The following is a 115,343-nucleotide window of genomic DNA, read 5'->3' as shown; positions in this document are numbered from 1 at the left end:
GTAGCAAATTTTTGGATATCGTTCCAGACAATGTGGCTACCATAGAATACGCGTTCAGGTTACGAGTAGAAGCAGAAAAATATTTATTCACGTTATATAATTATATTCCGAAAGAAGGATCATTATACAATAATCCTGCGTTTCTTGCTGGGGATGAAATCTGGATCCCTTATCAGACGAGCATATCACCAGCTGCTTTCGAAATAGCGCGAGGTAATCAGCGTATAGTCGATCCATACGTAAACTACTGGTATGGGAATTATGATGCAACACGAGGACTATATGAAGGTATAAGGCATTGTAATATATTTGTTGAAAACATGTCTAATCCCGATTTGGTGCCGGATATAAATCCAAATGAGCGCGCGCGCTGGGTTGCAGAAGGGAAATTCTTAAAAGCATATTTCCATTTTTATCTCATGCGGCTTTATGGACCTGTTCCGATTATGGACGATGATATTGATGTCGACGCTCCTAAGGAAGTGATGGATGTTCCTCGAAATACGGTAGAAGAAGGCTTCGCTTATATTGTTAACCTATTAGACGAATGTGTAACCGACTTACCTCCTGAAATCGGAGATATCCAAAATGAGTTAGGGAGAATTACGCAGCCAATCGCTAAAGCAGTAAAAGCACAAGTACTATTATTAGCAGCAAGTCCACTTTTTAACGGAAATACAGATTTCGCTGATTTGAAAAATCCAGATGGCAAACTATTGTTTAATCCGGAGTACGATGTTCAAAAATGGATTGCAGCAGCTGAAGCCGCTAGAGAGGCTATTGAAATTGCTGAGGCGAATCATCACGCATTGTTTTTCTTCAGAGAAGGTGCTAATCTGAATGTCTCTGATACGACAAAGCTAGAACTGGAATTAAGACAGGCCATATGTGAAAAATTTAATGAAGAACATATTTGGGCTGATCCCAACAGTGGAACCGTACAATTACAAGAAAATGCTATGCCACCCTTAAGTGCTGAAGAAAATCATAATTTCAATAGAAAGATACTTTCGCCACCGCTGAAAATAGCTAAGATGTTTTATACAAAAAACGGCGTTCCGATCAATGAAGATAAAACACTCAGTTTTGTAGATGATATGGAGACGCGTATGGCTACAGAAGCCGATCAATACTATATCGAGCCGGGATTCACGACAGCACGTTTACATTTCGACCGAGAACCACGCTTTTATTCCTCACTTGCATTTGATGGAGCACGCTGGTATAAATATGATACTCGGCTATTAGGAACGGATAAAGACTCAAAAGTCGTTCGTAGCAAGCGTCCAGATTATGCCGGTAGTACGCACGCTTTTCACTTTAACGAGACCGGATATTTCATCAAGAAGTTGGTGGACTGGAACCAGACTACTACCGTAAATGGAGGAACATATAAAAATTACCCTTGGCCCAAGATTAGGCTCGCTGACCTTTATCTGATGTACGCAGAGGCATTAAATGAGGCTTATGGCCCTGAAAACGAATTAATATTTGAATACGTGGATAAAATTCGGAATCGAGCTGGAATAAAAGGGGTGAAAGAAGCATGGTCTACATATTCCAATAACCCCAATAAATATATGAGTCAAGTCGGATTGCGCGAGATAATACACAGGGAGCGACTCATTGAATTAGCTTTTGAAGGACAGCGTTTTTGGGACTTACGACGTTGGAAACTGGCCGCTAATCATTTAAACCAACCAATAACCGGTTGGAATATGCAAGGAGAAACAACAGAATCCTATTATGTTATTAGAACAGTGTACAATCAGCGTTTTGTATCGCCGAGAGATTACTTCTGGCCTATATCGGAGAATACCGTGATTCAAAATTTGAATCTAGTGCAGAACCTAGGATGGTAAAATTAAAGGAAAATGTTATGGAAAATTTATTAAAGAGATTCTTTTTACTGTTAGCGACATCGTTTTTATGGATTGGGTGCGAGGAGGAGAATATGTTGAAGCCTTTGGAAGATAACCCCGTACCTCCGGGAACAGTGAGTAATATAACCGTAAAAAATAAAAGAGGAGGGGCTGTACTGACCTATACACTGCCTTCTGATCAGGATTTAGCATACGTTAAAGCGGAGTATCGATTGCCGAACGGCGATAATCGAACGATCAAGGCGTCATTTTATACCAATCAGTTGACGGTAGATGGTTTTTCTCAAGAAGGAGAGTATAGTGTTAAATTGTATGCCGTAAATCGGTCAGAAGTTTCTTCTGAACCTGTAGAAGTCACGGTACATCCAGAGGAATCACCTATTTGGAATATTTTTAGAACGCTTGACGTCCGTGCGGCATTTGGCGGGATACAGGTCACTGCAAATAACGAAGATAGGGCTGACGTTGCAATTTTGATTATGGAAAAAAATGAATATGGCGAATGGATTGCTGATCCCAATAGTATTTATACCTCTACAGATCAAATAAAAGGAGTAATGCGGGGGCTAGATGCGGATGAACGAGAGTTTGCTTTTGTTGTTCGTGATCGTTGGTTAAATTATACAGATACATTATATGCGGCTATAACTCCATTATACGAAGAGGCGATCCCCAATTCGGGATACCGTGGTTATCGCTTACCGGGAGATGCCCCCAACCATACCTCCACGTCGCATGCCGGGATGTGGGACGGCGACATCATGGGGTGGCCGCGCATCTATATGACGCAAGCTGCTTATTCGGGGCCTCACATGACGACCGTTGATCTAGGGGTAACGGCAAAATTGAGTAGGTTGGTGATATGGGATTATCCAGAATATTTTAATGGAAGAACTTATTATTATAAAGGTAACCTAAAAGAATTTGAGATCTGGGGGTCAGACAATCCACCGTCCGACGGATCAATGAATAATTGGCATCTCTTAGGCAAGTATAGTGCCACGAAGCCGTCTGGACTGCCTTTTGGACAACAAAATGACGAAGATTATCAAACCGCGGAACAAGGATTTAGCTGGGAATTTGATCTCGAAGCCCCCAAAGTACGGTATTTGCGGATTGTAAGTACGAAAAACTGGGATGGATCCACATATATGGCTATCGGAGAGATTCAAGCTTATGGGGATGCGAGATAGATTATTAATTTTTTAAGATTGACAACGATGTTAAAGAACCATAAATTACTGATGTATGTTGGATTTCTCTTATTTGTAGTGGGAGTCGAGTCCTGTAAAAAAATGGATGATTACAAACAGTACATCGCAGACAAACCGGTTATCACCTATACGGGAAAGATAGATTCCGTTAAGGTTTTTTCAGGAAATAATAGAGTAGTCGTTCAAGGTTTGCTCACCGCCGACCCCAAGATCGTAGAAGCGAGAATATATTGGGATAATCGACGAGATTCTTTGGTGTTGCCGATACAGCGGTCCGCGGATGTGGATACCATACGGGCGGAAATAACTAATTTAGAAGATCGAATCTATAACTTCGACATTGTGACCTATGACAATCAGGGAAATAAATCCGTGAAGGTACCAGCTTTTGGAAGATCCTATGGCGAAAACTATAGAAGTTCCTTAATTAATCGACCGGTAGAGAATGCACGGCTTTTTGTTTTAGATAATCAGCTCACTGCGTCTTTTGGAAATATAGATTTGACGACCGGTATATTCGCGACTGAAATTTCTTATACGGATATTGAAGGAGGGAAGAGAACCCATAGACTGCCAATAAATGAGAAAGTGATCTCCATTGACCAGATAGATGGCGCAAAAGAAATATCTTTTAGAAGCTTGTATCTTCCCGATACATTATGTATAGATACGTTTTATACACAGTACAGCCCATTGAAACCTCAATTGTTTTTTTATAAAAACCTTGGTTATCCATTTACCGCGACAAATATATCCGGTCGATGGGGAGTGTTAGAACATTGGGAAAGTAATGCTGCGGCAAATGCGATCGGAGGAAGAGGAAGTTGGGATAACAATACAGGAGTAGGGGTATTGTCCGCTGAAGCTGGCTGGGGAACACCAAATATCAATAACGGAAAAATTCACCAAACATCTACCCTTCCTGCAGGGAGCTATGAAGTTGTCATCGAGTTTACCCGTAATAATGTTACAGGGAATGTGGATGCCACAAACAACCTGATTTATTTTGTAGCTACTGATAATGGCGATATTCCGGATGTTGCTGCTGTCGAATCAGCGACAACATTAGGATATTATAACCTCAGCTGGATAGGAGACGGTTACCAAACTATTAGTTTCCGTTTTGATAATCCTACGGCTCAGCAGGTCACGATCGGTTTTGTCACCAACCTAATGAGTTCGAGCAACCAGTTCTTCAACGTAAGAGGACTGACCGTATTTAAAGTAGAAGAATAAGCTAAGTCCGGTGCTTTTCCGCCCGTTCAATAAGCGTGTGCGGAAGAGCACCTTTTATATTCTAAAACAATAATCGATATGAAAACTATTCATGTAACGTGTTTATTCCTGTGTATCCTATATATCAGTTGTAGTAAGACCAACGCCCATGGCACCGCTGAACCCGAGGATAAACCTTCTGAAAAAGTGCCAGTTGCTATTGTATTTAAGCATCATTCGACGAAAGACGTAGGCTATTATAAAGCCACCCTAAATTTTGAAATTGCAGAAGGGAACGTTGGCATTTTGTCCCGAGGTGCTGTGTATGCTTTGCGTGAAAATCCGACGGTGGAGGATATAAAAGTGTCTGCACAAGAGATTTCCGGTGGCGGAAGTTTTAGTGTCAACCTTACAGATTTATTGCCAGGAAAGACCTATTATGTTCGTCCGTTCGTGGTCAAATCTAACGGTGTATCATATGGAGATCAAGTTAGTTTTTCAACTGCCGCGTTCCCTGAACCGACTGTGTTTTTGGATTCGACCACGTTTTCGAGTTTAGACAAGTTCGAGAAGCATTGGAATATCTTCTATCCTTGGGGCACAGACCATAATGGCTCAGCCAGAATGTATAAAGAACAAGTTTCGTTAGTGAATGACGGAGAACTAAAAATACAAGCCGATAGAACGGAGATATGGGAAGGTAATAGTAGTGCAGATCCCTGGTTGCGGATATTTTATCACTCGGGAGCAATCCATTACAAAAACCATATTACGGTGACAAATGAAAAGCCTTATTGGGTCATTAGTGGCGATTTTAAAGTGCCAACTATGGTGGGCTCCTGGCCAGCGTTTTGGATCACCGGCGCATGGAATTGGCCTCCAGAAATCGACATCATGGAGTTCAAGGGAAATAATACCAATTGGCAGAACACCGTAACGGGACCGAATTGGCAAAATACATCTTGGCAAACTACAAAATCCGAGATAACGAATGCTGGCGATTGGCACAGCTACCAATTGATTATGTACAAAACTTCCGATACCCATATTGCAGCCGAGTTATTCATAGATGGAGACAAGAAAGCAACACATGTCGCTGATTTTGTTGGTAAGCCTTTCTGGTTAATTATCAACATGCAGATGGAGGGAGCGAGCGGCGGACATGGTTCGGGACCACAGTATGCGGAGATGTATGCGCGGAATATTTATGTTGCGGCATATGACGTAATTCCCTAATATTTATTAACATTTTTTGAAATTATTAGTATACGAGGATGAAATATAAATATCGTATAAAGAAAATATTATTATTTATCAGTATGATCGGTTTCTTTACAAATTGTGGGAAATCGGCACCAAATATAATAGAAGAAATTCCACCGGAGGCTCCACCCACAGCTATACCGACAATAACATCCCCAGAGATTACGGCAAGTAGTACGACCCAAGCTACACTTAAAGCGGCTGTAGAACATACAGGAGGAGCGGCAATTACAACGCGAGGAATCTGTTGGGCGACTCACGATTCACCAACGATTGAGGACCTTAGTGCTACGCCTGAAGGAGTCTCTGGGTCTGGTAATTTTGAAGTAACCCTCACGGGTTTAGCGGGAGGAACAACCTACTATGCGAGGGCTTATGCTATAAACTCTGTAGGCACGGGCTATAGCGATGTTTTGAAATTTACAACGGAGCGGTATGAAGATGCTAAAGTCTCGGACGTGCAGATTACCTTTTATAATCTTCACAGCATGCAAGCCGTCGCAGAAATTATAGAAACGGGCGGAGCAGATGTTGCGGAAGCAGGATTTTGCTATGCAGAATCAGAGAACCCGACATTAACGGATGCATTTGTACAGGCTTCCAATATTACCAATAAAAGCTTTACGGTAGATATAACAGATCTTGCATTGAATAAGCGTTATTATATTCGTTCCTACGTGAGAACCGCTAAGGGGGTGTTTTTCGGAAATCAACAGGCGTTTCAAACCTACCCAAAAGGCAAAATAACCGTTAATTTTCATAATCCAGAAAATATTCCGGCCGATGTATTGGCAAGGTTAAAGGAAATGGCAGCGCATGGCGTACGTTTATTAGAGGAACATACTAGTATTGTAAAAACGGTAACGATCGAATACAATCCAGGTGTACCTACAGCTGATGCTTCTATAAGTGGGTGGATGCGATGGGGCGCCAATGTCAGTTATCAAAAGACGGGGACCTTTTTACACGAGTTTTCGCACACAATAGGAACAGGACAAAGCAGTATGTGGACCAATAGTTTGATCCAAAATGGACTTTATACGGGTAAAAGCGCAAATTTAGCTTTACAAAAAGCCACAAACGATCCTTCTGCTCAACTGAGAGGGGATGCGCAACACTGGTGGCCATACGGAATCAACGGTGCACATGAAGATACTGGTCGTGAATCGGACTATATCGTTACTACATTAGTCATGGAAGGGTTTAGAAGAGACGGAATTCCAATTAATTAATAAAGCGTAAATTCATAATGTTTAAAAGATTTATAAATCTCCACGTAGTGATCTTGTTCTGGCTAATTATCCAGGCATTATCTGTATTTGCACAGCCCAATGAATGGGAAAATCCACAAGTTTTAGATTTTAATAAAGAAAAGCAACGTGCCTCTCTACGGTATTACGATAGTGAAGATAAAGCTCTTTTTGGCGATTCGGAAAGCACGAAGCAGGTACTTTCCCTAAATGGTGCATGGAAGTTCCATTTTGCAAAAACACTAGCTGAGCGCCCACGTGAATTTTTTCGAAAAGAGATGGATGAAACGAACTGGAAGAGCATACCTGTTCCGTCCAATTGGGAAATGCATGGACATGGTATACCCATTTATACGAATATCGTGTATCCATTTCCGGCTAATCCTCCTTATGTCGGCAACGATGTTCCGGTGGGGACGTATCGTAAGCAGATTGAATTGCCTGCCGGATGGCAAGATAAGCAGGCTATCTTACAATTTGGCTCGATATCCGGATACGCGGTGATTTACGTCAATGGAAAAAAAGTGGGGATGAATAAAGTGTCCAAGATGCAGGCCGAATTTGATGTTAGCGGTGCGTTGCAGGACGGACAAAATACGATCGCCGTTCAGATTTTTAAATACCATGATGGTAGTTATTTAGAAGATCAGGATATGTGGCGATTAGGTGGACTCGATCGCGACGTCACCTTATTATTACTTCCCAAAATGACGATCTGGGATATCGAACAGTATGCGGATTTGGACGGAAAATATAAAGACGGAATTTTTACCACGAAGGTGGCCGTCCGTAATTTTGCAAGAAACTTAGAAGAAGGTAAAATTAAAGTTGAATTGTTTTATGAGAATAGATCCGTTTGGAAGACAGAGAAATTTTTCCATTCTCCTGATAGCATGCTTTACGTCCAAGCAACTAAAAAAATAGCCAATGTTCATCAATGGAGCGGTGAGATTCCCAATTTGTATCGTGCGGTGTACACTTTGTACAATGCTGGTGGAGAGCCGATACAAAGTACGGCAGTGCATGCCGGTTTCCGAAAAATAGAAATTAAAGATGCACAACTACTAGTGAATGGCGTGCCTATCTATGTGAAAGGAGTAAATAGGCATGAGCAGCATCCTGTAAAAGGTCGTTCGGTGAGTCAAGAAGATATGATCCGCGATCTTCAACTGATGAAAGAGTTAAACATCAATGCTGTACGTAATGCTCATTATCCGACGGATCCTAGATGGTACGAACTATGTGATGAATACGGCATGTATCTCGTTGATGAAGCCAATATCGAAACCCATGGAATGGGAGCGGAGTGGCAGGCTTGGTTCAGCAAAGAACGTCATCCAGCTTATCGGGAGGAATGGAAACTCGCGCACCTAGATCGTATTGAGCGGATGTATGAACGAAGCAAAAATCATCCGAGTGTGATTATTTGGAGCTTAGGTAATGAATGTGGTAACGGGCCGGTGTTTTACAAAGCTTATGACTGGCTGAAGCAACGTGACGCTTCCCGTTTGGTGCAGTTTGAGCAAGCTGGAGAACATCGCAATACAGATATTGTCGCCCCTATGTATCCACATATGAACAGTATTTGGCATTACGCGAAAGCGACGGATAAAACACGCCCTTATATTATGTGCGAGTATGCTCATGCGATGGGTAATAGTACAGGAAACTTCAAAGATTTGTGGGATATCATTAAAGCTTATTCACACATGCAGGGAGGCTTTATTTGGGAATGGATGGATCATGGTATGGCGACAGACGATGGTTACGGCAATAAATTTTGGGCGTATGGCGGTGACTTGGGCGGATTCCATTTGCAAAACGATGAAAACTTTGTAGCGGACGGTTTGGTGAACCCCGATCGTACAGTGCCGCATCCGGGAGCGTATGAGGTGAAGAAAACATATCAGAATATTTATTTTTCGACCGAGGATCCATCTAGTGGAAAACTAACGGTGCGTAATGACTTTCATTTCAAAGACTTATCAGAGCACCTATTTAAATGGGAGGTTATTGAAAATGGAATAGTGGTTAAAACCGGAACATTCGACATAAACGCAGCAGCAGGTGAACAACGAAGTATTACACTTGATTTTCCAGAAATGGATGTCTATAAAGAGTATTTCCTAAATGTAGTAGCAATTTTAAAAGATGACCAACCGTTATTGCCTGCTGGGCATGTCGTCGCTTATGAACAATTTAAAATTAATGGGAACTATTTTGAAGCGCGAACATCATCGGCCGACGGCGAATTAAAGGTGGAAAAAATAGCTGACGAATTAAAGTTTGCCCATGGTCGGATTCATGGTGTATTCAACCTAAAAAGAGGAGAGTTAACTAGATATACCATCAATAATATTTCTGTTCTGCAAAGTTTTCCCTCGCCTTATTTCTGGCGAGCACCGACAGATAATGACTTCGGGAACGGTATGCCGGAAAAATTAGGGATATGGAGAAATGCACACGTAAATCGGGAAATTAAATCCTTAAACGTAATAGAACTGGCGCAAGGTGAGCATCAAATCACCGTTCAATATGACCTCACGGGCATCCATGTACCTTACGAGATTATATATACCGTGCATGCAGATGCGTCCGTCACCGTGTTGGCCCGTATGGACATGAGTAATCGTGAACTTCCGGAATTACCTCGTTTTGGGATGCGGATGACGTTGGACAGGCAGTTTAAAAATCTACAATACTACGGGCGGGGTCCTTGGGAGAACTATATTGACCGTAATTATTCTTCGGAAATAGGTATCTATAGGGATGAAGTAGAGAACCAATATTTTTTGGAATATATGCGTCCTCAGGAATCCGGTAACAAAACAGACGTTCGGTGGCTTCGCCTGTTAAATGATCAAGGAATAGGCGTAGAGGTCAGGGGAATCCAGCCTATTGCTTTCTCCGCAACACGCTATGCGGTGGAAGAGCTAGATCCAGGGATGACTAAAAAGCAAATGCACCCTTATCAGGTAAAAAAAGCTCCGAATATTCAACTTCACGTCGATTTGAAACAAAGAGGTGTCGCGGGAGATGATAGTTGGGGAGCTCTACCGCACGCGCAATATCGTTTGATGGATAAGCAATATACTTATGGTTATACGATTAAAGCAATTAACCAAGACGAATAGCCAGTTTTTAAGCTAAAGCGTTCTTTTAAATCAGCATCCGCGTTATAGCAAGTAAACACCTATAAATTAAAAAGTGAAAGCGTACAAAAAGTACACTTTCACTTTTTTGCCGTACCACTTCGGCCTGTCGGCGAGGTATCCCAATCTAACGGCGAGGTATCCCGACCTAGCGGCGGGGTAGCCAAAGATATTGTTGGAGTACCTGATGTTATTGTTGCTCGACCAAATATACCAGAAGGCCTCCTTCGGTTTCGACTCGGGGTTGTACACGTTACTTTACCTTATCAGGCCTTTGTCTTTGAGCAAGTACGCGATTGACTCGATTATGACGGTCACGTATTCGAAAGCCTAAACGAGCATGTTGCCCTTCAGTGTAATATTGTTGGATGCTTCTGCATACCAGTAGGGCGTCTAGCCTGTGTTGTTGTTCGAAGCATATATAACGTCGGATGAAGCATACGAGCAGTAAGATGTACTTGAGTTGCATTCACCCTTCCCGATGGTGTGGTAGCTCTTCCGTCTTATTGCTTCTTCCTTGTTGATCGCCAACTCGTTCGACAAAACAAAAAAGTTAGGCTTCCATCCGATCAGATAGTGTGCCGTCAAGGCCACGTACGTCGCCGCCAAGTCTATGTACCCCGCCAAAATGCTACTATTTTAGGTTTTCGTACCAGCAAAACCTAAAATAGCATTTGCACATATGCGGCAAAGATATTAATCCAACTGGTCAAAGACGCTCAAATCCCATTGGTTAGACCATTGCAGTATGTGCATCCCATCCTCGAATAAGATTGGCAACCATACATAACGACCATCTATCGGGTTTTCTGGGCGCCAGCGATCCGCCATGAAAATAAAAGCATCATTTTTCCCCGCTACGGGCAATATAAAAGTGCCCTGCGAATGAAAAGTGAGCTCCGCATCTTTTCCGACGCAGGGATTAGGGTGTAAGGTCCACTGGCCGAGTATATGATCCGCGGTCAATAGGCGGGCAGCATTTGGATCCCAGCCCGTACAACCCGATGTAATCATAAAGTAGCGGCCGTCTTTCTTGAAGATAGCGGGGGCTTCGTTATGCCCTCCGGGTTCAATCCGGATGTATTTTCCAGTATAGTCCAAATAATCTTCCGTCAACTCGGCGATATGTAAAGTCAGATTATCTTCCGAGGAATAAATATGATAAGCTTTATGATCGTCGTCTACAAATAGTGTCATATCGCGAGACATTTGCCCAGCCTTAAAATCCCGGCGGACAAATAGGCCGTTTTCAATCGCATTCATCCATTCTTTTGTCCACCATTCGTAATCGTCCGGTTTATCTGTAGACGTCCGTTGGCCTTCGGTCATATTCGAGGGCCATTTGCCGGAATTCACCCGGCCGTTTTTGATAAATTGATAAGGTCCCGCAGGATTGTCGCTAGTCGCAATCCCGACGTGAGCAGCTTCATACCCTCGGCCTTTCAGTTCTAGATGGAAGTACATGACAAACTTTTCAGTTTCTTCGTTATAAATAACTTTCGGTCGTTCGATGGTACTTCCTTCCACGATAGGACTGTCTTCATCTTTGCTTACCGCTAGCGCGACTCCTTCGTCTTCCCAGTTATATAGGTCAGCGGATGAGTAGCAGGTCACACCAACCCAAGCTGCATTTGATTGTTCTCCTTTATGTTCGCCAAACCAATAATACTTTCCTTCATGGTACAGCACGCCCCCGCCATGGGCATTGATAAGCCGCTGGTTGTTGTCGAACCACAACTTTCCGGGCTGAAATGAAGTTTTCTGTGCGCGTACTTGGCCTAGCGCACAGAAAACCATAACAGCGAGGATATACCTACACTTAAAAATTGTTTTATACATCATTATAAATCAATTTTTTGAACCTGCGTATAATATAGTTCACTCGACGCAGAAGCCTTCACACCAATCCGAACGAAAATATATCCTAGACCACTTAGATGCTCTGGAATATGAGCTGTTACGGTGTTTGTCCCGTCGATGGTGACATCTGCCCCCGCGAAAGAACTTTTATGGTCGTGGCGGATATCGTCGATTAAGATATTTTTGCCGAAGTAAAGATTCACATTATCCAAGTTGGCTGTTTCGACAATTTTGTTTAGTGTGAAGGTTACCGTCACTATGCCCTCGTTTTGCTGGATATTATTATTACTTACGGTGAAATAGGGCTGCACGGGAATGTCGATTTCTGTATGGCCGTTTACTTGAACGACCACCGTATCCGTCAAGGCCGGGAGCCAAGGAGAATTGGCCTTACGTACTAATTTGTATTCACCGTCGTAAACAACCGCAGAGAAAGTACCATCGTGTGCGATGTGAATCGGAAATTGGGCGCTCAGCTCCTGACCCTCGTCCCAAAGTTCAAGTTGAGGCCCGTTGGTACGAACCCCCACGGGCTCACCACCATACACGATGCGACCATGCAGGGTTGAGGTGGGTTCTGTAAAATTATCATACTCACAGCCTGTGAATGTACAGGTCATCGCTATAAATGTTATAAAAATGAATTTTTTTATTTTCATGACTTCTTAGAATTAATGAAATGGATTTCTAACCAGTTTTGGATTGTTGTTCAACACGTTTTGATCAATAGAGGAATAGTAGTTCGCCATGCGGAAAAGACGTGCTCTACGAAACCGTGTTGGCCTAATGGTTTCAAAGATGTATTTTCCGTGGTCCGGATGGCCTGGACGAACAATTTGGTAACTATATAAACCACGGACGACTGCATTTACACCGCTTTCCGATCCGTTCCAGACCAGATGTGCAATCCGCCATCGTTTTAAGTCGAAAAAACGGTGATCTTCGAATGCTAATTCAACGCGTCGCTCGTTTCGGATAATGTCTGTGGTCAATGTAGCAATACTATTGGGTGCGAATCCGGCACGTTCCCGCAACGTATTGATATAATTTACAGCATCTGCTTCACCCAATTCAAAGGCAGCTTCTGCCGCATTTAGATAAATTTCGCCCATACGGAACCACGGCCACCAATTTTCGGCTGATGTACCTCTGGCACTTGCTCCTGGTGCGTCACTCACGAATTTGCGGATATAAAAACCGGTATTGCTGACATCTTGCGCATTATCTAATGGACCATCAAAACCTGTCCATAGTACGCGTTGTGTGGCGCCGCTTTCATCCTTGTATTCATATTGACTTCCTAGCACAGCGGATGTACGGAATTGATAGCCTCCATTTTCCCACACAGCAACGCCCGCCTGCATGCTCACTTCTTTTCCTTTAAACGTGGCGCCTGGATATACAACCGTCCCTGATAAACGCGGATCTTTCTCGGCAAACAGATCAGAGGGATGCTCGTAACGAATATAATTTCCGGAACCGTCTTTGATTCGCAAAGCACCTGTGCTACCATCCAGATATTCAAAGCTCTCGACAAAGCTTAATGACGGCGTTAGTGTCGAGGAGGACTCATTGTCTTCCGTAAAACTTTTGACGATATTATCGTAGGTAAAGCGGTGCGGTTTGACTCCCACTTTAAAATCTTTAGCGAAAATGACTTCCGTTGACGATTTGCTATTGAGCATATCGTAGAAGTTTGCACCTTTATCGCTATTGGCATCATAGAGGCTATAATCCGGATTGCTTAAAATTGCTTTCGAAGCATTAAGCGATTTGGTATAATAATCGTTTGCCATGGAAGCCGGTATGCCCACTTCGCCGCCGGGTGTTGATATAGGCGCGCTCATCTGTGCATTGTATTTTGCAATAGATGCGGCATACAGCATGGCTCTACTTTGGAGGGCAAGGGCTGTCACGGTATTGGCGCGCGTTCTACTCGTTTTGTTTAATGACAGGGCATCTTTAACCGCTTCTAGTTCGTCATACACAAAATCATAAACTTCATGTTCTTTAGCGCGAGGTATTTGTAGGTAGGTGGGGTCACCAGCAAAGTCGTAAATTAATTGTTCGGTAACAATGGGGACACCACCCATTCTTTTTACTAATTCGAAATAAACAAAAGCTCGGATAAAACGCAGCTCTGCAATAAAAAGCTGCTTTTGTTCCGGTTCTAGATTTATCGAATATTCCTCAATATTCTCCAGAGAAAGGTTGATATCTCGAATCAAATCATAATCCCAATAGCGACCATAGTCGTCGCCGTATTGGAAGTCATTCCGCCAATTTTGATCGCGGTGGCCTGACCACATCGCGTCGTCGATTTCCGCCATACCGCCCGTGTTGAAAACGCCGTGCATTTGCGGTAAACGATCGTAATAGTTTGCTAGGAGAGAAGTCAGTAGCACCGGATCGTTCCATAATTGTTCATCTGTAATGATATCTTTTGGGTCACGGTGCAACCATTCGTCATGCTTACAACTTACGGTAAAAAGCAAGGTTATTAATGCTATGGTAATATATATATACTTCATTGTTATGCAGATTTAAAATGTAAAATTAAAGCCAACTAAGAACGTACGCTGTTGCGGATATACAACCGCGGCAGGTGCTTCAATTTCTGGGTCTATTTGGAACCTCTTGACGTTGTCAAAAGAGAATAGGTTTGACCCCCGCACATATACGCGAATTTTATTGGCATTTATCTTGTTTAGAAGCACACTAGGCAAACTGTATCCGATTTCTAGATTACGTACGCGGAGGTATCGAACATTGGTCAGCCAAAAATCGTTGTTTTTAGCGTTAGGTCCGGAATGACCTTCACGGATAGCCGGGTAATAGCCGGGTATCCATTCGCTATTGGAATCGTACGGGTCTGCACGGTGCCAACGATCTTCTAATAGGTATGCAGGTGAATTTCCGCCGCCATGGAACGCATTCCGCAGCTCATAATCTTGGTTCCAGGACTGTACAGATCCGCCGGAGAAATCGATATTTAGGTCGATGCCTTTGTAATCTAATCCGATACGCCCTCCGAAACTCATCATCGGTGCCCATCCGGTCGGATAACCTATTGGACGTTCGTCTAAACCGTTGATGATACCATCCCCGTTTACATCTTTATAAATGAAATCACCTGGCAGTTGGCTAGCATTATTTTGCCCATCGTTGTCGATGGAGTGATTGCGTATCTCATCTTCCGATTGAAAACGGCCTACCACTTGATATCCCCACCAAACACCTCCCCAGCGATCTTCTGCGGAATTCCGATATTGGTTCCAAAAATTGTCGAACCGAGGTTTATAGGTTTCAATGCTTCTGTAACGTGAAAAAGTAAAGTTTCCACTGACCACGTAGTTTACTTCACCAATACGATCTTGATAGGTAATTATACCTTCGGCACCATAGTATCCGTTTTTGTTTAGGTTTTCATTTGGTAAGCCGTAACCTACTTCACTAGGGAGTAGTACATCATAACGAGCCGCCGGCGCGCCCGTTCTGATAATTTTAAATAGATCTGCTGTCAAGGTTAGTCTCGATTGTAGCATAGCAAGATCAAGACCGATATTATAGTTGGTGTTTTTTACCCAAGAAAGGTTATCAACCGGCAGTCCCCGAGGACGCAGTCCGTTGTAATAATCTCCATCGAGAACAGCTCCTCCTTGTTTCCAATTATATCCAGATAAAAACCCGAAGATACTGACCCCTTGTTCAAGTCCTGTTTGACCAATCGAAGATCGAATCTTTAGGTCATTGACGGTGGATTTTAATGGTTCAAAGAAGGCTTCATCAGATATACGCCACCCCAAAGACACGCCTGGGAAAAATCCCCAGTATTTGCCGGGTGCATACAGATAGGAAGCATCGTAGCGTCCTAATGCTTCGATGAGGTATTTACCTTTATAATTATAGTTGATACGTCCGATATAACCAGCACGCGCTTCATAATTCCATCGATCGTTAAACGAATTCATTTCATCAAATTGCATCAATGGAAGATAATTATTGCTGGGATTGGAGCCCATCTCCAAGTAATTGCGATCGTAGTCAGACCGTTCATAGCCGAAAGTAGCTGAGAGGGCGTGATCACCAAAAGTTTTGTTGTAATCTAACTGAAATTGTGCATAACGGTTAACAACTTCGCGCTCTGTTTGATAGCGCCACCGTGAGTCCGTGCCATGACTACGACGATAGGTCTCATTTTCGTAAGTGTATACATCATAGGTATACTGAAACCCATCAAATTTATTGTTGGTGTAATTATAGGATACAGTACCTTTCGCCGACAAGCCGAAGTCAAATTTATACTGCGCATAGAGATTGATATTTGCCTTGCGGTACAGGTTATCTTTGTAACCAGCGATATCCCGATCGAATATGGCTGGATTGTATGCGAAATCATGGGTGTGATTCGGATATTCGGGATTGTCGTTTGCGTAAGGGCCAACAGTTGGCCGGTTTTTGAAAATCGCCAATATCGAGGAGAAGTAACCGTCGCCTCCAGGTAAACCCACATCTTCACTTTTCTCTTGTCGGCCAGAAATCTGCGAACCAATCGTTAGACCTTTTAAAACATTAGCTTCCATATTCGCCTGCAAATTGGTCCGGTTGTATTGGAAATCTCGGATCATAGCTTCTTGATCCGTATGACCTATAGAAAGGAAATAATTTGATTTCTCTGAACCGCCATTGAGATTCGCGTTGATATAGCGCTGTGGGATATTTTTTCGGATCACCATATCGTGATAATCGTATCCCTGATATCCAGGCTCTGTGCCGGCTTGCCATTTTGCATATTCTTCGGGACTATAAACCTCTGCGGGGTTTCTTCCTTCATTTTGTGCAGTCTCCAGTTTGCCACGCACGTATTGTGCCGCATTAGCGAGTGTAGGAAAGCGCGTAAGATTTTGCCAGCCAAAATAACCGTTTACGTTTACGCGCGTTGTTTCACCCTTAGTACCTTTTTTAGTTGTTACTAATACCACGCCATTTGCTGCTCGTAAACCATAGACGGCAGCAGAAGCATCTTTCAATATGGAGATACTTTCAATATCCTCTGGATTAAGCGCGTTGAATGCATCTGCGCCTGAAACTTCAGTTGAGCCCACCCAGTCGTTACCAGAAGCTCCACCATACGGAATTCCATCGATCACGTATAGTGGAGTACCCATATTTCGAATCTCAATGGCAGCTCCTTTTCCTGGGCGAGCATCTTTTGCTCGTACAGAAATCCCCTGGACTTTTCCAGCTAGTGCTCCAGCCATTGTAGTAGAAGAAGAGCGCACGATATCGTCCGATTTGATATCACTTACGGCGCCGGTAACATTTCGACGAGATTGTGTTCCATATCCTACGACCACGACATCGTCTAGAAATTGATCATCACTTTCGAGACGGATCGTGAAACTCGTTCGGCCGGCGATGGCAACGGTTTGCGACTTATAGCCGATATACGAAACAAGCAATGAATCACCGGTTCCTATCAGTTCAAACTTTCCCGATGCATCACTAATCGTGCCGCTGGACGTACCCTTAATTACAACGCTAGCACCGGCTATGGGGTCTTGGTTGTTGTTTATAATATTCCCCGTGAATGTTTGTTGCCCATGGACGAATAGGGGGATTATCCAAAGTAGGGCATGTAAAAGCATAGGTCTAAAATTTACCATAATATGTAGTTTTGATGATTATTGAGCAATTTCCTAGTGGAATAAAAACCACGAAGTATAAAAAGTTTATTTCATTTGGTGTAGAGTAATCATAAATTTATACCCGTAAGTATAAGCCAAACATAACGTATAATTAGCCATTTAGAGGTGTGTAAATCCGTCAGATTTCGATAGTATTTTCGTCAAAACACGCCTGTTTAAGCAAACAGGCGTGTTTTTTTAGATTACTTTTTCTCCTGCAAACGAATAACGGTAAATGAGTAGGGCTGTAGTTTGAAGTTGTTTAGATCCATCGTCGCATGGGCCGGCTTTGCTTCCTTATCGTCTGCTTTCCCTGACAGTATGGTCGCCGAAGCATGTTGATGGTTGCCTGTTATTTCACCTATATCCGTTGTTACTTCTACCTCTACCGGTAAGAGGTTAACGAGTTTAACGATAATATCGCCCGATGCCCGATCGCGAACAATAGATTTTCCGATGCGTTTTCGTACATTGTCATCATCGCTTGTCAACGCTAACGAACTGAATATATATTCATCTCCGCTATGTTGCCCAAACAATTGCTGCACATAATAACCCACGGTTGGTTTCACTTCGGTATTGTCGAAATAAATTAAATCGGGGTTCCATTGTGTATTGCCTATTTTAGCTAGGAGAGGGGCGTAGGATGTCATCGCGACAATGTCTCCGTTGCGTTCAACATTGCATAAGTGAAGCGCTTCTGCCAGTGCAGTTTCTATTGTACTCGCGCGGTTAGGGATATGGGCTGCATATTCACCAAGGTAGACTTTTGCCTTCGAACGATCATATTTATCATAGAAATCTTGATTATGAATATACCATCCTGGAGGATTGTAATAATGCTCGTCAATGTAAGGTACTTGTAATTTGGTTGCTAATTTCCACCCTTCCACATAGTCCGTTCCTTCATAAAAAGGACCGGCAGTTCCGATCACCTGAATGTCGGGGTATTTTTCTTTTATAGCTTGGTAAATCATCGTGAAGCGATCCTCAAAAACATCGGTTATCAGATCTTCGTTTCCTACCCCGATGTATTTTAAATGGAAAGGTTCTGGATGGCCCGCGTCTGCTCTTTTCTTGCCCCATACCGTGTTCACATCGCCATTGGCATATTCGATTAGATCGAGAATATCCTGAATATAGTCACCCATTTCCTCCATGGGAATTCCGCACTGTTGTCCGGCAATCGGATGACCATGATGACCAGAGTTTTGGCAAGGTACGCCTGCTGCTACCACGGGTATAGGTTCCGCACCCAGGTCTTCACAAAACTGAAAATATTCGAAATACCCCAAGCCATACGACTGATGATAACCCCATAGATTGCGTTGCGGTTTGCGGGCTTCAAGCGGTCCAATGGTGTTTTTCCAATGGTATATATTTTCTATGCCATTACCATGTGCGACGCAGCCGCCCGGAAAGCGAACGAAACGAGGTTTCATATCAGCGATCGTTTGTGCTAAATCGCTACGTAGACCATTTTTTCTTTTATGAAAGGTATTTTCAGGAAATAAAGAAACCATATCCAGATCAACCTTACCTGCCTGCTCCAATTGGACAATGAGTCTGGCATTTTTAACAGTAGCACGGGAGGTCAGGGTGAGGTCGTGTTTTTTCCAAGTTTTGGACAATCGCTTGATCGTAGCCTGTGCAATAGTTTTGTCGTCTGCGTCCACGAGTTGTATATGAAGGTTGGCGGGTCTAGCGTCCGAAGAACGGGCAAATACCGAAAAGTTGTATTTTTCATTCGCGCGTACAGCGATGCCACCAAACCCCTCATTTGTGAGCCCGCTACCGGTAAGCCCCTTGAGCGTAACGTAGTGTTGATTGTTTATATGAATAGGTGAAACCGTATCGATAGATAATTTACTATCGGTATTTAAAGGACTCCACGCGGTAAGACTATTCCATTCTTTCCGGATATGTGGCGCATATTCAAAGCCTCTATTTTGAATCAGTTCAGCATACAAGCCCCCATCAGCAGCATAATTGATGTCTTCAAAGAATATGCCCATCAACAAATCACTGATTTCCCTCGTCTTATCTTTCTCTATATTAATGGTGGCTTTAACGTCTTTCAACGTACCGAAACGTTGCGGGTCGTCTGCGGTACGTTCACTGTTCAGTTTAGCCTTATATGCAGCAAGCTGCTGGGCGTTGATTACTTTGTCTACGGTGCCCCACGCAACTTTATGAAGGGTCCCCGACTGTTCTTCACCGGCTAGCTTAATCACTTCTTTTTTGCGCTCAAATAGCGCCGCCTTTTTCGCAGGGGAATAACTTTTGAAATCTTTAGTTGTTACAAAATAGCCTTGTTTTTTGTCTTTATCATTTACCCAACTGATGGTATACAGATCCCGAGTGTTGTCGAAGGCTATTGCGGGTGCTAAACAATTTCCTTCTGGCATGACAAGAGGATAAGATTGTCTACTCCATGCGATGAGGTCCGGGGAACTCGCGTGTGCAAAAGCGCCATCTTCTTGATTTAGACTCCATACGGCATGCCAGACGCCATCGGGTCCCGCAAACAAAAAGGGATCGAACATTTTCTTTTGGGATCCCCACGGGCCATAGTCCGATTTAACAAAGCTATGCTCGGGCCCAATTCTATGCCAAGTTTGTTTATCCAAGCTCCACGCAATGTGTAACCCGTTATGGTGGTTATTCTTCGCGGTTCCGTACACAAAGATATAGGCGGAATCGGGTTCGTTGGCGAAGAGTACTTCTTGTGCCGAAAAGAAAAGGAGTACTGCAGTCAAGTAAGCCAGAGCGTTTTTCATCATAAATTTGTTTTTGTGGTAATCTCGTCTATAGGCAGTTTGCCACGCAAACTGAGGTCAACTATATACAAATGTAAATATAACATTTATCTTGAATATGGTGCTTTTGTTTCAAAATTGTTTGATTTTAATTCACCTTAAAATAAACTGATAATTTGTGTCTAACAGGTATAGTCAAGCGACCAGCTTTCTATTCCTGCGACGTTTTCTGATACTCCGATGGCGTCATCCCGAATTCGGCTTTAAAACAAGTTGAGAAATAGCGCGGATCAGAAAATCCGGTGGAGAATGCAACTTCACTGACGGCGATAGATTTATCTTTATCCATTATTTGGCAAGCGTGTTTTAGCCGGATGTTTTTAACAAATTCGCTGGGTGATAGGTCAAGCAAAGCCTTGGTTTTACGATATAGGGTGGATTTAGATAACCCCAGTGCATGACCAAGTGCCACGACATCAAACTGATCATCGCTAAGATTTTCCTCTACCACGTTTATCATTTTCTCTAGAAATTGTTCATCTTGAGGCGTATAGTCCAAAGCAGATATGTTGATTTGTGAACTCGTTTTAAAATCGGCCTGTTTTGTACGCTTATGCACCAAAAAACTGTGTATACGCGCCTCTAGAACCTTGAGGTCAAAAGGTTTACTGATGTAACTGTCTGCCCCGGCTTGATAACATTCAATTCGGTCGTCGATGCTATTTTTAGCCGTCAGTAAGATTACCGGGATGTGGTTTATTTCAGCATCTTGTTTTATTCGCCGGCAAAGTGTCAGTCCGTCCATCACGGGCATCATGATATCGCTGACCACAATATCTATTTCTTTTTCTTTCAATACCGCCAAAGCTTGTTCGCCTTGTTGGGCAGTATATACCTGATAGGTTCTGGACAGCAGGTTCTTCACGGTTTGTAGCAAATCCTCATTGTCTTCGACCAATAATATGCGGACGTCGCTTTTATCTTTTTCTTCTAGCGGCTGCTCAACAGGTAAATCTTCTAATTGTGTGAGGAGGTTTTCGGGATCCAAGTAGTTATCGTGAAGTTCGCGTAGTTCCTCCATACTATAGGAAGTTTTATCTACCGGAATGTGGATGGTGAACGTAGATCCTTCTCCTACGACGCTATCCACTTGGATCACGCCATAATGAAGTTCTACCAGTTCTTTGGTTAATGCCAATCCTATGCCGTTGGTTTCTTGCTGTTTTGCCAGTTTGTTATTATAAAACGGAATAAATATCTTGTCAAGTTCGCTAGAAGGAATTCCTATTCCTGTATCTTGTACGCTAACAATCAAGTTTATGGTATGGTTGATACGCTCCGTATGGAAGGACAGTTGTATGCGGCCGCCTTCTGCAGTGTATTTAAATGCGTTAGAAAGTAGATTAAAGATAATCTTATCGAATTTGTCGGCATCTACATATCCCTCTTCTATACAGTTTCCTTCAATAATTTCAAACACGATGTTTTTTCGCTTCGCTAAAGGACTGAAATACAACGTGCAGATATTGTGGATGAAAGTAGCTAAACGCAGCCGACCCACCCGCAGTGCCATTTGTTGATTTTCTACTCGTTTAAAGTCCAAAATTTGTTGCAAAAGCCGTTTTAGCCGGTCAAGGTTAAAACGCATTTTATCAAATTGAGTCAGATTTTTTTTGGTAATCATCTGAATATCATCAATTAGACAGGATATTATCGTCAAAGGCGTTAACAGCTCGTGAGAGATGTTGGTAAAGTAACTCAGCTTGGTCTGCGTCAATTTATGGGCATTGTCTTTCTCAATCTGAGCGATTCGAAGCTCACTTTTTAGTTTGAGACGATTGGTATAGAAACGAATGGTTAGAAAGGTAATGCCCAAGATACCTAAGATATAAAGTAAATAGGCCAAATTACTTTCATAAAAGGCTGGTTTTTTTCGGATGTGAAGACGGGTTATTTCTGAATGCCACTTATTGTCGAGATCGGTCGCTTTGATCAGAAAAACATAGTCTCCTTTTCCTAAATTATTATAGGTCGCGAAGAGGCGCTCTCGTGGGGCGTACACCCAGTCCTTGTCTACACCTTCCAGTTTGTAAGCATAGCGCAGTTTGTTCGGATGCGTATATTCCAACGACGAAAATAAAATTTCTAAACTGTGGTCTTCCGGATCCAATGTCACCGATTTTCCTTGAAAGTCAAACTTCTGATGTAAGGCGTGGAGTAGGGCAGATTGATTGTTGATTTTGATATCTGAGATGACTACTGCGGATTGGTGTGTTGGTGCAAACGGAGATTCCCAGAATTGAACGATGCCATTATTGCCCCCGAAATATACCGTGTTGGATTGTTTGTCAGCGGTATAAGCTCCTTTTGTAAACATATTGACCGGGAGCCCATCATTGGTGTTGTATTCAAATATACGCTTGTCTGTGGGAAACAGCTTATAGACGTTTCGCGTTGTAGATATCCAGACCGTGCTGTCGAGGCATACCACATGCAAGATTTGGTTGGAAGAAAACAAGGAAGCGTTCGCATATTCCTCGATCTGTCCGTTTTCAATACGGAACGAAAGCAATCTGTTGTCTGTTGTTCCAATCCATAGGTTTCCGCGTTTATCCGCATCTATCGTTTCGATTTGATCGGTGATTAGTCCAGGTGTTTTCCTTCCAATTTGCTTCTTCGTTCTCCCGAAGTGCTGGCTATCCATTTGATAAATGCCCTGATCCTTAGTGGCTATCCAAATTTTTCCTTTGTTGTCTTGCGTGATAGCGACGATTTCGTTATCGATATCGTCGGCACGATATAGCTTTTCTTCTCCCGATTTTTTGTACATCAGGCCGAACGTTGTACCAATCCATAGATTTTTTTTACGGTCTTCAAAAAGCTGGCGGGGTATACCTATATTTTTTGCGTAAACCGATAAATCGATACTTCTGCGAAGAGAAACTCCATTTTCCTGCTGATGAAAAACGTTGATTATAGGTTCATATGCCGCGCCAACCCAAAGTTCACCCGCTGTTTCCAGCGCACAATTGACAGCCCGTAGCGATATTAAGTCTTTGAAAAGAAGATTGCTATATGTTTCTAGCTCATCTTTTTCTGGCATAAACTTGCCCAGACCGATGCGCTCTATATTGAACCATAATTGTGCCTTATTGTCCTTATATAGCATATTGAGGTTCGGGGAGATATGATATCGTTGCTGTATTTGCGGTAAAGGTAGATTACGCATAGTAGGTCTGTCAAAGCGGATGGTCGAGACACCTTCTCCGTTGATAGCAAGCCATAGGGTCCCCGAACGATCCCGATAGATATCTTGAAAAAAATTAGAAGTATGTTGAAATAGATCAGACAGATCTATTTCCTCAAGATCGTTGTCTTCGGTGTAGCGGTAGGTAGAAATTCCGGAAAAGGAAAGCACCCAAATATATTTTCTGATATGATCTTGGACGATATTATAAACCAAGTCTTCCTTTCCAACCCCTCGTCGTTTGTTTTTAATGAAAATCTCCCGATACATATTTTCAGGATCAGCTGGATTAAAAAGGAAGAGGCCATCTCCCCAAGTGCTAATCCAATACTGTCCGCGATCGTCTTGCATTATTTTAAAGGGATTATTCGATTGACCTATTGCGGGAAAGGCTTTAAACGTTTTTGTTTTGGTGTCGAATTTATGAAGACCTCCACCCCATATTCCGGTCCATATTCCACCATCCCGATCTTGAAAGATAGTATTGACGGTACCCGAAGGAATCGTTTTTTCTGCATTGGAGTTCTGTCCAAATTGGTCAATTAAAAGCAGATCCTTATCGTATAGGAAAATTCCGTTATCAGCACCTAGCCAGAGCCTCGATTCGCTATCAACCATAATGGTTGCTATACGTCGATTGTTGAGTTGCTCATCTGGAAAACGAGCGATCCGGTAAGTACATTTGTCTAATATAAATATGCCATTTTCGGTTCCTAATAAAATTTTTTGATCTATTTCGTTGATGGCTAATATATTTTGATTCGTTACATTTCCTCCTTTATCATCTTCCAGTTTGAAAGTCAATAGATTAAAGGCATCAAAGCGACTGACGCCATTGGCCGTGGCGAACCAGATATACCCTTCCTGATCTTGAAACGTTCTATTGACGGTTAACGAGGGGAGTTCCTGCTGAATTTTGACAGGTGTAAATCCGATTTGTTGTGCAAAAAGAGATCCTAGCTCTCCGTTAAGAACGAGTAAGAAAGTAAAAAGGTATACAAATGATTTGGTCACGATTTCTTTTTAATCACTCTTATTTCTAGTATCTTATGGCTGGTCGCGTCTTTTTCGGTGCCTATTTTGATCTGGAAGGTGTTCTCCTTGTTTAGTGTCTCTGGTACGGAAATAATGGTGGTTTTTATTTCATGCAAGGTATTCGAATCGACCTGTAGTTTTCCAACTTCCTGATCGTCGACAAAAACCACTGTCTTCCTGTTTTCTTCTTCTAAATATCGGATATAAAGTTGTACATCTTCTTTTGGATTGGTTTTGAGGGCATAGCTAAACCAGCCTTTTGCTTCCCGCCACCGTACGTCTTCCATGCTTCCCGCTTGCGTATTCTCTTCCTGAATAAAGTGATCTGATTCAGGTTGTTGTTCGCCACCCACCACCCGGTCGATTGTTAGGGCAGCCAAACGCAATGATTCCTTTTCTTCCTGTTCGGTTTTTTCTTGTAAAGCAGCGAGTTCCTCCTGGGTAGCCTGCGGCCAGTAAATAATATACCGGCTGTCGTGCGTTTGATGAAATGGTTGTAGCTCCATCTGGCGTTCTTCCGTTCCTTGATATAGTCCCGACAGACTGAAGTGTAGCGGTTTATCGGCAAGGGGTTGTACAAGGTTGGGAATGTTTTCTGCAGCGGTTGTCAAGATCGGCATATTTCGCAGAGGGACTTGTCTGCCACGGGCGACGTGCCCCATCCGGCTATCATCTGCGAAAAGCCCGTCCATATCGTCTGTCCCGGTTTTGGCCGCCAAGACAAGAGGTCCATACAATATGCTATAGTAATTTGAACGGTCGGGAAGTTGTTCGGTATAGATGCCCATAGGGAACTCGACCGATACCTGATCGCCTTTTTCCCAAGTACGTTGGATAGTAAGCCATCCATCTTGTTGAGAAGCGGTTTGAACTGGTTTACCGTTTAGTAAAAGGGTAGGGTCGCCTATTAGCCAACTGGGTTTACGGATGTGAAGCGCGAAAGTCGTTTTTGACCGCGGATTAACTGTAAACCGTGTTCTGTTTTCTTCGGGAAAGTTATTTTCTTGGATAAGCTCGACGTTTTTCTCCTTCCAATTTAGCTTAGAGGGAATGAATAGATTCACGAACAGCTGATCATGCTGATGGGCATAAATCATCTCGCCATACTTCGCGTGGTTTTCTATACCAGAGCCCACACAACACCACATACTGGTGTGCGGTTGGGAGTAGACCCGATAATGACCAGGGCGCATCTGTGTAAAATAAACCAGTCCACCCGTTTCTGGATGTTGTGTTGATAATATGTGGTTATACAGCGCCCGCTCGTAATAGTCTAGGTATTTGCTTTTCGGGTCGGTCTGATGTAACATCCGGGTCAGTCGTAACATGTTGTAGGTGTTACAGGTTTCGGGACCTTCTACGCTCTGTATCATTTTTGAAAAGTCGTCAACAGGGTTGAAGTGTTCGCTAACGCTATTTCCACCAATAGATACAGATCGTCTTTCGATCACGTTTTCCCAAAAATACTCTGCTGCGTCTGCCCACTGCTGATCGTGCGAAATATCAGCAATACGTTTGAAGCCCAAAACTTTGGGGATTTGTGTGTTCGCATGCTTGCCAGTAAGATGATCCTGTTCCTGTAAAAGAGGTTGTAACACCGTGCGCTGACTAAACTGACGAGCAAGCGATAAATATTTCGGATTTTGGGTAATAGCGGCTACATCCGCAAATGTTTCATTGAGCCCACCGTGTTCACTCCGAAGCATATCTTGTATCTGCTCATCGGTTAATCTATCGATCAACGAGATTGCCCAATCGGTCATCTGGATCAGCATCATTTTTGCCGTTTCGTCACCTGTCATCAGATATGCATCCCGCAGACCGGCATAGGTCTTATGGATGTTGTACAGCGGAACCCATCTGCCGTTTAGACTAAAACCTCCGGCATTAATCTTACCCTGTCTAACTTCATCCCAAAGCTCCTTTCCCTCAGGCACACCCCCAATATAACCATCGCCGTTTGCTTCTTGACAGCGCTTGAGTTCAGCAAGCATATAATCCAAACGCTCTTTGATACGTTGATCACCTGTGGAAGCATACATATAGGACAAAGCGGAAAGGTAATGACCGCCTATATGTCCGTCTAATCCCGTATTTTCCCAGTTGGTATAACTTTCTCGGCGTGGAGTAAGATTAGATTCCCGCAAAAACGGTGCTAATAGTCGGTCAGCGTCCAGTTCCAACAAATAAGCGAGGTCGAGTTGTTCCGCGTGTTTGAATGGTCCTGAAAGCAATCGGACATCATCCAGCGAAAAATAATCGAGTTGTTTGTGTGTTTGGGCTTGTAATGTTGTTCCTATTGTGGCGGATAGGAAACATATCCCGATCAATTTTTTTAATTTCATATAGCAGCGCGCAAAGATTTATTTATAATGTTGGAACAACCGGCTTGATACTGCCGTCTTCATTAAACTCCATTTTATCTATACATACCTCACGGTGATAACCAGCCGCGTCGCCCATTTTAATGCCGTTGGGGCGGCTGAAGCGGTGGTAAACGATATACCATTCGTCTTTACCCGGAATCTGTAAGACGGAATTATGCCCCGGCCCATAGATGCCTAATGCTGGATTTTTAGTTAGGATGAGGTTGTTTTCGGGTATGTCAATGGGACCCATAGGAGATTTAGAAGTGCCATACCGCACGCGGTAGTTTTCACTACGGGTGTCATCTTCTGACCATAAAAAATAATATGTTCCGTTACGATAAAAGACATAGAATCCTTCGCGAAAGGTTTCGTCCGGCGTGATGATTTTGGTGGTATTCTCTTTCAGCGATACCATGTCCTCATTCAGCTCTGCAACGGCACCATATCCATTTCCCCAATACAGGTAAGATTTTCCACTCACCGGATCTTGGAACACATCCGGGTCGATTTCCTGACCACCATTCACGCCCGCCGGCTTGGTGGAAACAAGAGGTTTGCCCGAGTCGGTAAACGGTCCGGTAGGGTGCTCTGCTACGGCTACGCCAATTTTTTGTGCTGCTGTATAATAATAGTAATACTTGTATGTATTCTTTTTAAGCTTTTTCTCAATGATGGCGGGTGCCCAGGCGTTCCGGTTTGCCCATGAAACATCTGTCTTCAAATCCAACATGGTGCCTTCCTCTTTCCAGTCTACTAGATTATCGGAGGAAAATACCTTGAAATAGTCGCCAGCCCACCCCGTGTAGCCATCGCTTGTAGGGTATAAGTAGTATTTTTCAGTTTTTTCTGCATAGAGAATTTCGGGATCGGCATGATAACCTTCCAATACCGGGTTATTTTGTTTAATAACCTGAAAATTATTTGGTGTACCGTAGGTTGTTAATAGATGTTTATATTCTTTCCGGGTGATGGGGATGATGCTCCCATGTCTAGGGTGGAAATCCATATTGATCTGTTGGTCAATGATCTGAAATTCATCTAAGTCATAGCTCTCACAGAATTGGTAAGCACCTTTCATATATACATCGTACATCAGTATATATTTATCCGTATTTGTTAGTTTGAAAATACTTGATCCTTCTACCGCTTCTGTGGTTTGTTGTTTGTATCCTGGTTGTTCAATCCATACACCAGAGGTAAGGTCGTCGGTCATCGCTTTCTTTAAGCCATTGCCATGGCCTTCTGTTTTATAGAACAGGTGATAAATACCATTTTTGTAAATAATATCGCCGTCAATACAAGATTTTTTGTTTTTAGGTATGAACAGCGGTTGAGGGGTGCCTTCCAAATCTGTAAAATCTGCGTTCGCGTACGCATAATAGATAATATCTGGCCCGTCACCGTGCTGCATAGACCAATAGACCATATACTTTTGTGCTTTTTCATCGAAAACAGTCTGCGGAGCCCACACACGTTTTAGGTTTTCCTGATTTGGATATTTTTGTTGGATGTTGATAACATGTGAGGTCCAATCCGTAAGGTTTTGCGATTTCAATAAAATTAACGCGCGATTGGAATCCCATCCTTTTGATGAAGTCATATCCGTCAACACCATGTAAAATCCTTTATTGTCGTGACGACGTAAGAGGTGTGGGTCACGTACACCGCCCGTCGAACTGATATCTTTCGAATGTAATACAGGTCTGTTGCTGTTTAAAGCAGCATAGTTAAAGCCATCGTTACTAATAGCGTAATGCACCTGTTCTTCTTCTACAGCGTTTCCTGTAAAATAAGTAAAAAGATAGCCGACGAAATCTTTCTCTACCGGATTTTTAGGCTGTGCATGCGTCATCAATATACCGCATAGGAACAAACAGAATGTAAGGGTTTTTTTATTCATGGGTTAACATATATAAATACTATAATCGAAATAAGGTTTGTATCGAGGCTAGCTAAGCCGTTACATTTTTATATCGTAGCCTAAAAATAAAAAATGTTATCGTTATTTTAAATGTTTTTTTTACATTTATTTTTTAATCGTCTAGCTGCTAACACAAAGCTAGCCAGTAAATGTGTGTGCAGCAGGGGTTTTAAGGTCAAAGAAGTTTAAATAGGGTTCAAAACAACAAGAAGAAGTTTTCTTGAGCCAATTTTAGGCAGTAAATAGTTTTTATTTAAACATGGGTTTAACGAGGGGGAGGTACCTTTGTTAGGTACGGTGTACATAATTTAATGTTTAAATTTAACCAAATAAGAGATGCGTATAAACCTTATCCTTTGTTTTTTATTATGCTATTCCTTTGCTTCTTTTAGTCAACGACTAAACAAGGAGGATGTAATGTCGAAGTTGAACTTGGCCAACGTATATTGGCAGGAAAACAACAAACCCACCTTGTGGTCCTTTTGGGACGTGGCCGCCTACCACACGGGAAATATGGAGCTTTATAAATTGACCCGAAATGAAGCCTATCGGAATTATTCAGAAGCGTGGGCAGTGCATAATGAATGGAAGGGCGCCAAGTCCGATAATAAGGCAGAATGGAAATATTCCTATGGGGAGAAAGACGATTATGTACTTTTTGGTGATTGGCAAACCTGTTTTCAAACCTATATCGATCTTTATAATTTAGATCCAAAACCCTATAAGATAGCTAGGGCTATAGAGGTAATGGAATACCAGATGAGTACCCCCAACAACGATTATTGGTGGTGGGCAGACGGACTTTATATGGTTATGCCTGTGATGACTAAAATGTATAAGCTGACCGGCGATGAATTATATCTTGATAAAATGTATAGTTATCTACAATATGCAGATAGTATCATGTATGATAAAAAAGAGGCATTGTACTATCGAGATGCGAAATACGTATATCCCAAGCATAAGTCGGAAAACGGAAAGAAAGACTTTTGGGCGAGGGGAGATGGTTGGGTATTCGCTGGTTTAGCCAAAGTACTGCAGGATCTCCCAAAGGATCACCAACATTATGATTTTTATGTGCAACGTTATCAGGACATGGCCGAAGCCATTGCCAAGTGTCAGCAAAAGGAGGGGTACTGGACACGTAGTATGTTGGACCCTAATCATGCGCCGGGACCAGAAGCTAGTGGTACCGCCTTTTTTACTTATGGTTTCCTTTGGGGAATAAACAACGGTTTACTAGCTGAAAAAAAATATATTCCTATTGCAAAATCGGGTTGGCGCTTTTTAAGCGAAACTGCCTTACAAGAAGATGGACGAGTAGGTTATATTCAGCCTATTGGTGAAAAAGCAATACCCGGTCAAGTAGTTGATGCGCAGTCGACTGCTAGTTTCGGGGTGGGGGCGTTTTTATTAGCCGGATCGGAGATGTACCGGTACTTGAACCAGTAGCGGTTACCGCTCGTTACCCAGTATTAATAGTAGATTATGGTCAGAAAAAACATATGGATTAACTTTTTGCTAACAAGTATCCTCTTTATGCCGATCGTGCTGTATGCGCAACCGCGCGACGCGCGGGTAATGGATGTCGGTTTTGGATGGGCTAAAAACACGGTGAATACCGCTGTATTTAGAAAAAATTCGCTAGTCAGTAACGCGTCTTTCCAATTCATATCCTATTACGATGGAGAAGGCTTTTTGATATTGGGAAAACGACGGCTAAATAGTGATCGCTGGACGTTAAAACGGACACCATATAGCGGTCATGCTTCGGATGCGCATAATGTGATCAGCATGATGATTGATGGCGATGGTTATCTGCATGTAGCTTGGGATCACCATAATGGGCGTTTGCGATATGCAAAGAGTCTGAAACCTGGCGGATTGGAGCTGGGAAAAGAAGAAGCTATGGTAGGATCGGAAGAAAATAGCGTGACGTACCCTGAGTTTTTTGCACTGCCCACCGGTGATTTACTTTTTTTCTACCGTGACGGTGGATCGGGAGCAGGTAATTTAATTATCAATAAATATGATGTGGCAAAGAGGCAATGGAAGCGTTTACATACCAATTTAATCAGTGGTGAAGGGCTACGGAATGCCTATTGGCAGGCTTATGTAGATAAAAAAGGAACGATTCATGTTTCTTGGGTATGGCGGGATTCGCCCGATGTGGCTAGTAACCATGATATGGCCTATGCTTGTTCAAAAGATGGCGGATTGACCTGGCAACGAACGGATGGAACCACGTATATGTTGCCTATTATCGCCGAAAATGCGGAATACGCCGCGCAGATACCGCAGCAAAGTGAGCTAATCAATCAGACTGCTATGGCGGCGGACGATGAGGGAAATCCCTTTATTGCAACTTATTGGAGGGCTTCGGACACGACGATTCCACAATATAAAATTATCTACTGGGTCGACGACCATTGGCAAGTGAAGTCTTTAAATTTTCGGTCTACCGCTTTCTCGTTAAGCGGTCACGGCACGAAAGAAATCCCTATTTCGAGACCGCAGCTTTTAGTAACGGGCAAAGGAAGGAAATCTTCGTTGTTGCTACTATTCCGCGATCGCGAGCGAGGTAGTAAGGCGTCGGTATTGAAACTAAATAATGTGCATCAGGATGATTTCGAAATATTTGATCTTTCGGAGCATGGATTAGGAGCCTGGGAACCTACTTATGATACGGAGTTATGGCGAAATAAAAAGCGTCTAGCGCTGTATGTACAGCAAACTGATCAAAAGGACGGCGAAGGTTTATTAGAAGTCGCACCAACAGCCATAAAAGTTATCGAGTGGAAACCGGATTTTGGCGAATAGAAGAAATGAACTTGAATCGTAAACTGTAAACATAATAACTGTAAAAATGAAGAGGAATTTTATCGCAAGTGTTTTGCTTCTACTCAGTTTGTCTGGTGTTAAAGCCCAACAAATGAGTATGGTCAGTCCCGATAACGATCTTTCCGTACTGCTGGAGTTGGATAAAGGGAAATTATATTATTCGGTAGCTTTTGATGGGCAGGAGATGCTCGAAAAATCACCCTTAGGTTTGCAGACACATATCGGAGATCTTGCTAACGGACTTCGTTTAATTGATAATCAAACCCGGTTGGTGAATGAACATTATGAGGAGCCTAAAATAAAGAGAAAATCCGTTCACTACCAAGCGAATGAGCATCGCTTTACGTTTGAAACTAAAGATAGTAGGTTGCTTGAAGTTATTTTTCAAGTCAGTAATAACAATATTGCTTTCCGCTATGGGATACCTCAAACCGGTGAACCGGCGAACGTGATTGTAGAAAAGGAGTGGACTGGTTTTGACTTCCCGGCGGTGACCACGACGTTTTTGACACCGCAAGCCACGCCTATGATTGGGTGGAAGAAAACGAAGCCGAGTTACGAAGAAGAGTATGTTCCTGATGAGGCGATTGGTACACCTTCTGTGTACGGTATTGGTTATACGTTCCCCGCTTTATTTCGTGTCGGTGATCGAGGGTGGGTACTGGTATCCGAAACAGGCGTGGGTAGTCAGTATTGTGGTTCCAAATTGAGTGAAGGCACAGCAGATGGACTTTATCAGATTTCTTTTCCCGAAGCGGGTGAAAATAATGGGCTAGGTAGTGCATTACCCGGCCTTGGGCTTCCGGGTTATACGCCTTGGCGGACAATTACGGTAGGAAGAGATCTAAAGCCTATCGTCGAAACTACGATTGCATTCGATGTTGTAAAACCGCTATACGAGCCTTCACAAGATTATCAATTTGGTCGTTCGACCTGGAGTTGGCTCGAGTGGCAAGATGGAAGTATCAATTTTGAGGACCAGAAAATATTTATTGATCTATCGGCTAACATGGGATGGGAGTTTGCGCTGGTAGACAACTGGTGGGACAGTAAAATAGGTCGTGACAAAGTGGAAGAGTTGGTACAATACGGTAGGGACAAAGGGGTAGGGATTTGCCTCTGGTATAACTCCAACGGCTTTTGGAATGATGCGCCTCAGGGGCCTAAAAATCGGATGAATACTGCCGTCGCCCGAAAACAAGAAATGGCTTGGATGCAGCGCATTGGTGTTAAAGGAATAAAAGTTGATTTTTTTGGTGGTGACAAGCAGGAAACCATGAAACTTTATGAAGATATTCTTTCGGACGCGAACGACCATGGGTTAGTCGTTATTTTTCATGGATGTACCTTACCGCGTGGGTGGGAGCGTATGTATCCGAATTTTGTAGGTAGTGAGGCAGTTTTAGCTTCGGAAAATTTAATATTTACCCAGCACGCGAATGATACAGAAGCATACAATGCGACGCTGCATCCTTTTATCCGCAATACCGTCGCTTCGATGGATTTTGGACCTGTATTGCTGAATAAACGTCATAATCGGGAAAATAATGGAGGGACAATCCGTAAGACAAGCGAAACCTTTCAATTAGCTACGGCCGTATTGTTCCAAACACCTGTCCAGAACTTTGGTATTACACCCAATAACCTGCATGAATTCCCAGATTTTGTCATCGATTTTATGAAGGAGGTACCTACTGTTTGGGACGAAACCGTATTCATCGACGGTTACCCAGGTAAGTATGTGGTATTGGCACGCCGACAGGGTGATACGTGGTATATAGCCGGAATCAATGCGGAAAAGAATACAAAAGATGTTGTTGTTTCCTTGCCGATGCTTTCTGGAAATCAAGCCGTACACTATTGGGATGATGCCAAACTAAATCCCAACCAAGGGAGTCTAAAAATTAATAACAATAAAACGGTCAAGTTAACGCTACAATCAAACGGAGCGGTCATTATTGTTGGAAAATAAAATACTTAGAGACGCAAAATTTGCGTCTCTATTTTCTTCGTCTTCTGGCAAATATTTTCATCACTTCATTAGCAAGCAACGGTACGACACCTAAGGCCAATACACCTGCCCATTCTGCGATCCCCACCGCTTGTAGTTTAAAAGCCGCCGTCATAAAAGGCACATAAAGGACAAACAACTGCAATAATAAACCCAGAACAACAGCGCCGAAAAGGTATCGGTTAGAGAAGAACCCCATCTTGAAGATAGATTTATACGCGTGGCGGAAACTGAACGAATAGAATAGCTGACATCCGATAATCGTCAAGAAAGCTAGTGTTCGAGCGTATTCATGGATCTCTTCGGGAATGTGTTGAGCAAAAGGCGAATATCCTCGAAAGTGATAGCCGCTCACAAACGCAAAGATGGTCAAGATACCTATCAGGATGCCTGCGAAAATAACACGTCGTCCGCCGCCGTGGGAAAAGAAATTATCGTTTAATGGCCTGGGCTTTTCTTTCATCACATCCTTATCACCCGGATCCATACCTAACGCAACGGCAGGCAAAGTATCGGTGAGCAGATTAATCCAAAGTAATTGCGTCGCGATGAGCGGTATGGGTAAACCGATTAGTATAGCAACAAGCATCGTGACCACTTCGCCTACATTACAGGCGAGTAAGAAAATAACGGATTTCTTGATGTTATTGTAAATATTTCGGCCTTGTTCAATCGCTACAATAATGGTCGAAAAGTTATCGTCTGCCAAAATCATATCAGCGGAATTTTTTGCAACATCCGTCCCGGCTATTCCCATAGCTACACCGATGTCTGCCGCATGTAACGAAGGCGCGTCATTTACCCCGTCCCCGGTCATCGACACAATGTTACCTTTAGCCCGAAAAGCTTTTACTATATTCACCTTATGTTCGGGCGAAACCCGGGCAAAAACTTTGTATTCGCCGATATGTGACTCCAACTCCGTCTGGGGCATGTTCTCTATTTCCGCACCGGTTGTGGCCTCCGACAGCGCCGAAGCAATGCCTAGGTTTTTGGCGATGGCCAACGCAGTGTTTTTATGGTCTCCTGTAATCATAATCGTGCGTATACCTGCTTCTTTAGCGGTCTCGATGGAATCTTTAACCTCTTCACGAGGCGGGTCGATCATACCGACGACGCCGATCATGACAAGGTCCTTTTCAAAATTTTCGGAATCAATTTGGCTCTCCAATGGTTTGTAGGCAACGGCTAAAGTTCGTAAGGCTTTATCCGACATGGCATCCGCCGCTTGCATGAGAATAGTTTTGTGGGTATCGTTAAGCGGTATAATTTCCCCATCTTCGACGATCTGTTTGCATTTTAGGATAAGACTATCAATGGCGCCCTTTGCATATAGCATGAAGCCATCTTCGTGCTGATGAAGTGTAGACATCATTTTGCGGTTGGAATCAAAAGCGCGCTCGTCTATTCGGGGTTGCGATTCCTGTAAATCTTTCCTCTTTATTTGTAACGTATCCGCCAAGTGTAACAGCGCAATTTCGGTAGGATCGCCCGTACCCTTACCGTTTTCTAAGGTAGCATCAGAAGCTAAAACCATGGCTGAAGAAAGCAAGCGGGCTTCTGTAGATAAATCGGCGATGTCGCTAACCTGCTGTGTTTTATCTGTAAAGGTGAAAAATTCCTGCACAGTCATTTTGTTTTGGGTCAGTGTGCCGGTTTTATCCGAACATACAATATTTACGGAACCAAGCGTTTCCACAGCAGGTAACCTCTTAATGATAGCGTTTTGTTTCGCCATTTTCGTAACACCAATAGAGAGTACCACAGCGACGATAGCTGCTAGTCCTTCTGGAATCGCGGCAACGGCAAGGGATACCGACGTTAGAAACATCTCCGTAAGATCCCTTCCTTGAAAATAAGATAGGATAAAGATCAGCACACAGATAGCTACAGCCGCTTTACCTAATGTTTTCCCCAGTTCATCTAAACGAATTTCAAGCGGTGTCTTCGTTTCGTTATCTTGGCTAAGTATGCCGGCTATTTTCCCCATCTCGGTATGTGTTCCTGTGCCGGTTACCACACCAACGCCGCGACCGTATGTGACGAGCGTTGACATGTACGCTAGATTACTCCGGTCCCCCAGTGGAAGGTAGTCGTCCGAAAACATGGCTCCAGCATCTTTCTCCACGGCTACAGATTCTCCTGTCAAGGCGGATTCATCTATTTGTAGACTTGCGCTTTCCAAGAGACGTAAATCAGCCGGGACATAACGACCCGCATCCAAAATAACCATATCGCCCGGCACGATATCTTCTGATGCAATTTCCCTAATCTGATGATCTCGTTTGACGAGTGCTTTGGGCGAGGCCATCTTTCGTAAAGCTTCGATGGCATTTCCCGCTCTTATTTCCTGAACGACACCCAATGTTGCATTGATACATATAACGATGAGGATAATGATGCCGTCTAGATACTCGCCCATGAACATGGTAATAACGACCGCTGCCAACAATACATAAATCAATGTATCTTGCAATTGACCGATAAATAATCGAAAGATCGACTTACGTTTATGCGCTTTTAATTGGTTTGGGCCGTGTGTGGCTAGTCGCTGTTGAGCTTCGTTTTCCGATAAACCAGCGGAGCGGTCTGTTTTTAACAGCTCAAGCGTTTCATCGATAGATTTTTCGTGGAATAAAGAGGTGCTGTCGTTAGAGATATCGGTTTTCGTCATCGTACAAGATTAATTTGTCGTTTAATAAAGATATAGGTCAGCTCTCGTAAAATTGCTGATTTTCTTTTTTGAAGCATTTATCTGTAAAGTTAACGCAAAATTAGCATGTTTGTTTATCTTCGGAAGGATTATATAGCACAGCGTACGCAAAGAAAGTATGATAAGAAATTGTATATTTGTAGCTTTTACAATGAAAAAAATATGGACGAATCTGTGCAAAAGATAGGCATCGTAGGGAGTGGGAGTTGGGCAACGGCGATGATCAAGATGCTTGGAGATAATACAGAGCAGAAGGATATTTTATGGTGGGTTAGAAAGGAAGAAGATTTAGCATACATCCGATCTTACGGACATAACCCTAGTTATTTGAGTGCTGTAAAGGTTTGTGTCAAGCCAGATAATTTATTCTCGGATGCACGTACGGTTATTCAGCAATCGGATATCGTTATCTTAAATACACCGTCCGCTTATTTAAAAGATGCCTTAGCAGCTGTGCAAGCAGCGGATTTTTCAAATAAAATTGTTGTATCTGCCATCAAGGGAATCATTCCAAATGATAACCTTATTGTGGGCGATTATCTTACACAAACGTATCAAATACCCTTAGAAAATATTGTGGTTATCGGTGGTCCTTGTCATGCGGAAGAAGTCTCTTCGGAAAAGCTTTCTTATTTAACGCTTGCCGGGAAAGACCAAACAACAGTAGAACGGGTAGGTAGGTTTATCCGTGGACGCTATATCAATACGGTGCTCTCTACCGATATTTTCGGAGTAGAATATGGGGCGGTATTAAAGAATATATACGCATTGGCAGCAGGTATATGCCATGGAGCGGGACTTGGAGATAATTTTATTGCGGTATTGATTTCGAATGCTATTCGTGAAATGGGTACTTGTTTATCCGCTATCGATTCGGATGTCAGCAGGGATATTAAAACATCAGCGTATCTGGGCGATCTATTGGTTACGGCGTATTCACAATTTAGCAGAAACCGTACATTCGGCCATATGATCGGGAAGGGCTACACCGTCCAATCTGCACAGCTCGAAATGAATATGGTTGCCGAAGGCTATTATGCTTCCGCATGTATTCAAAATATTATTCAACGGCATCAGCTTGATATGCCGATCTGCCAAATGGTGTATGAAATCCTATATCATCGCCAGCCGGCGACGTTAGAGATCAAAAAACTATTGGATAAATTAACGTAAATGAGATTAACGAAAGAACATATAGCAGCAACCTATAAATCCATTCAGGATGAAATTACTGCAGGACTGGAGGCTTTAGATGGTCGATCTACTTTTGTAGAGGAAATGTGGGAACGAGAAGGTGGTGGCGGCGGTCGGACACGTATCATACAGGATGGTAATATATTAGAAAAAGGCGGCGTCAATTTCTCCGCTGTTCATGGTAAATTGCCAGCGGCGATTAAAAAATCGTTTCAGGTGGAAGAAGAAGATTTTTTTGCAACCGGTGTATCGATCGTGATCCATCCCAATAATCCTTGGGTGCCGATCATCCATATGAATATACGTTACTTTGAATTGGGTGAAAATATCCGCTGGTTCGGTGGAGGAATCGATCTTACTCCCCATTATGTGGTAGAAGACGATGCGCGTTTTTTTCATCACATGATGAAGAATGTTTGCGATAAGCATCATGCTAATTTTTATCCCGAATTTAAAACCTGGGCCGATAACTACTTTTTTATTAAACATCGGCAAGAAACGCGCGGAATAGGTGGTGTATTCTACGATAAGCTGACACCCGAGAAAACTGGTTTGACAGACGAAGAGCTGTTTAAATTTTCTTGTGACTTGGGCCGTACTTTTCTGCCTACTTACACGGAGTTGGTGAATCGAAACCGCGATCGTAAATTCTCTTCACAAGAGAGAGAATGGCAGTTGTTGCGCAGAGGCCGGTATGTGGAGTTTAACTTGGTATATGATGCCGGAACCCGATTCGGATTGGAAACGAATGGTCGCATTGAGTCTATATTAATGAGTTTGCCAGCACAGGCTAATTGGGCATACGATTTTAAGCCTGAAGCGAACTCTAACGAAGAAAAAACAATGTCTTTACTAAAAAAGGACATCAACTGGATTGGGTAATCTGTAATAATAGCTTATGATTAATTATCAGCGTTTTACACTGGATAATGGCTTGCGTGTGTTGGTACATGAAGATCACACAACCGCAATGGCCTGTGTGAATATCGTCTATGATGTGGGGGCCAGAGACGAATCGCCGGATAAAACCGGGTTCGCGCATCTCTTCGAGCATCTGATGTTCGGAGGTTCTGTCCATATTCCCAACTATGACACGCCGTTGCAGGAAGTCGGTGGGGAGAATAATGCTTTTACAAGCAACGATATTACCAATTATTATATTACACTCCCAGCAGCTAATCTGGAAACCGCATTTTGGTTAGAAAGTGACCGGATGTTAAGTCTGGCTTTTAGCGAACAGAGTTTGGAAGTACAACGCAATGTGGTCAGCGAGGAGTTTAAACAACGCTACCTCAATCAGCCTTACGGGGATGTATGGTTACGGTTGCGGCCCTTAGCTTACAAAGAACATCCTTATAGGTGGGCTACAATCGGTAAAGAACTTCGCCATATCGAAGAAGCAACCATGGAAGATGTTAAGGCTTTTTTCTTTAAACATTATGTGCCAAGCAATGCAGTTATGGTCGTCGCCGGAGATGTTACGCTTGAACAAGTAAAAGCATTAACAGAAAAGTGGTTCGCTAATATTCCCGTACGGCCAAAACCTCAGCGAGAACTTCCGGTAGAACCCCGGCAATTAGCTCCGCGGCGGGAGGAAGTGCATGCAGATGTGCCGGTTAATAGTATTTACATCGCGTTTCATGGCTCTGAACGCATGCATCCAGATTACCCGGTGATGGATTTATTGTCCGATATACTTTCCCGCGGAAGTTCTTCTCGTCTTTATAGAGCTTTAGTGAAAGACCAGGCACTGTTTAGCGAAGTTAACGCCTATGTATGTGGTTCTATCGATCCTAATCTTATCGTTATCGAAGGTAAACCACTGCCACATCTAGATATGGCCGAAGCAGAGAAATTGTTGTGGAATCAGTTGGATATATTGAAAACCGAGATAATGGCCGAAGCCGAATTGCAGAAAGTGAAAAATAAAGTTGAATCCACCATGGTGTTTGCCGAACTATCTATTTTGGACAGGGCTATGAATCTCGCTTTTTTTGAAGTACTGGGAAATGCAGATGGGTACAATCGAGAAGTGGATCGCTATCTCGCGGTAAAGCCGACTGATATTCAACGGGTGGCACAAGAAATTTTTACGAAGGAAAATTCGTCCACCCTCATTTATTATGCTAAAAAACAAGAACATGCTGAATAGATCTGTTGCGCCTATACGTCATGATATACAGGATATTACGTTGGTCCAGCCTGACGAGGTAGTTTTTAAAAATGGGTTAAAGGTGTTTGTTTTTAACGCCCCGACACAAGAATTGGTCAAAGCTGAATTTATTTTCCGAAACATCTTTGAAGGTTCAGAAAATTCCTTGCTGCATACCTGTGCAAGCTATATGTTAAAAGAGGGGACGCGAACGCGCACAAGCGCGCATATCGCCGAAGAAATCGATTTTTATGGAGCTTACCTAATGCCGGAGTACAGCTTTGACCAAACGGCGTTAACCCTTTATTCGCTCAATAAGCATCTTGGTTCGGTTTTACCTGTTGTACACGATATATTGAATAATACGGTTTTTCCCGAAGCCGAGTTAGAAACGTATATCCGTAATAATAAGCAGACTTTAAAAATTTCTTTGCAGAAGAATGATTATGTAGCCCGTCGGCTTTTCTTTAAAAGCTTGTTTGGAGATAGCAGATATGGACGGATTCCGACAGAAGAAGCTTATGATGCGTTGAATCGGGAAGATTTAATGGCATTGTACCAACGGCAGGTACAACCGCAAAATTGCACCTTGATTTTATCGGGTAATATTACGAACGAGGTGCTATTGCAAGTAAAGGAACTTTTTGATGTGCAATGGTTAAATACAGGAGAATCAGGCCCGGAGTCGGGCCCTCAATTTCCGGTTTTTGCTCCTGCCACTGTTTCGGAAGAACGTACGGATGCCCTGCAATCCGCTATAAGGCTGGGCATGCCTGCCGTTAATCGGGTTCATCCCGATTTCCCAGCCATACAATTTGTAAATACACTGCTTGGTGGCTATTTCGGTTCCCGTTTAATGCGGAATATACGCGAAGAAAAAGGGTTTACCTATAGTATTGGGTCAGCCTTTGCGAGTTTACAACATACGGGATTTTTTACCATCGCTACGGAAGTTGGGATAGACAGCACGAAAGCTACACTTATCGAGATTGAGAAAGAATTCAAGACTTTACGCGAAACCCCGGCTTCTGACGAAGAAGTAACCTTGGTCAAAAACTATATCTTAGGTTCTGTGCTAGGTTCAATAGAATCTGTGTTTTCACATGCCGACAAGTTTAAAGCCGTGTATTTTTACGGACTTGATTTATCTTATTATACGCGTTATAATGAGGTTATCAGAAACATGACCGCTGCTGATGTGCAAGGTATAGCGAATACATATTTTGACTATGATAATTTATTAAAAGTTGTCGTAGGGAAAATGAATTAATAATTTTGTCGCTCAAGCCGCGACGTGGCTCATACTTTTTTTCCGAAAAAAAAGTATGCAAAAAAACTCGCCACTTAAAAATTTTGACTGAATGGGATATTGCAAAAATGGTGTTTTTACAATAGTCAAAATTTTTGATGTGGCATTTGTGTTTAAGGATGGGATAATACAATTGCATGCCCCCCCCCCTTAACTTTTAAGGTCGCATCCGAATTTTTGAGGTACGTAGAAACTCATTTTTAGTACTATCTCTCTCTCCTCAAAGATTCGAAGCGACGAGGTTTATGGACAAGTGCTTACTTTGGTGTCCATGAGCTCACTCCGTTCGGTTTTGCTTCTTTTTCACGGGGAAAAAGAAGAGATAACGACTTTCCCTTCTTTACCCGGTGACCCAGAATAAACCTGTCCTTGCGGCAAGCCACGAAGACCAGGAGCGGATGTAGCTATACGCGCGTATATTTGTTGAAGATCAGAAACCGGGCTGATGGCTCGACCGCCAGCGGATACGTCTATATATACATAGTTTGCTTGCTTTTTGTCGTCCGTTTGAGGTATAATGCCTTTAGGATTGTACTGAAAATTTACCTCTCCGCCATCACCGTTTGGAAAAGTTTTTGTCCCATTCATCGCATCTTCCCCTCGAGCAATGACGTAAAGGGAACCTAATTTTTGAAGGTTGATGGCTATATCGAAATTTGAAGCATTGTTTTGTCCGCCCATACCGCTTATAAAGGCACCTTTTCCTATCTCCGCATGCTTTATGACCAGTTTGACATCCTTCTTTCCGTAAAATTGCAATGACGATTTGTCTTTCATGATAAGGGTGTCGATGTGTATAACAGCCGTCGAATCTCTGTTGTTAAAAACTTTCTTTTTCTTTCGGCCTAATTCGAGTTTGCTAATATGTTCTTCTTGTGCATACCCCTCGGATAAAAAAGATTGACCTAGAAACAGAAAAATTATTGTTAAAATATGTGTTAATCTCATGACCTCTACTGCTTGGTGCTTTATATTAGAATAACAAAGCGGCAAATAGTTTAGTTTGGTTTGTCAGAAGAATACTGCACGATGAGTTTTGCGGCTTTTTCAGAGGCGCCGGGCGTGCCTAATTTTTCAGCTAGTACTTCGTAATTTTCTAATACACTTGCCCGGTGTTCCTTATTGGAAATCAGTTGTGCTAGCTCGTCCGCCACCGTGCGTGTATCACATTCATCTTGAATAAACTCTCGAACAGATAAAAAACCGTTGATCAGATTGACCAAGGAAATGAACGGAACCTTTATAACAAGTCGAGCCAGTAATATGGTCAGTTTATTGGCTTTATAAACGACGACTTGTGGAACTTTTAAAATGCCGGTTTCTAATGTTGCGGTACCGCTCGTCACGACAGCGGCTTCCGCGTGTTTAAGGAGATCGTAGGTTTGGTCGAAAACAACCTTTATAGGTAGGTCACTAGTATATTGTTGGTAATATGCTTCATCAAAGTTAGGGGCCCCCGCCACCACGAATTGATGGGCGGGGAAAAGATAATATAGATCCACCATAACGGGCAAGAGTTTTTCGATTTCCATTTTTCGACTACCCGGAAGAAGTGCAATAATTGGTCGGTCATTAAGCGCATTGTCTTCTTTGAATGATGCATTAAATCGATACTGATTTATAGCATCCAACAAGGGGTTACCGACATAATCTACCGTATAGTTGTATTTTTTATAGAAATCGACCTCGAATGGAAGGATACAGAACATGTGATCCACTACCTTTTTGATCTTATGTACCCGACCTTGATTCCATGCCCATATTTTTGGAGAGATATAATAACAGACGCGAATGCCTATTTTTTTTGCAAATTCGGCAATTTTGAGATTGAACCCGGGAAAGTCAATCAGGATTAAAGTGTCCGGTTTCTTTTGGATAATATCCGCTTTGACCAGCTTTAAGTTTTTTCGGATTTTTCCAATATTTTTGATTACCTCGACAAATCCCATAAACGCCATCTCGGCGGTATGGATTAAGGGTGTCTGTCCGGCAGCTTTTTGCATTTGATCGCCACCAACAAAGTGAAAACTAGCTGCTGCGTCCTCGTTTTTTAAGGCTTTGATCAGATTCGATCCATGTAAATCTCCCGATGTTTCTCCAGCAATAAGGTAGTATTTCATGATCTATACGTTTTTAGATTCCCAATTCTATTTGGAACATGCCTCCCCAGGAATTTTTACTCGAATTGTTGCCAAAATCACCATTAGATACGGTGTAGTTTGCGTTCAATTGAAATTTAAGACGGTGTGCTTTCATGTATTTGGTCAATCCCAATTCGATGACTTCCAGCTGATCTTCATAGTTCCGAATTTGCTGATGCGGTTTGATATGGGTATAGCGGGTTGCGACCTCATAGCCTTTATTAAGTAGGTAAGAAGCTTGTTGGTTGACACCCCATCCTTTTTGTGCATAAGTCAGCTCCTCTTCTGGACCATCGACTTGGTTAAACCGGTCATCGACCACATTGAAGGGATCCTTCACGTCGCGACGCATATATTCAGCCTGATAAGCAAATCCTTGGTATTTGAATATTGCATCTGCAAAAGCCGTCTTTAATGTAAAAGGATTTTTTACATATCGGCCGAGCTGCCCGCCTTCTCTGGTGGTGCGGTCGTTATAACTATAGCCTCCTCCAATAGACAGTTTGGGCGTTTCTTCGCGTTCGAGGTCGCCTTCTGAGTAGTCCCCGTTATTCGTAAACTCTCCCAATGGTAGGAATTCTACACGCCCTGTATAGGCTAGACCATTATCGGTACTAAGCGCCACGCGACCTTCACCAGTAGAGATTGCAGCTTTTGCATTTACGGGCATCTGTCCAATTTTTTTACTGAGGTTGAAAGACATTCCGAAATCCCGATCTACCGTAAAGTTGCTGTTTACTAAAGATCGGTCTGCAAATTGTAATTGACCTGAAGAGTTGACACGCTGGCGGTTGCCTGGCAATTTATTCTGACCGAAAGAAATGTAGAAATCATCCGAGAAATTGTAGAAAATTACCGCATCCCGCACGATATTTGGCACCCCGCTATCGTCGAAATCCTGATCGCCACGTGTAAAGGCTAACTGAACGGAATAAGAAATTTTAGGGGTATAAATATAACCGTCCATCCGTAAGCGTAATCTTCGTATACGCGCGTCAAATTTGTCGTTATCTTCATTGTCGAGTACATTCGTGAAGCCAAGTCTGTTCTGCATACGGAATCTAAAGTTCGTGTAAAACAGCGAGTCGTTACTCATGTATTGAATACCTTTGAAATTTAAGATAGTTGCACGGTCATCTCGTTCTTGTGCCTGGCTTTGAAGGGTTAACAATAAGCTTCCTAATAGCAATAAGAATAGTCCGTTGTTAATTTTCATACTTGAAATTATAAAATGTTTTAAATATGCGACGAATTGCCAAAGATACTACTTATCGCGTTGCCTTTGTACGCTTTTAGGATACAAAATTTCCTTTTAATTTTGGGAAGCAAGATGTGCAATTCTAGTTCAGACAATTTAATAGATGGTGAGCGATAATAGACGAAAAATAATCCATATTGACATGGACGCATTTTATGCGTCGGTGGAGCAACGTGATTTTCCCGAATTGCGCGAGAAAGCGCTTGCCGTAGGCGGATCACCCGATGGGAGGGGAGTCGTGGCTACGGCAAGTTATGAAGCGCGAAAGTTCGGCGTTCGTTCGGCGATGTCATCCCGTCAGGCCATAGAGCGTTGCCCACATCTTATTTTTACGCGACCCCGTTTTGATGTATATCGGGAAGTATCTGGTCAGATACGTGCTATTTTTAAGCGATACACCGATTTAATTGAGCCACTTTCTTTAGATGAAGCCTATTTAGATGTGACGGAGGATAAACAGGGGATCGGGTCCGCCATCGAGATCGCCCAAGCGATAAAGCTTGCGATTCGGGAGGAATTAGGCCTGACAGCATCGGCAGGGGTGTCGATAAATAAATTCATCGCAAAAATCGCGTCGGACTACCAAAAGCCAGATGGGTTAACGTTTATCGGTCCTTCCAAAATTATTTCCTTTTTAGAGCAACTTCCCATTGAAAAGTTCTTTGGCGTCGGTAAAGTGACGGCTCAAAAAATGAAGAATATGGGGATACATACCGGAAAGGAGCTGAAAGGGTTTACAGAAAATGAATTGATCCGAAGATTTGGAAAGTCGGGTAAGTTTTTCTATCACATGGTACGCGGAGAGGATAACCGGCCGGTCAAGCCTAATCGGATCGTCAAATCAATCGGTATAGAAGATACGTTTGAAACGGATCTTAAAGAAGAGCAGGAAATGCGGAAAGAATTACAGCTGCTATGCGAAAAATTAGCAAAAAGATTAGCGGACAAGGAAAAGCAAGGACGTACGGTGACCTTGAAAATCAAATTTGCTGACTTTACGCAGATAACCCGTAGTAAAACTAGTGGTTTTTATCTATCTGCCTCCCTAGATATTTTCCAACAGATAACCGAACTTTTTGACAAGATGGATATGGCGGATAGGAAGGTACGTCTTTTGGGCGTTACCCTTTCCAATTTTTATGATGCTGATCTGGAAAAGCTCAGCAATCCGCAGTTGCGGTTGTTTTAGCGCTATTCATCCTGGGTATAGAAATAAACTGGCGCAATGGCCTTCATTGCGCCAGTTTATGTTTGTTAGTGATCTAAAGTTCTTCGTCGTGTTGACTTAAGTCTAATCCGATATTTTCAGCTTCTTCACTAACGCGTAATGATGCTAGGAGATCGGTTACTTTTAAGAGCAGTAAAGATCCGAAGAAAGCGAATGCAGATGCTCCGATAAGCGCAATTAAGTGTGCAACGAAAAGACCAGTTTCTCCGAAGAAAAGTCCGTTGGTTTCCACGGCACTGTTGACGTTGCTATGGGCAAATACTGCCGTTAATAACATACCGACCATACCACCGACGCCGTGACAAGGGAAAACATCTAACGTATCATCAATACCTTTTTTGGTTCTCCAGATCACGACCAAGTTGCTAATGACAGCAGCTACAATACCAATTACTAAAGAGTGTGGGATTGTTACAAAGCCAGCAGCTGGTGTGATAGCTACCAATCCAACAACTGCACCGATACAGGCTCCCATTGCCGAAGGTTTTTTCCCTCGCAGGATGTCAAAGAAAATCCAGGCCATCGCCGCGGCGGCTGATGCAGTGGTTGTGGTTCCAAATGCAGAGGCAGCCAGTTCGTTGGCGCCTCCTGCCGAACCAGCATTGAACCCGAACCATCCAAACCATAGTAAACCCGTTCCTAAGATGACATAACTGATACGGGCAGGTGTATGTACTTGTTCTTTACGTTTGCCTAAGTATAATGCGGAAGCTAATGCAGCCCAACCCGCCGACATATGTACAACAGTTCCACCTGCGAAATCGAGCACGCCCATGTTGGCTAATAGGCCTTCAGGATGCCAGGTAGCATGTGCTAGCGGAGCATAGATAAAGATAACAAATAAAGTAATGAAAATAAGATACGCATTGAATTTAATACGTTCGGCAAAGGCTCCTGTAATGAGTGCTGGAGTTATTACGGCGAATTTTAATTGGAACATAGCAAACAATGCTATCGGAATGGTCGGTAGTGCTGACCATGCGTCATTGCCCAACATACCTTTCATCATATAGAAAGTGGAAGGATTGCCGATTATGCCACCAATATCTTCGCCAAAGGCAAGGCTAAAGCCAAATACAACCCAAATAATCGTGATAAGGCCCATACATACGAAACTTTGTAACATGGTAGATATCACATTTTTTTTGCGAACCATACCGCCGTAGAAAAATGCCAAACCCGGCGTCATTAACAATACCAGCGCTGCAGACATCAATAGCCAGGCTGTATCGCCTGTATCGATATTGCTTTCCGTGACGGTGGTAACCTCAGTTGATGGGGCGAGCAATGCTAAGATTGCAGCTAGCGCGAGGAGTCCAAATGGGAGAATCTTTTTCATTTTCGGTTTTTGATTAAGTAGTTTTTTGATTAGTCTCCGTGATTACTGCTGTTTTAGGAGATAAGATAAAATAATCACCCCTCCAGGCTTTGACCTTAAGGTACAAAGAGAAGAGATGATTATTCATTTGTTTGCCTAAAACGAAAAGCCGGTAGATAACTTATAGAAAGAATCCTTGGCTTGTAATCCGTTTTTAACTTCCGGTCCGGCAGATAAGCGAACAAAACTGCCAAACTTGCTTGCATTAAATTGTACGTACGGGCCTGCCCATTGGAAATAGTCCAATTTGCCGCCGATATCATCTTTTGTTCTTTTCAAATGTTCGAAATGTGCCCCAAACGAGAACGCATCACTTACTTTATAGCCCGCACTTGCCCAATAATGCAAATATGCTAGGGTAGAGCCGTCCTCAGGCGCTTTGTCTCGAAGAGGAGCATAATAGCCGGCGTATATTTCCCCTTCAAATTTGGGGATATCCACATTGAAAAAGAGGTTTGGCACGATTCCGTCTCCGGCAATTCCACCCAGTTGGCCATCTGCTGCACCCTTAGAAAGCAAGTTCCCAAACGTGAAACCAAGATTCGGGTTCAAGGTGATACCCTCGGCTAAACGTAGATTAACACCTCCGCCGAATTCTGTCCAGTTACCCCATGCACCAGCGGTACCTGCTCCCCAGAAAATACCGTAAACAGATGTACTGACTTTTTCTGAAAGCTTGTATTCCATGGCTACACTAGGTGCAACGCCGAAAAATTGATCAGAAGTAACCCCAAAAGAGAATGTTGTCTCTTTTTCTTGTGCATTTGTGATAAATGTAGTGCCTGTTAGCGCTAAAATTGTGGTTAGTTTGATGATTTGTTTGATTTTTTTCATAAAAAATGGGTTGTTTTGTTTTTGAAAATGTAATTATAGTCACAAAAATATGTAATTATTTCAATTTAACAACTTTTTTTTCATAAAAATGCAGTTAAACACCATTTTTTATTTAAAATTCATCATTTATTATTAAGTTTTTCTAAAATTATTTCGTTTTCAAATCCTTTTGACTGTAAGTGTCTGTATATTTTTGATTTTTCTGCAATAGAAATGGGTTTTTTTGTTAATTCTGTCTTTTTATTTATGGTTTCTTCTATTTTTTTGTTGTACTCGTCTATATCTATCGTTTTTAATGCAAGTCGAATTAGTGGTTCCGAAACATTTTTTAACTTCAAGTGCTGTTTTATCTTAATTTTTCCCCAACCTTTCATTCGGAATTTACCTAACGCGTAGGCTTTTGCAAATCGTTCTTCGTTAAGAAAATTTTCTTCGATAAGCTGCACGATGATGTTTTCTACTGCTTCTTGATGAAGTCCCCACTCATATAACTTGTTCCTAACCTCCTGTTGCGCTCGCTCCTGATAAGCACAGTAGCTTTCTGCTTTTCTTTTTGCTTCCAAAGGCGTAAAGGACTTTCGCGGCTTCCTAGATTCTTCCATAACACAAATCTTCAAAAAATGATACACTTATTGAAAATATTAATGACATTTGTTTGTGTTCTTTTTTTCCGTAAAAAAGAACCAAAAAACTCGTCGCTGAAAAATTTTGATGAACTGGATAATGCAGGTATGATATTTCTACATGTCTCAAAATTTTTGAGGCGACATTAAATGTTGAGGATGGGCTTGTACAATCCTATCCTTAACCTTCAAAGGTCGCATCCGGATGTTTTACAACTGTACAAACTTATCCTTAGTACTATCCCTAATGTAAAATATCCGAAGCGACGAGTTTTTTTGTTTACTTTTTTTGAGGGAAAAAAAGTAAAAGCCCAGTCGCGGCTTGAGCGACATAAAAATATAATGTATGATATATACACTAGACGCTATTATTTCTCAAATGAACTGCAAGCATTGCATAATGCATGATGCAGCACAGGAAATATATGAACTAGCTTATGATAGCCGTAAAATAAGAAACGCGGAACGTAGTCTTTTTTTTGCCTTGAAGCATGTTCGCGACGGACATACTTTTATCGCGGATGCTTATAAGCAAGGAGTGCGTGCCTTTGTGGTTTCGCGCGAAGATCTTCCTGTCGAGCGATATCCTCAAGCTAGTTTTTTTTGGGTAGCGGATGTGTTGCTTGCTTTACAACAATTAGCCCGCTATCATCGGGATAAATTTAACAGGCCCGTCATCGGGATCACCGGCAGTAATGGCAAAACAATCGTAAAAGAATGGTTGACACAGCTTTTACAAGAAGATAAGAAGGTGTATCAAAGCCCCAAAAGTTATAACTCTCAATTAGGGGTCGCGCTATCGTTATGGGATCTTTCGGACGATTACGACTGTGCCATTATCGAGGCGGGTATCAGTTTGCCGGATGAAATGGAAAATCTTGAAACGATGATTCGGCCGGATATCGGCATTATGACCAATATAGGTGCGGCACATGCGGAAGGTTTTGCGAGCAAGGCACGGAAAATAGCGGAGAAGATGAAGCTGTTTAAACACGCAAAAGATGTGATTTGCCCCTCACGCTATGGATTTGAAGCATACCTCCCCGAGAAGACTCGTATGTTCACCTTCGGCGAGGGAGAGCAAGATGATGTCAAAGTTCTCCACGTAGAAGAAAGACAGGATGGGAGTTCGTCTATTCAAGTAGTTTACCAGCAGGAAATCGCAACGTTCACGGTGCCTTTCGTAGATAAGGCATCTATCGAAAATGTCTTGACTTGCCTAACTACCCTGTTGTTTTTAGGCTACTCCTTGGATTCCATTTTGCATCGATTGGGCAGGCTGCGTCCGCTGGAGATGCGTTTGCAACTCAAGACTGGGCGGAACAATTGTTCGATTATTGATGATACCTATTCCAATGATCTAGCGTCTTTACAGATCGCGTTAGATTTTCTTCGTCAGCAACAGCAACATAAAAACAAGACGCTTATTCTTTCTGCTATGGAGGGCCTCGATGATAAGCTCCAGACTAAGCTTTTGGGCATCCTGCAGCAGCAAAATCTTAGTCGAATTATTTTTGTCGGTGACACTTTGCAGTATTTAGCCGACAAACTTCCCATGCCGTCGCTGTTTTTTGCATCCACAGAGGAGCTGCTTCACAACCTGCCACATATTTCAATCGCAAATGAATCTATCCTTATTAAAGGCAGCCGGCGGTTTCATCTGGAAGATGTAAGCAAACTGTTGGTCGCGAAATCGCATGAAACGGTATTAGAAATAAATCTGAGTGCACTCGAACATAACCTCAAAGCTTATCGCTCGATGTTACCGGCGTCTGTCAAACTGATGGTGATGGTGAAGGCTTTTTCGTATGGTAGCGGAAGTTATGAGGTGGCGAATCTCTTGCAGTTTAACAAGGTCGATTACCTAACCGTCGCGTTTGCGGATGAAGGTGTGGAATTACGTCAGCATGGGATAGATTTACCGATTATGGTACTAAGCCCAGATGAGCCGGTGTTTGAAAGTTTACTGACGTTTAACCTAGAACCCGAAATATATAGCTTCCGTATTCTAAAGGCCTTGATTGTGTTTCTAGCTGCGCGCAAGCAAAAGGACTTTCCTATTCATATCAAAATTGATACAGGTATGCATCGTCTGGGGTTTTTGCCGGCGGATGTGGACGAATTGGTCAACGTGTTGGCTGCTGCGCCAGAAATAAAGGTGAAAACCGTATTCTCACATTTGGTTGCGGCGGGCAATGAACAGCATACCGAGTTTACCCAACAGCAGATTACGTCATTTACGCAAAGTGTGGAACGTTTGGAAGCCGGTCTGGGCTACCCGGTTATCCGCCACATTGCGAATACTTCCGGCATCACCAACTGGTCTTCGGCTTACATGGAAATGGTACGCTTAGGTATTGGGCTCTACGGGGTAGATATGGAGGGGAAGATGGCTTTAGAAAAAGTAAGCGAATTAAAAACCACCATTACACAAATTAAGGAATTGCCCGCGGGAGCCACGGTTGGGTACGACAGAAAAGGCGTGTTGCATAGACCGAGCCGTATCGCGACGGTAAAAATAGGATATGCAGACGGTTATAGCCGGCGGTATGGCGAGGGGGTAGGTGAGATGGCTATCAACGGACAAAAGGTTAAGACGGTGGGCTCTATTTGCATGGATATGTGTATGCTTGATGTGACAGATATTGTCGCACATGAGCTGGATGAAGTTATTGTGTTTCCCGACTTGATCGATGATGCGAAACGTATCGATACCATCCCCTACGAATTGTTGGTAAATATTGCGTCCCGCGTAAAACGCATATATTTTTATGGATAGAAAACACAGACAGGAATAAAGATGTTTACACGAAAAAAAATACTGTATTACCTTATAAAAGGCACGTTGGTTACTGTGCCGGTAGCTGGTGCTATATTCTTAATTGTTTGGGTAGTTGCGTCAGTCGATAACGCCCTCAATCTTACATCCCATTTCTTGGAAGACGAGCACGGCCATCCCCTCTATATCCCCGGCATAGGTATATTGACGGTACTCCTTATCCTTACTTTCGTTGGTGTTATTTTCACGACCTTCGTCACCGAACCTATACGGGCATGGTTGAGTCGGACCATCGATAAGATTCCCCTGTTTAATACCCTGTATTCTTCCATAAAGGATTTTACAGAAGCCTTTGTAGGTGACGCCAAGAAGTTCAATGAACCCGTATTGGTTTTGGTCAACGAAACCGGACTCAAAAAAATCGGCTTCCTGACGCAACGGGATTTAAATAAAATCGGGCTTCCTGATGAAGTTATCGTGTACTTTCCGTACTCTTACTCCGTTGCTGGACAAGTTGTTGTCGTGAAAGCCTCTCACGTACAGCGTTTAGATATGAGTGCGACAGACGCGATGAAATTAGTCGTATCTGGTGGCGTAAGTGGGATCGATTAATGATTGTTTTTTGCTTTCCTATGTAAATATTTATACAGCTCCACCTGTGAGCGGAAGGGCGGGTTTTCATTTTGTACGTAGGTATTGTCCAGTTTATTATTTAGGACCCGCGCTTTGACGTTGTCTTTCAGTTGTATCGCTAACATATCAATGAGTTCGTGCTTAATTTTCTTGTTGATCACTTGTACGGCGGCTTCCACGCGATAATCCAAATTACGGGTCATCCAGTCTGCAGAAGAAAGATAAACAAGCTCTTTACCGCCTGCGTAAAAATAGATTACCCGGGCATGTTCCAAATATTCATCCACGATACTAATTGCATTTAACGGTGTATCAAATTTCTTTTGGTTCACCGCACAATAGATTCCGCGGACAATCATGTCAATTTTGACCCCTTGCGCCGCCGCTTCATATATCTTTTTAATCAGAAGCTTATCACTCAAAGAATTTACTTTGACGATCATGTGCGCTTTATTTCCGGCGCGTGCTTCCGCGATCTCTTTATCGATCAGCGCGATAAACGTCGTTCGCATATTGGTGGGGCAGACGAGGAGATTTTTGCAAGATTTAAACACCTGTGATAAATCATCCTTGTATTTTTTTAGTCCCGAAAAAACCTTATTAATATCAGCCATGACGGTTCTATTACTGGTCATTAAGCAGTAATCACCATAAATCTTGGCTGTTTTCTCATTAAAATTTCCGGTGCTTACAAAGCCATATTGGATCGTTTTGTTGTTGTGCCTTTTTTTGATTACGCAGAGTTTGGCATGTACCTTTTTTTCCGGGATACCCAACAGTACTTTCACGCCCTCCATTTCAAATCTATCTTTCCAAATGATGTTGTGCTCTTCGTCAAAACGCGCGCGGAGTTCCAGCATGACGGTCACTTCTTTTCCGTTTCGGGCTGCATTGATCAAAGCGTTGCCCACCTTCGAATTTTCAGCCATACGGTAAATGGTCATATGAATCGAACGTACATCGGGATCCATGGCGGCCTCACGCAATAGGTCGATGATCGGGCGAAAGGTGTGGTAAGGAAAGGAGAGTAGTACGTCCTTTTTGACAACGATATCGCTAATACGTTGTCGGCCCGCAAACTCGGGATGTACAAACGAGCGACGCGCCTTTACGAGTTTCTCCGATTCAAAAATCTTTGGGAAACCCATAAAATGCTTGAAATTATGGATCTTCTGTCCAGGAATAATACTGTCTTTCTTCGAAAGATTGAGCTTCTTAATCAAGAAAGCGACCAAAGCAGAATCCATATCCTTATCAAAAACGAAACGGGTAGGTTTTCCTTTTCTTCTGTTTTTAATTCCCTTTTCGATTTTTTCGACCAAGGTCGTATTAATGTCGTTATCCAGGTCAAATTCCGCATCCTTCGTTATTTTAAACGCATGTGCCTTAAACGAGTCGAATCCGAAATACGAAAAAATATAGGGAATATTGAATTTTATAACATCTTCGAGGAGTATAACGTGCTTCTCTCCTTCCGGGGAGGGTAATAGCACGAAACGACCGTTTTGTCGCGTAGGATTTTCAATAATGGCAAAACGTGTATCGTATTCCCAATCGTTTTTCCGCATAGCGATTCCCAAGTAGAGGCTTTTGTCCCGGAGATAGGGCATAGGGCGGGCATCATTCAACAGCAGTGGAATAACATTCGACTCTACTTCTTCCTCGTAGTAAGTTTTGACAAACTGTTGCTGTTCTTTATTCAGCTCCTCATCGGTTTTGATAAATATCTTTTCCTTCGCCATTTCAGCCTGCACTTTTAACCAAATATGATCAAACTGCTGTTGCTGTTGAATAACGAGTTCATTAATGCGATCTAAAATTAGCTGGGGTTTTTCAAAAAATATTTCTTTTGCTTCTTTATCGTTGATGGCTAATGCCCTTTTTAGTCCCGCGACCCTCACCCGAAAAAATTCGTCCAAGTTATTGGAGAAGATCCCTAAAAACTTAATTCGTTCGGAAAGCGGAACACTCTCGTCGGCAGCTTCCTGCAGTACGCGATCATTAAAGCTTAGCCAGCTGATGTCTCGCGGAATAAAGCTATTTGTCATCTTCGTTTTCTTTGCCACTACTTCAATGTTTAAAAATACTTCCCTAATGTTTCTTAAAGATAATGAAAATATTAAATCGATTATTTATACTTTTTTTTTCGCAAAAAAAGTATGCAAAAAAACTCGTCGCTTCGGATATTTGAGGATAGGGATAGTACTAAGGGTGAGTCTATACAACCTCAAAAATCCGGATGCGACATTGAATATTAAGGGAGGGATTATGCAATTGTATTGTCCCCTTCTTAACCTCGTAATGCCACATGTAAACTATTCTCGATGCGGGATAAGAGCGAGGCAGTGGGACGCATCAAAATTTTAAAGTGGCGCTTTTTATGAACGCTTGTCCATTTCGGTGTTCATGAGCTCCCTTCGATCAGTTTGTACAACTTTTTTCTAAAACCACGGAGTGCTCATCCATACCTAAAAACTGAAACGAATGGATAACAAGTTGTTTAAAGAATATTTTATTAAAAAATAATCACTTGAGTATCAACATGATAAATATGTGTATGTTTTACAATAAGCTGAAAATCAGTTTTTTAATTTGTTTTGCTTCTGTAGCTTTGTGCCATTAAAATCGTTACCAAACTACATAACAATAGAAAATGGCATTCAAAACATTAGGTCAATTTATCATTGAAAAACAAGCCGATTTTCCTTATGCCAAAGGAGAGCTTTCCAGGTTGCTTAGAGACATTGGGATTGCGGCGAAGATGATTAACCGCGAGGTTAACAAAGCCGGACTAGTGGATATACTAGGGGAAAATGGAAACCATAACGTGCAGGGCGAAGCCCAAAAAAAGCTGGATGTGTATGCCGATGCCCAGTTTATCGAAGCATTGACCCGGGGAGGGGAATGCTGTTATATCGCATCTGAAGAGCATGAAGAATGTATCGAACTATCCTTAAAAAATGCGGTAAACAAAGGAAAATACATGGTTTGCATGGATCCACTGGATGGATCTGCAAATATAGATTTGAACGTCTCTGTGGGATCTATTTTTTCTATTTATAGACGTAAGGTATTGGACACTCCTGTCTCGCAGGAAGAGATCCTGCAATATGGGCATGAACAAGTTGCTGCCGGGTATGTCATTTACGGCTCGTCTACCATGTTGGTTTATACCACGGGTAAAGGCGTAAATGGTTTTACTTTGGATCCGTCCATAGGGGAATTCTGTTTATCACATCCCGATATGCAGGTCCCAGCGGATGGTAACTCTTACTCAGTAAATGAAGGTAATTATTTGAAATTTCCGCAGTATATCAAAGATTATATAAAATACTGTCAGGCGGAGGATAGCGCCACGTCTAGACCATACACTTCTCGTTACATAGGATCGATGGTGGCAGATATTCATCGTACATTGATCATGGGGGGTGTATTTCTATATCCAGAAAGCTCTAGTTATCCCCAAGGTAAATTGCGTCTGCTTTACGAATGTAACCCCATGGCGTTTATTATCGAACAGGCAGGTGGAAAAGCCGTGTCAGGAAAAGATAATGTGTTGAACATTAAACCTTCTCACTTGCACCAACGGACACCGATCGTGATCGGTAGTAAAAATATGGTGGATAAGGTGCTCAGTTTTATGGATAAACAGTAGGATCAACCCAAAATTCGCGGTATAGTCGTTACTTTCTCTGGATGGCGTGCGGCATATTGCAACACAATATGCTGCATATAAAAATTGCTCATGCATTTGTCGGTGTAGGAAACAATATCTTCCACTTCAGACCATTGCTGAATAGATTCTACAAATCCCAATGCATAGAGTTTATCCTCTTTAAAGTAAATGTAACTGTTCTCCGCATCATTGCGTCCCTGGTCTATAAGTAGAAACGAACGTTTTCGGCTTTCTAGCTGTTGTAATACCTCGGCGATCAACTGATTATGTATCACCTCGGATGGGAGTGTAGCTGCCGGTATCTTTCGGTCTTCACGCGTGTCGGTCGAAGGAGAATAAAACGTACATAGGGTAGGTGCGAGGTTAAACTCTTCTCGCAGATTAGCGAGGAATACATTGGCTTCTTGAGCTGTTTCGAAATAGCGTAAACCACTAGTTTGGGCCGTAGCTTTACAGACTGCTAGTCGGATATAGCCCCGGATATCTTCGTAGTGCAGGAGTACAAATTTGGGCTCATACCGTTTTAATGCCCGGTTGTGAACAGGCCAATGTTTTTTAATCAACTGACATTCCATCAGTAGGGCCATTAATTCCGTGCCCGACTCTTCATAATCAATGGTGGCGATGTCGTTAATGAATTGCTGTCTCCGTAGACTGGTATTAATACCACCAAAATGGCTAAGCACACGTTTACGTATATTGACGGCTTTGCCCACGTAAATAATCTTCCCTTTCTTGTTGCGGAAAATATAGATGCCAGTAGTCTCCGGTAGTCGTTCAAATTGTGCAACCGAAAGATGCGTCGGCAAGCGATGTTCAATATTCTTCTGCAAACTTTGCTGTACATAATCCGCTTCATCGTTTGCTAACAGTTGAGCGAAAAGTTCCACGGTAGCTTCTGCATCGCCCATGGCTCGATGTCGAGCCGTAATGTTAATACCACGTGCATGGCAGATATCCCCCAAACTGTAAGAACGGTAGCCGGGAAATATTTTTCGGGCGAGCCGTACCGTACAGAGTTTAGGCGATTGCCATTCGTAACCCGCCTGGCGCAGTTCTTTAACCAGAAACGAATAATCAAAATTTACATTATGAGCGACAAAAACCTTGCCTTGTAGTAAATGGTATATATCTTCTGCAATTTCGTCAAAAACAGGGGCGTCCGCTACCATATCGGGTGTGATCCCAGTCAACATCTGAATAGATAACGGAATCGGGCACTGTGGATTGACGAGGCTTTGATACCGCTCGATAATCTTCTTTCCATTATGTAGCAAAATAGCCACCTCGGTAATACGACTCCCCCCAGCATGGCTACCCGTAGTTTCGATATCGACGATAGCAAAGCGTTTTTGTCTGTTCACTTTACAATGTTACTAATTAAATTAGTAATCTAGAAACGCTAGCAATTAATTTACGTCCTTTCCGATCAAGTCGCGAATGGCTACAGAAGCAATGGCACCACCAAAAGCAGCAGGTAAATACGACATGGTGCCGTAAGCCGATTTCTTGTAGTTACTACCATCGGTATATAATAGCGAGCTTTTGTCTGGCAACTCAATAGAAAAGGCTACCTTAACACCTTCTCGGATGTTATGTTTGCGGAGTTTCTTTCGAATGTGTTGCGCAAGTTTACAATTATAAGACTTGCTAATATCAGCAATACGGATTTTCGTAGGATCCATTTTACCGCCCGCACCCATCGAACTAACAAAAGGAATATTTGCCGCCAGTGCCTGTCGGATAAAGAATAATTTGGGCGTAATGCTATCGATTGCCTCTACACAATAGTCCGGATTTGATGTGAAAAGCGATGCGATTCTTTCCGGTATAATAAAATCTTGGATCACCTCCAATTCCAGCTCAGGATTAATCGCCAATAGGCGTTCCTTCATGATCTCCGCTTTAGCCACACCGTGGTTTGTGGCAAGCGCCGGTAATTGCCGGTTGCGGTTGGAAGGGTCAACCGTATCCCCATCAATAATCGTCATTTTTCCCACACCGGCGCGGCAGATAAATTCCGCTGCGAACGAACCAACACCTCCTAAACCGAGAACCATCACATGGGAGTTCGCTAATTTTTCCAATGCCTCCCGTCCAGTTAAAGCCTCCGTTCTCGATAACCAAGATAAATCTTTCATGATATAATCATATGTTTTTTAACGGCAGTAATATTCCAACTATCCGATAGGATACCTAAATATATGCGTAAAGTTTTGATACAATTGTTCTTTCAATAGTTCTAGCTCTATTTTTTGAACGCGGCAAAAATACGCATAAATATCCATGATACTAATAGATTTGTCGTCGGTTTCCAACAAAATTTTCTCGAGAGGTAAACGCTGGATAAGTTCATCTTTATTACCCGAAAGGAGGGAAGGACCCAGACTGAGGTAATAGCCCTCGTTTAAAAGTTGCATAGCCAATTCCGTCTTTTTTTGGAAGCCGTGGAAGAGGACAGGAACCTCTACTTTTTCTTCTCGAAGGATGAGAAGACATTCCTGATAGGCCCGTACGCAGTGAATGATCAGCGGTTTTTGAATGCTATTGGCATAGCGGATCTGTTCTCGGAAAACCATCTCCTGTAAAGACCAAGCCGTATGGCACAGTTTATCGAGCCCGCACTCCCCAATCGCTAACACTTGTTTCTTTTTCCCATATTGATGAAGGGCATCCAATTGTGCCGTAGGCTGTTCTTCAATATACCAGGGGTGTATGCCCAATGAGCAAGGATGCGGAAATAAGTAGTTTTTAGAGATAATAACGTTGGGAAGCGGAAAGAGCTGCGGTGTCGGCGCCAGTGTGCAATGGGTGTGTATGTTGATGTAGGGCAAAGACATACCCAAAGATAGCGAAATTACTCTGCCAACCTAGCTTTCAGTGTTTTAAGAATCGCAGCGGCCTTCAACAAGCATTCCTCATATTCCTTTTCCGGTTCTGCATCTATGGTGATTGCTCCACCGGTGTGGAAAGACAGATAGGATGGTGTCTGTTGGTAAAGTAGCGAGCGTATCACCACATTAAAATCAAAATCACCCACTGGATCAAAATAGCCCACAGCCCCGGCATATATTCCGCGTTTACTGTTTTCATAGCGTTCACATAGGCGCATAGCGCTGATTTTCGGGGCGCCCGTCATGGAGCCTGGAGGGAATGTATGGCGGATAGCCAATACATCCGATATCGTCGATTTTTTTTGGCAAGTGATCGTAGAAACCAACTGATGCACCTGTTTGAACGTTTGTACCTCCAGCTGCCTGTTTGCCCTTACCGTGCCCGGCTGTGCACTCCGGGTCAAATCATTCCGCACTAAATCCACAATCATGACATTCTCGGCGATTTCTTTCGGATTATTTTTCAGGCATTCCGCAATAGCTTGATCCTCTTCCGCAGAGGAGCCGCGAGCGGCCGTCCCTTTAATAGGTTGAGAGATCAACTTGTCTCCGCGCTTTGCTAAAAACCGTTCCGGAGACGCCGATAAGATATACTTATTTTGAATCTTAAAAAAGCAAGAAAAAGGGGTAGGGGAAGTTCGGTTTAATGCCTGGTACACCCCTAAAGGCGACAACTGCACATTTTCTGTATAAAATTCCTGGCAAAGATTAACCTCATAAATGTCACCCAACCGGATATGCTGCTGTAATTTTTGGAACGCCTCTAGGTAGGCCCCTTTCGACATGCGCTTTTGAAAAACCATATCCTGAGGCGTTTGCAGGTCCTCCTCCGTGGGCTGAAAGGACAAAATCGCCTGATAAATCTCATCCGGCTGCGGCGCCTCAATTTCCACCTCCTGCTTCCTAAAATGGATCAGGATTCGGGGAATAAAAAAATAAGCGTCCGGAAAAGCCAAACGATCAGGAAAAGAGGTCGTTAGCGCTTCGATTTCATTTTTAAGGTCATAACTAAAAAAGCCAGGCATCCAGCTATCTGGATACTTGGCTCTAAATTTTTCTAGTGCAGCGAATGCATCTCCTTGCTGCGCGGTAAGGCTATCTACGGCATCAGCCGCTAATAAGCGATCTATTTGACCATATTCATCACGGTAGCCATTTGACTGAAAGAAACAAACTTCATCAAATTGCTGCGCCCATTGAAGCGCCTGTCTTTCAAACTGCAGTGTGTCAACCTGAAATACGGCGGTAGCCATGTATACGCTAACTTACAATTCGATGGTTTGAACGCGATCAGGTCCTACAGATAAATATTTAATAGGCACTTCCAATGCTTTTTCCAGATAAGCGATATAATTCGCTAAGGCAGCCGGAATTTCGTCTTTTGAACGGATGCCTGTAATATCTTGATTCCAGCCTTCAATCTCCTCCAAAACAGGCTCCGCCTGGTTCGTGATGATCTCGTACGGCATGTAATCGATGGTTTCGCCGTTATGTTTGTAGTGCGTACAGACTTTAATCTTTTCGAAAGTATCCAATACGTCTGCTTTCATCATGATTAATTCGGTTACACCGTTAAGCATGATCGCATATTTCAGGGCTGGAATATCAATCCATCCCGTCCGGCGCGAACGTCCGGTAGTTGCTCCAAACTCATGGCCAATTTGGCGTAGTTTCTCACCTGTTTCATCGTCCAGTTCCGTCGGGAAAGGTCCACCGCCTACACGGGTAGCATAGGCTTTGAAAATACCGTATACCGAACCTATTTTATTTGGCGCTACACCTAGACCGGTACAAGCACCAGCCGTGGTTGTATTCGATGAAGTAACGAAAGGATAAGACCCAAAGTCTACGTCCAGCAAAGTACCCTGAGCACCTTCTGCAAGAACTTTCTTTCCTTCTTTTAGGTAACTATTTACTAAATGTTCAGCATCGACATGCGGAATCGTTTTGATAAATTCGATGGCCGCCATAAAAGCAGCTTCTTTTTCCGAGAAATCAGGAATCTCCCCATAATGAGAAAGAATCTCTAGGTGTTTCGCTTTTAATTTTTCGTAGCGTTCTTGAAAATCCGGAAGCGTAGTGTCACCTACACGCAGGCCGTTTCGTCCAGTTTTATCCATATACGTTGGCCCGATCCCTTTTAAAGTAGAGCCGATTTTACCTGCGCCCATTTTCGATTCCGAAGCGGCGTCCAACAATTGGTGTGTAGGTAAAATCAAATGTGCTTTACGTGCCAAAACCAGCGTGCCGTTGCCCACCGGGTCAAATCCAGATGTACGTAAGTTATCCAACTCACGTTTTAAGATAATAGGATCGATAACCACACCACCACCAATCAGGTTAAGGGTGCCTTCGTTGAAAATACCAGATGGGATGGTATTCAACACAAATTTTTTGTTATCAAACTCCAATGTATGTCCAGCATTAGGGCCACCTTGGAAACGGGCGATTAGATCATATTTAGGACAAAATACGTCCACTATTTTTCCTTTTCCTTCATCGCCCCATTGTAGGCCCAAAAGCACATCAACTTGCATAATATATGATAATATGGATATTAAAATTTAAACGTGAACAAAGGTAATACAATAATTAGCGATTACTACATTAATTTGAAATTACCGGGCTTCTTCCTTTTTTTGTTAAGCCGCTGTCTGGGTTTTCTGCGGAATGCTTTTGACAATCTTCACAAACACCATATAGATTCAATGAATGGTGCTTAATATCAAACTTCAGCAAATCGCCCATCAAACTCTGTATTTGGTTAATACGCGGGTCGCAGAATTCCACCACCTTATTACATTCAATGCAGATAACGTGATCGTGTTGTTTAAAGCCATAAGACTTCTCAAACTGCGCCATATTACGGCCGAACTGATGTTTGGTTACCAAGTCACAAGACACCAAAAGCTCTAAGGTGTTATATACAGTAGCACGGCTGACACGGTATTTTTTATTCTTCATCTGGATATACAGTGACTCCACATCAAAATGATCCGAACGGGAATAAATCTCTTCCAATATAGCGTAGCGCTCAGGCGTCTTCCTCAGATTTTTATTTTCTAAGTAAGCTTCAAAGATTTTCTTTACCGTTTGATAGTTCTCGCCTTTATTCATGTTAAGTAATTATATACTGCAAATTTACCAATTTCATTTTTAAAAAACGATGCTTTGCTAGGGAACTATCTGCTTCGGATTAATTGTCTGCTTCGTAGCGTGTTATACCTGTTATACCGCTTATTTGTTTTAGCGTTTTCATCAAATCTTCCAATTGTTCAATATGATTGACAAACACCATAATATTTCCCTCGAAAATACCTTCGTTACTGGTAATCGATAACGAACGTATGTTAACCTGATATTCCTGAGAGATCACATTGGTAATCTTGTTAATCAGTCCCACATCGTCGATCCCCACGATCCGCAATCCGGTCAAGAAAGCTAAGTTTGGCTTAGAAGAAGCCCACTTGGCCTTCAAAATACGGTAGCCGTAGCTTGCCATCAGTTTGGAAGCATTGGGACAGCTGGTACGGTGAATTTTGATGCCGTCGTTTACTGTTAAGAATCCAAATATATCATCTCCGGGAATCGGGTTGCAGCAAGGGGCTAAAGTGTAGTCCACCTGTTGGTAATCATCGCCGATGAGAATCGTGTCAACTTCTTTTTTATTGATTTTTTCCACCAGCCCTGAAACGTGCGAGCTAAAATGACTTTGCCCCGGCGTATTTGTCTTCTCCATTTCGGCATAATCTCGCAAATTTTTGATGTCGATTATCCCCTTAGCAACATTATAGAAAAGTTCTTGAGAACTTGGGTATTTAAAGTAATTGGCAATTTTGTTGATGTTGTCCGTGTTGTAGGTGATTTTCAACGATTTTAATTTCCGCTCTAGAATCTCCTTGCCATCTTCAGCAATGCGTCTTTTTTCCTCTTTTAACGAGGAACGTATTTTTGATTTCGCTTTAGCTGTGACGACGAAATTAAGCCAGTCCTCTTTGGGGGTTTGTTTACTGGAAGTGATAATTTCAACCTGATCACCATTTTGCAACGGATGGCTTAACGGCACCAGCTTGTGGTTCACTTTGGCACCGATACAGGTCGCACCGATATCTGAGTGGATCTCAAAAGCAAAATCCAGTGCTGTGGCGCCGTTCGGCAGCTGTACTAACGTTCCCTTGGGCGTGAAAATGAAAATCTCATCCGAGAACAAGTTCATTTTAAAATCGTCTACAAAGTCCATCGCATTTTGCTCAGGGCTGCTCAATAGATTTCGCACATTTTGTATCCATTGATCTAAACCACTATCCGAGTTCGATTCTTTGTATTTCCAGTGCGCGGCAAAACCCTTCTCCGCAATCTCGTTCATCCGCTTGGTTCGTATCTGTACCTCTACCCATTGTCCGCGGGGGCCCATTACCGTGGTATGTAAAGACTCATAACCATTTCCTTTCGGAGACGATACCCAATCCCGAAGGCGATCCGGATTTGGTCGGTATAGATCCGTGACAATAGAGTAAACCCTCCAACACTCTGTTTTCTCTCGTTCGGCGGGTGTATCAATGATGATGCGTATCGCGAACAGATCATACACCTCTTCGAAAGGGATTGATTTTTTGCGCATCTTATTCCAGATGGAAAAAATGGACTTCGGTCGACCAAATACCTGCGCTTTAATACCCTCTTCTTCCAAAATTTTCTTTACCGGTTCGATAAAGTCCGCCACAAACTTTTCCCGTTCCGCTTTCTTTTCATTCAGCTTCCGCGCGATGAACTTGTAGGTGTCTGGATCGGTATACTTCATCGAAAGATCCTCGAGCTCTGATTTGATCGCATAGAGACCAAGGCGGTGTGCCAGCGGCGCATATAAATAGCTCGTTTCCGAGGCAATTTTAAGCTGCTTATGACGAGCCATAAACTCCATCGTCCGCATATTGTGCAGCCGATCGGCGAGTTTAATCAAGATAACACGCACGTCATCAGCCAATGTGAGGAGCATCTTGCGGAAGTTTTCCGCTTGCATAGAACTGTTGGGATCGAAGATGCCCGATATTTTCGTCAGACCATCAATAATGCGAGCCACCTTCTTTCCAAATTGCGCTTCAATTTCCTGTAAGGTAATAGAGGTATCCTCCACCACATCGTGCAAGAGCGCACATACGATGGATGTGGTGCCTAAACCAATTTCCTCCGCCGCAATTTGCGCAACAGCTATGGGGTGATAAATATAAGGTTCGCCGGATTTACGACGCATATCTTTATGACTTTCCAGCGCCAAATCGAACGCTCTACGAATTTCCTGTTTATCGCCCCGCTGTAAAGTCGGCTTACAAGCTCTCAGCAATGCGCGGTATCTTTTTCTAATCTCCTTGTTTTCTGCTTCAATATCGATCTCGAATCCTTCCATATACTACCCGCTGAAAAAGTTGCTTTTATATTATTTTGTTCGTAATTTTATTATTGTTTTTAGCCAATATAGAAAACAGCCGAAAACAATAGCTAAATATAGCGATTTTTTAACACAGATGAAAATTGATTAATATTTTTTGATAGCGATGAAACGATCTTTCGCGTGGGGATTATGGGTGTTACTTCTGTTGCCTTTTTGGGGCAAGGCGCAAGCCTTGCAAGTACCCCATTATGGCGATGGCGAAGGGGGGACGATTCTAAACTATCCAACCACACGCTTGGAAACTGGGGAGGTAGTGCCTTGGTTTCCGATCAAAGACGTCGTCATTACCGCTAGGCGCACCTTTAAAACCGAAGAAGATCGCTTAAAATACTTGCGGTTGGAGCGGAATGTGTTACGGGTATTGCCCTACGCGATTTATGCACAAAAGCGCTATGAGCAACTCGATCGCGATATCGCGCTCGTATCTTCCAAGCGAGAAGAAAGACGTCTGATAAAAGCTTGTGAAGACGAAATAAAGGAGAAGTTCCGAACAGAGATCAAGAACCTCAGTATCTCCCAGGGAGCCATACTGATTAAGTTGGTCCAACGGCAGACTGGCAATAGCAGCTACGAACTTGTGCGGGAGATGAAAGGCGGGTTGTCTGCATTTTTCTATCAATCCGTAGCCAAAGTTTTTGGTCATAACCTCAAATCGGAGTACGATCCGGTTGAAGACTACGAGATAGAGAACATTATCCGTGGTTACGAACGCATTCGGCCGATCAAGAATTTATATAACTATTAAACCTAACGGAAAGGAGAGTTATGCAGACGATTTATGATTTTCACGGCCTACAGTTCAATGGCGAAAAAAAATCGTTGCAGGATTATTCCGGCAAAGTTTTATTAATTGTCAACACGGCCAGTAAGTGTGTTTTCACGCCCCAGTTTAAGTCACTTGAGAAACTGTATCAGACCTATAAAGACCGGGGATTCGAAATATTAGCCTTTCCCTCCAATGATTTCGGCGAACAGGAGCCGATGACCGGACTGCAGCTCGAAACATTTTGTCGTATACAGCAACAAGTTACCTTTCCGGTATTCAAACGCGTACACGTAGTCGGTGACTATTGCGATCCCCTGTTCAAATTTTTGGCGGACAAGCGTCTAAATGGACAAGTGAATGTGAAGCCGGTATGGAATTTTCACAAATATCTGGTCAACAAAGAAGGGCAGGTGGTGGATTATTTCTATAGTGTAACTAGTCCACAAGCCAAACGGCTCACTACGAAAATAGAAAAACTGATCAATACCTAAGTGGATATATCGTCCGGCCGCTTGTCAAATTTTGTCGAAATGTCTATTTTTGAGGCAGAAGAATATACTATGAAGTTGGATTTAATGGTCATGACTGTCCATCCGGACGATGCCGAGCTCGGCGCCGGAGGGACAATCGCGAAATACGTTGCAGCCGGTAAAAAGGTAGGTATTGTTGATTTAACCCAAGGGGAGTTAGGGACACGTGGCACCGCGGAAACCCGACGCCAAGAGGCTGCTAGAGCAGCCGAAATCCTTGGTGTGCAGGTGCGTGAAAATCTAGGTCTGCGCGATGGATTCTTTGCCAATGACGAAGAAAGTCAACGGGTGATTATCCGTGCTATCCGTAAATACCAACCTGAAATTGTCATCACCAATGCATTAGACGATCGTCATCCCGATCACGGACGAGCCAGTAAACTCGTGAACGACGCCCTTTTCTTGAGCGGACTCCGCCGAATTGAGACCGAAGAAAACGGACAAGTACAGGAAGCATTTCGTCCGCGCTTGCAGCTCCAACTGATTCAGGACAAGTATATCCAACCCGATATTATTTTAGATATTACCGATTTCTGGGAAAAAAAAGAACAGTCTATTCTTGCCTATACTACGCAATTCAACGCCTCTTCAGACGATGACGAGCCGCAGACGTATATTTCCAACCCAACTTTCATGGAATCTACCCGCGGAAGAGCAGCCGAATTTGGTCGGAATATTCAAGTGCAGTATGCCGAAGGATTTACCGCGCGCAAGCTCTTGGGCGTACAAGATCTCTTTCAACTTATCTGATGGATAATCGTACCTTTGCAGTATGTCAACAGGATTAGTTTCGCAAGATACCATTGTAGCTTTGGCCACTTCGCCCGGGGCAAATGGCGCCATTGCCGTGATACGCTTATCGGGCTCACAGGCCATCACGATTACCAATACCGTATTTAAAGGGAAAGACCTGCAAAAGCAGGCCTCGCACACCATTCATTTCGGTACTATCCGGGATGGCGACGAAATTATTGACGAAGTGTTGGTTTCCGTTTTTAAGGGGCCGAATTCTTACACGAAAGAGGACGTAATAGAAATCTCTACCCACAACTCCAAATATGTTATTGAGCGCCTGATTACGCTGTTGATCAAAAAAGGCGCACGTGCTGCTCAAGCCGGAGAATTTACGCTGCGTGCTTTCCTTAACGGAGGGATGGACCTGTCGCAGGCCGAGGCTGTTGCCGATCTGATTGCGTCCGAAAATAAAGCATCCCACGAAATTGCCATGAATCAGATGCGGGGTGGCATCAGCAATAAGCTGCAGGAGATGCGCGAGCAGCTCATCAATTTTACGGCGCTCTTGGAACTTGAACTGGATTTCGGCGAAGAGGACGTCGAATTTGCCGACCGCGCACAATTTGAAGCATTGGTGCTAGAATTGAAGACGCATATCGGGAAGCTCATCCAATCTTTTGCTTATGGTAACGCCATTAAACGCGGTGTTCCCGTCGCAATCATCGGAAAGCCTAATGCCGGTAAATCCACGTTGCTCAATACCTTGCTTGATGAGGAGCGTGCGATTGTCAGCGATATCGCCGGTACAACGCGGGATACCATCGAAGAGTCTATCAATATCGAAGGGATTACCTTCCGTTTTATCGATACCGCAGGGCTGCGCGAAACGGCGGATACGATCGAGGCTATCGGCGTAACCAAGGCCAAAGAAAAAGTCCGCCAAGCTAAGGTTTTACTTTACCTCTATGATGATAAAGACAGCACGGCGGACGAGGTTATTGCGCAAATAAAAGAACTTTACTATCCAGGACTAATCGTTGTTTTGGTGCGAAATAAAATTGATCTGTTAGGAGGTTATCAGCCGAATGCGATGGATACCGCGATTCGTGAAGCGCTATTCCCGAACTATAGTGAAGCCTTGGTACCCATATCCGCGAAGGATAGCGAAAGCGTCGAAGCTCTTAAACAGACCCTGCTAGACAATATCCGCGCAATGGCCGTGGAGGATCAACAAATCATTACAAATAGCCGGCACGTAGAAGCATTAGAGCTCGCTTTGGCGGCGCTAGAGCAAGTAGAGGAAGGTTTCGCGATACAACTCCCTGGTGACCTGCTAGCCCACCACGTTCGGGCAGCCTTACGCCATATATCCAGCATTACCGGTGACATCGACGTGGACCGGGATATCCTAGGAACAATATTTGGAAAATTCTGCATCGGCAAGTAGTTGCATAAGGCAGAAACATATAGAGGTTGTTGTTAATTTTAATATCCAACCACGGTGGTCAAGCGATGAGGGCTGTTCAGTCAAAACATTGGTCACTCCCTTAGTCTTTATGATTGATACTATTAAATAATTTAAAGTATCAAAACAATGAAAAATTTAATTGAAAAATTTGAATCGCAATTAGCAACACTATCAGATGAGCAATTAGTAGCGCGTTTTAATCGTGAGGTTGGGAATCGTGGATGGGTGAGCACCCGTGTCTATTTTCTTGAGGCGTTAAGAAATCAGTTTGAAAATCGTGGATTAGATTATTCATTTGTCAAGAATGAAAGTGGTGGTTTTAATCTTAATGCTAAAGTGATTCTTAGGGAGGGTAAATTAATTTTTTAGTTCTATTGAGCCGATTATTCCCTTTAATCGGCTCAATTTTTTGTTATATTTGAGTTGAATGTTTACTTTAATCGGCTCAATATGTATAATTGGCAATATAAAGACTGGCCTAATTTTAGGTTTACGCTTGAAAGTCTACAAACGATCTCCATTTCTTTTGCTGAAGAGTTGGGGGTGGTAAATGGTTTAATTACAGGTTTGAATGATGATTTGAAGCAGGAAACTATTATTGAGATTCTTATTTCTGAAGCAATTAAATCCTCTGAAATTGAAGGAGAATATATGAGCCGTATCGATATGATGTCCTCCATCAAACGTAATTTAGGTTTGCGATCAGATATTAAAGTTACGGATAAACGTGTAGCGGGTATGGCAAGATTAATGACCGAGGTTCGAGAGTCATACCTTAATGATTTGTCTCTTGACATGATTTTGAACTGGCATAAAATTTTGATGGAATCATTTTTGACGATAAATGCGGGACAATGGCGTGAGGGATCAGAACCTATGCAAGTTGTTTCTGGAGCTTATGGACGTGAAGTGGTGCATTATGAAGCGCCTCCTTCAGAAATTGTAGCTCAAGAAATGCAGACTTTTATACATTGGTTTAGTAATGATAATTTAAGTCATTTAGATAAGATCAGTAAAGCCATCGTCAAATCAGCTATCGTACATCTATATTTTGAAAGTATTCATCCTTTTGAGGATGGTAATGGTAGAATCGGTAGAGCATTAGCCGAATATACATTGTCACATACGTTGCAAAGTCCAGTATTGTTATCGATATCCAAAGTTATAGAAAAGGATAAGAATCAATACTATGACGCTTTGAAAGCTGCACAATCTACATTGGATATTACAGATTGGATCCTTTATTTCGGAAAGGTAATTTTAACAGCTCAAATAGAAGCAAAGCAGTTGGTTGAATTTACGGTGAAGAAGGTTAAGTATTTTGATAGTTTCAAGCAATTATTGAACGAAAGACAACAGAAAGTGATTAATCGCATGTTCGATGCTGGTGTTGAGGGTTTTCAAGGCGGCATGACTGCAAAAAAATATATGGCTATCGCTAAAACTTCTAAAGCTTCAGCAACGCGTGATTTACAACATTTGAATGAAATAGGTGCATTGCAAGTTTTAGGAGCAGGGCGTTCAGTTCGATATGAATTAGTGTTTTAAGTTTCAAAAAACTATTTATGATTAACCTAGACCAATTATTACAAGGGATACATGCTGTAACAAATTTCTGCAAAATATGTTACAGCCAGATGGATATATACGTTCCGTAAACACTTAGGAATAAGATGGAAGAAACGAATTCAAAATCGTATTGTGGCGATTTACTCGCCCACGACTTCAACAATTTTATAGCTCAATAATTTATCCTATTCGAATTCGATCAACATATATCACATTTAATATATAAAACATCACATGAAGTAAGTATATTTACATCAAAAGCAGATTATTATGCCTAACAAACCAATAAACAGATTGAAAGTAGTACTTGTGGAACAAGGCAAAACCAGCAAATGGCTTGCCGAGCAATTGGACAAGAATGAAACGACAGTATCTCGTTGGTGTACGAATGAAGTACAGCCAAGTCTGGATACTTTGTTGCAGATAGCTGCTTTATTAGAAATTGATATTAAAGAATTATTGAATTCGAGTAAATAATGAGTCCCAAATCAAAAATAACACAGTCTCAATTAGAGCAATACCTGTCCAAAGCTGCCTGGATCCTGAAAGGTCCGGTAGACGCTTCGGACTTTAAAGTTTATATATTTCCCTTGCTATTTTTTAAGCGGATATCCGACGTCTATGATGAAGAGTTTGCTCTGGCGATGGCCGAGTCTGACGGCGATACTGAATACGCATCACTTCCCGAGTTTCACCGATTCGTTATTCCTGAAGGCTGCCATTGGAAAACCGTACGAGAAACCACCGATAATGTAGGGTTGGCTATAGAAAAGGCTCTGAGAGGAATAGAACAGGCCAATCAACAATACTTGTACGGAATATTTGGCGATGCACAATGGAGTAATAAAAGTAAACTATCGGACCGTTTATTAATTGATCTTATTGAGCACTTTTCACAATACGAATTATCTAACTCCAATGTAGAAGCGGATATACTTGGGAATGCCTATGAATATCTCATCAAGCATTTTGCCGACTTGACCAACAAGAAAGCTGGAGAATTCTATACGCCACGGTCTGTGGTGAATCTTTTGGGGTTAATTTTAAACCCTCAGGAGGGAGAGTCCGTTTATGATCCGGCTTGCGGTACAGGCGGAATGCTTTTGGAGTGTGTAGATCATCTCAAAGAATTAGGCAAAGATTATAGAACTTTGAAATTATTCGGTCAGGAAAAAAATCTGACTTCCAGCTCCATTGCCAGAATGAATATGTTTCTCCATGGAATGGAGGATTTTCAGATTGTGCGGGAAGATACCCTTAGGTACCCGGCGTTCTTTGATTCGGATGGTTTGAAGAAATTCGACTGTGTGATAGCTAATCCGCCTTTTTCATTAAAAGATTGGGGTGCTGAAAATTGGATGAATGATCCTTATGGTAGAAATATTGCTGGGGTGCCACCTAAAGGGAATGGAGACATGGCTTGGGTACAACATATGATTGCTTCCTTAAACGCTAATGGAAGAATGACCGTCGTGTTACCACATGGGGTATTATTCCGTAAAGGTTCTGAACAAAAAATCCGTCAAGCGCTATTGGAGATGGATTTGTTGGAGGCTGTGATTGGATTAGGTGCTAATATTTTTTACGGTACCCAATTGGCAGCCTGCGTATTGGTTTTCAAAAAGCAAAAAGAAGATCAGAAGAAAAACAAAGTACTCTTCATAGATGGTTCGGATCAAATCCGAGTAGGGCGTGCTCAGAACTACTTAGAAGAGGAACATGTAAACCAGCTATTTACCTGGTATAGTAATTATGAGGATGTAGAAAACTACGTTAAAGTAGTGGATATGCAGCAAATCATTGATAATGATTATAACCTAAATATTCCATTGTATATTGATAAAGTTATTGAAGACAATTTACCTTCTGTAGAAGAAGCGATGCAACATCTTAAAGAGGCTTGGGCTGCTAGTCAAGTGGCAGATAACAAGTTTAGAAATATTTTAAATAATTATTTAACTCATTAGAATGTCACAGCAATCTATATTAGAAAAGTATTTTTCCCCAAGACAATTGAAGTTGGCATGGGAAAGAATGATCCGTTCTAATGGTAGAGATATAAAAGACTATTGGGGTATTGAGATCTACAACGTTAAGTTAGATGAAAATCTAAAGATGTTGTCTGATAAGATTATATCAGGGCATTTTAAGCCTAGTCGTCCTTTTAAATACTATGAACCTAAAGCATCAGGAACACATAGAACCAAGACTATTTTGCCTTTAGAAGATGCTATAGTTTACCAAGCATTAGCTAATAAAATAGCGACGGATAAGTATGCTTTGCTGGCTGACAATAATGGTTTTGTTTTCGGAAGTGTATTACATCCTGAAGTAGAAAAAGGAACGGATATTTTAGATAATGAAAAGGCTGAATATTTTTTCTTTGAGTATTACCTTCCGCATTATAACAAGTTTGTTGATTCCGTTAATCATGAAATTGAAAATCTTAATGTTAGGTATAAGCTAGAAACAGATATAACAGGTTTTTTTGATTGTATACCACATTCAAAACTGTTGATGGTACTTCATAAGTATAATGTAGAGCCAGAAATATTAGATTTTTTAGAAAATTGCTTAAATCTTTATTCTGGTACACGTGACTCAATTACACCAGGAGTTGGGATTCCACAAGGACCTGCTGCGTCTTTTTTCTTTGCTAATATCTTTTTAAGTGAATTGGATGCAAGACTCAACCGCCTTGGATATTCCTATTATCGTTATATGGATGATATTCGAATTTATGAAGAAGATGAAGATCAGTTATATGATGCTTTAGTTTTGATAGACAATTACTTAAAGGGGAATGGATTGTCTTTGAATTCTAAAAAAACTTCTGTTGAAATTTTAGAGGAAGATCGTGAAAAGGAGAAAATACAGTCCTTATTTTCATCTTATAATGATACTGCCGATGTGTATACAGATATTATTGAGGCTGCAAAAACAGATTTGTCAATTAGTGATGTCGCAGATCAAGGATCAGATAGCGAGCAAACAGATGCGGTATATGCTACTTTATCGGATGAGGAACTGATTGCTTTTTGTACGAAAGAAGTCAAGGAAGCAGAAACCTTTTTCTTAAAAGAATTTATGAAGGTAGATAGTTCTGAATTTAAAACGCAATTTAGAAAATTGAATGATACCACAAAAAGAGAAATACAGCATCAAACTTATAAATGGCGTAATGCAAATCGAATTTTAACGGATTTTGATAAAGCTATATTAAACGAGAAGTTGATTCCGATTTGGTTATTCTTATTAGAAAATTTCTTTTGGAAAGCCAATCATTTCTGTTGGAATCTTAATTTGTATGGAGATAATAAAGCAATTCAAGAAAAATTATTAGACTTACAAGCATCGTGTAAGTTGAGTCGCTATGAGTGGACAAGGTATCAAATATTTTCTAATTTTTCTAGCAGAGAGGTTATCAGTTTATCGCAGTTAAAGCAACTCTACCGTCAAGCTTTAGAAGAGAAATCTTCTTTAGTTAGAATGGGTATGTACACTGTTTTGTTACGCTTTACAGATCCTTCACATCAATTATTTACTTCAATTAAAAATGCAATAAAAGATGAAAGTGAACCCTATATACGGCATACTTTATCGGGCTTGATGTTAAAGAAACAAAATTTTGATATCGTAAAATATTGGTTAGGCTTATGAGTTTTAATAAATACGCAGGCTATACACAGGCTTTAGAACATCCTAATGATTTCTATAATGCAATAGATCCATATACGACCAGCAGTTCGATAGCACATTTGGATGATAAAGCTCAAAGGATTAAAAAACACCCTTTTGAATATTACTATGAGGATATTATTAAGGAGGATTTAAAGGTTGACTTTTCAACAAAACTTTCTGCCGAAGATTATAAGAATATGAAGGAAGACAGCAAAGAATGCTTGGAAATATGTGATAATTTTTATGGAATTTCTTCCAAAAGAATCAATACTTGGTTAAGCAGTTCCTTTAAAGTTGTTGACTATTTAGTGTTGCATATAATTCAACATATTAAACAGGAAAAACCTAAATCATATCCAAAAGTTGGAGTAGAAAAAGCTAGATATAAACAGCTTTCTGAATATACAGATGCTAATCTGAGTTTGGTAGGAACCAAATTATATGCTTTGTACGACACTAGAAACCAAAATGAGCATCGTACAAAAACGAATCCTGATGGTACTCAGTATTTGATTAAGCCTAATCGAAATAAAACGAGAGAAATGGTAATAGATTATTACCCTAAAGTGTTGAAAGAACTACAAACTGTTTTCTCTAATTAAAAATAGAATGACACAACAAGAATTAGAAAAATACCTGTGGGGAGCCGCTACCGCGTTGCGTGGTACCATTGATGCGGGCGACTACAAACAATATATATTTCCGCTGTTGTTCTTCAAGCGCATCTGCGATGTGTACGATGAAGAATTTCAGTTGGCTTTAACCGAGTCGGATGGCGACTTGGAATATGCAGCCTTTGCCGAAAATCACCGTTTTGTGATTCCCGATAGTGCGCATTGGAAAGATGTACGTGAAACGACTACGAATGTAGGTATGGCCATTCAACATGCGATGCGTGAAATTGAAAAAGCGAATCCAGATACCTTGGAAGGGATATTTGGGGATGCGAGCTGGACCAACAAAAACCGTTTGTCGGATGCGACTTTAATTAACCTGATTGAGCATTTCTCGCAACAGGTATTGAGTTTGGCCAATGTAGCCGATGATAAATTGGGGAATGCCTACGAATACTTAATTAAGGAATTTGCTGACGATAGCGGACATACCGCAGCCGAGTTTTATACCAACCGTACGGTGGTGAAGCTGATGACTAAGATTATGGATCCGCAACCCGGAGAATCGGTGTACGATCCTACCTGTGGTTCGGGCGGTTTGTTGTTGAACTGTGCCTTGCACCTAAAGGAAGAAGGTAAGGAATACCGCAATCTAAAATTATACGGACAAGAGATTAACTTGATTACCTCTGCCATTGCGCGCATGAACATGTTTATGCACGGGATTGAGGAGTTTAAAATTGTGCGAGGCGATACTTTGGCTGAACCGGGTTTGTTGGAAAACGACCAACTCAAGACCTTTAATGTAATCTTGGCCAATCCGCCATATTCCATTAAATCTTGGAACCGTGATGCTTTTGTCAACGATCCTTGGGGGCGAAATCTTTGGGGAACACCTCCACAAGGATGTGCAGATTATGCGTTTCAGCAACACATTCAAAAATCGTTGGATACCAACAACGGACGTTTTGCAATTTTGTGGCCGCACGGAATCTTATTTAGAGATGCAGAAGCTGAGATGCGTCGAAATATGATTAAAGATGATGTTATTGAAGCCGTAATAGGAGTTGGTCCTAATTTATTTTATAACTCTCCAATGGAGGCGATGATTCTAGTTGGAAATAATAATAAACCAGCGGATAGAAAAGGGAAAATATTATTTGTTGATGGGAAAAATGATGTGGTCCAAAATAAAGGACAAGCACACTTAACTAACGAAAATATTGAGAAGTTATATCAATCGTTTGTTGCATTTGAGAATGTAGAAGGTTATTCAAAAGTGGTTTCTAATGATGAAATCTTAGATAAATTTTCGGGTAACTTAAATATTTCATTTTATGTAAAAACTGAAAATGTAAAGACAGAAAATATAAGTGAAATATATACTGATTGGTTAGTGAAATCAGAATCTTTAAAAACAAACATAGAAAAGTTATTGAATGGAAATTAATATTGATAAATCGAACTGGAGTAAAGTAAACTTTGGGGATGTTGCCATTCAAATGAAAGGTACTGTTGATAGAGATAATACAGATTTAAGATATTATGTAAAAGGGGAACACATGAATTCTGAAGATGTTCATATACGTGAGTTTGGTGAACTTACTGATGAATATCTTGGTCCTGCTTTTATTCGACATTTTAAAGAAGGGGACATATTATATGGTTCAAGACGTACTTATCTAAAAAAAGTAGCCGTAGCACATTTTGAAGGTATTACTTCGAACACAACATTTGTAATTAATGCAAAAGAAAATGTTATAGACAAGAGGCTTTTACCTTTTTTAATGCTATCCGATAAATTTACAGAACATTCAATTATGCATTCTAAAGGATCTGTAAATCCGTATATCAATTGGAAGGACCTTGCCAACTACGAATTCCTTCTTCCACCCAAAGAACAACAAGCCGAATTAGCCGAATTATTATGGGCAATGGATACCGTGATTGAAAATGATTTGGAAGTGTTGGAGAGGTTGGAGAAAAATATACAGAATTTATTTTTATCTAAAATTATAGATTTTAATATTGAGGGATCAACCATTACAGGTATTCTAGATAATTTAAATAAGAAATTAGGCTTAGGTTTATTGAAAGATTTTGGAACATTCTTGAAAGGTAAAGGAATTTCTAAAGATGATGTAATTGAGTCAGGTATACCTTGTATTAGATATGGAGAAATTTATACTAATCATCATATAGTAATTAGAAAGTTTAGATCATTTATTAGTGAAGATGTGGCAAATACCTCTTTACAGTTAAATAAAGGAGATATTGTTTTTGCAGGTTCGGGAGAAACTATCACCGAAATAGGAAAAAGTGTTTGCTTTGTTGATGATTTTGAAGCGTACGCTGGAGGAGATACTATTATTTTCCGACCTGATACGAAGAAAATAAATTCTGTTTATTTGTCATACTTACTTAATTCCCTTATAATTAGATTACAACTTAATAAAATGGGAACAGGTGCAACAGTAGCTCATATATACCCTGAAGATTTAAAAAAAATTAGAATTCCTTTATTGGATATTTCTATACAAAATGGAATAGCAGTTGAGATGGAAACGATATTTAAAAGTATTGACCAATTAAAATCCAAACTTCAATCTTCAAAGGCTTTGCAAAAGGCGTTGATCAATCAGGTGTTTTAAAAGGAGAAGCACCTAAATAAAAATAAACTACTACTAACATATAACCTAAATTATGATCTCGAGAGAAGAAGCTTTACAAACTTTAAAAAGTTATTGGAAAAATGAATCATTAACTTTTATTGCAATTTTTGAAGAAAATAAGGAATTAAAGCAGGGACAGAAACCGCATGGTTATTTTCAAGTTAAATCTAATGATAGTAATTTATTATTTCCAAAACTTGATAATTATAGATATAAGCGTGATGTTAAATTGTATATTCCTTTATTAAAAGGGTTAAAGGATGGAAATTCTTATCAAATCAAATTAGATCTTGATAAGGATGAAAATAGAATAAAATATAATCATCCATTTAAAGTTAAAGTTGTTGATATCGATATTATTGAGCAAACAACTAATAATGTATCCGCAAAAGAATTTATAGCTACTTGGTTTGGAAAGAAAGGGGAAAATCCTGGAGATGCAGCTTCGATTGCTAGTCAGTTGAAATTAAATCAGCTAGAGCTATATACTCAAACCAAACGATTTGTGTTTGAGCTGATACAAAATGCTGATGATATGCCTGTTAAAGGTAAAGATGTGGAAATAAACATTCAGCTATTAAAAGATTACTTTGTATTCCAACATACTGGATTATACTTTAATAGAGCGAATGTAAAAGCCATTTCTGATGCTGCTCAGAGTACGAAAAAGAATGATGAGACTAAAACAGGTTATAAAGGAATAGGATTTAAGTCAGTTTTCTCTGATAGTGATCAAGTATATATCTACTCACGAGACTATAGTTTTAAGTTTGATAAGACTGCAAGCATATATAAAGATTTTAAAAAATTATATGAGCCCTATTGGTCTAAACTAACGGATGAAGCTAGAAAGCAATTTTTTATAGACTATAGGGGGCAAGAAGATAAATTTACCAATACGGATAATATTCCGTGGCAAATTAAACCTATATGGATTGATCTCAAAGATTATCCAGCTGACTTAGCACCTTATATACAAACAAATAAAAATGTAAATATTGCTTTAGGTGTAGGCGAAGCTAAAATAAATGAAAAAAAGTACGATGAAATGATCCGTGAATTAGTGAAGGATCCTAGATTCTTACTATTTCTACGTCATACCAAAAAGATTCATTATACAGACCCTAGAGGTATCGAGACATCTATAGAGGTGGTCAAGACAGCAGATGAAACACAGGTATTTGCTAATGATATTCAGGAGTCTGTATATGCATCTTATCAAGATGATATCTTAATAAATAATGAAGCTTTTAATATGGCTGGTTTTGATTTACAGCATGTTGAAGTTGAAGAAGGTAAATGGGTTTTTAAAAACTCGGAAGGTAAAATTTTAGAAAATATACCTGAAAAACTTGGTAAATTAAAAGAAACGACACTTTCTTTTGCTGTAAAGAAAATTGACGATAGAAATATTGAACCTGTAAAAGAATCGGAATCTATATTATACAATTACTTGCCAACATCTGATTATAATTATAAGTTTCCATTCATTGTTAATGCCGATTTTGTATCTAAGACAGATCGTGAAGGTATTTTAGCTGAAAATATATGGAACCATTACTTATTCTATCATATTGGTTACTCCCTAATCAAATGGGCTGAACATTTAGGTAAAAAAAAATTCACAAGCTCGTATTTAAAAATATTACCGAGAAACTTGTTAGATGAAAATAATTCTGACCGTAGAGATATTAATAAGGCATTTAATAGAGGCTTGAAGAAAGGAATAAAAGAAATTGCATGTATTCAGACTTCCGATCGAAGTTTTGTAACCTGTTCGGAGGCTATCTTTGATAAGACTGGATTTTCATCAATTTTATCACCTCGTGAATTTTTAGCGTTTGTTAAGAGTAATAAGAAGCTAGTAAATTGGAATATTAATACTACTGAATTAAGTATAGCCTACCTCAATATAGAAGTTGTAGATAATAAGAGTTTGTTCACTTTTTTTAAGGATGAAGCGTCTGTAGCAGTACTAAATGAAAGGATAAAACAATTTGATCGAGAGCGATATTTAAAATTTCTACATTGGATTGAGTCCTCAAAGCTAGATTACGATACTTTAAAGTTTGTAAAATTTATTCGTTTTGGGTCGGAGTTATTTTCTCTAGTTGAAGTTGTTGAGTTGTCAAATCAATTGTTTCTGAAAGATGATATTCTTGAACCTATCTTATCGTTACTAACAAAAAATTCCTCAAAGATTGCCAACGACAATTATGCGAATTATCCGCATCTTGGTAAGATAATACGTGAAAATACTTATATCTCAAAGGGTGCGCAATATTATTCTAAACTGGTAGATGTTTTTAAGAACAAGCTAAATGAGCTTTCTATTTCGGATAGAGTTTTGGTATTGAATGTTTTAAGAAATATTTCGGGAGTAGATATAAAAACGGTAGCTAAATTGCCTTGGTATAAAGATAATTTAGGTGAGTTTAAGCCTTTGAATGAGCTTTATAATAATGAAAATTTTTCTTACTCATCTAACTATAATGCACTATTTATAGCTTCTACTGAAGTGAAAGAGCTACCTACAGAATATATTAAAGAATTAAAATCATTTACATCTTTGTTAGATGATGCTAATTTTAATCTACTTTTTTCAAGTACTATTCAATATGATTCTGATCAGGTGGAGGTTAGATTTTTGAAAAGATTCATCAATGATGCACTCACTGACGCTAATATCTATAAAAAATTAGCTAAGAAAATTAAAATTAATAGTGATGTCATCGATGGCGAACTTTGGAAAGATGAAGTAGAGATTTCTTATCAAAATGCGACAGGGCAATCAATAATAAAAACTTTCAATTTACTATCGTTGGTTAACAATCTAAGTACTAAAAATAATTTATTAGAACTATTTTTAAACTTATTGCCAGCCAATGAAATTGATTTGAAGGAAACAATACGAGGTAAAATCTTTGAGCTAAAAGTATATCCATCTAGCCATATAATGAGCTATATAAAAGGTAATTTTATTACTTTAAATGATGATCAATTTCTTTATTTGGTTATTGAGAATTGGATAAACAAAAAGAACTTATTTAAATTAGAAAGAGCAACCGTGTCATTAAGTGACACTGATAAAATAAACATTCTTAATTTATTGTATAATGCAGGCATTGCACATACCAACTTTAGATATCATGTAAATGGTCAAGATATTTATCTAATTGATAAAAATACTTTCGCAGTGCAAGATGAGAGTGTATTATTTGAAAATGAAAAGTTAAGCAGCTTACTTAAAAGTTGGGCTAATTCAGAAGTTACTAAATTACAATACCTAGTTAATTGCGGATGTTATGGTGAAAGTAATGCACATTATAAGCTTAGAACATTTTTGAAAAAAGGTCAATATTCTGACGCTGAGGCCTGTGTTTCTACATTAAATAGAGATTTAAAATTATTTGAGAATACGACACAATTCATTCAAAGGTCTATAGTTTCGAATACTTTCAATGAGCAGGTTTACAAGTTTATAATTTCTTTTTATAATAATTTATCTAGTCAAAATCTCCAACAAGATTGTAATTTTTATTATCCTATAATATCCTATGAAAAACAAGAACTTATATTTTCAGATATTTCTAATATTGCAAAATTTTATAAGTATAAAAATCATGATGAATTTATTGAGAAAATAAGCGATTATATACAACGTAAAGGTTATGCATTTATTCCTGAAAATCTGATTTTACCTACAACGTATAGAAATAGAGTTAATGATATAAAGATAGAGTCAAACGTTAATTTAGAAGCTATGATTAGTAACGGTGAATTGTATGATGCCGATTACTATAATGATTGGTATCTGAAGTCACAAAATCCTATTTACATCCTGTCCTATGAGTATATCCCATTAAAAGTAACTTTTGAGGATTTGATTTTGGCTGATGAGATAGAATCTGATGAGACTTCTTATTATAATAGTAGTAATAATAGTTACTTCATTTGTAAAAACGAAGCTGAAAATATTCCTTTTAATTTGAATAACATGTCATTGGATATATTCAGAAGTATAATTCAGCAAAAACATTACTATAAAAAGAAAATAGATGAAAAATCTGAGGATAAGAAATCTAAATATGGATTAAGTGAAGAGGAGGAGAAAGCCTTTGCTAAGTTATTTGGTTTAGACTTATCCAAGTCAGATAGAAGAATATGGAATGCCTTAGCTACATTTAAGGCTATTCGTCATTATGAAGATAAAGGTTATGATTTATCCGCAGTTCAGTCTGATATTGAGAATGTAATGAATAAAACTTATTTCACATTATCTATAAATGGGACTCCAACTAGGATATATCCGCGTTCGGCGCGTCAGAATTTATTATTTGTTTCTATTCAATTATGGAATGCAATGATTGAGGTGCCTTCTATTATTTATTGCTTATCTAAACGCGGTGAATTGATCATCATTGAAGATGTTAAGTCTTTGGTAGAACAGGATAAAAATGTAATATTTAAAATTTCTGCTGATAATGCTGAACATAGAAAAGAGATTATTGGTAGTTATTTCAGTGGAAAGACCATTAATGAGTATCAATATAATAATACGGTATCTGCTTCTATGATCCTAAGACTTAATAAGGATCCAGAATATAAATCCATATTTGATGAACTGCCAATTTAATTATGATACCAGTAGAGTTACAAGTACAATTTTATAGATGGCAATTAGTAGAGTTAAGTCGCGAATGGGAATTATATTATAATTCCCATTTACAAACTCTTATTGAACAACATGATTGTGCTCTTGGCGAGTTACAAGGCTTAGACGAACTTAGGGGAAATGTTATTATCCGTTTTCCAGCTGATGTAGCAGTTCGATTAAATTCAATGTATACTATGTATTATTTTTTGGATCAGTCTACAGTAGGACCTCAGCTTAGATTCAAAGAATTTGTGCAAAAAAAAGAAGTCATAAGTACAGGTGAAAATAGTGTTCAATCAATTTATATATTGGATAGTACTAACGACTATGTGGATATTTCTTTTTCTGGAGCACCAGCTGATTATTTTGATAAACTAAAATTGGAGAAACAAAAACGGGCAATTGTAAATGTTTTAATTGGAAAAACGGAACCCCCTTATAGGTATCTAAAACGGTTGGAAAAATTTACAGAAGATAATGCTTCTATTAATTTCTTAGATTTTATACCTACTAAACGGCTAAATCAAAATGCATTTGGCGAAGATAAGGTATTAACTATAATTGACGAACTACAAAAAACGGATGAAATAATTATTCAGGGCCCACCAGGAACAGGTAAATCAACTTTAGTAGCCAATATTCTTGAAAAAATTGCAACTGGTAAAAGAATATGTGTAACTGCTTTGACGAACAAAGCTTTAGTGGAATTAGCTAAGAAATTGAAAGGAAGTTCCATTGAGAATTTGGTGTATAAAACTAATTTATCAATGAATGAGAAAAAAGAACTTTCTTTTCTTCGAATTTTTGATGAAAATTCGGTGCCAGAATCTTTTGTACAGTTGACAACTTATTATAAACTATCTGAAAAAATAGTTCATTTACAATCCAATAATCCAATATTTGATATATTGATAATTGAAGAGGCTTCACAAGCATTTTTCACTACTATACAAGCATTTTCATTATTAGCAAAAAAAGTTATTATCATTGGTGATCCAAATCAGTTGACTCCAATAGTTTTGAATCCAGGGAAAAGATCTGATATACATTTGAAAATTGACAAATTGATTAATGGATTGGAAATTTGGATGCATAAACCAAATAGTTCTTATTATTTACTTGACGAAACTTTTAGATTAAATGAATTTAATACTTGGTTAACGAATTCATTTTATGGTAATCAGTTGAAATCAAAAGGAAGCAAGCCTTTAGATATTATTATTAATGATGATTATTTGCATTTGTTTAATGTACATAACACAACCGCTCTTTGGAAGCTTAATAAGTTTTCAGAAATATATGATTTAAAGGTATTCTTGCCACAAATGAAGGACTTAATACGAAGGCTTTCAGAATCAAATAATGTTGAAATAGCTGTATTGTCGCCTTACAAAGAAGATGTCATGGTATTGCAATTGGGATTGTCCGACCTGTTGGTAAAAAATAAAGGAAAGCTTTTGGTTGAGACGATTGATAGAGTTCAAGGTATGACTGTGGATATTGTATTTACTTTATTAAGAATTGGAAATAGTCCACAGTTTCTGTTTGATAAGAATCGTCTTAATGTATCTACAAGTAGAGCAAGACATTATAATATTATTATTACAGAAAAAAATTTTGAAATCTTTACTTCTAATGTATCTTCAGAAGTAAAAAACTATTTTAATAAATTACTAAGCTGTTAACTTATGAAATTCAACGAAAGTAATACGGTAGAAGCATTTGTCATCAAAGAATTATCGGGGTATGTTTTCAGCGCAGCTTCGGTACTGCAAGAGTCAAGTTTGTCTTATGGTAAACTTTGGCAATATGTAGCGCCACAAGATTTAAAGCGTGGGGTTAACGAGGTGTTGTTGGAAGGCAATTTACATCAAGCCTTACAACGCTTAAATCCTGCTATAGCTGCTAATCCCGCTTTGGCAGACGAAGTGATCTACAAATTGCGTGCGATATTACTTTCGGTAGGGCAAATTGGTTTGGTGCGTGCCAATCAAGCTTTTCAAAAATGGATGTGTGGCGACGAATCTATGCCCTTTGGCGAAAACAATCAGCACATTCCCATTCAACTCATAGATTTTAAGAATTTAGATAATAACGAATACATCATTACCAATCAATTACGCGTTTATGCCCGGGAAACCAAAATACCCGATATTGTTTTATTTGTAAATGGTATTCCAGTGGTTGTAGGTGAACTTAAAACACCTATTCGACCATCGATATCGTGGCTAGACGGTGCTCATGAGATTGTGGAAGTTTATGAAAATTCGATTCCGCAATTGTTTGTGCCTAATATTCTCAATTTTGCTACCGAGGGAAAATCCTTTGGATACGGTGGAATACGTACACCATTGCAATTTTGGGGACCTTGGCGTATGGATCTGGAAGAAGATCGCGTAAGTAAATTTCTGGGGATTGGTGATGTAGCCCTTGAAATGAATGATCTTCTGAAGCCAGCGCGGTTATTAGATATACTCAAGAATTTTAGTTTGTTCAGCACCAACAAAAGAAAACAGCTGATTAAAATTTTGCCACGTTTCCAGCAATACGAAGGAGCTAATAAGATTGTTGAGCGTGTGTTGGACGGAAAGGTTAAGAAGGGATTGATTTGGCATTTTCAGGGATCCGGAAAATCCTTTTTGATGGTTTATGCGGCACAGAAATTAAGAAATACGACGGAATTGAAAAGTCCGACCGTACTTATTTTAGTGGATCGTACAGACTTGGATACACAAATATCGGGTACATTCAATGCGGCAGATATTGCCAATGTCGTGACAACGGAGAGCATAAGCGAATTGCAGCGTTTATTGGAACGTGATACCCGTAAGATTATCGTCTCCATGATTCATAAATTCCGGGATGCCAAACCCAATATGAATACACGCGAAAACATTATAGTACTGGTTGATGAAGCCCATCGTACGCAGGAGGGTGATTTAGGCCGACAGATGCGTGCCGCTTTACCAAATGCATTCTTGTTTGGGCTTACGGGGACGCCGGTCAATCGAGCGGACAAAAATACCTTTTGGGCTTTTGGATCAGAAACGGATAATGGTGGTTATTTATCGCGATATACCTTCCAAGACTCTATTCGGGATGGCGCTACATTACCGTTACACTTTGAACCTCGGCTGGTTGACGTACACTTGAATAAGGAATTATTGGATGAGGCTTTTGAAGCACTCAAATCAGCAGCGGACTTGACAGACGAAGATGCTGATTTACTCAATAAAAAGTCTGCACGTATGGCAGCCTTTCTAAAGGCACCTGAACGTGTAGGCAAAATTGTGGCCGATATAGCTAAACATTTCCGGGAAAAAGTAGAACCTCATGGTTTCAAAGCGATGATCGTAACACCGGATCGATATGCTTGCGTGCAATATAAGGAAGAATTGGACAAGTATTTTCCGGAGGAAGCCAGCAAGGTTGTTATTTCGACCACTGCAAACGATCCGAAGGAGTTTAAAGATAAATGGGCGGTGGATAAATCGCAGCAAGAGAAAGTTGTCGAGGAGTTTAACAAGCCTGAGTCGCCTTTAAAATTCATCATCGTCACAGCAAAGCTTTTGACTGGATTTGATGCGCCTATATTACAGACACTTTATTTGGATAAATCAATCAAGGATGTCACGTTATTGCAGGCCATCTGTCGAACAAACAGGCTATATCCGAATAAGCATTTTGGCAGAATCGTGGATTACTTCGGAATTTTTGATGATGCTGCAAAAGCTCTGCAATTTGATGATAAAACGATGCAATCCATCGTGACGAATCTGAATGAGCTTAAAGACAAATTACCCGGTCTGATGCACAACGCGCTTACTCATTTTGAAGGTATAGACCGCTCTCTGGAGGGGTTTGAAGGTTTGGAAGCGGCTCAAAATGCTATTCGAACGGATGAATTAAAAGACGCGTTTGCGAACGATTTCAAATTGCTGATGAACGTCTGGGAGTCGCTTTCACCCGACCGAGTATTGGATCCTTATCAAGCAGATTATCGTTGGTTGTCGCAGGTATATGCTTCTGTAAAACCAGCCTCGGATCATACCGGTAAATTGCTATGGTTGACTTTAGGTGCTGAGACGACAAGATTGATACACGAAAACATCACCGTCGGAGAGGTACATGATCTGGAAGAATTTGTCTTGGATGCCGACGTAATTGATAATATCTTCAATAACCCAGATCCAAAAGATGCGAAGAAAATTGAAGACATTCTTGTCAATCGGTTTAAAAAGCATGGTGGGAATCCTCAGTTTCGAAAACTGAGTGAACGTCTGGAAGATTTACGAGCAAAAGCCGAGCAAGGTTTAATTACCTCCATCGAGTTTGTTAAAGAACTGTGTAAACTAGCAAAAGATACGCTCCAAGCGGAGAAGGATCACGAAGCGGAATTGTTGGAGAAGACACCACAAGCTGCATTGACAGAATTGTTTATCGAGCTCAAAACGGACCAAACTCCCGCTGTAGTGGAGCGTATCGTTAAAGATATTGATGATATCGTTCGTGTCGTTCGATTTCCGGGCTGGCAGACAACAGCCGCTGGCGAAAGAGAAATACAAAAATCGTTGCGAAAAGCATTGCTAAAATACCAGCTTCATAAGAATGAAATGTTGTTTCAAAGAGCGTATGAGTATATCAAGGAGTATTATTAGGGAGAGCTAACCAATTTAAACGCAACCAATTATGAGTGTATTTATTGATGGAGCGCCGCATATTAATCTTTTCTCAGAGACTGAAGGCAAGCAAGATCTATATGCTAATCAAATAGCTGCTGTTGGGGCAGTCATCGCGCATTTTAGTACAAAGAGTCAACCGGCGTTGGTTACAATGCCGACAGGTACAGGCAAAACGGCTGTGATGATTTTACTTAGTTATGCATTGAAAGGAAAGAAGGTATTGGTTATTACTCCAAGCCAATTAGTTCGTGCGCAAATTGCTAATCAATTTAGAAATCCAGAATTATTAGTTTCAAAATGTATAATTAACAAAGAATACCTGCCTAAAGTTTATGAAGTAATAGGTGAAATCAATGACCCCCTTGAATGGAAAAAGACGTGCGATGAAAATGATGTTATTGTAGGTATTCCAGGAACGTTAACAAAAATACCAACGCCTGCAGATCCAGTTGATAATGTAGAATTTGATCTTTTATTTGTTGATGAAGCTCATCATAGTAGAGCAAGCTCATGGCAGGAGATTTTGAATAGGTATATATCAGCCAAACAAGTTTTATTAACAGCAACACCGTTTAGGAGAGATAAAAAAGATATAAAAGCTAGATTAGTATATAGCTATCCGCTTAAGCAAGCTTATGAAAACAAGTTGTTCAGCAGAATTGACTTTGTTCCCGTGATGACAAATGATCATGACTCTCAGGATGATAAAAATATTGCTATTGCAAAGAAGGCAGCAGAAATTTATAAACAAAGAACAAATGATGAACATAAAATTATCATAAGAACCGATAGTAGGACTGCGGCAAATAAGTTAAATGCAATCTATAAAGAGCACACGGACTTAGTGTTAGAGGTTATACATAGTAAACTATCTGAAAAATTTATTAGGAGCCGTATTTCTAAACTGCGTTCTGGAAAAATTGATGGTGTAATTTGTGTTAATATGATGGGCGAAGGGTATGACTTTCCAGCACTAAAAATAGCAGCGGTTCACGTACCACATAAATCATTGGCCATTACCTTACAATTTGTAGGCAGAATATCTAGAACAAACATCGAAGATGGGAATGTAGCAAAAGTAGTTGCCGGACAACATGAGTTTGAAATAGAATCCTATCAGTTATTTAAAAATGATACTAAAGACTGGTCAATTGTATTGCCTGATTTGCACAAAGCAAAAATTCAAAAAACTGAAGATGAGCAAGATTTTTTTGACTCCTTTGAAGATTTAACAGAACCAACTCCCTTATTTGATTATGATATAGAAGAACTGTTACAGGTAGATAATGACGATTTAAAACCTTTTTTTCATGTAAAGGCATATCAGATAATTCCGCCTGCTGAAAACGCTTTATTTGAAGCCGAAAATGCAGAAGAGCTAATTGATATATCTGTAGAAATAGATTTTAATGGAACAAGCTTATTGAAAAACCCATTAGTTCGTCATCATCAAGTAAGTAACGAATTTGATGTAGCAGTTTTTATAGTTTCTGAATTAAAGACGCCGGCATGGTATCAAAAGGATGATCAACTTAAAGATGTTAAAAATGAATTGGTAATTGTCTATTTTAATAGAGATAATCGATTACTATATATCTGTTCAACAATTAAAGAAAATGAATTATATGAACACATTGTAGAGCAATATTTATTGACGGGTGTCTTACATGATAAAATCCCTCTACCATATCTAAAACGTGTAATGGCTGGTTGGAAGGAAACAAAATTGTATAATGTCGGAATGAAAAGCCGTAAGACAAAAGGGAATACCGAATCTTATAAGAACATTTTAGGGTCTCAAGCGCAGAAAAGTGTTCTTCCAACAGACAAATATAGTTATACAAGGGGGCATTCATTTGGAGGAGGTTTTGAGCCGTTGTTAGGTAAAGAGATGATGGTTGGGATAAGTCCTGCATCTAAAATCTGGACTTTAGAAGATAATAAGATTAAATACCTAACCGGATGGTTAGACTTTTTAAGTAAAAAAATCGGTGATCCAGAGATGGATAATCTACATGCTCCATTATCAGAGCTTGATAGTGGAAAAGTTGTAGATCAATTTGCAGATAAGGAAGTTTTCTTTGCAGATTGGGCGCCAGGTTTTTATCATAAATTAACTTCGGTATACTTCCTGAATGAACATGGTGAACCAGCAGAATCTGCACTTGTTTGTTCTTGTGATATCCACGTTATTGAAAAGCTTAAAGATTTAATTTGTCTGCAAATTTCAAAAAATGATCATCATGCGAAGATTTACTATTCTTTAAAGCCTAAGATTTGTTTTAATTATCATCCAGAAACAGAACATACATTAGCGATTAAAAGAGGTGAAAGTTTTACTACAGATAAAGCATTTCTTACGCTTTTAGCCGAAGACCCTATTCATTTGTATTATGAGGATTTATCTAAACAAGACGGACGAGTTTTCTACGAGTTTGGAAAAGAAATTGGAACTATAGAGGAAAAAAAACTAATTAGACATAATTGGCCTAAAGAAGTTAATTTAAAAAAGGAATTTTTTTCAAGGGATGATATTGAGAGAAATAAGTTACAAAATGATAACAGAATTTCAATTCATGAATATATAATTGAGGAAGCTAAGAAAATATATGATGTTGTGTTTTATGATCATGGCTCACTAGAAATAGCTGATGTTATTGGTTTTAAAAAAGGGAAGGTGCAGTTTTTTCATTGTAAAAAACAAAGCGGAGAAGTCCCAAATTGCAGCATAAATGATAATTATGAAGTGGCAGGACAAGCTACTAAATCGGTGAATTGGGCAAATAGGAAATTGTTATTAAATCAAATTTATGAAAGAGCTGATAAAAATGACAGTCATAGGAAGCTAAAAAAAGGAACACTTGATGAAATAAAGGAAATCTTAGGTGCATTTACAAGCCCAGTTATACCGGTTGAAATAACTATTGTTCAGCCAGGTTTAAAGACGAAGAATTTATCAGTTCAACAAGAAGAAGCATTTAAGCGCATAAAAATTTTACTTTCGAGTAGTGAAGCGTTTCTAAAAGATGTTAGCTCATGTGAATTGAGTGTATGGACTTCATAAATTGATTTTAAGTTCTACTTTAATAACTGTATTTATGATTTTTGTGTCGATAGTCATTCCTAAACAGATGGTTGCATATATGTTCTGAGTAGGAATAAAAGCAATCTTCATCGAAAAATTACTGCATACCAAGATTTGAATGTAACATGGTTTGTATGCAATCTGTACTTTTTTAAATTTAATCACCTGTAAATCAATAGATAACATTTTTTGTATCGGGAAGTAGTTGCATAAGGCAGAAACATATAGAGGTTGTTGTTAATTTTAATATCCAACCACGGTGGTCAAGCGATGAGGGCTGTTCAGTCAAAAAATTGGTCACTGGTGGTTTTAATCTTAATGCTAAAGTGATTCTTAGGGAGGGTAAATTAATTTTTTAGTTCTATTGAGCCGATTATTTCCTTTAATCGGCTCAAATTTTTGCTATATTTGAGTTGAATGTTTATTTGAATCGGCTCAATATGTATAATTGGCAATATAAAGACTGGCCTAATTTTAGGTTTACGCTTGAAAATCTTCAAACGATCTCCATTTCTTTTGCTGAAGAGTTGGGGGTGGTAAATGGTTTAATTACAGGTTTGAATGATGATTTGAAGCAGGAAACTATTATTGAGATTCTTATTTCTGAAGCAATTAAATCCTCTGAAATTGAAGGAGAATATATGAGCCGTATCGATATGATGTCCTCCATCAAACGTAATTTAGGTTTGCGATCAGATATTAAAGTTACGGATAAACGTGTAGCGGGTATGGCAAGATTAATGACCGAGGTTCGAGAGTCATACCTTAATGATTTGTCTCTTGACATGATTTTGAACTGGCATAAAATTTTGATGGAATCATTTTTGACGATAAATGCGGGACAATGGCGTGAGGGATCAGAACCTATGCAAGTTGTTTCTGGAGCTTATGGACGTGAAGTGGTGCATTATGAAGCGCCTCCTTCAGAAATTGTAGCTCAAGAAATGCAGACTTTTATACATTGGTTTAGTAATGATAATTTAAGTCATTTAGATAAGATCAGTAAAGCCATCGTCAAATCAGCTATCGTACATCTATATTTTGAAAGTATTCATCCTTTTGAGGATGGTAATGGTAGAATCGGTAGAGCATTAGCCGAATATACATTGTCACATACGTTGCAAAGTCCAGTATTGTTATCGATATCCAAAGTTATAGAAAAGGATAAGAATCAATACTATGACGCTTTGAAAGCTGCACAATCTACATTGGATATTACAGATTGGATCCTTTATTTCGGAAAGGTAATTTTAACAGCTCAAATAGAAGCAAAGCAGTTGGTTGAATTTACGGTGAAGAAGGTTAAGTATTTTGATAGTTTCAAGCAATTATTGAACGAAAGACAACAGAAAGTGATTAATCGCATGTTCGATGCTGGTGTGGAGGGTTTTCAAGGCGGCATGACTGCAAAAAAATATATGGCTATTGCCAAAACATCTAAAGCTACAGCAACGCGTGATTTACAACATTTGAATGAAATAGGTGCATTACAAGTTTTAGGAGCAGGACGTTCAGTTCGACATGAATTAGTGTTTTAAGTTTGAAAAAACCTGTTTATGATTAATCTAGACCAATTATTACAAGGGGTACATGCTGTAACAAAGATGAACTGGTCGCAAATTGCGACCGGTTCGAATCGTTAAAACATTCCGCTGTAAATCCGTATGCTTTTACCGAGCAGGGTGTAGCGATGCTGTCTGCGGTCTTACGAAGTGATATTGCTGTAAAAGTCAGCATCCAAATTATGAATGCTTTTGTAGAATTAAGGAAATTAGTTGGTCAGGAAACGCTTCAGCATTTACGTCTTTCAGGTATTGAAAACAAATTGATAGAACATGATCAAAAATTCAACAAGCTCTTTTCGGCATTAGAAAATAATGAACTGCCACAACGTGGAGTGTATTTTGACGGCCAAGTTTTCGACGCATATACATTCGTAAGCGACATTATTAAAAGTGCCAAAACATCCATTATTCTAATCGATAATTATGTAGACGATAGTACTTAACCTTATTCACTAAACGTAAGAAAAACGTATCGGTTCGTATATACACTGCTGGTACTTGGACTTGGCGACCCAGTAACCCACGGTCGCAACGTTGATCCCGTGCAATAGGCCAAATGCTTTTTGGGTCAATCCGCTCGCTTTCCAATCCTCAACCATCGAAAGCATCCTCTCTCTTTTTTCTTCTGTGCTCATGACACAAAGATCCGCCTCGTATTCAGACTAAGCAATATGCACTTGGTCGGGCGGATACCCTTTTTTTAGAGGATTGAGAAGGGGCTTAAACTTAGACAATGCAGACGAATCACATGTTGTTTTTGATTAAGTAGTCGGGTCTGGCAATTACTTATTTATTGCCGCATGTACGTCCCATTGATATAGGGGCCTACGGAGCCTTCCGCTCCAAAAGAACTTATGTCTGAGAAGCCTTTTAATACAATTGTGTCACCGTCATCAGAGAAAGTTACTGTTCCTTTTTTTTCACTAACAGTAAGTGTATTCCCTTTATGCACATATTTAAGTTCGCTCGGCATATAAGGTTTATGTCTCCATATTACGACACCATTGTTCTTAAAATCGAGACCATAACGAGTAGTGCCCTCCATTAACCATCCTCCGATTAGACTATATTCTTCTTCAATCTCGGTCTCTTCATTTTTTGGTTTTATATCGTTGCTAGACTCACACCCAGTTAGTAAAAATACCGAGTAAAACAAAATTGGTAATAATTTTAAATACGAATATTTCATAACAGTTTTAAGTATAGTTGTTTGAATTTGCCAAAGATACAAAAAAGCAGAGGAGTATAAATTTGTCGTTTTTACTTCCGTGGTTTTTTAAAAGCCATTTTCGATCTTAAAGAAACATGGCCTTTTGTGACGGTTTTATCATGAGGAATGTTCTCGGGTTTTTCCAAAGAAAGACAGTCACAAACGGGTTCAAAAAACGGTTGTTATTTCAAACGACGTGTAATTCTGGACAGCTATTCGAAAGTAGATATACTGTTTTTGTTGTAACAAATATTTACAAAATTTGTTACAACATCGTTAACAATATATTCAGTTATTAGGAGATCCAAAGGAGGGAAAAAGAACGTTGATTAGCGGGTTCAACGTTCAAGACCTTTGTAGGTTCCCTACCAAGGGTAAAGAATAGCACAAAGATATCACATATAGTAGATGAATCAAAAAGTTCGAAAAATTACTACATACCGAGATTTGAATGTAACATAGAGATATTGAAATGCTGTTAGTTTTTGGGATGAAATAACTATCTTTGTAAAAGATTATTAACTTTAATTTTAATTTTTATGAGATTGCTTTATTGCTACATTTTTATCGCATTTTTTCTTATTAGTGGATGCGGTAAAGATACATCTAAACCAGATAATACAGGTAAAACTTTAAGTGCGACATATACCTTTGCTACAGCTGGTCAAACTGACGGAGGTTATTTTGATAACTCAAGAAAAGAGCAAAGGGGATTTACTATCAATGCTTCAAAAAGCTTTTCAGATAACGTAAGAGTTGGTGATGAAATAAGACTTTTTATGAATAGGCAGTCAATATCAAGTATAGGTAATTTTCAAATAAGATTATCAATAAATGGTAAATTTATACAAGAGGTAGATGGTAATGATAAATTAAATATTCAACTACTCTATCGAGTTACTGATAAAGATTTTCAATAGTCAATTGTCAAGCTTACTTAATTGTAGGCTTTTTTTATGCTGATATCGGTATTAATTTAGCTGGTTTATTTATTGGATAATATATTCTTTACTTATTGTCGGATATTTCGTATTTTTATTTAACGTTATTTATACGCTAAAAGTGCATTTTTTAACCAATATGATGCTTCCATAATGCGATGAATTGTAAGTGGTTGATAATCAACTTATATTAGAATTTGCATCGACAAGTAAATCATGAAAGAACAAGAAAAACAAGAAGACTATACTTTTTGGACCAGATATAAACGATATGCCGCAAATGAGATTTTGCTGTATGCGATTATGGTCATTGGCATTATACTCGGTATCATTGTGTTTTCGTAGGAGATAGAAAACGGTATATTTACTTTATAACCGGTCCGGCTTCAGCTATTATTTGTCACAAATATTGACAGAATTTACGACGGCATCAATAATCTTTAAGGCAAAACAAGGCCAATTAAAAAGCCGCAATCCTCTTACAAGAACTGCGGCTTTCATTTGGCTTGTCACCTAAATTTATGATGCTTGGTTTGCACGAATAATATTCAACGCGCCACCAGCTTTAAACCACTCAATCTGCTGTGCATTATACGTATGGTTTGCTAAGATGCTCTCTTGCGTGCCGTCCGCGTGATTTAACACAATTGTCAATGGTTTTCCAGGAGCGAACTCCGTTAAGCCAACGATGTCGATGGTATCATTCTCTTGGATTTTGTCGTAATCATCTTTGTCATGAAACGTTAAACCCAACATACCTTGTTTTTTCAAGTTGGTTTCGTGGATACGAGCAAACGATTTTACTAACACCGCACGTACGCCTAAATGACGAGGTTCCATGGCAGCGTGTTCACGAGAAGAGCCCTCACCGTAGTTTTCATCGCCGACAACGATCGAACCAATGCCAGCTGCTTTGTAAGCACGCTGCGTCGCAGGTACCGCTCCATATTCGCCTGTCAACTGATTTTTAACAAAATCTGTTTTATCGTTAAAGTAGTTAACCGCACCGATCAACATGTTATTGGAAATATTATCCAAATGACCTCTATATTTCAACCAAGGACCTGCCATCGAAATGTGATCGGTTGTACATTTACCTTTGGCTTTTATCAAAAGTTTCAATCCACGGAGATCTGTTTTTTCCCATGCTGAGAATGGCTCTAATAACTGAAGACGATCAGAGGTGGGCGATACATCTACGGTTACGCTAGATCCGTCTGCTGCTGGCGCCTGATATCCAGGGTCTTCCACATCAAAACCTTTTGCTGGCAATTCATCCCCTGTAGGTGGATCCAATTTTACCTGCTCACCGTTTTTATTGATCAAGGTGTCTGTAACAGGGTTGAAGCCTAAGTTACCCGAAATTGCAATGGCAGCAACCATCTCAGGAGAGGTTACAAATGCAAAGGTATTGGGGTTACCATCCGCACGCTTCGCGAAGTTTCTATTGAACGAGTGAACGATCGTATTTTTTTCTTGTTTATCTGCACCCGCACGATCCCACATACCGATACAAGGACCACAAGCATTCGTAAAGATCGTTGCGTTCAAGTCTTCAAACGTTTTCAAGAAACCATCACGATCCGCGGTGTAGCGCACCTGCTCCGAACCCGGGTTGATACCGAACTCGGCTTTTGTTTCCAGCCCTTTATCGATGGCTTGCTTGGCAATAGAAGCAGCACGAGATAAATCTTCGTAAGAAGAGTTCGTACAAGAACCAATCAATCCCCATTCTACTTTTAGTGGCCAGCCATTCTTCTCAGCTTCTTCACGCATGCGCGAAACTGGTGTATACAAATCTGGCGTGAACGGACCATTCAAAGAAGGTTCTAACTCCGATAAGTTGATTTCGATTAATTGATCAAAATATTGCTCTGGATTTGCGTAAACCTCAGCGTCTGCTGTCAAGTGGTGTTTGATCGCATTTGCAGCATCTGCTACATCCGCACGCCCAGTAGCTCTTAAATAACGCTCCATGGATTCGTCATAACCAAATGTCGATGTTGTCGCGCCGATTTCCGCACCCATGTTACAAATCGTACCTTTACCTGTACAGGAAAGTGATTCTGCACCTTCGCCAAAATATTCAACGATTGCGCCTGTACCACCTTTTACCGTTAAGATACCAGCAACTTTCAAGATAACATCCTTAGGAGCTACCCATCCCGATAGTTTACCGGTTAATTTCACACCGATCAATTTCGGGAATTTTAGTTCCCATGGTAAACCAGCCATCACATCACAAGCATCTGCACCACCAACACCGATAGCCACCATACCTAAACCACCGGCATTCACTGTATGAGAATCCGTTCCGATCATCATTCCGCCCGGAAAAGCATAGTTTTCTAAAACAACTTGGTGGATAATACCTGCGCCTGGTTTCCAGAAGCCTATTCCATATTTATTAGAAACGGAAGATAAGAAGTTAAATACTTCCGAACTTTCGTTTTTTGCACGTGTCAAATCTTGCTCAGCACCATCTCTCGCCTGGATCAAGTGATCACAGTGAACGGTAGAAGGTACAGCTACTTTAGGACGCCCAGCTTGCATAAACTGCAACAAAGCCATCTGTGCCGTAGCATCTTGCATAGCAACCCGATCGGGAGCAAAATCTACGTATGAAGCACCGCGCTCATAAGCTTCGCTTGCATTTCCTGCCCACAAGTGAGCATATAAAATTTTCTCTGATAGTGTCAAAGGCTTATTTACCACCTGACGTGCCGCAGCGATGCGCGCGTCATACTGGCTATAAACCTTCTTAATCATTTCTATATCAAAAGCCATTTATTTAATTAATTATTTGATGTACTTTATTATAATTAAATCAGTTGCCTGATTTTTCAATCAGAGCAAAAATACAAAAAGAATAGGTTTAAAACAGCTTTAAACCTGTCTAACTCCTAATTTGGAATAAATCCAAACAAGTTAGGCGTGCTTCGTCATTGGCGACACATTTTTCAACAGCCGAACAGCCTCTACGGGATCTTGAGCCGCAAAAACGCTGCTTCCTGCCACTAAAATATCCGCCCCCGCTTCCAATAGTCGGGCAGCATTGTGTGTGCCAACTCCGCCATCTATTTCAATCATTAAACTATCGTTTATCCCTGCCGACAATGCCCGAAGTTCTTTGATCTTCGCGTACGTCTGTTCGATAAACTTTTGCCCGCCGAAACCCGGGTTGACCGACATAATACATACCAGGTCAATATCCTGAATAATATCCTTCAGCAAACCCACCGGTGTATGCGGGTTTAAAGCCACGCCGGCTTTGCATCCCAGTTCTTTAATAGCGGCCAGCGTACGATGGAGATGCGTGCAAGCCTCGTAATGTACGGTGATCACGGAAGCGCCGGAATCTTTACATTGTTTTAGATAGCGATCTGGATCGACAATCATCAAATGTACGTCCAACGGCTTAGCTGCATGTTTAGCGATAGCTTGCATAACGGGGAAACCAAAAGAGATATTGGGAACGAAAACACCGTCCATAATATCAATGTGAAACCAATCTGCTTCACTATTATTGACGACTTGAATATCCTCATAGAGTCTCGCAAAATCAGCCGCCAAAACAGACGGAGCTATCAGGTGATTTGTTATAGACATGTTGTTGTGTTTTTTGCAAAGATACAGAAGTTTATGATGCGTTTTGTTTATTTTTAGAAGTCTACACGAGTCTGTTAAAAAATTAGGTTCGTGAATTCAACGCATTTTATTTAGGTTTGTTTAAAACTATAAAAGAGCATCAAAACAATAAGCAAGTGGCTAAACTCAAGATCAACTACCTTCGTGATAAGCATCAAAACAATTCTTTGATAGTGAAAGCTGCCATGATTATTTTGGCAATTGTATTGATTTGTATTTTCCTGCCTAAACAGCCGCGTTTTCGATACGAGTTTGAGAAAGGGAAGGTATGGAATCACGAGAATCTCGTATCTCCCTATAACTTTGCTATTTTAAAAACGCAGGAGGAGTTAAATAAGGATAAGGAGCAGATTCTGCGAACGGTACAGCCGATCTACAATTTAAACGCGACTGTCAGCAAAGAACAAATTGACCAGTTTAACATAGACATCGGGGAGAAGTGGGAGATAGCCCATATGGATTCGGTATCCGCTCAGGATAAAGAAACCTACAGGGCTGTCGGCAATGCACTGCTCAATTATATTTACAATCGGGGGGTTATTTCCCTCAATAATCGCTATCAAAACAAGGGGTTGGATGCCGAGGAGGTCGATCAATCACAAAGTGAATATAATTTCACGCTGTTACAGGACAATGTGGCGCAGCAAAAAAATACAGCTGATATTTTTACCATCGAATCAGCCAACGACTATGTGGAAAGTAATCTTTCTCGAAATAACAAAATTGATCAAAAGACCTGGCTAGCGGAAACGCTTAAAAATTACGTCACGATCAATTATATATTTAATGAGAATCTCACGAACAAAGCGGAACAGAATGCCTTGGCCAATATTTCAAGTACACGCGGAATGGTACAAAAGGGGGAGCTTGTTGCGGAGAAAGATAAAATTATCAGTAACGAGACCTATCAAAAACTTGCATCCTTACGCAAAGTGTTTGAAGATGAGGCGCGAATCAGCGGCAATCAAGGGTATGTCACGCTTGGCCAATTCGTGGTCATTTCGATGTGTGTATCCCTGCTCATGGTATTCCTATACTTCTTTAGATCCACTATTTTTGAAAGCAACAGGCTGCTCTTTATCATCTTGATCGTAATTATATGTATGTTGGGCGTGCTTTCTTGGGCCATCAACATGAAGATCCCGAACCTCTACTATATCCCATATTGTAGCGTTCCCATTATCTTTCGGGTATTGTTTGATACCCGCGTCGCACTCAATATCCACCTGTTGATGGTTTTGTTGGCTGCGCTCTTTGTACCGAATAGTTTTGAGTTTGTGTTTTTGCAATTTATGACCGGAATGGTTGCGATCTATAGTATCCGAACCTTAGTTAAAAGGGAGCAATTCTTAGTCTCATCACTTATCATATTAGCCACCTATATCATTGCATATGTCGGTTTGGTTTTGACACGTAACGGTTCTATCAGTACCATTTATTGGACAGATATTGTTCCTTTTATTGTAAGCGTAGGCTTGACGCTTTTAGCTTACCCCTTAATATATGCATTCGAACGCTTGTTTGGTATTGTTTCCGATCTTACACTGATGGAGTTGACCAATAGTAACTCCCGCTTATTAAGGGAGTTATCGCTTAAAGCGCCCGGCACTTTTCAGCACTCCCTACAGGTGGCGAATCTGGCAGAGGCAGCTATTTATAAGATAGGCGGAAATCCCTTGCTTATTCGGGCAGGAGCATTATATCACGATATCGGTAAGATGTCCAATCCCCGCTTTTTTATCGAGAATCAGAAAACCGAAGCCAATCCCCATGAGGAACTTACGCCGGAGCAATCCGCCCAAATCATCATCTCGCATGTGCATAAGGGCATGGAAATGGCACGGAAAAACCAGCTCCCCGAGGTGATTATCGACTTCATACGCACCCACCACGGCACCACAAAAGTCGATTACTTTTACAATATGGCCGTCAAGAACAATCCGGATAAATTGATAGACGAAAATTTGTTTCGCTATCCCGGACCAGTTCCCTTCTCTAAGGAAACGGCCGTGCTGATGATCGCCGATTCGGTAGAAGCGGCCTCCCGTGCGCTAAAAGAGCATACAGAAGAATCCGTCAATAATCTTGTCGATAAAATCGTGGAGTATAAAATAACCCAGCGCCAGTTCATTAATTCAGATATCACGATGCGCGATATCATGGAGGTTTCAGACATTTTCAAGTCCATGTTGAAGAGCATCTACCATGTACGGATTGACTATGATGTCAACAAGAAAACGGTCGTTTCGACAGGTGATATAAAAAATTAAATTGAGCCTCAGATGTTTATTGGTTTTTGATAAAAAAACGATTTTAAAGCTTTGCGGATTAAAATATTTGCGTTATGTTTGCACTACTCAAATGAGGAGAGGTGCCTGAGTGGCCGAAAGGAACAGTTTGCTAAACTGTCGTACTGGAAACGGTACCGCGGGTTCGAATCCCGCTCTCTCCGCAGAAGCTTCAATCTAAAGGTTGGAGCTTTTTTTTATTGCTAAGTTTTGCTGCCCTGCTCGCGGCGGGATGAGAACCCGCAGGGTTCGATCCGAAGAAGGTTCAGGGCTTTGGTTGGGGGGTGTGGGGCTGAACCAATCCCGCTCTCTCCGCGCAAAAGCTTCAATCGAAAGGTTGGAGCTTTTTTTGTTGCTAAGCTTTGTTGCCCTGCTCGCGGCGGGATGAGAACCCGCAGGGTTCGATCCGAAGAAGGTTCAGGGCTTTGGTTGCTTTAAAAAAAATCACTAAACTCTTTCTAAGTTTAAACTTATTATCGTAATATTGCGATGTTAAGGTAAGGATAATGGGGCTTACAAAATCAGAAATATTTACAGACGAACAGAACAAGTTGGCTGTTTTTTTTAAAGCCTTAGGGCATCCGGCAAGAGTTGCCATTCTACAATACATCATCAATCAGAAAGCCTGTATCTGCAATGATTTGGTCGATGAATTGGGATTGGCACAAGCTACAATTTCACAACATTTAAAAGAGTTAAAGAACATGGGCATCATTCAAGGAACAATCGAGGGAAGATCCGTATGCTATTGCATTGATGAAAAACTATGGAAACAAGTCCAAGAGGAGTTTAATACGTTCTTCAATCAAAATGTAAAAGTAACCAGTTGCTGTTCATAATATTTTTTTGAGCCTTATCATCGTAATATTGCAATATATAACTAATGTAAATTTTCAAATCTTACTTTCTTTTATGAAACTATCAAATATCAAAGAAATCCTACCAACATTGGACAATGTTGAATTTCAGTTAGCGGACGGAACATCTGTTCCCGAACACTTCCACGTTACGGAAGTAGGACAGATTACCAAACATTTTATTGATTGCGGAGGCGTAGTCCGTACAGAGAAGGTGGTAAACTTCCAATTGTGGGATGCCAACGATTTCGAACACAGACTAAAGCCGACCAAGCTATTGAACATTATCAAGCTGTCGGAAGAAAAATTGGGCATCGAAGATGCCGAGATAGAGGTGGAATACCAAAATGAAACGATTGGCAAGTTTGACTTGGGTTTTGACGGAAAGTACTTTATCCTAAAGAACAAACAGACGGCTTGTTTAGCAAGCGATGCTTGTGGTATCCCTGCGGAGAAACAAAAAATAAAATTATCGGAGTTGAGCAGCACATGCTGTACGCCTAATTCAGGATGCTGCTAAACACTAAAGACCAACTGTAATGTATAAGAATTTAGCTGAAACCATAAAGGGGATTATTGACGTCCAGACCGTAAGCGAAGAGCGCACAACGATACTGCAACCGCTGATAGACTTTATACAGCAAAAAACGAACAGCGGAGCGGATATAAACCTCAATTTTATCTGTACGCATAATTCACGCAGAAGCCATTTAGCACAAATATGGGCGCAAGTTGCGAGTGCATACTTCAATATTCCGAATGTGCATTGCTATTCGGGTGGTACGGAAGAAACGGCACTGTTCCCGAAAGTATCGGAAACATTGACCAATCAAGGATTTAATATTTTCAAGATTGAGGAAAGCAATAATCCTGTATATGCCATAAAATACAGCGATAATGCGTTGCCCATCATTGGGTTTTCCAAAAAATACGATAGTCCTTTCAATCCTACATCGGCATTTGCCGCGATTATGACCTGTTCGCAAGCAGACGGCGGGTGCCCTTTCATCGCAGGTGCGGAAAAACGAATACCCATTACATTTGAAGACCCCAAGATGTCGGACGGCTTGCCCGAACAGGCACAGGTATATAGCGAAAGGAGTTTGCAGATAGCTCAGGAGATATTCTATGTTTTTTCAATGGTTAAAAGTTAGCCGATGCAACCGAAACTAAAATTCCTTGACCGTTACCTTACCTTATGGATATTTCTTGCGATGGCGACAGGCATCGGGTTGGGGCATTTCTTTCCGAGCATTTCCAATGCTACCGATGCCCTATCCGTAGGCACGACCAATATCCCTTTGGCGATTGGTCTGATACTGATGATGTACCCACCGTTGGCTAAGGTTGATTATTCACTGTTGCCCAAAGCATTTAAGGACACCAAAGTAATCGGCATATCTTTATTGCTGAATTGGGTTATCGGTACGGTATTGATGTTTGGTTTAGCCGTTCTGTTCCTACGGAACGAACCCGAATATATGACAGGTCTGATACTTATTGGCTTGGCAAGATGTATCGCAATGGTCATCGTATGGAGTGACTTGGCAAAAGGGAACAGGGAATATACGGCATTATTGGTCGCACTGAACAGTATCTTTCAGATAATAAGCTATAGTTTCTTTGTTTGGCTGTTCATCAATGTATTGCCAAACAAATTAGGCTTAGCCAACTTCAATGTAAGCGTATCAATGAAAGATGTAACCGAAAGCGTACTGATTTATTTAGGTATTCCTTTTTTCGCAGGTTTTATTAGCCGTTATGCACTTACAAAGTCGAAGGGTATAGAATGGTACAATAGAAAGTTCATACCCAAAATATCGCCAATTACCTTATATGCGTTGCTGTTTACAATTGTATTGATGTTCAGTCTGAAAGGTGATAAAATATTGGAGTTACCGATGGATGTCGTAAAGGTCGCTGTACCGTTAATCATTTACTTCGTGCTGATGTTTTTCGTCAGCTTCTTTTTGAACAAATCCTTGAACGTTCCCTATGATAAAAACGTATCCATCGCATTTACCGCCACAGGAAACAATTTTGAGTTAGCGATAGCTGTATCTATTGCAATATTCGGTATTCATTCACCACAGGCATTTGTGGGTGTTATCGGCCCTCTTGTGGAAGTGCCAGTATTGATACTGTTAGTAAAGGCTAGTTTGTGGTTAAAGAAAAAACACGATGATTGAAGTCAGGTTTAGACGTATTTAATAATGCTATCCCATATTTCTGTGATAATATTCCAATGTTATACCGCTAATCCCAAGATATAGATGATTATAATTTGAAGTATAATTTCTATAAGCAAGTTTTGGTTAGGTCTATTTCATGAGACTGTTTAGGTTTAAATTGATTAACATTTTTCACGGGTATATCAGATTGGTACGGACTGTCTTTTAGTTGATTCAATCGTCTCAAATCTTCCAAAAAAGGATTAGAGTTTCGGACCAGTGGGTTCAGGGTTCTGGTTGGCGCTAGGGGGCTGAACCAATCCCGCTCTCTCCGCGGGAGCTTCAATCGAGCCAATCAATTTATCAAAAAAACAACTGTTCACCGCCAACAATTTAATCCTAGTACTCGGTATATGCCTCCAGTTACTGATCCCTTAGACCCCCGAAAAGTGCTGATTTTAAGGTTTGCCGATTTATTCCCTCTAGTTCTGAGGTCAAAAACACCCTGTTACCTTAAAAATTAGAATATTTTAAGGTTGATAACTGCCAATCTGTGTATTTTAAGGTGAAAAGTGCATGGTGCCTCAAATAAATATATATTTTAAGGTGATGAGCCGAATTTATGTATGGCTTACACCACCTCCCGACCGACCGAAACCATAGAACGACTTACCAGAACTGCCTATTACCTCAATCTGGAACTTTATCGTAGGCGAATTGGACAAATAGCGCCATGCATAGCAATACAATGGAAAGGAGTTTGTTTATTATGTTATCAGCTTGATATGCTATGTCCGCAAGTAAGACTATTTAAAGCAATTTCTTCGACTGCTGTTCGACTGTTGTTCGACTCTGCTTCGACTGCTGTTCGACTGTTGTTCGACTCTGCTTCGACTGCTGTTCGAGGCTGCTTCGAGACGGCTTCGGGAAGGCTTCGACTGCGCTTCGACAGCTGTTCGAGTCCGGTTCGACTGTTGTTCGACACTTCTTCGGGTGTTCTTCGACTGCCAGTCGAAGAACACCCGAAGAATACCCGAAAAACGCCGGAGAAGTCTCCTGGCAATCTCGAAGCTTCCTGCGGTTTTCAGCGAACAATTTCCGAATAATAACCATACGTAAGCGTTTTTTGGTAGGCTAATTACTAAATAGTCTCATTTTGTCTCATTATTGTTTTTTCGTGCGGAGGGTTTGTAGTTTAGCTTCCGTTATCAGGAAATGGAATATACAGCCGTAACGGATGGAAGAAATGAAATTAGGAGGAATGGTAAGACTTTTTTAAATTGACAAAAGGCTACTGCGTATTTCGCCGCGCATAAATAACCACCAACTGCTCATCATGCAACGTTGTGAAATATAGAAAATCTTCGCCGCCATCTTTAATTTTGAACTTCTTACGGATATCTTCTACTTTCAACGGAAAGTTTTTGGTTACGACATTCGCTTTGCTGATGACTACGTTCTTTTTAAAGATGGAAAATGGAACCACCTGTTGTATATTGAAGATGCGCCCGGGAAAGGCAGCAACCAATTTATCACTGGTATAGAGATGGCTGTGGGGATGAAGTTTCTGTAGATCGAAAGCCGTGGCAACTGATTTAAAGGCACCGGCTTTGGTAATGGCCACGTCAGGATCGTAGAGAAAGTTGGTCGGTGCTCCCCAGCTCGGTGCTGCTTCTTTCTCCTGCTGATAAGTAAACGTGAAGATAGATGGGTGGGCGGCCGACAGCCGCACGGCATGTATGGTCGGGATGCCTTGAAAAGATTTCTGCTGCACAAACAATAGTTCTTTACAGTCATTGGCTATGCTGATAACATACACTTCTTTCACATGTGGCAATGCCGCTAATGCTCCCGTGATATCAAGCAGCGGGGCTAGTTTGGTCAAGAGCGTATCCGAATGGGAAAAAAATAAGGATTGATGCGAGACGATGTTCGGCTCGCAATCTTCTAGCCGGAAGACCTTTTGATTTTTTACGCGTCTTGATGGATCGGTATAAATGTAGTCATACCGCTCATCGGATGAGGTTAGGATCGCCAGACTGTCGCCACGGTGGAATTGTACGTTGGCCACGCCCAATACCTGAAAGTTGTGCGCCACGATTCGGGAGAGCTCGGGATTGATCTCGCAATGGGTTACTTTTTTTGCTTGTTGTGCGAAGTAATAGCTATCTACGCCAAATCCACCTGTTAAATCTAGTAAAGTACAGTCAGCAGCAACGAGGGAGGCTTTGAACTGCCCGGTTTTCGCAGAAGAGCATTGTTCTAGGTTTAGCTTTTCTGGGAAATACAGGCTGTGGTCTGCTTCGAGCCATTCGGGTATTTTGTGGCTCACCTTCTGCCTGCCGTGTACCTGCTGAGCGAGTTCGGAAGAGGAGACCTCCTCGAATGGGCTCTTTTTTAGGGCAATACGGCTGACGTCTTCGCCAGCGTGCTGCCGGATAAACGTTTGGACTTCAGTGGCTAAAATATGCTTGTTCACGATGTGCTTGTCTTATTTTTGACTAGAAGCTGGCAGGTGTAACTGTCTTTTAGTTCTCGGATGATTTCTTTATTGACCAATACGCGATCGATCGTCTCTTGGTTGTAATAGCGAATCGTAATAAGTTCCAAACCTTTTTCTACGTTGACCTTATAGCGTTTTTCCAGGTCTTCCAGTAGGTTATCGATATTAGAACCGGTATCGTCAATGCTGACAAAAAAGCTGATGGCACTGTTTTGCATCATATTGATTTTTATCCGATGGCTATGAAACAGGTTAAATATGTGGCTTAGGTTATCTTCTACGATGAAGGAAAAGTCCCGCGGTTGTATACGCACAAAGACCTGATTTACCTTGAATATAAAAGATGGAATACATAGGCCGTTATTCGTGGTGCGGATCAGTGTTCCGGGCTCTTCGGGATGCACGAAGGATCGTACATTCAGGGTGATCTTTTTATTCTGAAGCGGTTTGATGGTCTTGGGATGGATAACGGTGGCACCGTAATAGGTCAATTCGATGGCATCGGTATAGGACATTTCCGAAATGAGTTCGGTGGGGTTAAACCACTTAGGATCAGCATTGAGGACGCCCGGTACGTCTTTCCAGATCGTTACATCGTCTGCTTGTAGGCAGGCGGCGAAGATAGCGGCGGAGTAATCAGAACCCTCCCGACCTAGTGTTGTGGTGAAATTTTCGGAGGTGGAACCGATGAATCCTTGTGTGATAAGGATCTGCTCGTCGAGCAGGGTAGGCAGTTCACGGCGAATTTTGTTTTCTGTTTTCTCCCAGTCCACCTCGGCCTCCTGATAGGTATTGTCTGTAAAGATGTAATCCCGTGCATCTATCCATTTGATCGGCAGGCCGATATGTGTGCAGTACGCAGCCAAGATCTTGGAAGATACGATTTCCCCCGTCGAGACAATCTGGTCGTGGAGGTAATCGTAAGGATCCTGCGGTTCTTCTTCTAGAATCCATTCGATTTCTACGAAGCAATTGGCGATATCGTCAAAAACAGGGTGATCGGAAGTGCCGAAGAGCGTAACCAAAATCTGTTGATGAGCCACTTTTACCTTGTCCAATAAAGCAAAGGCTTGTCCGGTTTGGTCAATAAAATGCTGGGTAACTTCGGTTAATGCATTGGTGGTTTTACCTAAGGCAGAGACGACAACGACTAACTCGCTCGTTTTATACTGTGTTACAATATGGGCTACATTTCGGATACTATCCGCGTCTTTTACTGATGCACCACCAAATTTAAATACTTGCATGCCAACAGGTTATTTTAATAGTTTTTTTGCTTTTTCCGTCATTATCGCTTCTAGCGCATCATAGGGTACCAAGAGCTTTGTCGGACCCTCGGCGTAAGATTTGATTTCATAGGGGTTATAATGAAATAATACTCCGCCGGGTGTTAAACCAAAATTATCAGCCAATCTAAAGGTTTCATCATCAAAAAAATAATGGTTTCCGTAGGAGCTGGTGTCGCTGAGCTGTTCCTGTTCTCTAAAATAGGTTTCCACAATCTGGTTCAGCGCAAGCGTGTCTTGGAATAGATCGGCCAAAGTCAGTTTCTTTTTGTCCAGTAGGTCGTAGTTAGACCATATTTCGACCTCTATGCCGTGGGCACCACCGGTATATTCACTAATGACGTTCTGGAGTGTCAGGAAACCGGGTACATTTAAAACGACTTCACAGTTTTGGTTTCGGAACCACGCATGTAAGGAATTGTCCTCGTTTGCGAGCTGTTCTTCGGCATATTCGTTAAATCCGCCCAAGAAACTTTCTGCAATCTGAACGGGGCTATGCTCACCGTCTACGAAGATCGCATCCCGCACTAAGGAGTCGATTTCCGGCGAAAATACGGGATAGCGTGCGGCATAATACGTGGTGTCGACGTTTGTGCCATCACCGGAAAAGTAAGGACTGATCTCTTTAAAGGTCGTGATGTGGTATTTCAGCGTATCATTTTCTTGTTGGAGGGAATCCAACAGCTTGCTGTCGGTTGCTCCGTTTCGCTGTCCACAACCGTAGGTGACTAATAGTGTGGTCAGTAAGATGCTGTATGTTAAGTTTTTTGTCATGTACGCGTTACTCCTTTACTTTATAATGTTTGATAACGCGTTTTCCGAAAACGGTGCTTCCTAAACGAACCATATTGGCACCTTTTTCTATAGCGAGGTTGTAATCGGACGACATGCCCATCGATAAGGTGTCAAAGCTGTCTTCTTTTCGAAAGAAACTCGCTTTAACGCCATCGAAAAGCATTTTTAGCTCATAAAATTCCTCTTTGATGACTTTTTCGTTCTCGGTATTGGTGGCGATGCCCATCAGCCCACGGATACGGATGTTTTGCAGGCTTTGAAAATCCTCGTCCCGCAACATCTCGATCAATTCAGCGTGATCGAATCCAAACTTGGTGGCTTCGTCGGCGATGTGTATTTGCAAAAGGCAGTCGATTACTCGATTGTGCTTAGTGGCGTGTTTGTTGATTTCTTTTACAACTTTTAGCGAATCTACGGATTGCACCATCGATACAAAAGGAGCGATATATTTAACTTTATTGCTTTGCAGATGGCCAATTAGGTGCCACTCGATATCCTTTGGTAAAGCTTCGTATTTCTCTACCATCTCCTGTACAAGATTTTCGCCAAATAGGCGTTGGCCGGCATCGTATGCTTCCATAATCTCTTCGTTAGATTTCGTTTTGGAGACGGCAATAAGGGTAACGCCGATGGGTTTGAGGTCGATTTGTAAAGATTCAATATTTGCTGCAATACTCATTTCGGTGTAAATTCAAAAGTTCAGAAAATGAAAAAAGCGGTTATTAGGATGCCTTTTTGTAATTTTGTACAAACTTACGAAATGCAGCGCTTAATACTTATTTTATTGTCGTCGTTTTTTTTGATGATTTCCTGTAAAAGATCCGAACCGAAGGGAATCCTTTCGGAAAAAGTGATGGCGGATTTGATGACGGATGTACACCTGCTGGATGGTTATCTAAATACGCTGCCGGTAGATAGTACGCGTCGCGTGATCGGGAGTTTGTATGGAACGCTGTTTGATAAATATGGTATTGATTCGGTTCGGTTTAAAGAGAATGTTGATTATTATTTAGGTAATCCAATGGTGTCTAAGGAGTTGTATGTAGATGTGACGGAGAAAATAAATGGCTATGAGGACGAATACCGACGTGCAGACTCTATCCGGAACGCCCAGGTAACCGATAGTCTACGGGTTGTACGGTGGTATGAACGCTTGAAAGAGGATGCGCATAGACTAATATTGGTCGTGGAACTGGATACGGTACCATTAACCTATCAAGTGCATCAGCATGATTTTATGAATGGTGCAGGACTATATGCCATACGGCCGTACCAGCCTGATATTCCGTTGCCGGCACCGCCAACGCCGATAACGGAGGGGACGGTTACAGAAATACCGAAAAGAATAGAAGAGGAGCCGCTGGATAATTAAGTAATTTTATGATTTTCCCAAAAAATGCACTAGATAAATTAGGTTTTAGTGAAATTAAAACGCTAATTAAAGATAAATGTTTGAGTGAATCCGGCAGGGAGATGGTGGAGAAAATTCAACCGCAGGTAAAGCTTGAGCAGATTGATAGGTTTCTTCGTCAAACACAGGAGTTTAAGGATTTATTATTGAATGATGCTCCTTTGCCGGTGGATCATTTATACCCCATAAAGCCGCTGGCGGAAAAGGCTCGTATTGAGGGGGCTTTTTTGGCCGAGGATGAGTTTCACCGTATTTTGCTTTCCTTGCGTACGGTGTATGCTATTATTCGTTATTTTAACGAGCGAGAGGGGCAGTATGTCCATTTGGAATTACTATTCGAGCACCTTCCTATCGAAAAGCAGGTTATCCGTAGTATCGAAACGGTAATAGATGACCGGGGCAAGATGAAGGATAATGCTTCTCGTTTGCTATTAGATTTAACGCAACAGATTCTCAAGAGTGAGCAGGAAGCGCGTAAGCGTATTGATCAGGTATTTAAGCAGGCACAAAATAGTGGCTGGACAGCGGATGGTAATTTAACGATCCGTGACGGACGTTTGTGTATTCCGATACTCGCTGAAAATAAGCGAAAAGTGAAAGGCTTTATACATGATGAGTCTGCGACCGGACAAACTGCTTATATTGAGCCGGAAGAGGTTTTTCACTTAAATAATAAGGTGAGGGATTTGGCGTTTGAACGCCGGCGGGAAGTGGTTCGTATTTTAACGGAATTGACGACGGAGTTGCGTCCGCATGTACCTTTGCTGTTGGCTTATCATGGTTTGTTGAGCAAACTGGATTTTGTGCGTGCAAAGGCATTGTTTGCGATTGATATGGAGGCGGATATGCCAGAGTTATCTAAAGAGGCGGAGATTAATTTGCGAAATGCGCGGCACCCCTTATTGCTGTTGAATGCGCGCAAAGAGAATCATTCACCGGTGGTTCCTTTGAATATTAAAATTGATCAGCACGATCGGGTGATCTTGGTGTCGGGGCCTAATGCGGGCGGGAAATCGGTGTGTATGAAAACCGTAGGCTTGCTTCAGTTGATGGTGCAGTCGGGACTGCTTATTCCGGCCGAAGCAACGTCTAAAGTGGGGGTGTTCCGCCAGATATTTGCCGATATCGGTGACGATCAGTCTATCGAGAGTGATCTGAGTACTTACAGTGCGCATCTGTCTAAAATGAAGCACTTTACGGAATTTGCAAATGGGCGAACCTTGGTGCTGATCGATGAGTTTGGTACGGGAACAGATCCTTTATTTGGCGGGCCGATCGCGGAATCGGTGTTGGAAGCTTTAAACAAGAAAGAAGTGCGCGGGGTAATAACAACGCATTACTCTAACCTAAAGGTGTTTGCGAGTAATACGGAAGGGTTGGAGAATGCCTCAATGCTCTTCGATAATGTGGCGATGCGGCCTTTGTATGTATTACAGGTGGGCAAACCGGGTAGCTCTTACGCGTTTGAAATTGCGCAGAAAATCGGTTTAAGTAAGGCTATTCTGGCGGCTGCAAAGGAGAAGATTGGTACGCAGCAGAAAAAAGTGGATACGTTATTGGTTGATCTGGAACGGGATAAAAAGGCGATTTACGATACGAAGACGGCTATCGCACTCAGGGAGCGGGAATTGGAGCGGTTAAAGGGAGAGTATGAAGGTCTGCAACAATATCTCGAGGAAAATAAGAAGCAGATTATCCGGCAAGCGAAAGAAGATGCGCGTCAGATTTTGAAGGATGCGAATAAATTGGTAGAAAATACCGTGGCGGAAATTAAATCGGTGCAGGCGGATAAGGAAAAAACAAAGCAGATACGCCACCGTCTGCATGCGGAGATGGATAAGCATGCTGAAAAGAAACCTGTTGCGACGCCGGCAGCGAAGGTGCAAACGGCGGATGAGTCTATCCAGGTGGGGGATTGGGTGAAAATTTTGGGGGCGGATACGGAAGCGCAGGTTATGGAGGTTGCAAAGGGGAATAATTTGATCTTGGCGCTGGGCGAGCTGCGTACGGTGGTTAAGAAAAATAAGGTGGTTAAATTGCAGGAGAAAGAAAAGGCGCGAGTGGTTAAGCGGCATAAGGGTATTTCGACAGCGTCTGCGGCAGATTTTCAGCCGGAGCTAGACGTGCGGGGGATGCGGACGGATGATGCTTTGCGACAGTTGGAGACTGTACTCGACCGGGCGGTAATGATCGGTTATCCGTCTTTAAAGATTCTCCATGGTAAGGGGGATGGTATTCTCCGTAAATTTATCCGCGATTATTTGCGTAAATATAGCCATGTATCGCATTTTGAAGATGAGCATGCGGATCGTGGAGGAGATGGTATTACGTATGCCTATATTGAGTAGGTACTGTTGTGTTAAAATCTTTTAGGTTATTCGTACCTTTGCGCTATGAACAAGAAAAAGAAAAAAGCCGTTAAAACGCCTGTATTTGAGCGACCGATTGAACGTATTTTTTACGAAATGGACCGGACCTTTATATCGGGCAATAAAATCGCATATGCACTATGTATTGCTTTAGCGTTTTTTGGCGTGATGGGATTAGTCTGGATGATTCCGTTTCCTAAGCTGGATTTCTTGGTTCGGATGAATATGGATACTTTCCTAAATTGGGGGTCTTTTTATATTGCGATCATCATTTATTTGTATTTACGCTTGGCGCCTACGCTTTCGTATGCCATGTTATTTACCATTGGTATCATGAGTTTTTGTATTGTGCAACTGGAATATGTGGAGCGCGATGGGGGGCCTGCGGTATGGTTAGTGAGTTTGGTGCTGGCGATTATCGGCCTTATCGGAACGACGCTGCTGGCCAAGAAGGAATCCGCAGATATTCCGCCAGCAGGTATTTGGCGTTTACTCAGCATTGGACCGATTTGGTTATGGTCTAAAGTTTTTGATCGTTTTAAAATCAAGTATTAACAACATATATTTACCAATATATTTGCTGTTTGGTCGATATTTTAGCAATATCGGTTTATATAAAAACATAATCCGTAAATTTGAGGTCCTATAGAATGGGTAACTTTATCTCAAATTTAAAAGGAGCACATTATGTTAAAAGGATTTTTTAATGTTCCTGTACCGGTTAACGAGCCCGTGAATACGTATGCTCCCGGTACGAAGGAAAGAACCTTGTTGGAAGCAGCTATAGCGGAAGCGCGAGCGAGGGAGGTGGATGTGCCGATGTATATCGGTGGGAAAGAGGTGCGGACTGATGATAAGGTAGTTTTAACACCTCCGCACGACCATCGACATGTTTTAGGTTATTACCACAAAGGTTCCCGCAATCACGTGGAAGCGGCAATCCATGCGGCGTTGGCGGCGAAAGAAAACTGGGAAAACCTTTCTTGGGAACAACGGGCAGCGATTTTCTTAAAGGCAGCAGAGTTGGTTTCGACGAAATACCGCTATAGAATCAATGCGGCTACGATGTTAGGGCAATCTAAAAATGCGTACCAAGCGGAGATTGATTCGGCTTGTGAACTTGCTGATTTCTTACGATTTAACGTGGCTTACATGACGGAAATATATAGCCAGCAGCCGCCGGTGAATGCTAAAGGTGTCTGGAACCGGGTAGAGCAGCGTCCGTTGGAGGGTTTTGTGTTTGCATTAACTCCCTTTAATTTTACGGCTATTGCCGGAAACCTGCCTTCTTGTGTGGCGATGATGGGAAATGTCGTCGTCTGGAAACCGTCTAATGCGCAAATTTATTCGGCGCACGTGGTGATGGAGGTGTTCCGGGAAGCTGGGGTTCCGGATGGGGTTATCAATTTGGTATATGTATCAGGTACGGAAGCGGGCGATGTTATTTTCAAACATCCGGACTTTGCAGGAATTCACTTTACGGGTTCAACGGGGGTTTTCCAGGATATCTGGAAAGCGATCGGAGAAAATATTCACCTTTATAAAACGTATCCGCGTATCGTAGGGGAAACGGGCGGTAAAGATTTTATCTTGGCGCATCCTTCTGCGGATATAGCGGTGTTGAATACGGCGTTGGTTCGGGGTGCTTTCGAGTATCAGGGACAAAAGTGTTCGGCTGCTTCTCGTGCTTATATACCTGCTTCGTTATGGGAGGATCTCCGCGGACGGATGGAAAAGGATATCGCATCTTTCAAAATCGGTGGTACGGAGGATTTTAGCAATTTCATCAACGCGGTTATTGATGAAAAGGCGTTTGATAAAATTACGTCTTATATCGATCGTGCAAAGGCTTCGGCAGATGCGGAGGTTATTATCGGCGGTACGTACGATAAATCACAGGGTTATTTTATTCATCCTACCGTGATTCTAGCGAAAAAAGCGGATTATGAAACGATGCAGGAGGAGTTATTTGGCCCGGTATTGACGATTTTCGTATATGCGGATGAAGATTGGAAAGCGACGCTAGAGTTGGTGGACAAGACTTCTGCATATGCTTTGACGGGTGCAGTTATATCGCGATGCCGCTATGCTATCGAAGAGGCAACTTACGCGTTGCGGAATGCAGCGGGTAATTTCTATATCAATGATAAGTGTACAGGGGCGGTCGTTGGGCAACAGCCGTTCGGTGGAGCGAGGGCATCGGGCACAAACGACAAAGCGGGATCGATGATCAATTTGCTGCGCTGGGTATCACCGCGTACCATTAAAGAGACATTTCAGGCGGAAACGGACTACCGTTATCCGTTCTTAGGCTAATAATGCGTATGGCCCGCGGATAAAGCCGCGGGCTGTTTTATGATGAAGACAACAACAGAGCAAAGAAAACCCATTGAATTTACGGTACCCGTACGCGGCGACGAAGCCTTTTACGTGATGGATAATACCGCCCCAAATTTTTATGAGTACTATCACCGACATCGGGAGTTTCAGATTACGTATATCGTGAAGGGTAGTGGTGCCTTTATGTTGGGGAATTTAATTCGGCCCTGTTTGGAGGATCAGATCTTTTTGATCAAACCGAATGATCCGCATCTGTTTTTTAAAGATGAACGGATTACGACGCCCTCAGAAATACATGTTATTCATCTATTTTTCTCGCTCGAAAAGTTGCGCCCGTTTTTTGACATGGCGGAAATGCAGGCGATCAAATCTCTTTTGTATAGCCTGGATGCGAGTAAGTTACTTCCGGCAAGGTTTGCTGTGCCCTTAAAGGAGTTGTTTTTACCCTTGGCAACCGATGGGGGGCCTTCTAAATTGATCAAATTGTTGCAGTTGTTTAGAGCTTTGGTGGAACAGCAAGACCAATTTATTTCGATGTATTCGGGTTTAAGTAAGGTGAATTTTCCGGATGCGGATGGTCTGCGTATTAACACGGTTATTAAATATACGCTCGAAAACTATAAGCGGAATATCGCTATCGAAGAGATTGCGGCAGTGGTGCACTTAACGCCCACGGCATTTTGCAAGTTTTTTAAAAAGCACACGCAGAAAACCTTTGTTTCTTTTCTTAATGAAATTCGGATCGAGAGCGCGTGCCAGCTACTGGTCAATAAAAAGGTAGAGAGTATCGCGGAAACGGCTTATCGCTGCGGATTTAACACGGCCGTTCATTTTAACCGGGTATTTTTGCAGGTGATGAAAGTTTCCCCCAAAGAATTTATCGCGGCGCACGCTCGAAAAAGGTAGTTCTTTTTCTTATTCTGATCCGGTTCGTTTAAGAATCATCACCGCGGCGTATTGCTCGGTATCGTAATGCGGCGGGTCGATGGTCAGGCTGGTGGGATAGGGTTGGGACTTGTCGAAAAAATAGATTTTCGTTATACTGCCGTAATCGTTTGTCGGGAACATGTCCGCGCAGGCATCGTATTTTGCATTGGCCATATCGCTGACGGAAACGGCATATATGCGGATAATACCGCCTTTGTTCTGCTCGTTCCGAACGAAGGCTACTTCTTCAAAACCACCGGGCAAATCGGCAATGGATGGTTGGTTGTACGCTTCCCAAATTCCATACCCTAATAATAGAATTAGCCCAACGGCAATTATCCAAAACTTTTTCTTTCCTTTCATCATACGTGCTTGCTGCGATTTCGCTATTTTATTTATTTTTTACGGGAGAACTATTTTTATTTTTTTGCATGTCTTCGTTGGGCATAAATTTACGGATTATCATATAAAAAGCTAAGTTTGTATAGATTGTTTTTAATTTATTCCGATGAAGAACCGCCAGATAGCATGCACGTTTACGTTGATAGGTATAGTGTGGACCAATTTACTAAGTATGTACGCCTATGGCAAAGAGCGTCCCCCGACGGATAGTCTGCGATTGGTTATTGATAGTGTATTGACTATTTTCCACCAGACGCAGCCCTTACTTACGTATCAGTTCAATACGGTGTATCCGCCAAAGGGGCAGGATAGCAGTTATCAGCGGAGCGGTTTTATCCATCCAGTTCGCACTTTGAAAGGGGAGCAGCTCACCCGGATTCAGCCGGCCGATCACTATCATCATTATGGAATCTGGAATCCTTGGACGCAGACGGTGTTCCGAGGAGATACAGTGGATTTTTGGAATCTTCGTAAAAAGGAGGGGACGGTTCGTTTTGCCCGGATACTGGATCATGAAGTGGAGGGTCGGACGGCGAGTTATACGGTACAACATAATCATGTGGTGTTTGGGGCGGACGGAAGGGAAGAGACAGCTCTTGAGGAGCGGCAAATGGTGCGCCTCCATGTGCCGGACGGACAGCAAAGTTATTATTGGATCGATATCCGCATGGAGTTGGAGTGTGCCACAGTGTATCCGTTACGCTTGCTTAGCTATCGGTACGGTGGCTTAGGCTGGCGGGCTGTTGCGTCTTGGGGGCCCGAGAACAGTAGCGTCCTGACGTCTGAAGGGAATACGCGCGGGGATACGGACGGTAGTCGAGCTCGTTGGTGTATGGTGCAGGGGGGATTGGGCGAAAACGGATATGGGGGAATGGCGATCTTGTCGCACCCGGATAACTTTAATCACCCGGAGCCTTTACGTATCTGGGATAGCGAGGCGAATAAGGGACGAGAAAATGTATTTATTAACTTTTCACCAACCAAAGATCGAGATTGGCTTTTGGAACCGGGTTATACGTATGTATTACAGTACAGATTAGTGGTGTTTGACGGAATGCAGGATGCGCAGACGATGGAAGGCCAGTGGCTGAGTTTTGCGACCAAAAAATAAGAGACTGCCTTTATGAAAGCAGTCTCTTGTCTATATTGCAAGATGTGTAGTCTTGTTTATCGCAAGAATAAAAGTTCTCTTAATTTCGGCAGAGGCCATTTATTGTCATCGATAATTTTCTCTAGTTTATTTACGTGGTAACGAATTTCGTCGAAGTAAGGTTTAACCTCTTCGTCGTAGGCAATCGCACGTTCCCGAACATCTTCGATGTTGTTTGCTTGTTTACGGGATTGACGCATTTCTTCTGATTTTTCCAAAATCAAATTGGTGTGTTTAGAGATACGTTCCACTAAATTGAGCTGGGAGCTGTATGATTCCTTCGGCAGTCCTAGGTCTTTTAATCCACGGACATTTTGGATGAGTTCGTTTTGATAAATAAAGCATGCTGGCGCAATTTGACTGGTGACTACTTCACCGATGATACGTGCTTCGATTTGGAGTTTCTTGTAGAAGTTCTCTAATAAGATCTCATGACGCGCTTCGGACTCGCGTTTTGAATAGATGGCGAGTCGCTCAAACAACGCGAGATTTTCTTCTTTCACATATACATCTAGCGCTTTGGGCGTCGATTTTATGTTAGAAAGTCCGCGCGTCTCTGCTTCACGTGCCCACTCTTCGCTATAACCGTTACCTTCGAAACGGATTGCTTTGGATTCTTTGATATATCTGCGGATAACATTCAGCAAGGCAAGGTCTTTTTTCGTGCCTTTTTTGATTTGCTTGTCTACTTCTGTTTTAAACTCGATAAGTTGGTTGGCAACAATGGCATTAAGGACGATCATTGGTAACGCCGAGTTTGCTGAGGAACCTACGGCACGGAATTCGAATTTATTGCCGGTAAACGCAAATGGTGAGGTACGGTTACGATCAGTATTATCCAGTTTCAAATCTGGAATCTTAGGTATACCGTGCCATAAATTGGTGTCGTTTTTAACCTTTTTCGCAACGCGTGCAGATTCTACTTCTTCTAGGATTTCGTCTAATTGTGAGCCTAAAAATATAGAAATAATTGCCGGAGGGGCTTCGTTTGCTCCTAAGCGGTGGTCATTACTATGGCTGGCAATGGATGCGCGCAGTAAATCGGCGTGCTCG

At 41.2% G+C, this 115,343-nt stretch carries 83 protein-coding genes and 1 tRNA gene (2 of these 84 only partly in view); 50 read left to right on the top strand and 34 right to left on the bottom strand.

What is annotated here, in order from left to right; translation table 11 throughout:
* From LKO28_RS03230 to LKO28_RS03205, 6 genes are all read left to right on the top strand, one after another.
* Window positions 1–1,862 carry the 3' portion of a RagB/SusD family nutrient uptake outer membrane protein gene (locus tag LKO28_RS03230; protein WP_227693263.1) on the top strand. The gene continues 73 nt to the left of window position 1, outside the view, so the window shows 1,862 of its 1,935 coding nt (coding positions 74–1,935); its start codon lies off the left edge, out of view; its stop codon occupies window positions 1,860–1,862.
* Window positions 1,863–1,879: 17 nt separating this feature from the next.
* Complete coding sequence (locus LKO28_RS03225; protein WP_227693262.1) at window positions 1,880–3,076, top strand: DUF5000 domain-containing lipoprotein; 1,197 nt, start codon at window positions 1,880–1,882, stop codon at window positions 3,074–3,076.
* 27 nt (window positions 3,077–3,103) lie between these two features.
* Window positions 3,104–4,333, top strand: coding sequence for a DUF4998 domain-containing protein (locus LKO28_RS03220; RefSeq protein WP_227693261.1), 1,230 nt, complete (start codon window positions 3,104–3,106; stop codon window positions 4,331–4,333).
* Window positions 4,334–4,411: 78 nt separating this feature from the next.
* Complete coding sequence (locus LKO28_RS03215) at window positions 4,412–5,548, top strand: family 16 glycosylhydrolase (protein ID WP_227693260.1); 1,137 nt, start codon at window positions 4,412–4,414, stop codon at window positions 5,546–5,548.
* Window positions 5,549–5,586: 38 nt separating this feature from the next.
* On the top strand, window positions 5,587–6,807 hold the full coding sequence (locus LKO28_RS03210; protein WP_227693259.1) for a hypothetical protein: 1,221 nt from the start codon (window positions 5,587–5,589) through the stop codon (window positions 6,805–6,807).
* 17 nt (window positions 6,808–6,824) lie between these two features.
* Window positions 6,825–9,959 (top strand): glycoside hydrolase family 2 TIM barrel-domain containing protein, encoded by a 3,135-nt coding sequence (locus LKO28_RS03205; protein ID WP_227693258.1) that lies wholly within the window; start codon window positions 6,825–6,827, stop codon window positions 9,957–9,959.
* 411 nt (window positions 9,960–10,370) lie between these two features.
* On the opposite strand, the gene LKO28_RS03200 is transcribed toward LKO28_RS03205, so the two are convergent.
* The 9 genes from LKO28_RS03200 to LKO28_RS03160 all read right to left on the bottom strand — a co-directional run bounded on the left by LKO28_RS03200 (window position 10,371) and on the right by LKO28_RS03160 (window position 28,834).
* Window positions 10,371–10,604 (bottom strand): hypothetical protein, encoded by a 234-nt coding sequence (locus LKO28_RS03200; RefSeq protein ID WP_227693257.1) that lies wholly within the window; start codon window positions 10,602–10,604, stop codon window positions 10,371–10,373.
* A gap of 69 nt (window positions 10,605–10,673) precedes the next feature.
* A complete protein-coding gene (locus LKO28_RS03195; RefSeq protein ID WP_227693256.1) occupies window positions 10,674–11,819 on the bottom strand; it encodes a glycoside hydrolase family 43 protein in 1,146 nt (381 codons plus the stop codon).
* The gene (locus LKO28_RS03190) at window positions 11,819–12,457 is read right to left on the bottom strand and encodes a DUF3823 domain-containing protein (RefSeq protein WP_227693255.1); all 639 of its coding nucleotides are present in this window, start codon (window positions 12,455–12,457) and stop codon (window positions 11,819–11,821) included. Before LKO28_RS03190 ends, LKO28_RS03195 begins: the two co-directional genes overlap by 1 nt.
* A gap of 51 nt (window positions 12,458–12,508) precedes the next feature.
* Entirely contained in the window at window positions 12,509–14,368 is a 1,860-nt protein-coding gene (locus LKO28_RS03185; protein WP_227693254.1) for a RagB/SusD family nutrient uptake outer membrane protein, read from the bottom strand.
* 12 nt (window positions 14,369–14,380) lie between these two features.
* The gene (locus LKO28_RS03180; RefSeq protein WP_227693253.1) at window positions 14,381–17,503 is read right to left on the bottom strand and encodes a SusC/RagA family TonB-linked outer membrane protein; all 3,123 of its coding nucleotides are present in this window, start codon (window positions 17,501–17,503) and stop codon (window positions 14,381–14,383) included.
* 224 nt (window positions 17,504–17,727) lie between these two features.
* Window positions 17,728–20,307, bottom strand: coding sequence for an alpha-L-arabinofuranosidase C-terminal domain-containing protein (locus tag LKO28_RS03175; protein WP_227693252.1), 2,580 nt, complete (start codon window positions 20,305–20,307; stop codon window positions 17,728–17,730).
* A gap of 187 nt (window positions 20,308–20,494) precedes the next feature.
* Window positions 20,495–24,544: a response regulator gene (locus LKO28_RS15510; RefSeq protein ID WP_227693251.1), complete on the bottom strand. Its 4,050-nt coding sequence runs from the start codon at window positions 24,542–24,544 to the stop codon at window positions 20,495–20,497.
* On the bottom strand, window positions 24,541–26,910 hold the full coding sequence (locus LKO28_RS03165) for a glycoside hydrolase family 127 protein (protein WP_227693250.1): 2,370 nt from the start codon (window positions 26,908–26,910) through the stop codon (window positions 24,541–24,543). The genes LKO28_RS15510 and LKO28_RS03165 overlap by 4 nt, the downstream gene beginning before the upstream one ends.
* A 22-nt stretch (window positions 26,911–26,932) precedes the next feature.
* Window positions 26,933–28,834, bottom strand: a complete 1,902-nt coding sequence (locus LKO28_RS03160; RefSeq protein WP_227693249.1) for a family 43 glycosylhydrolase — start codon at window positions 28,832–28,834, stop codon at window positions 26,933–26,935.
* Between the two features lie 438 nt (window positions 28,835–29,272).
* On the opposite strand from LKO28_RS03160, the gene LKO28_RS03155 reads away from it, so the two are divergent.
* Genes LKO28_RS03155 through LKO28_RS03145 form a run of 3 tightly spaced genes read left to right on the top strand, consistent with a single transcriptional unit; the run spans window position 29,273 to window position 33,668 of the window.
* Entirely contained in the window at window positions 29,273–30,307 is a 1,035-nt protein-coding gene (locus LKO28_RS03155; protein ID WP_227693248.1) for a glycoside hydrolase family 88 protein, read from the top strand.
* A gap of 36 nt (window positions 30,308–30,343) precedes the next feature.
* Complete coding sequence (locus LKO28_RS03150) at window positions 30,344–31,675, top strand: BNR repeat-containing protein (protein WP_227693247.1); 1,332 nt, start codon at window positions 30,344–30,346, stop codon at window positions 31,673–31,675.
* Between the two features lie 46 nt (window positions 31,676–31,721).
* Window positions 31,722–33,668, top strand: a complete 1,947-nt coding sequence (locus tag LKO28_RS03145; RefSeq protein ID WP_227693246.1) for a glycoside hydrolase family 97 protein — start codon at window positions 31,722–31,724, stop codon at window positions 33,666–33,668.
* Window positions 33,669–33,696: 28 nt separating this feature from the next.
* On the opposite strand, the gene LKO28_RS03140 is transcribed toward LKO28_RS03145, so the two are convergent.
* The gene (locus LKO28_RS03140) at window positions 33,697–36,381 is read right to left on the bottom strand and encodes a cation-translocating P-type ATPase (RefSeq protein WP_227693245.1); all 2,685 of its coding nucleotides are present in this window, start codon (window positions 36,379–36,381) and stop codon (window positions 33,697–33,699) included.
* 201 nt (window positions 36,382–36,582) lie between these two features.
* Here LKO28_RS03140 and LKO28_RS03135 point away from each other — a divergent pair, with 201 nt between their 5' ends.
* The 4 genes from LKO28_RS03135 to LKO28_RS03120 are packed head-to-tail and all read left to right on the top strand — an operon-like array spanning window position 36,583 to window position 41,036.
* Window positions 36,583–37,593: an NAD(P)H-dependent glycerol-3-phosphate dehydrogenase gene (locus LKO28_RS03135; protein WP_227693244.1), complete on the top strand. Its 1,011-nt coding sequence runs from the start codon at window positions 36,583–36,585 to the stop codon at window positions 37,591–37,593.
* Window positions 37,594–38,496, top strand: coding sequence for an oxygen-dependent coproporphyrinogen oxidase (gene hemF / locus LKO28_RS03130; protein WP_227693243.1), 903 nt, complete (start codon window positions 37,594–37,596; stop codon window positions 38,494–38,496).
* A 16-nt stretch (window positions 38,497–38,512) separates the two neighbouring features.
* Entirely contained in the window at window positions 38,513–39,766 is a 1,254-nt protein-coding gene (locus LKO28_RS03125) for a M16 family metallopeptidase (protein WP_227693242.1), read from the top strand.
* Window positions 39,756–41,036, top strand: coding sequence for a M16 family metallopeptidase (locus LKO28_RS03120; protein ID WP_227693241.1), 1,281 nt, complete (start codon window positions 39,756–39,758; stop codon window positions 41,034–41,036). The genes LKO28_RS03125 and LKO28_RS03120 overlap by 11 nt, the downstream gene beginning before the upstream one ends.
* Before the next feature lie 342 nt (window positions 41,037–41,378).
* Here the strand turns inward: LKO28_RS03120 and LKO28_RS03115 are convergent, their stop codons facing one another.
* The 3 genes from LKO28_RS03115 to LKO28_RS03105 are packed head-to-tail and all read right to left on the bottom strand — an operon-like array spanning window position 41,379 to window position 44,432.
* The gene (locus LKO28_RS03115) at window positions 41,379–42,023 is read right to left on the bottom strand and encodes a hypothetical protein (protein ID WP_227693240.1); all 645 of its coding nucleotides are present in this window, start codon (window positions 42,021–42,023) and stop codon (window positions 41,379–41,381) included.
* A 50-nt stretch (window positions 42,024–42,073) separates the two neighbouring features.
* Window positions 42,074–43,195 (bottom strand): lipid-A-disaccharide synthase, encoded by a 1,122-nt coding sequence (lpxB, locus tag LKO28_RS03110; RefSeq protein ID WP_227693239.1) that lies wholly within the window; start codon window positions 43,193–43,195, stop codon window positions 42,074–42,076.
* Window positions 43,196–43,208: 13 nt separating this feature from the next.
* The gene (locus LKO28_RS03105) at window positions 43,209–44,432 is read right to left on the bottom strand and encodes a porin (RefSeq protein WP_227693238.1); all 1,224 of its coding nucleotides are present in this window, start codon (window positions 44,430–44,432) and stop codon (window positions 43,209–43,211) included.
* Between the two features lie 145 nt (window positions 44,433–44,577).
* On the opposite strand from LKO28_RS03105, the gene dinB reads away from it, so the two are divergent.
* Window positions 44,578–45,663, top strand: a complete 1,086-nt coding sequence (dinB, locus tag LKO28_RS03100; RefSeq protein ID WP_227693237.1) for a DNA polymerase IV — start codon at window positions 44,578–44,580, stop codon at window positions 45,661–45,663.
* Between the two features lie 73 nt (window positions 45,664–45,736).
* On the opposite strand, the gene LKO28_RS03095 is transcribed toward dinB, so the two are convergent.
* The 3 genes from LKO28_RS03095 to LKO28_RS03085 all read right to left on the bottom strand — a co-directional run bounded on the left by LKO28_RS03095 (window position 45,737) and on the right by LKO28_RS03085 (window position 48,477).
* Window positions 45,737–47,041 carry an ammonium transporter gene (locus LKO28_RS03095; RefSeq protein ID WP_227693236.1) on the bottom strand — a complete coding sequence of 435 codons (1,305 nt, stop codon included), beginning with the start codon at window positions 47,039–47,041 and terminating at the stop codon, window positions 45,737–45,739.
* A gap of 135 nt (window positions 47,042–47,176) precedes the next feature.
* Window positions 47,177–47,914, bottom strand: a complete 738-nt coding sequence (locus LKO28_RS03090; protein ID WP_227693235.1) for a DUF6733 family protein — start codon at window positions 47,912–47,914, stop codon at window positions 47,177–47,179.
* Between the two features lie 122 nt (window positions 47,915–48,036).
* The gene (locus tag LKO28_RS03085; RefSeq protein WP_227693234.1) at window positions 48,037–48,477 is read right to left on the bottom strand and encodes a regulatory protein RecX; all 441 of its coding nucleotides are present in this window, start codon (window positions 48,475–48,477) and stop codon (window positions 48,037–48,039) included.
* Between the two features lie 406 nt (window positions 48,478–48,883).
* On the opposite strand from LKO28_RS03085, the gene LKO28_RS03080 reads away from it, so the two are divergent.
* Window positions 48,884–51,316 (top strand): bifunctional UDP-N-acetylmuramoyl-tripeptide:D-alanyl-D-alanine ligase/alanine racemase, encoded by a 2,433-nt coding sequence (locus LKO28_RS03080; RefSeq protein WP_227693233.1) that lies wholly within the window; start codon window positions 48,884–48,886, stop codon window positions 51,314–51,316.
* A 21-nt stretch (window positions 51,317–51,337) separates the two neighbouring features.
* Complete coding sequence (locus tag LKO28_RS03075; RefSeq protein ID WP_227693232.1) at window positions 51,338–51,928, top strand: DUF502 domain-containing protein; 591 nt, start codon at window positions 51,338–51,340, stop codon at window positions 51,926–51,928.
* Here LKO28_RS03075 and ppk1 read toward each other — a convergent pair.
* A complete protein-coding gene (gene ppk1 / locus LKO28_RS03070) occupies window positions 51,925–54,015 on the bottom strand; it encodes a polyphosphate kinase 1 (RefSeq protein WP_227693231.1) in 2,091 nt (696 codons plus the stop codon). The genes LKO28_RS03075 and ppk1 overlap by 4 nt on opposite strands.
* Before the next feature lie 587 nt (window positions 54,016–54,602).
* On the opposite strand from ppk1, the gene fbp reads away from it, so the two are divergent.
* Window positions 54,603–55,604, top strand: coding sequence for a class 1 fructose-bisphosphatase (gene fbp, locus LKO28_RS03065; protein ID WP_227693230.1), 1,002 nt, complete (start codon window positions 54,603–54,605; stop codon window positions 55,602–55,604).
* Window positions 55,605–55,606: 2 nt separating this feature from the next.
* Here the strand turns inward: fbp and LKO28_RS15505 are convergent, their stop codons facing one another.
* The 7 genes from LKO28_RS15505 to LKO28_RS03030 all read right to left on the bottom strand — a co-directional run bounded on the left by LKO28_RS15505 (window position 55,607) and on the right by LKO28_RS03030 (window position 63,923).
* Complete coding sequence (locus LKO28_RS15505) at window positions 55,607–56,989, bottom strand: exonuclease domain-containing protein (RefSeq protein ID WP_227693229.1); 1,383 nt, start codon at window positions 56,987–56,989, stop codon at window positions 55,607–55,609.
* Between the two features lie 45 nt (window positions 56,990–57,034).
* Window positions 57,035–57,766: a ThiF family adenylyltransferase gene (locus tag LKO28_RS03055; RefSeq protein WP_227693228.1), complete on the bottom strand. Its 732-nt coding sequence runs from the start codon at window positions 57,764–57,766 to the stop codon at window positions 57,035–57,037.
* Window positions 57,767–57,805: 39 nt separating this feature from the next.
* Window positions 57,806–58,465, bottom strand: coding sequence for a TatD family hydrolase (locus LKO28_RS03050; protein ID WP_227693227.1), 660 nt, complete (start codon window positions 58,463–58,465; stop codon window positions 57,806–57,808).
* Window positions 58,466–58,482: 17 nt separating this feature from the next.
* Window positions 58,483–59,772: an anthranilate synthase component I family protein gene (locus LKO28_RS03045; protein WP_227693226.1), complete on the bottom strand. Its 1,290-nt coding sequence runs from the start codon at window positions 59,770–59,772 to the stop codon at window positions 58,483–58,485.
* 12 nt (window positions 59,773–59,784) lie between these two features.
* On the bottom strand, window positions 59,785–61,056 hold the full coding sequence (locus LKO28_RS03040; protein ID WP_227693225.1) for an adenylosuccinate synthase: 1,272 nt from the start codon (window positions 61,054–61,056) through the stop codon (window positions 59,785–59,787).
* Window positions 61,057–61,126: 70 nt separating this feature from the next.
* Entirely contained in the window at window positions 61,127–61,636 is a 510-nt protein-coding gene (locus LKO28_RS03035; RefSeq protein WP_227693224.1) for a Fur family transcriptional regulator, read from the bottom strand.
* A gap of 79 nt (window positions 61,637–61,715) precedes the next feature.
* A complete protein-coding gene (locus LKO28_RS03030) occupies window positions 61,716–63,923 on the bottom strand; it encodes a RelA/SpoT family protein (protein WP_227693223.1) in 2,208 nt (735 codons plus the stop codon).
* 148 nt (window positions 63,924–64,071) lie between these two features.
* On the opposite strand from LKO28_RS03030, the gene LKO28_RS03025 reads away from it, so the two are divergent.
* From LKO28_RS03025 to LKO28_RS02940, 18 genes are all read left to right on the top strand, one after another.
* On the top strand, window positions 64,072–64,713 hold the full coding sequence (locus LKO28_RS03025) for a DUF4294 domain-containing protein (RefSeq protein ID WP_227693222.1): 642 nt from the start codon (window positions 64,072–64,074) through the stop codon (window positions 64,711–64,713).
* A gap of 20 nt (window positions 64,714–64,733) precedes the next feature.
* Window positions 64,734–65,225, top strand: a complete 492-nt coding sequence (locus LKO28_RS03020) for a glutathione peroxidase (RefSeq protein ID WP_227693221.1) — start codon at window positions 64,734–64,736, stop codon at window positions 65,223–65,225.
* Between the two features lie 69 nt (window positions 65,226–65,294).
* Complete coding sequence (gene bshB1 / locus LKO28_RS03015; protein WP_227693539.1) at window positions 65,295–66,014, top strand: bacillithiol biosynthesis deacetylase BshB1; 720 nt, start codon at window positions 65,295–65,297, stop codon at window positions 66,012–66,014.
* Window positions 66,015–66,036: 22 nt separating this feature from the next.
* Entirely contained in the window at window positions 66,037–67,446 is a 1,410-nt protein-coding gene (gene mnmE, locus LKO28_RS03010; RefSeq protein WP_227693220.1) for a tRNA uridine-5-carboxymethylaminomethyl(34) synthesis GTPase MnmE, read from the top strand.
* 147 nt (window positions 67,447–67,593) lie between these two features.
* The gene (locus LKO28_RS03005; RefSeq protein ID WP_227693219.1) at window positions 67,594–67,836 is read left to right on the top strand and encodes a hypothetical protein; all 243 of its coding nucleotides are present in this window, start codon (window positions 67,594–67,596) and stop codon (window positions 67,834–67,836) included.
* Between the two features lie 81 nt (window positions 67,837–67,917).
* Window positions 67,918–69,015 (top strand): Fic family protein, encoded by a 1,098-nt coding sequence (locus LKO28_RS03000; RefSeq protein ID WP_118194772.1) that lies wholly within the window; start codon window positions 67,918–67,920, stop codon window positions 69,013–69,015.
* A gap of 291 nt (window positions 69,016–69,306) precedes the next feature.
* Window positions 69,307–69,513, top strand: coding sequence for a helix-turn-helix transcriptional regulator (locus tag LKO28_RS02995; protein ID WP_227693218.1), 207 nt, complete (start codon window positions 69,307–69,309; stop codon window positions 69,511–69,513).
* Window positions 69,513–71,003, top strand: coding sequence for a class I SAM-dependent DNA methyltransferase (locus LKO28_RS02990; RefSeq protein WP_227693217.1), 1,491 nt, complete (start codon window positions 69,513–69,515; stop codon window positions 71,001–71,003). Before LKO28_RS02995 ends, LKO28_RS02990 begins: the two co-directional genes overlap by 1 nt.
* A gap of 1 nt (window position 71,004) precedes the next feature.
* The gene (locus LKO28_RS02985; RefSeq protein WP_227693216.1) at window positions 71,005–72,696 is read left to right on the top strand and encodes an RNA-directed DNA polymerase; all 1,692 of its coding nucleotides are present in this window, start codon (window positions 71,005–71,007) and stop codon (window positions 72,694–72,696) included.
* Complete coding sequence (locus tag LKO28_RS02980; RefSeq protein ID WP_227693215.1) at window positions 72,693–73,319, top strand: hypothetical protein; 627 nt, start codon at window positions 72,693–72,695, stop codon at window positions 73,317–73,319. Before LKO28_RS02985 ends, LKO28_RS02980 begins: the two co-directional genes overlap by 4 nt.
* Before the next feature lie 7 nt (window positions 73,320–73,326).
* Window positions 73,327–74,781 (top strand): class I SAM-dependent DNA methyltransferase, encoded by a 1,455-nt coding sequence (locus tag LKO28_RS02975; protein WP_227693214.1) that lies wholly within the window; start codon window positions 73,327–73,329, stop codon window positions 74,779–74,781.
* The gene (locus tag LKO28_RS02970) at window positions 74,771–75,982 is read left to right on the top strand and encodes a restriction endonuclease subunit S (protein WP_227693213.1); all 1,212 of its coding nucleotides are present in this window, start codon (window positions 74,771–74,773) and stop codon (window positions 75,980–75,982) included. The genes LKO28_RS02975 and LKO28_RS02970 overlap by 11 nt, the downstream gene beginning before the upstream one ends.
* Before the next feature lie 52 nt (window positions 75,983–76,034).
* Window positions 76,035–80,639 (top strand): sacsin N-terminal ATP-binding-like domain-containing protein, encoded by a 4,605-nt coding sequence (locus tag LKO28_RS02965; protein WP_227693212.1) that lies wholly within the window; start codon window positions 76,035–76,037, stop codon window positions 80,637–80,639.
* A 2-nt stretch (window positions 80,640–80,641) separates the two neighbouring features.
* Window positions 80,642–82,345: an AAA domain-containing protein gene (locus tag LKO28_RS02960; RefSeq protein WP_227693211.1), complete on the top strand. Its 1,704-nt coding sequence runs from the start codon at window positions 80,642–80,644 to the stop codon at window positions 82,343–82,345.
* A gap of 3 nt (window positions 82,346–82,348) precedes the next feature.
* Window positions 82,349–85,318, top strand: a complete 2,970-nt coding sequence (locus LKO28_RS02955; protein ID WP_227693210.1) for a type I restriction endonuclease subunit R — start codon at window positions 82,349–82,351, stop codon at window positions 85,316–85,318.
* Between the two features lie 31 nt (window positions 85,319–85,349).
* A complete protein-coding gene (locus LKO28_RS02950; RefSeq protein ID WP_227693209.1) occupies window positions 85,350–88,406 on the top strand; it encodes a DEAD/DEAH box helicase in 3,057 nt (1,018 codons plus the stop codon).
* A 461-nt stretch (window positions 88,407–88,867) separates the two neighbouring features.
* Window positions 88,868–89,965: a Fic family protein gene (locus LKO28_RS02945; protein WP_227693208.1), complete on the top strand. Its 1,098-nt coding sequence runs from the start codon at window positions 88,868–88,870 to the stop codon at window positions 89,963–89,965.
* 152 nt (window positions 89,966–90,117) lie between these two features.
* The gene (locus tag LKO28_RS02940) at window positions 90,118–90,435 is read left to right on the top strand and encodes a hypothetical protein (protein ID WP_317206600.1); all 318 of its coding nucleotides are present in this window, start codon (window positions 90,118–90,120) and stop codon (window positions 90,433–90,435) included.
* Window positions 90,436–90,444: 9 nt separating this feature from the next.
* On the opposite strand, the gene tnpA is transcribed toward LKO28_RS02940, so the two are convergent.
* Window positions 90,445–90,627 (bottom strand): IS66 family insertion sequence element accessory protein TnpA, encoded by a 183-nt coding sequence (tnpA, locus tag LKO28_RS02935; protein ID WP_227693546.1) that lies wholly within the window; start codon window positions 90,625–90,627, stop codon window positions 90,445–90,447.
* 155 nt (window positions 90,628–90,782) lie between these two features.
* Entirely contained in the window at window positions 90,783–91,148 is a 366-nt protein-coding gene (locus LKO28_RS02930) for a hypothetical protein (protein WP_227693207.1), read from the bottom strand.
* A 593-nt stretch (window positions 91,149–91,741) separates the two neighbouring features.
* On the opposite strand from LKO28_RS02930, the gene LKO28_RS02925 reads away from it, so the two are divergent.
* Together LKO28_RS02925 and LKO28_RS15405 are read left to right on the top strand one after the other, a co-directional pair.
* Entirely contained in the window at window positions 91,742–92,122 is a 381-nt protein-coding gene (locus tag LKO28_RS02925) for a hypothetical protein (protein ID WP_227693206.1), read from the top strand.
* Window positions 92,123–92,359: 237 nt separating this feature from the next.
* Window positions 92,360–92,488: a hypothetical protein gene (locus tag LKO28_RS15405; RefSeq protein WP_262905969.1), complete on the top strand. Its 129-nt coding sequence runs from the start codon at window positions 92,360–92,362 to the stop codon at window positions 92,486–92,488.
* A gap of 174 nt (window positions 92,489–92,662) precedes the next feature.
* On the opposite strand, the gene LKO28_RS02920 is transcribed toward LKO28_RS15405, so the two are convergent.
* Together LKO28_RS02920 and rpe are read right to left on the bottom strand one after the other, a co-directional pair.
* The gene (locus tag LKO28_RS02920) at window positions 92,663–94,930 is read right to left on the bottom strand and encodes an aconitate hydratase (protein WP_227693205.1); all 2,268 of its coding nucleotides are present in this window, start codon (window positions 94,928–94,930) and stop codon (window positions 92,663–92,665) included.
* Between the two features lie 141 nt (window positions 94,931–95,071).
* Window positions 95,072–95,752 (bottom strand): ribulose-phosphate 3-epimerase, encoded by a 681-nt coding sequence (gene rpe / locus LKO28_RS02915; RefSeq protein WP_227693204.1) that lies wholly within the window; start codon window positions 95,750–95,752, stop codon window positions 95,072–95,074.
* A gap of 155 nt (window positions 95,753–95,907) precedes the next feature.
* Here rpe and LKO28_RS02910 point away from each other — a divergent pair, with 155 nt between their 5' ends.
* From LKO28_RS02910 to LKO28_RS02880, 7 genes are all read left to right on the top strand, one after another.
* Window positions 95,908–98,061, top strand: coding sequence for an HD family phosphohydrolase (locus tag LKO28_RS02910; protein WP_227693203.1), 2,154 nt, complete (start codon window positions 95,908–95,910; stop codon window positions 98,059–98,061).
* A 95-nt stretch (window positions 98,062–98,156) separates the two neighbouring features.
* Window positions 98,157–98,243, top strand: a tRNA-Ser gene (locus LKO28_RS02905).
* Window positions 98,244–98,585: 342 nt separating this feature from the next.
* The gene (locus LKO28_RS02900) at window positions 98,586–98,918 is read left to right on the top strand and encodes an ArsR/SmtB family transcription factor (RefSeq protein WP_227693202.1); all 333 of its coding nucleotides are present in this window, start codon (window positions 98,586–98,588) and stop codon (window positions 98,916–98,918) included.
* Window positions 98,919–98,991: 73 nt separating this feature from the next.
* Window positions 98,992–99,456: a DUF6428 family protein gene (locus LKO28_RS02895; RefSeq protein ID WP_227693201.1), complete on the top strand. Its 465-nt coding sequence runs from the start codon at window positions 98,992–98,994 to the stop codon at window positions 99,454–99,456.
* Between the two features lie 19 nt (window positions 99,457–99,475).
* The gene (locus tag LKO28_RS02890; protein WP_227693200.1) at window positions 99,476–100,090 is read left to right on the top strand and encodes a protein-tyrosine-phosphatase; all 615 of its coding nucleotides are present in this window, start codon (window positions 99,476–99,478) and stop codon (window positions 100,088–100,090) included.
* 3 nt (window positions 100,091–100,093) lie between these two features.
* Window positions 100,094–101,125 carry an ACR3 family arsenite efflux transporter gene (arsB, locus tag LKO28_RS02885; protein ID WP_227693199.1) on the top strand — a complete coding sequence of 344 codons (1,032 nt, stop codon included), beginning with the start codon at window positions 100,094–100,096 and terminating at the stop codon, window positions 101,123–101,125.
* Window positions 101,126–101,733: 608 nt separating this feature from the next.
* Window positions 101,734–102,213 carry a hypothetical protein gene (locus tag LKO28_RS02880; protein WP_227693198.1) on the top strand — a complete coding sequence of 160 codons (480 nt, stop codon included), beginning with the start codon at window positions 101,734–101,736 and terminating at the stop codon, window positions 102,211–102,213.
* 185 nt (window positions 102,214–102,398) lie between these two features.
* Here LKO28_RS02880 and LKO28_RS15500 read toward each other — a convergent pair whose 3' ends face one another.
* Genes LKO28_RS15500 through LKO28_RS02860 form a run of 4 tightly spaced genes read right to left on the bottom strand, consistent with a single transcriptional unit; the run spans window position 102,399 to window position 106,370 of the window.
* The gene (locus LKO28_RS15500; RefSeq protein WP_227693197.1) at window positions 102,399–103,586 is read right to left on the bottom strand and encodes a THUMP-like domain-containing protein; all 1,188 of its coding nucleotides are present in this window, start codon (window positions 103,584–103,586) and stop codon (window positions 102,399–102,401) included.
* Window positions 103,583–104,857, bottom strand: a complete 1,275-nt coding sequence (locus LKO28_RS02870; RefSeq protein ID WP_227693196.1) for an aspartate kinase — start codon at window positions 104,855–104,857, stop codon at window positions 103,583–103,585. The genes LKO28_RS15500 and LKO28_RS02870 overlap by 4 nt, the downstream gene beginning before the upstream one ends.
* Window positions 104,858–104,866: 9 nt before the next feature.
* Window positions 104,867–105,670, bottom strand: a complete 804-nt coding sequence (locus LKO28_RS02865; protein ID WP_227693195.1) for a DUF3298 and DUF4163 domain-containing protein — start codon at window positions 105,668–105,670, stop codon at window positions 104,867–104,869.
* A 7-nt stretch (window positions 105,671–105,677) separates the two neighbouring features.
* A complete protein-coding gene (locus LKO28_RS02860) occupies window positions 105,678–106,370 on the bottom strand; it encodes a YggS family pyridoxal phosphate-dependent enzyme (protein WP_227693194.1) in 693 nt (230 codons plus the stop codon).
* 27 nt (window positions 106,371–106,397) lie between these two features.
* Between LKO28_RS02860 and LKO28_RS02855 the strand changes: the two genes are divergently transcribed.
* The 5 genes from LKO28_RS02855 (at window position 106,398) to LKO28_RS02835 (ending at window position 112,717) form a co-directional block, all read left to right on the top strand.
* Window positions 106,398–107,063 (top strand): DUF4296 domain-containing protein, encoded by a 666-nt coding sequence (locus LKO28_RS02855; protein ID WP_227693193.1) that lies wholly within the window; start codon window positions 106,398–106,400, stop codon window positions 107,061–107,063.
* Window positions 107,064–107,071: 8 nt separating this feature from the next.
* Window positions 107,072–109,450, top strand: coding sequence for an endonuclease MutS2 (locus LKO28_RS02850; RefSeq protein WP_227693192.1), 2,379 nt, complete (start codon window positions 107,072–107,074; stop codon window positions 109,448–109,450).
* Window positions 109,451–109,495: 45 nt separating this feature from the next.
* Window positions 109,496–110,026, top strand: a complete 531-nt coding sequence (locus LKO28_RS02845; RefSeq protein WP_227693191.1) for a hypothetical protein — start codon at window positions 109,496–109,498, stop codon at window positions 110,024–110,026.
* Between the two features lie 132 nt (window positions 110,027–110,158).
* Window positions 110,159–111,787, top strand: a complete 1,629-nt coding sequence (pruA, locus tag LKO28_RS02840; RefSeq protein ID WP_227693190.1) for an L-glutamate gamma-semialdehyde dehydrogenase — start codon at window positions 110,159–110,161, stop codon at window positions 111,785–111,787.
* 39 nt (window positions 111,788–111,826) lie between these two features.
* Window positions 111,827–112,717, top strand: a complete 891-nt coding sequence (locus LKO28_RS02835; RefSeq protein ID WP_227693189.1) for an AraC family transcriptional regulator — start codon at window positions 111,827–111,829, stop codon at window positions 112,715–112,717.
* A gap of 9 nt (window positions 112,718–112,726) precedes the next feature.
* Here the strand turns inward: LKO28_RS02835 and LKO28_RS02830 are convergent, their stop codons facing one another.
* Window positions 112,727–113,104: a hypothetical protein gene (locus tag LKO28_RS02830; RefSeq protein ID WP_227693188.1), complete on the bottom strand. Its 378-nt coding sequence runs from the start codon at window positions 113,102–113,104 to the stop codon at window positions 112,727–112,729.
* Between the two features lie 142 nt (window positions 113,105–113,246).
* Between LKO28_RS02830 and LKO28_RS02825 the strand changes: the two genes are divergently transcribed.
* On the top strand, window positions 113,247–114,251 hold the full coding sequence (locus LKO28_RS02825; RefSeq protein WP_227693187.1) for a PmoA family protein: 1,005 nt from the start codon (window positions 113,247–113,249) through the stop codon (window positions 114,249–114,251).
* Between the two features lie 56 nt (window positions 114,252–114,307).
* Here the strand turns inward: LKO28_RS02825 and LKO28_RS02820 are convergent, their stop codons facing one another.
* Window positions 114,308–115,343 carry the 3' end of a glutamine synthetase III gene (locus LKO28_RS02820; RefSeq protein ID WP_227693186.1) on the bottom strand. 1,154 nt of this gene lie beyond the right edge of the window, so only the last 1,036 of its 2,190 coding nucleotides appear in the window; the start codon falls outside the window, past its right edge; the stop codon is at window positions 114,308–114,310.

This window comes from Sphingobacterium sp. FBM7-1 (genome assembly GCF_020687765.1).
Taxonomy (GTDB): domain Bacteria; phylum Bacteroidota; class Bacteroidia; order Sphingobacteriales; family Sphingobacteriaceae; genus Sphingobacterium.
The sequence above is the reverse complement of the archived record's forward strand: the minus strand, read 5'-3'. Positions and strand labels throughout refer to the sequence as shown.

Bases quoted from the DNA above. Each gene is read 5' to 3' on its own strand.
- LKO28_RS02925 (WP_227693206.1), top strand. From the start codon at position 91,742: ATGAGATTGCTTTATTGCTACATTTTTATCGCATTTTTTCTTATTAGT.
- LKO28_RS02940 (WP_317206600.1), top strand. From the start codon at position 90,118: ATGCTGTCTGCGGTCTTACGAAGTGATATTGCTGTAAAAGTCAGCATC.
- LKO28_RS03155 (WP_227693248.1), top strand. From the start codon at position 29,273: ATGTCGAAGTTGAACTTGGCCAACGTATATTGGCAGGAAAACAACAAA.
- LKO28_RS02850 (WP_227693192.1), top strand. From the start codon at position 107,072: ATGATTTTCCCAAAAAATGCACTAGATAAATTAGGTTTTAGTGAAATT.
- LKO28_RS15405 (WP_262905969.1), top strand. From the start codon at position 92,360: ATGAAAGAACAAGAAAAACAAGAAGACTATACTTTTTGGACCAGATAT.
- bshB1 (WP_227693539.1), top strand. From the start codon at position 65,295: ATGAAGTTGGATTTAATGGTCATGACTGTCCATCCGGACGATGCCGAG.
- arsB (WP_227693199.1), top strand. From the start codon at position 100,094: ATGCAACCGAAACTAAAATTCCTTGACCGTTACCTTACCTTATGGATA.
- LKO28_RS02955 (WP_227693210.1), top strand. From the start codon at position 82,349: ATGAAATTCAACGAAAGTAATACGGTAGAAGCATTTGTCATCAAAGAA.
- dinB (WP_227693237.1), top strand. From the start codon at position 44,578: ATGGTGAGCGATAATAGACGAAAAATAATCCATATTGACATGGACGCA.
- fbp (WP_227693230.1), top strand. From the start codon at position 54,603: ATGGCATTCAAAACATTAGGTCAATTTATCATTGAAAAACAAGCCGAT.
- LKO28_RS03210 (WP_227693259.1), top strand. From the start codon at position 5,587: ATGAAATATAAATATCGTATAAAGAAAATATTATTATTTATCAGTATG.
- LKO28_RS03220 (WP_227693261.1), top strand. From the start codon at position 3,104: ATGTTAAAGAACCATAAATTACTGATGTATGTTGGATTTCTCTTATTT.
- LKO28_RS02880 (WP_227693198.1), top strand. From the start codon at position 101,734: ATGGCTTACACCACCTCCCGACCGACCGAAACCATAGAACGACTTACC.
- LKO28_RS03160 (WP_227693249.1), bottom strand. From the start codon at position 28,834: ATGAATAAAAAAACCCTTACATTCTGTTTGTTCCTATGCGGTATATTG.
- LKO28_RS03035 (WP_227693224.1), bottom strand. From the start codon at position 61,636: ATGAATAAAGGCGAGAACTATCAAACGGTAAAGAAAATCTTTGAAGCT.
- LKO28_RS02895 (WP_227693201.1), top strand. From the start codon at position 98,992: ATGAAACTATCAAATATCAAAGAAATCCTACCAACATTGGACAATGTT.
- LKO28_RS03075 (WP_227693232.1), top strand. From the start codon at position 51,338: ATGTTTACACGAAAAAAAATACTGTATTACCTTATAAAAGGCACGTTG.
- LKO28_RS02965 (WP_227693212.1), top strand. From the start codon at position 76,035: ATGATCTCGAGAGAAGAAGCTTTACAAACTTTAAAAAGTTATTGGAAA.
- LKO28_RS03195 (WP_227693256.1), bottom strand. From the start codon at position 11,819: ATGATGTATAAAACAATTTTTAAGTGTAGGTATATCCTCGCTGTTATG.
- LKO28_RS02945 (WP_227693208.1), top strand. From the start codon at position 88,868: ATGTATAATTGGCAATATAAAGACTGGCCTAATTTTAGGTTTACGCTT.
- LKO28_RS02960 (WP_227693211.1), top strand. From the start codon at position 80,642: ATGATACCAGTAGAGTTACAAGTACAATTTTATAGATGGCAATTAGTA.
- LKO28_RS03045 (WP_227693226.1), bottom strand. From the start codon at position 59,772: ATGGCTACCGCCGTATTTCAGGTTGACACACTGCAGTTTGAAAGACAG.
- LKO28_RS02900 (WP_227693202.1), top strand. From the start codon at position 98,586: ATGGGGCTTACAAAATCAGAAATATTTACAGACGAACAGAACAAGTTG.
- LKO28_RS03125 (WP_227693242.1), top strand. From the start codon at position 38,513: ATGATTAATTATCAGCGTTTTACACTGGATAATGGCTTGCGTGTGTTG.
- LKO28_RS03055 (WP_227693228.1), bottom strand. From the start codon at position 57,766: ATGAAAGATTTATCTTGGTTATCGAGAACGGAGGCTTTAACTGGACGG.
- LKO28_RS02990 (WP_227693217.1), top strand. From the start codon at position 69,513: ATGAGTCCCAAATCAAAAATAACACAGTCTCAATTAGAGCAATACCTG.
- LKO28_RS02835 (WP_227693189.1), top strand. From the start codon at position 111,827: ATGATGAAGACAACAACAGAGCAAAGAAAACCCATTGAATTTACGGTA.
- LKO28_RS02970 (WP_227693213.1), top strand. From the start codon at position 74,771: ATGGAAATTAATATTGATAAATCGAACTGGAGTAAAGTAAACTTTGGG.
- LKO28_RS03050 (WP_227693227.1), bottom strand. From the start codon at position 58,465: ATGTCTTTGCCCTACATCAACATACACACCCATTGCACACTGGCGCCG.
- LKO28_RS03225 (WP_227693262.1), top strand. From the start codon at position 1,880: ATGGAAAATTTATTAAAGAGATTCTTTTTACTGTTAGCGACATCGTTT.
- LKO28_RS03175 (WP_227693252.1), bottom strand. From the start codon at position 20,307: ATGATGAAAAACGCTCTGGCTTACTTGACTGCAGTACTCCTTTTCTTT.
- LKO28_RS03105 (WP_227693238.1), bottom strand. From the start codon at position 44,432: ATGAAAATTAACAACGGACTATTCTTATTGCTATTAGGAAGCTTATTG.
- LKO28_RS03030 (WP_227693223.1), bottom strand. From the start codon at position 63,923: ATGGAAGGATTCGAGATCGATATTGAAGCAGAAAACAAGGAGATTAGA.
- pruA (WP_227693190.1), top strand. From the start codon at position 110,159: ATGTTAAAAGGATTTTTTAATGTTCCTGTACCGGTTAACGAGCCCGTG.
- LKO28_RS03005 (WP_227693219.1), top strand. From the start codon at position 67,594: ATGAAAAATTTAATTGAAAAATTTGAATCGCAATTAGCAACACTATCA.
- LKO28_RS02950 (WP_227693209.1), top strand. From the start codon at position 85,350: ATGAGTGTATTTATTGATGGAGCGCCGCATATTAATCTTTTCTCAGAG.
- LKO28_RS03025 (WP_227693222.1), top strand. From the start codon at position 64,072: ATGAAACGATCTTTCGCGTGGGGATTATGGGTGTTACTTCTGTTGCCT.
- LKO28_RS03080 (WP_227693233.1), top strand. From the start codon at position 48,884: ATGATATATACACTAGACGCTATTATTTCTCAAATGAACTGCAAGCAT.
- lpxB (WP_227693239.1), bottom strand. From the start codon at position 43,195: ATGAAATACTACCTTATTGCTGGAGAAACATCGGGAGATTTACATGGA.
- LKO28_RS02865 (WP_227693195.1), bottom strand. From the start codon at position 105,670: ATGACAAAAAACTTAACATACAGCATCTTACTGACCACACTATTAGTC.
- LKO28_RS03000 (WP_118194772.1), top strand. From the start codon at position 67,918: ATGTATAATTGGCAATATAAAGACTGGCCTAATTTTAGGTTTACGCTT.
- rpe (WP_227693204.1), bottom strand. From the start codon at position 95,752: ATGTCTATAACAAATCACCTGATAGCTCCGTCTGTTTTGGCGGCTGAT.
- LKO28_RS03205 (WP_227693258.1), top strand. From the start codon at position 6,825: ATGTTTAAAAGATTTATAAATCTCCACGTAGTGATCTTGTTCTGGCTA.
- hemF (WP_227693243.1), top strand. From the start codon at position 37,594: ATGAGATTAACGAAAGAACATATAGCAGCAACCTATAAATCCATTCAG.
- LKO28_RS03040 (WP_227693225.1), bottom strand. From the start codon at position 61,056: ATGCAAGTTGATGTGCTTTTGGGCCTACAATGGGGCGATGAAGGAAAA.
- LKO28_RS03150 (WP_227693247.1), top strand. From the start codon at position 30,344: ATGGTCAGAAAAAACATATGGATTAACTTTTTGCTAACAAGTATCCTC.
- LKO28_RS03120 (WP_227693241.1), top strand. From the start codon at position 39,756: ATGCTGAATAGATCTGTTGCGCCTATACGTCATGATATACAGGATATT.
- LKO28_RS02980 (WP_227693215.1), top strand. From the start codon at position 72,693: ATGAGTTTTAATAAATACGCAGGCTATACACAGGCTTTAGAACATCCT.
- LKO28_RS03185 (WP_227693254.1), bottom strand. From the start codon at position 14,368: ATGAAGTATATATATATTACCATAGCATTAATAACCTTGCTTTTTACC.
- LKO28_RS02975 (WP_227693214.1), top strand. From the start codon at position 73,327: ATGACACAACAAGAATTAGAAAAATACCTGTGGGGAGCCGCTACCGCG.
- LKO28_RS02920 (WP_227693205.1), bottom strand. From the start codon at position 94,930: ATGGCTTTTGATATAGAAATGATTAAGAAGGTTTATAGCCAGTATGAC.
- LKO28_RS03095 (WP_227693236.1), bottom strand. From the start codon at position 47,041: ATGAAAAAGATTCTCCCATTTGGACTCCTCGCGCTAGCTGCAATCTTA.
- LKO28_RS03190 (WP_227693255.1), bottom strand. From the start codon at position 12,457: ATGACCTGTACATTCACAGGCTGTGAGTATGATAATTTTACAGAACCC.
- mnmE (WP_227693220.1), top strand. From the start codon at position 66,037: ATGTCAACAGGATTAGTTTCGCAAGATACCATTGTAGCTTTGGCCACT.
- LKO28_RS03180 (WP_227693253.1), bottom strand. From the start codon at position 17,503: ATGGTAAATTTTAGACCTATGCTTTTACATGCCCTACTTTGGATAATC.
- LKO28_RS02890 (WP_227693200.1), top strand. From the start codon at position 99,476: ATGTATAAGAATTTAGCTGAAACCATAAAGGGGATTATTGACGTCCAG.
- LKO28_RS03165 (WP_227693250.1), bottom strand. From the start codon at position 26,910: ATGAAATTAAAAAAATTGATCGGGATATGTTTCCTATCCGCCACAATA.
- LKO28_RS02860 (WP_227693194.1), bottom strand. From the start codon at position 106,370: ATGAGTATTGCAGCAAATATTGAATCTTTACAAATCGACCTCAAACCC.
- LKO28_RS03115 (WP_227693240.1), bottom strand. From the start codon at position 42,023: ATGAGATTAACACATATTTTAACAATAATTTTTCTGTTTCTAGGTCAA.
- LKO28_RS03215 (WP_227693260.1), top strand. From the start codon at position 4,412: ATGAAAACTATTCATGTAACGTGTTTATTCCTGTGTATCCTATATATC.
- LKO28_RS02985 (WP_227693216.1), top strand. From the start codon at position 71,005: ATGTCACAGCAATCTATATTAGAAAAGTATTTTTCCCCAAGACAATTG.
- LKO28_RS02995 (WP_227693218.1), top strand. From the start codon at position 69,307: ATGCCTAACAAACCAATAAACAGATTGAAAGTAGTACTTGTGGAACAA.
- LKO28_RS03145 (WP_227693246.1), top strand. From the start codon at position 31,722: ATGAAGAGGAATTTTATCGCAAGTGTTTTGCTTCTACTCAGTTTGTCT.
- LKO28_RS03140 (WP_227693245.1), bottom strand. From the start codon at position 36,381: ATGACGAAAACCGATATCTCTAACGACAGCACCTCTTTATTCCACGAA.
- LKO28_RS02825 (WP_227693187.1), top strand. From the start codon at position 113,247: ATGAAGAACCGCCAGATAGCATGCACGTTTACGTTGATAGGTATAGTG.
- tnpA (WP_227693546.1), bottom strand. From the start codon at position 90,627: ATGAGCACAGAAGAAAAAAGAGAGAGGATGCTTTCGATGGTTGAGGAT.
- LKO28_RS03090 (WP_227693235.1), bottom strand. From the start codon at position 47,914: ATGAAAAAAATCAAACAAATCATCAAACTAACCACAATTTTAGCGCTA.
- LKO28_RS02830 (WP_227693188.1), bottom strand. From the start codon at position 113,104: ATGATGAAAGGAAAGAAAAAGTTTTGGATAATTGCCGTTGGGCTAATT.
- LKO28_RS03020 (WP_227693221.1), top strand. From the start codon at position 64,734: ATGCAGACGATTTATGATTTTCACGGCCTACAGTTCAATGGCGAAAAA.
- LKO28_RS02855 (WP_227693193.1), top strand. From the start codon at position 106,398: ATGAAAAAAGCGGTTATTAGGATGCCTTTTTGTAATTTTGTACAAACT.
- LKO28_RS03135 (WP_227693244.1), top strand. From the start codon at position 36,583: ATGGACGAATCTGTGCAAAAGATAGGCATCGTAGGGAGTGGGAGTTGG.
- LKO28_RS02870 (WP_227693196.1), bottom strand. From the start codon at position 104,857: ATGCAAGTATTTAAATTTGGTGGTGCATCAGTAAAAGACGCGGATAGT.
- LKO28_RS02845 (WP_227693191.1), top strand. From the start codon at position 109,496: ATGAACAAGAAAAAGAAAAAAGCCGTTAAAACGCCTGTATTTGAGCGA.